The organism is Proteus sp. G2675 (genome assembly GCF_963886535.1).
Taxonomy (GTDB): domain Bacteria; phylum Pseudomonadota; class Gammaproteobacteria; order Enterobacterales; family Enterobacteriaceae; genus Proteus; species Proteus mirabilis.
Map to the genome: position 1 here is coordinate 1 of NZ_CAWPCB010000027.1, position 115,343 is coordinate 115,343.

Consider the following 115,343-nt stretch of genomic DNA (forward strand, 5'->3'; position numbering starts at 1 on the left):
TTTATTTTTAATTATCTTAAAATAATGAAATAGCTGATGTAATCATATTTAAAAGTGATATTATTATTTTATAATCATTTATATATGTTTACATTGTTTTTATTTTAATGCTGGAGATACACGTGAATAAAAGAGTGCTTTCGACAAAATATCGAAATTCGATGTGTCCATCAATGATAAAAAAAATAGGGGGATACGGTTTATCGTTATTCTTGATACCAATAGTATTCCTTCATTCCGCTAATGCGTTAGAGTTATCCGTTCCTATTGGCTCAACAGGTTATTTAGGGGAGGTCACTCCGCCAGTTGGTTCAACAACGAAAAATTATGGGATGGTAAGGTCAGTGCTTGAGGCGAATACACCTTATATAAGTTTTCGGTGGGAGCCTTATCAATTAGTGGTACAACCAATACCTTTTTACTCTGAAATTGGACGAGCGGGTGTGGCTATCTACAATAAAAGCAATCCCAAAGGGGCCTTTATTGTTTTAGCACCCAGTGGATATGGTACATTGCGTTATAAAAGAGCTAATGGCACATATGAGAATGCTTCATTTTCATTTAGTCGTTCCCAAACCACCGCTATGACAAATATGTATAATAATTTTTCCTCTAATTCTAATGAATTAAGTTGGGGTCTTTTGCCCAGACAAGGCAATAGTGATTTTTTCTCAGCACGATACGTAGATGGTAGTGATAAAGTTCATTCGTTAACATTAACAATATCCAGTTATTCCGCGTATGCCATCGGGCCATTAGAGGCCGGTGAATATGCCATGCGTGATGGTTCAAAATTTTATGCCAACATTAGCACTAGTCCAGGTTCTTCTGTAGATTCTAAAACATTATTAAGTTCAATGGATAATGTGAATATTAAAGCACTCAAAGCCTGTGACGTTATCCCCCAAACGTCTACCAATATTCAGTTTCCGACTCAAATCGCGAAAAATTATGCAACACCCACTAAATTAGCAGATAATTTAGCCAGTATCAGTGTCAATTGCCCTTATGCTAATAAAAATATCTATCTCACCCTGAGCCCTTTTAATAATTTAGTCTCAGGCAGTGAAACAGGGATGGAGCTATCCACCAGTAGCACTGAAAATATCACCACACTGCCTTATGTGGTGGCTTCTTTAAAATCTGCACAATCAAGTATTTGTCAAGCCAATGCACAAGAGGCCTTGCGACTCGTCGGTAGTAATAAACTAGCGCAACAAAATATGAAGAGTTTTACACAAAACATAATTTTTAACCTTTGTGCTAATGGCAATATCAAAGCCAATAAATATACAGGGGCAATTAATGTAGCAATTTTAATTGAATAGCGGTATTCCGGTATTATTGATAACTCGCTTGCGCACTACATGTTATGTTAAAGAGGAGTCTTGATGATTTAGGTAACATAAAGAAATCATTTAAAAAATATTTAACATCCATTAGGTAGGGTAGTGCAAACTGTACTTGATAGCCATCAATTAATTGCTGGTGTTTTTTTATTGAAGAAGATTATGTCAGATAAACAAGAGATAGGTGAGTTTATCTACAAAGTCTTTTCAGAGCTATTTTAATATTAAATGTTTTTCTCCAACTGATGATATAGTTACTAGTTAATATACTAGGCTTAATAAGCTATTAAAAATAAAGTCCCTATATTTGTCAATATTGTTTTAATAAATTTAATTTAGGTTTTATTTTAACTTTTGGTGCTATTGTTTTGATTTATATGTAGGTCACACTCATTATCAACTATATTGCAGATATAAAGATAGCCATGTATATGGTGATATTCCAATATATACTTCAGGTGCGCTATTTGAGGGCGATGACTATCTTATCGATGTGAAAGGTAAATACATTAGTCTAAGATTACGGATTGATTAGATATGATGATCCGTAAGGCTGTTGCTAAAGAACCTCATAATTTTTAATTAATAAACTCACTTCTGTGAGCTTATTAATTGGCTTTTTACAATAATGAATAACATAGTTATATAGAGAATGGTATTTATAAACAAAAAATACCCTGTGATTTTTATACTCACAGGGTGTTTAAATGAAGCAAAATAAAACTTAATTAGATATCAACTCGGGGTTGATAGAGATTTTAATATAACCAATTAGTTAGAAAGCCTCTAATAGTAACTACTAAGTATTGCAATAGATTAAACCAATTTGTCCATAGCATTATTAATGTGTATTAGTTGCAATAGATGCCAAAGGAGAAATTTAAAATAGCTTCGCCAATAAAATCTAACCCATTAGTAATATCGACACTATTTGCAGCAAGGCGATCACGTGATGATTTATCAACATTTTTTTGTACTGATTAACTATACCTAGTTGGCGAAAAGATAAATAGTACACATTAATATACAAAATACTGTAATTGTATACAGTAAAAGATTGCATTTCGAAAAAATTTGTCTTATCATCTCTAAATAGTGGGCAATTTGTTACTAAGCACACTAAACTTTGTTAAACCTCACTCATTTAGTGAGGTTTTTTGTTATCTGAAATTAGTGAATAACAGGCCTAAAAACATGCCCTAGTTATAAGACTAATTAAGTTAAATGGAAAAAAACTTATCAATAATATAAGGAAATATTTATGGAACACTTTACTAAAAAATCGTTATTTACCGGCGATAAAACTAATGAAAATCTCCCTAATAAACCGGGTGTAATAACACATTGCCAAGAGCTAGCGTCTGACTTAGGGTTAAGCGAAGCTTTTGCGCAATACACAATATCTTATACTTCTTGTGACAGTGTTCATGGAGAAATTATCCGTGAAGATACTGGTGCTGTTTTTATTCCGAAAAGTCAGGCACCTAAAGATGGTTGGCCTGTCATTGTATGGAATCATGGTACGGTAGGGATAGCGCCAACTTGTGCTCCCTCATTAACGCCTAAAAATAGTCGCGTATCGCAATATTTAAATACTTGGCTATCCCTTGGGTTTGCGATTGTTGCACCAGATTATCCAGGTTTAGGCTCATCAGGGTTGCATCATTATATGGATGAAAGAGCAACAGCATGGAGCGCTTTGGATAGTGCAAAAGCTGTCTTGAAAGGTGGGTTTTCGCTAAGTAATCGCTTTATCTTTATGGGGCAATCTCAAGGGGCTCATGCTGCATTTGCCTCTGTCGGCTATCAGCCTGAATATGCACCAGAATTAAATATCTTAGGTGCGATAGTGACAGGGACGCCTTATTTTAGTGATAATCTACTTGAAAACTTTATTAGTGATGGTGTTCAAGATGAAGGTGATAGAAAGCTACCTTACGCGATGTACTTATATCTTTCTGCTGCTGATAAAAATCCAAACTTAAAAGTGGAAGATTATTTCCAAGAATTAGCAATACCTTATGTTGAAAAAGCGAAAACGCTTTGTATCAGTCCATTAAGTCAATTAGTAATGGATAATAAATTAAACGCATCAAATAGCTTAAAACCTAAGTTTTACGAGCTATTAGAGCAAGAAGCGTCAAGTTTAAATTATAGAAAACTTCTTGTTGATAAGCCCGTATTTATAGGGATTGGTTTAGAAGATATTCATGTGTTAACTCGTTGGCAACAAGAGTTTGCAAGAGATGTATTGGAAGCAGGCACAAATGCATATGTATATGAATATCCGAATATTGGTCATTTAGATGTATACAATGTCTCTTTGCGAAATTCAGTGCCTTTTGTATTTGAACTGATGAAAAATGAGCATAGCAAAATAGACTAAAAACTATTTTATAACTGATTAATTTCTATCTTAATCTTATTCTTATCATTTGAATGTGGAAAGATGAGTGATATGAGATGCCAGATAATGTTTTGGTTAAAAGATATCTGGTATCTCTTTTTATTTTAATTCTTTGATTTAAGGAAATAAAAACTTATTTTTATTGATAAGTTTTTATGATTTTGTCTATATCAATCTTATTGATAGATTTTTTATTCACCAAAAATAAAGTTTGCTATCTGAGTTTTTCTATGGCTTAATGATGTCACTGGTTTGGAAGTACAGACCTATTTATGTTAGTCAGTTTAAAGTTGTTCCCGTTTAGCGTTATCCTTGATACCACTTCATTGCGAATTCCTTCTAATTAATTCCCATAAGTAAAAATACCAAACAAACCACATATGCCTTATGGCAAATTAAATAAATTAAAGGAAATTCTATGTCTAATTCAATGACTGGTACAGTAAAATGGTTCGATGAAGGTAAAGGTTTTGGTTTTATTACTCCAGCAGATGGCAGCAAAGATGTATTCGTGCATTTCTCTGCAATCCAAAGTGATAACTTCAAAACATTAGCTGAAGGCCAACAAGTTTCATTTACCATGGAAAATGGTATGAAAGGCCCTGCAGCAGGCAACGTGGTGGCTCTCTAAAGGCGCTATTACAATTCGCCTCTATTTTAAATGCCCAAGTTGTCGCGGTTCACAATATAGAACATCACAATTTGATGTTACAGTGAACAATCCACACGGCGCAAAATGTATCTTTTGCAAAAGTGTGATGACAGCTCAAATGAGCTAAGCATTAAATAGTTGAATATACAAAACCTCGCTTCGGCGGGGTTTTTTTGCTATCTACAATCTTATATTGACTAAAGATAAAAAATTTATATTTTAGGGCTTGAAAAATGCTTGCTCGTTCATATTTATATATTGGGCCAATCAGATATCGCCCATAATTCAATAAATACTGAAGGAGGAATTATATGCCTAATATTAAACCTTTTTCATTATTCCCAACTTTATCTGACAATCTACTTTCAAACCGTTTTGATCAGATAGATCGCCTGTTTAGTCAGTTAACAGGCAGTAAACCAATTTCATCACCGACTCAGACTTATAATCTGAAACAGATTGATGATAACCATTATGAACTAACAGTGAGTGTGCCTGGATATCAAGAAGATGACTTATCGGTTTCATTGAAAGGAAGTCGCTTATTGATTGAAGGGAAAAAAGAAGAAAAATTAGAAGAAGACAATGATAAATGGATCCACCGAGGTATATCTCAAGGGCAGTTTACATTGCAGTTTGACCTCGGTAAAAATGTCAAAATAGAAAAAGCCGATTTATCAAGTGGACTTCTGACCATTGCTATTGAGTATGAGTTACCTGAAGAAGAAAAACGGCAAACAATAGCGATAGAAAATAAAGATAAAAGCTAATTTAGTGAGATAGCTTAAATAAGATTAAGGCTGCACATAATGTGTAGCCTTAATTTTTTGTAATAGCCTATAAATTATAATATTTGAATAAAGAAGGGCAAAATAAACCAGATGCTTAAAGAAGTGCAAGCTTACACTAGAAAAATGGATTGGGTGTTTATGGCTCGCAATAGATACACTTAATCGTTGGAGTATATGTGTTCATAACAAACCTCTTTAAGAGGGGGCACTTTATGTGAACGCATAATGAGATTTAACCATGATAGTTTATACGGTAGTAAATGTTTAAAAGATTAAATACTGTTGATACAAGAAAGTGTGTCAAAAAATGATATAGATATTTATACTAAATATTTAAAAGATAAGTTATTAGTAAATAATATACCAGTTTTTATTTATTATCTAATATAGAAATGAGTTTTCTATTATTAAAATAATGACTTCAGAATAAAGAAACGATATGATTTATTTTATTTAAATAGGAACTGTTATGAAAAAGCCACTTTCTTTATGGATAACTCAATTTTTGATTGTCTGCTGTATTATACTGATATTATATTTTTTTATAACCAATGCATCACTGTTATTAAATTTGTATAGTTTTGATATGCCCGCTGAGATAAAGATAGAAATTTATTTATGGAGTTTTATTCGTTTGTTAGTTTTAATTATACAAATATCAGCGCTTTACTTTTCCTTTAGGTGCGATAAAAGGGCGCGGGTATTGACTATCTTAGCTTGGCTACCAATCATTATCGTCATGTTATGGAGCAATTTCCATGATGGGTTAACTTCTTTGAACGAAAGTGGTATAAGCTATGATAATGATGCTCAAAGATCTGGAGGGATTATAGGTAAACTTATTCTGGCTGGATTATCCCTTTGGTTGACATCTATTATATTATTTTCAAAAAAATTAAAGCGTTATTTTCTATTTGAGAAAAGTGAATGATTTTTTTGACTACAAAAATGGATGGATCAATAACCATCCATTTTTATTGCATAAAGATATCTTGGTATAAATAATTATTAACTAAAGTATAAATACATAATTGTTAGAAATAATATCTGTATACTACTCCACTTCTTGTCGTGACAAGATATTAGGTAAATTTATTTCTATCCAATCCGCAAGAAGCGTGAGTTTCTCACTTATTTGCTCACCAAGATCTGTCAAAGAGTACTCTACATGGGGTGGAACAACAGGATATGACATTCGGTTAATAAAACCATCTTGCTCCAATACTTGTAACGATTGAGACAGCATTTTCTCACTTACTCCGCCAATTTTACGTCGTAAATCACTAAAACGATGTGTTCCATCTCGTAGGGCTATTAAAATGAGTATGCCCCAACGACTTGTAACATGTTTGAGGATCTCTCTGGATGGGCACTGTTTAGAAAATAAATTTCCTTCACGTAATTGCTGCGAGAGTGTGGATATTGTCATTGTATACTTACCTTTTTGTATGTACTTACTTTTGGTAAGTTTAGGTGCTATGTTATCAAAACACAAGTGATACATTAAGGAGTTATCTTATGATTGCAATTACTGGTGCAACAGGCCTATTAGGTCAACATGTGATTGAAAACCTTCTTCAAACCGTTCCTGCTAATCAAATAGTGGCATTTGCTCGTGATGTAAAAAAAGGATCGTCTTTAAGTCAGAAAGGAGTTTTAGTACGTCAAGCGGATTACAATGATAAAGCTTCATTAATAACAGCTTTACAGGGTGTCGATAAATTACTTTTAATTTCCTCAAGTGAAGTTGGCAAACGTACCATTCAACATCGTAATGTCATTGAGGCAGCAAAATCAGCAGATGTACAATTTATTGCTTACACTAGCATATTACATGCTGATCGCTCTCCATTAAGCTTGCATGTGGAACATGTAGAAACAGAAAAAATGCTAGCTGATTCTGGGATATCTTACACTTTATTACGAAATGGCTGGTATACAGAAAATTATCTGGCAAGTGTCCCTGCAGCACTTGAGCATGGCGTTTTTCTGGGGGCGGCTGGTGATGGCAAAATAGCTTCAGCCACTCGGGCCGATTATGCATTGGCTGCTGCTCGGGTAATTAGTGAAGAAGGACATATAGGTAAAGTGTATGAGCTTGCTGGTGATGAAGCTTGGACATTAGAGCAATTGGCTAAGGAATTGACTAAACAAAGTGGGAAGCAAGTGATATATAACAATTTAAGTCAGGCCGATTTTGTCGCTGCGTTAAAAACGGCAGGCTTACCCGATAAATTATCAAATATGCTGGCTGATTCTGATATCGGCGCATCCAAAGGTGGATTATTTGATGATAGTCATACCCTAAGTAAATTAATTGGCCGACGTACAACAACACTTGCGGAGAGTATCAAAGCAATATTGTAAATCGATAGCTAATATCTATTCTATTTTCAGTTTAATTTTTTGGCACCCTAAGAGTTGAAATTTTGGGTTTCACATGCAGGGTGCCTTTCATAAGCATTATTATTTATGATAGGTGAGCATCAATTAATAAAAGATTAATTTTAGTCGTAAAATAGTAGGATAGACTGCTACACTAGGTAACAAAAATGAATATAACTAAATGATATTGAAAAATATTTATTCAGCTCAATAGGACTTTATATGAAGCTAGTTTCAGCGATATTATTAACTTTATTTTTTGTTTCAGGATGTTCGACATCACAGTCTGATATTGATAAATATGAGCAATCGAGTAAAGATGCGATGAAGCCAGATCCATATTCTGACAGCGTAATCAATACGATTAGACAGCACCAGAAGATCACCGTATGTAATAGTAAAATTGGTGGGTGCTATTGATTTAATACGGTACAGCGTTAAGGTTAAACAATATACTTTAGGATATTCTGTGCAATTAAAGACACAGATGCGTTACCATCAATAATAATGTCAGCACTCAGCTTTTCTCTTTCCGTCATTGCTGTATATGAGGGTCGTGAGTAGATTAAGTACTCTTCTAAATAATGAATAATATCATTTCCACTTTTCTCTTTATAATCACGCAGTATTCTTCTTGCTAATGCGATATCTAGTGGCGTATCAATAAAAAAAGCATAGTCGATCATCTGTTGTAGCGCTGGGTGAGATCTGGCAAAAGGATAATCCAAAATGATATGAGTATATTGAGACTCTTCTATTGTCTGATTAACTTGTTTAACAAATGGCTTTATATCCCATTCGTTATAATTACCACCTTGTTCTATCCACTCATCGATATCTTCAGGTGCTGTAGGGCAGTCGAAATCATCAAAATGAAGGCATTTGCTTGATGGAAGCTTTTCTCTTATATAATGAGAAAGTGCTGTTTTGCCGCCACCTGCAATTGAGGTGATAGAGATAATTATAGGTGATTTTATAGAACTCATTGTTAGCTCATAATCAAAATAAAATTGCATAGGGTATTATATAGACTAATTTATATTAAGTATAATTTATTTATAGTATTCTGAATAAGTTCAGTTTTTAGAAAAACTTAATTAATTATAGTAAGAGGTAGGAATTAATAAACTATACTATATATTAATATAACTCAATAAGTAATATCGATTTTTTGATTATAAAATAAGCGGTATTATTTGTAAAAATAGTTATAATAACTAGAGTGATCACTTATTCTCACTAAGAGCATGAACGTTTACGCGTTAACATTATCCAAGGCAAACGTTTAGTTTTTATTTTTGAGTGAAACATACATCTTTCGACTTTTTTATTTAATTTTCTTTCTATTTCTGTGGGTTGGTTGATAACATCGTTTTTGGTATTGCCCTGTGTTTTTAATAGAAAAATTACAATAAAAAACAAAGAGATAATTAATAACAATATATACCGCACTTGATTTCTCCGGTTTATAAAAAGCATGGATTGTTGATAATTTTATATACAAAATTATCAACATGTATAGTAATAAATAAGAATAATTATATATTTTATAAATAATCTTAAAGTTATCTTAATAACTTTTTTTGTATCACAGTATAATATTAACAACAGTGTTATTTTAAGTATCGATTAAGCATACCTTCGAAAAAGGAATTCCATCGATATTCTATAGTGTTGATTGGTCTAGTGTAATTTGCTTTTGGCGGGGATTTTACTAATATGAGGGCTTAATATGCTTTTGATTTTTTTGTTTGCGAGTTTTTTAATATCTAATCAAGCAAAAAGAATAATTATTCTTGAATAAAGTTAAATAATATGTATAAGGCATTATTTTTCTTTTATTGGTATAATAAATTCTGCAGATAAAGCCTGTTTTGCTTTGATGATATTTTTCTCATCTGAAAGATTAATGATTTTTTTATCCAATAAATTATAATTAGGTAATAAACTTTGTGGCGTCATATTGAGAATAAATGCAATAGAAAACAAAAGTTCTACCGTGATTTTTATGTTACCATTTTCTATTCGAGAATAATGTTGCTGGCTTATCCCTAAGCGATTTCCCATTTCTATGCCTGTTAGTCTTAACTCTTTTCTTCTTTGTTTTATTTTGTGTGCAATCGTGGAGTTTATCATGATCATCTATTTTTATAAGGTTATAAAGCATTTTTTAAAAGCAATTAACTTTTAGTTAACTGCTATTAAATGTTATATATCTGTATTAATTTAGTACTGCTATTAATTCTACAGTCAGAAATACAATAACTATCACTTTTAGATCGATAGCGGTAAAATTTAACATAAATGCAAATTTTTAGTATTTATAACCAAAATTATCGATTATTCTTATATATTAATATCAATATAAAGTAATTATCAAAATGTTTTTATCGATCGATTTGTAATATAATGATAGCTTTCATCTATCAAATGAATGGTTACGATCGTCAATATCAATCATTTGATTGTTATTATCATAGCAACAATAAAGAAGAGAATATCTAAAATTATTATAATAATTTATTATTTTTTTGAATGATAAATAAATTTAGGTGTATGATTTTAGTAAGATAATATGGAGCTAAAAATAAGCTGTTTTTTAGTTTTTTTAAGATAAAACATAGGATGCCATCAATATGAATTTTTCTTACTGAAAAATAATAAATTAATACTAATTTAGTAAGAAACGGAAGTAAGCCATATAAATAAATTATTTCTATGGTCGTTGATATTACTAACAAAGCACCAATAAATATATTTATTGGTGCTTTATACAAAGTTATTTCTACTTAACCGTCCAAGCTTCTGAGAAGTTGTGCTCTGAAAATAATTCAGCTAAGCCACTAATCTGTTTTAAACGTAGTACTTCATCTTGTGACATACCTAATTCATCACCAATCTTTTGGTCATTCCAACCTAATCTTGATAAATCTCTAACTATATCCGACATTGCTGCCACTTGATGTTGCCCTCTAGCCCGATTATGGCGAATAGTCGCTGCCATTTGGTCAGCCATAGTATGACTTTCAACATCAAGTATAGTAATAGGTAAATAGCCGTTAATTCGCTTGTTTAAGCTATTTTTTTTACTCAATAAATAACGATGGTAACCATCAACGACTTGCCATTGTGATGGTTTATTTTTGGATTGTTGAATAGGTAAGACAACAACAGGCTGAGTATAACCGTCTTTTACCAGAGACGTTTCTAGTAATCTCTTTTCTGTCGGAGACATGACATTGGGATTATAGTCATTAGCGATAACTTGTTGTTGCTTTATCCAAAGAACACAGTCAGTAGGTTCATTTTTAAATGGGCTTATTTGATGAAGCGATATTTTTATTTTATTGAGAGCTTCAATTTTTTGTTCATCATTTAGTTTTGCTAGGTACTCTTTTAAAACAGAAATTATAGTTTCAATGGTCATATTCACACCTTGCTAAATAAGTTGCCAGTCTTTTCGTTTTCCTTGTATCCGTTTGAAATATCGATCATAACAGTGTGATTTAGTAGGACTAAATGCTAATGTTCTACACCAAAAATCGTTACGCAAGATGGTCTTACAAATTCGTCGCCAAGAAGGTATTTGTTTAGTGCTAGTATCACCTTCTTGTGCATCAGGTATGCCATTTGGGTAATCTCGTTCGGCATACCAGCGAAGATAGACCGCTATTTTATTACGATAATGTTCTGCTGTTTTCTCTGGTAAACTGGCTAATAAAAAGTGAGCATAAGATTTCCACGTATGATGGGAAGGTTTGCTAATTTGATGCCGCCCATAGAAACCTGATTTATTACGAGGATTCGTATATAACATTCCGGCATCAGCTCCACTCACTCGTTCACAAGCAAGACTCCATGTTTCAGGCTCTAGCACATGATATAACCATAGTCCCTTGCGTTGCTCTGGCCCAAAAGGTTCACAAATACGCATTTGACTTAAACTAACGCCCGCTTGGTGCATCAGATCATAAATAGGGTTATAGGGTAAATTGAAACGCGCTATATAAGTCCAGATATCTTTAACATGCCAATCATAAATAGGGTAGGCCATATAATAAAAGCCTTCTGCTGATGCTGTTGTCCAAGGAATATCATCGGCATAACGTAACTTTCGATTATTACTAATGGCAATAAATCGGTTTAAAGATTCATCCGCTCTTATACCTAGCAGGATAATCGAACTGCGATGATTACCTGTGATCCACTGGTTAAATGCAGGGGTAAAATCTTCAAAAAGCATATTTGGGTGATAAAAAGGGAAAAAGTGAGGGTCAGTTATCGCATCTTCTGGCGGTTGTCTTACCCATTTTTTACCTGGCTCCCATGCTGTCCATGTAGGTTCATATTGAGAAATGCCACTTTCAGTGGTGATAGGGAGTGCTATCCAGTAAAACTGTTCAATACAATCTTGGTAGATAGATTTCATTTTTATAATATGATCTATAGTCGCAGAATATTGAACTTCCCAATCAAGAAACATCACATTAAATTTTCTATGTTGTTTTCGCGCTTGTGCGGCAACAAGATGAAAAAGCGCAGTAGAATCTTTCCCTCCCGAAAAGGAGAGAGTGATTTGTTCAAAAGTATCAAATATCCACTGGACTCTCTCTTGAGCAGCTTCTAATACATTTTTCCCCAGCGCAATTTTACGTTTCAAAGACATAACTATCACCAAAATAGATTAGCTAATGTTAGTATTATCACTTAATCATATTTAGATGATAAAGGTAAGTATTAATTGTTAGTAATTATTAATTTTATTTTAATACAGTAGAGTAACTACTCTATTTAATTGTTTTTATTAAACTAACTGATTATGGAAAGATATTACTATATTATTTCAATATGGCGTTATGCTGTATAGATCTGTGATTATGCATTTTGGGTGGTTTTTTATACTAAATATCAATTGGTTATGCAGTAAAATGTATAAAATAATCCAGCGCAAGGGAGATTTAATATCTTTTATTTACTAAAAATAAAACAGATGAATAAGTTTGCTTATCATTAAGCTGAGAAAGAAGATTTCTTAACCGGTTAATCGGCGCTTTTCATGTCAATAACACCTTACTTAACCGTTAGAGTTTGATTTGTTTTTTTATTTAATTTCAATATGTTATGTTGTCTTGTTTAGATGATTACCTGTTTAACTATTCGTTATTTCCAGTTATTCGTGGTTTGTATAAATCATAGAATAATCATTTTACGACTAGGATTTTGTATGACACTAGACACTCACAATGGAGTTAAAGTATATACCCCCACAGCATTAAAACTTTATGACTGGTGGGTATTAAATATTTCTAACCGTTATGCATGGCGTTGTGATACAGATAAATATTTGCTACCTCATTTTAAAAATAATCTTGGTGAGAACCATATGGATATTGGTGTAGGAACAGGATTTTACTTAAAAAGAGCTTTAGCTAATATAAATAAAATAGCATTAACAGATCTTAATATTAATAGCTTAGATTATGCTAAAAAAAATATTGTTGATGATAAATTAACTTATTGCTTACAGCATGATATCTATCATAAATTTCCTAATGAATTCAATTCATCGTTTGACTCTATTTCTTTATTTTATCTATTACACTGCTTACCTGGCACAATGGAAGGTAAAAAGAAAGTGATAGAAAATATAAGTAAAATATTAACGGAAAAGGGTGTTTTATATGGTGCTACTATCTTGGGGGCTGATGTTGAACACAATTTTTTTGGTAATAAATTGATGTCTGTTTATAACAAAAAAGGTATTTTTAGTAACTATTCTGACTCGGCAGATGCTTTAGAAAAAGTATTATCTTGTTTTTTTTACGATGTATCTATTCATATTCAAGGAGTTGTCGCGTTATTTACCGCGAGAAATAAAAAATTATAAAAAAAGTAGTATAGTTTGAATAAATTGAAAATGTATCAAGAAGGCGTTACACAGTTGGAGATAAAGTTAGCCTCAGAGAATTAATTTATTTGATAGAATGACAACTGTTTGATAAATAACAGTATTGCTTCTAGTGTGTATCGCTTAAAGTAACCGAAAAAAGCTTAGTTATAAAATATAACTAAGCAAAACGGGGATAATCAAATCAAAGTGTGTGTCCATTTAAGATGATCAAAAATGGATAAGCGTTAAATTATCTAACCATTGAGAATTAATCAACTAAAATTTACCAATTAATTGTAAATTAGATATTAATACTTAGTTATTTTTACTTATTTGGAGCGCTAAAAATATGTACAATACTAAAAATATTTATAAATAATTTATGTATTGATAATAAAAATAAGTAGCAATAATAATAACAATATAGTCGGGTTCTCTCTACATTTAGCATTGTTAAATAACAAATGTATAATAAATTATTTAACAGGCTGATGCCTTAATGTTAGAGATCATGCGTTTAGTGACCAAGTTATACATCATTTTATGAGATTACCGGACAATGAATAGAAAAGAGCTTATCGAGTATATACAGAAAACATATGCCGTAATCCCCGAATATTTATGGAGTAAGTACCCTAATTATGCGGTTTTCAGACATCATAATCATTCTAAATGGTTCGCCGTCATCATGGATGTCGCTGAAAACAAGCTATTTGATACGGGTAAAAATAATAAAGTCGATGTGATTAACTTAAAAGTACCGGTGCCTTTAGTGGGTGCTCTACGCTTAAAAAAAGCAGTTTATCCCGCTTATCATATGAACAAAGAGCATTGGATTTCTATTCGCTTAGACACAGATTTTGATGATACTGAGCTAAAATCATTAATTTCTGAAAGTTACGAACTGACGCAGTGAAAGGCTTAATACTAATAATCAATAACAAGGTGAATATAATAAAAACTTATAGTTATAAATAGAATATGTTTAGAAAAAGCATCTATTTTTGATGATTATATGACTTGGAAAAAGCAAAAGTGCACCCATGTTAAAAATAACTTTATAACAGTTTTGAATCTGTGTTTCCTTAAAGTCATTGATAGCGTCAGGTGGAGTAAAGATGAACAAAGTGGTTTATAAAGTGAGTGGACTATGGAACGAAACGTCCTTTGTAAATCTATTTATTGCAACGAATGAAAAAGAAGTATTATCTGCAATTATACTATGGGCTCAGTTTAGTGGTGCAAAAGTGGATGATTTATCTATTGAGTATTATAGTTCCGTGCATTAACACAGTGTTAACTTATTGATTAATAACTTAATTATTACTAAATATCAATCAATTTAATCAGATAGCTAATATTTGCTGTAAGTATATTAGCTATTTGCTATTCATATCTATCAATATTGTGATATCAGTGGTTAACGGCTATCCTTTCTTTTAATAATATTTTACAAACTAATTAAATGATAAACATAGTAAAAGTAGCATTATGTTACTAAGATAAATTATGAGCATAGATTTATTAATCTGATTAGTCAGGTTAGGTGATTGTTTCATATGAGGTCATAGCCATGCCCAAAACTCTTATGAGTCTTAAACAAAATGATTTTACGCATAAAAAAATTATCGTAGGTATTAGTTCATGCTTATTAGGGGATAAAGTGAGGTTTGATGGTGGGCATAAATGTTGTCATCTTGCTGCTGATGAATTATCTGAGTTCTTTGAATATCAATCTACTTGCCCAGAAATGGCTATTGGTTTACCGACACCCAGACCAGCATTACGATTAGTTCAGTCTAAGACTGGTGAAGTTAGGTTAAAATTTAGTAATGGAAGTGAAGGTGACTTAACCCAAATGATGAATGATTACTCTATAGAATATTTGAGGAGATTTAATCAATTTAGCGGTTATATCGTGTGTGCGAAATCACCCAGTTGTGGATTAGAACGTGTCCGGGTTTATGATCCAATAGGCAACGGCAATAAAAAATCGGGTACAGGCATTTTTACTGAAAATCTGAAAAGAATAATGCCGTGGTTACCTATAGAAGAAGATGGGCGGTTAAACGATCCCTATATTAGAGAAAATTTTATTACACGGGTGTTTGCGCTTAATGAGCTAAATCAATTGAAAATAAATAACTTTACTCGCCAGGCATTAATTGATTTTCATACAAGATACAAACTATTGTTATTAGCTCATTCACAACCGCTTTATCGGCAACTAGGGCGCTTTGTTGCTAACAATAAAGATTGGGATTCATTAGAGACTTTCTTTGTTGAATACCGTAATCGATTTATGGCTCTATTACAACATCAAGCCACTCGTCGTAATCACACTAATGTTCTTATGCATGTGCAAGGATATTTTAAGCAAGATTTAACTTCTAAGCAGCGACAAGCATTAAGTCAATTGATCTTAGAGTATCGTCAAGGAATACAACCTTTATTGGCACCATTAACATTAATTAATCATTACTTATCAGAATACCCAGATAATTATCTGAGTAAACAAAAATACTTTTATCCTTATCCTCAATCTTTAAGATTACGTTATGGTTTGTAATATATTAATTCCACTACTGTATCTATTTTTATAGAAAGAAAATAACTATTTTTAATAAGTGAATTTTATATTTAAAGCAAGGGGAATAGGACTGCTTTTTGTATTTAATGCTTTGTTAATGTAAGTTAAATTATAATATTTTGTAAAAGGATGTAAGTCAGACCGTTCTGTTTATATTTTATGTCAGTATTCTTTTTTTTATAAAAAGAGGCTGATATGTCTACAATGAAAACTGAAGTCGTTGTTATTCGTTTAACCAAACAAGAGCGAGCTGCATTAGATTCAATAAAAACGATGCCATTACTTGCAGATTGGCTAAAGGAGCTAGCCCTTTCCAAGTGGAAGGAGCAGGCATTACAATTAGAACAATCTAAAAATGGTCATAGTAATTAATGAAATACGAGGGTAACAATAAACAATCTTAACTAAAACCCTCGATAAAAAATTATTGAATAGATTGTTAGCGATTCTATTTCAATCAGTTAAGTTATTAGTGTTATCAACTTACTGATTGCAAAAAGAAAAGCCCAATGTGGCGGCATTGGGCTTAGTGTCTCAAATAGATGGGTATATAAAACTATTAGAGAACTCTTTTACTTTAATTCAAATTTATTTATAGAATTAACAATAAGTGCTTTTTGATAGAAGAATAGTGATGTTCGTATAAAATATGAGCATTTTTATCTTATCCTGTTTTATAGTCTTAAGTTAGACCAATTTCATGCAATAGTGTGTCGATATCCTACTTTTTTGTAGTTTTATGTTAATTTTTACTTGATATCGCTCTTGTTTTTCACATAAAGAGTATGACAGTGACAGCAATTTAAGGGAGACTTAAAAGTAGTATGACACTCATCACTCATTGATAATGGAAGGTAGGTAATATGTTTCCAGAATATCGTGATTTAATTGCTAAGCTTCGTCAAACTGATCCCCATTTCCGAGCCCTGTTTGAACAACATAATGAACTTGACCATAAAATTGTACGCTTAGAACACCGAGATAGGCGAGGATATGGAGAAGAAGTTGTTGAATTAAAAAAACAAAAATTACGTCTAAAAGAAGAAATACATCAGATCTTAAAAAATCCCCCAGAAGATGAGTAGCACAAATAAGTACTGTATGTAATTAATAAAATTAAATAGAAATAATAAAAGAAGGCCATATAACTAATGGCCTTCTTTTATTATGGTTTAAAGGTAATATTTCTCATGATATTTATATCTTTTGATTGTTTGTGAATAAGAACTAAAAGTTTTAATACTGTTTATATGTTTTTATTTTATACTGCATAAAAATATTTAATTTAGTTAAGTTGTATAGTTAAATTTTATTTAGGTTTTTATAAAGAGATGTTTTTTTATAAACATACCAGTTTTAGTTGTTAATTATTATTTTTTTATCTGATATTCATACAGAAATATAATGGCAATTAAGATTATCCTTATCCTAATTTTAATTTTCTTTGCGATAATGAAAATTCAAGACGCAGGTATCATTTTTTTTATTAATTACAAAATATAGGATATTTATGAAAAATATTATTTTAGCACTAGGTTTATTATCATTATCTTCTGTTGCTGTTTCGGCTGAATTAACAAAATCTTGCGAAGATTATTTTAAAGAAACTGATGCCTATGTCGCATTAATGGAACAAAATGATGCAACTAAAGCACAAGCAGAAACAATGAAAGCGCAATATGCTCAATCAAAAGAACAATTTGCTGCATTACCTAAAGATGTTCAAGAAAGCACCTGTAAACAAGCTTTAGATTCTTTAGAGCAAATGAAAAAAATGTCTGCTGGTCAATAAAAAATAGATTTAATTAAAGTCTTATGCTTAGAAAATAATAAGGCTTTATTTTTATTTCAAATTTAAAATTTTCCAATGTAACAATGACCATATAATAACCAGTGTTATTATATGGTCATCTTAATATTATTTTAATATAAACTATTTTTTTCTTGTTTTTTTGTGGAAATATTTCTTTTTTACTTAATATTACAATCTCTAATCAAGATAATTATCCCGCCATAACCCATCTATTTGCATTATTATTTTATATATTTTTGTTACTTGAATAAAGAATGCTTTTTATATGAAATAATTGTAATTCATTTTGTCGTCTATAAATTTTATGGAATAATTATTTACATCTATTTATTGCTCCTATTTAAGATATGAATTGGTCTTTTATTCTAATTTTAGCTCTATTTGTAGTTGTTGGTTGTGTTGATAAAGAGAGAAATACATCTGGCTCTATAGAAAAGGTGGCAACAGAGATAGCGACTCCTACTGTTCAATATCACCACGATGAAAGTCGTTATCCCACATTTATGTTATCAAAACAATCTCGTTTTGAAATGCAAGCCAAGGAGGAAAAACAGAAATTCAATCAATTATTTAAATTTGGATTTGAAGAGCCAACCACATCTACTAATAGCGAATATTCCTATAAAAAGGAACAACGTATAAGAAAGAATGATCAGTCAATGATTATTCTGCCAGAAGCGATACCTGTATGGAATAAAGATAAACAAGAAGTTGAAGTTAAGTGGAGCTACAGACCAAAATATGTTTTTGATGCATATTAAATTTAACCTTTATGTTTTAGGAAGACTATGCGCCCAATTTTTTTGTTAATACCATTTATGTTTTTAATTGGCTGTACCGAGCAAATGAGTGTCGGAATTGGCACTTCTAGAACGCATAATATAGGATATCCGGTTTGTTCAACATTAGTTTGTGGAAAGAATACGCGAACAGTTGAAGAACAAAAGGCAATTAATGAAGCGGTGCATGAACAGCAAAGAGCTATTATGCGAGGAGAAAAACCAGATTTAAAAATTATTGCCTCATATTAAATAATACCATCAAGGAGAGTCTATTTTTTGTCCTTGATGGTATAGTCAATATAAGCGCTAAGCTAAGATAGCGATGTTATATTGTTTATAATAAATTTTACTCTTTGGTTAACATCGGCTTTGGGTAATTCAATTAAGGTATAATTATACTGTCTATATATCGCCAGCATCGCTTGATAAGTTGCTACGGCTTCATCAAATGTCTGTTGGCGCTCTTTATCTTGTAAGTAAATTTCTTTCCATGGTGGAGCAATAAACACGGTTGTAGAATATCTATATAGCCTTATTGCGTTTTCAAGATGTTGGGGAATAGGGCGCTCACAAAAGTGTAAATAACCTGCTATATCCGGTATGCCTCGGTCATAAAAATAAGGTTTGCTGTTATCATCTATATTGGATGCATCATGCCATGATCGTAGCTCCCAGCTTAACATTAACTCAGCAAAAGCGAGCGGATCAATCCAAGGAAGGGCTGAACCACCAATATGACTTTGATCTTGAATAATGGCTCTACCAGCTTCTATTGAGCAAGAGTAACCATTTCTTCTTAATTTATTGATAATAGTGCTTTTACCAGAGCCGGGACCTCCGGTTAAAATAATACGGCAAGGTTTTTGGGACATAGTAATTCCTTAAATAATATATTTTGACTTTAAATGATTGAGGGCTGAATGCAGAAATTTTTAGAGGGAGAAAGGCGAAAAATAAGCAGTGCTAGCAAAGAAAGAGAACAAGTAAAGGAGGACAAGATATTACAATTATAATCGAAAAGAGAAAATATCAAAATAAATCCGCATCAAAGATCAATCAATATCTATCGACCTCTTTTATAACTTATCAGGTTACTTTGTATTGCTATTTTAATAACTGATACGCATTTATGCAGATTTAAGCACATAAATCCAAATAGAAGCACTATCTGGTCATTGCAAGCTAAATAGATTACTTTTATTATATAATATATATGTTTTATTATAATTCGTATATAAGGGTTAAGTGTGGGTATTGTAAAAATTTCTGATGAGCTACATGAGTATCTTCGTAAAGCGAGTAATGTGATGTCTCGATCAGTTAATGCACAAGCAGAGTTTTGGATAAAAATTGGTATTCAAGCAGAATTAAATCCAGAAAAAACGTTTCCAATGATTATTAATGAAATGTTAGAAAAAGAAGCAATAAAACAAGAGCATAAGTAAATATAAAGGAGATTAATATGGATAAAATTACGATTAAAACCCCTGAGGAAATTGAATTAATGCGTGAATCAGGTCGTTTATTAGCCCAAGTTTTTACAATGCTTGATGATTTTATTGTGCCAGGTGTTTCTACATTAGAAATTAACGATAAAGTAGACGATTTTATTACTCATGATCTGCAATCGAGACCTGCAAGCAAAGGACAATATGGTTATGAGTATGTACTTAATACTTCAATTAATGAGGTAGTATGCCATGGTGTTCCTAAAGCCGATGAGCTATTAAAAAGTAAAGATATTATTAATGTTGATATTACACTAGAAAAAAATGGTTTTATTGCTGATTCTAGCAAGATGTATGTCATGCCAGATGCCTCACCTATAGCAAGAAGATTAGTCAAAACAACTTACCAAGCGATGTGGGAAGGTATCAAAGAAGTTAAACCAGGTGCAACACTCGGTGATATCGGTCATGCAATCCAAAGCTTTGCACAAAGTCATGGGTATAGTGTTGTAAGAGAGTATTGTGGACACGGGATTGGTCGAGAAATGCACGAAGCCCCTCAAGTATTACATTATGGTATTCGAGGACAAGGTGTTGTACTAAAAGAAGGGATGACCTTTACCATTGAACCGATGATTAACCAAGGTGGACACAAAATAAAAACCAAAAAAGATGGTTGGACTGTAGTCACCCGTGATAAAAAATTATCGGCACAATCAGAACATACTATTTTAGTTACTGCTGATGGGTATGAAGTACTCACTTTGCGTCCAGAAGAAACACTTCCATAATAAATTAATTTATATCTATCTAATTTTTGATGCAAAAATTATGATATAAATTTATATTATTTTAATAGCTAGAAATATTATTTTTAGCTATTTTTCTATTTATATATTGATATTTAATTTTATTATTTCTATTGTATTTTTTAGATAAATAACTATATTTATATACTACAAGGACTGTATAAAAAAACAGTGTGATCATATAGTGTATTTTAGAAAGATAAACAGGATGTTTATATGCAAAAAATATCAAAACTGATGGAAGCCTGGGGCTCATGGGTTGTAAATAATAATTTATATATCAATACATTAACAATAAATAAACGTGAAAATGTGCCAATACGTGTTAAATTAAGAAAAGCCTGTACTGATCGCCAAGGCATCATAGTCTCGGTATGTATGAGTAAACTACTAAAAAATCATAAAAAAGATTATGAATTACTAGTCGATTACTATGTATTTGGACAAACATTTATTCAATTAGCACAAGCGCATCGATGCTCTGATACTTATATCGGAAAAAAACTCAAAAAAGCAGAAGGCATTGTGGAAGGGATGTTAATTATGGCCGAATTAATATTTATTATTGAGAAAAATGAAAATAGTACTTTACGATCGTAATTTAAGGCTTATTCTAAACAAACTGATAGCAAATAAAGAATTGCAATAATATTGTTTATTGCAATTTATCTAATGAGTTCAACATTTGCTAATAGGATGTTAGCAATTTAATTAAGTGTTTTTAACCCCAAGGAGTGGATGTATGTCAACGAAATATCCTATCGTTTTAGTTCATGGTTTAGCTGGTTTTAATGAAATTGTTGGTTTTCCCTACTTTTATGGTATTGCAGATGCCTTAAGGCAAGATGGGCATCAAGTTTTTACCGCTTCTCTTTCTGCCTTTAATTCAAATGAAGTGCGTGGCAAGCAGTTGTGGCAATTTGTCCAGACTCTCTTACAAGAGACACAAGCGAAAAAAGTGAATTTTATAGGTCATAGCCAAGGGCCATTAGCTTGTCGTTACGTTGCGGCTAATTATCCTGATAGTGTTGCTTCGGTAACTTCAATTAATGGTGTAAATCATGGTTCAGAAATAGCCGACTTATATCGACGCATTATGCGTAAAGACAGTATCCCAGAATATATTGTCGAAAAAGTATTAAATGCATTTGGTACTATTATCTCAACATTTTCTGGTCATAGAGGCGATCCTCAAGATGCTATTGCCGCATTAGAGTCTTTAACAACAGAGCAAGTCACAGAATTTAATAACAAATACCCACAGGCATTACCTAAAACCCCTGGTGGTGAAGGTGATGAAATCGTCAATGGGGTTCATTACTACTGTTTTGGTAGCTATATTCAGGGATTAATTGCTGGGGAAAAGGGGAATCTACTGGATCCTACTCATGCGGCAATGCGTGTGTTAAATACATTCTTTACTGAAAAACAAAATGACGGCTTAGTTGGTCGCTCGAGTATGCGATTAGGCAAATTGATAAAAGATGATTATGCGCAAGATCATATTGATATGGTTAACCAAGTTGCAGGGTTAGTGGGTTATAATGAAGATATCGTTGCTATTTATACTCAGCACGCTAAATACTTAGCGAGTAAGCAACTTTAATCATGATAAGTAGTCATACTTTGTATACTATTTTGTATACTCTATAGTTATATGATAGATAGTTATATGATAGTAAGGTGGCGTAAATTATTATGGCCACCTTTTTATTAGATGAAAATATCGAACTAGCGCTGTTTATGCACAGATATAGCAATGTGATAACCCAATAGGTAAAGCGCTTGCTCTAGGCTATCGATTTTTGAAGTTTGATTGATATCGAGTAAACGCTCAATTTGGGCGCTATTTAGATTCATTTTTCTTGCCAGATCTGCCTTTTTAGTTTTTGTTGTTAACATGGCATTATGTAATGCGATTTTTAAGCAACTAATAGGGGGAAGATAAACAATAAAATCCCCTGATTGAGGCTCAGAAGGCATAGGGATCGGCATTTTACTCGAAATAAACTCTTCAAGTCCTACATGTAAAATATCTGAGGCTTCTAGTTCAATATCATCTTCTGTATATGCCACTGCATGTATATTGTCAAAATCACGATAAGTAATCTCGTAAGTTTCACTTTCTTCGTCAAAATGGGATGTTGCTGGATAATTGAACATAAATTGCCTAATTAATTTTAAAATTTATGCTCATGATTAAAGCATATTTAGCGGTTTTTATCTGTAATTCTTTACGCACCATCAAAATAGCAAGATCTCAAACGGGTTTTATCTTTAGAAAAAAAAGGCTATTGTGTCAGTTGTTATAGTATGCCAGAAAAAGGGGAGCTTTATGTATCCAGTTGATTTACATGCACATACCATTGCGAGTACACATGCTTATAGTACGGTTAGCGAATATTTTCAACAAGCTAAAAAGAAAGGGATTAAGCTATTTGCGATTACAGATCATGGTCCCGATATGGATGACGCTCCTCATGAATGGCATTTTTCAAATTTGCCGGTGATCCCCAGAATGGTCGATGGTGTTGGTATTCTTTATGGCATCGAAGCAAATATCAAAAATATAAAAGGTGAAATCGACTGTACTGAGAAGATGAGTAAAAAATTAGATATTGTACTCGCTGGTTTTCATGATCCTGTTATGGGATCACTAGGTATGGTTGATAATACTAAAGCGCTTATTGCAACAATAAGTAGTGGTTTAGTACAGGTGATCACCCATCCGGGAAACCCTAAATATCCTATAGATATTAAGGAAGTCGCAAAGGTTGCTGCTGAGTTCAATGTTGCATTAGAAATGAATAATTCTTCTTTTATACATTCTCGAGTAGGAAGTGAGAAAAACTGCATTGAAATAGCAAAAGCGGTGCTTGATGCCGGAGGTTTAATTGCGCTAGGCTCCGATTCACATATTGCATCATCTTTGGGGAATTTTGAGCGAGTATTAGAAGTATTGGCGGAGATCCAATTTCCACAACAGAAGATATTGAATACATCACCAAGAAAGGTGCTTGATTTTTTACAAGCTCATGGCAAAAAAGAGAGCACAGCGTTTCAACATTTTTGAGATAGTGAAAAAGCTTAAAAGCTAGCATTATTAAATGTTAGCTTTTTTCAAGTATCTTATTTGCTCGAGATTGTGCATCGTGTTAGTTAAGCTAATTTGCTTAAAAGCATTGTTTTATAGTTATGATGCTCTTGCTCACTATCATTAAAGCCAAATTGATATGCTAAGTTATGTAACTGTAATTTATAGTCAGCAAGTTTACTCTCATCATCAGTCATAATAGCAAATTCAGCAAAGTAGCCAAGATTGTCTAATTTATCGATAGTGATATGAAATTGGTCTAGAAAGTAGATTTGACGGGATTTTGTATAGTTTAAAATACAGTGATAACCTAATGTTTTAAACATCGAAACCGTTTTTTCTGCATCTTCTATTTTTACTGCTTCACATTGGGCTTGTTCTGGGCCTTTTACAATTAATAAATTGATACCAGAGGGGACCATTTTTCTTACGCACAAACTTATAGAGGGAGCAGGGAAAGGTGTATTGGGATGTTCTAAATACCAATCTGTTTCATCATTTTTCGATATAAATAAAGTTGCTCCAGCGAGTTGTAATGCATCAATAAAATCTTGAGGTCGTTTTAAGTGGTATTTCAATTCTGCTTCAAATTTACCTTGAAAGTGTTCAGACATCTCTTTTCCTTATCAATTTATTATTCAATATAGCATTATTTATTGTTGGTTGTTCATATTAAAGAATAACCCTAAGATTTAACTGGGTTATAAATATTGTTATTAAATTTAAAATATAGCAAATGATAAATTGAATATTGTATAAATAGTGATAAGTGTTTTTTATGTGTTATTTTTTAGTGAAATTATTTATTTTATAAAAATAATTTATGTTTTTGATTTAGGGCCAAATCTTGTATTTTATTTAATATTAAAGTGAAATTCTTAACTCATTAAATGATCACAAATCGCTGGGTAAATTTTTCATATGTGAGAAGGGCGAGGGAAAAGGTGAAAAATGAGGATTAAGCCATAAAAAAAGGGCTACTGATGAGCCCTTTTAGGTAGCAAAAAACACTGATTTTCTACTAATTTGATTAATGTTAATTAAACTTAACTTATTGATCTATTTTCAGAATACACCGGTGAACGGGTTCCAACCTTGATCATTTTTCTTTTCTTTTAAGTAGTAAGCATAATTAGCTGTCGCCGCCCATAAGAAGTTGAGCACAATACTGACTACATTGAGAATTGAAGGGCTTAGGGAAAGTCCTTCCACGATAAAACTTACCACAATGATAATAGCAACATTAATCCCGAATAAAGTTAATGCTTTACGCCATAAACCAAGGATAAGAAAATAAATAAAGCCAAAGAAGAAAGCCCAGATATTCATCCCAATTAGAATACGCTTACCGAAAGTCAGTGCTTTATATGCAGCCTTGTATTCTGGAGATTTAGGAGAACCATATTTTTCGAAGAAATCAAAACGCTCTTCCCATTTGGCAGAATATTCTTTATTCATCATAATTCCTGTTAGAGGTCATTTAATTGTAGTAATAAAAAAACGCATTTTTACATAAAGTAACTTTGCAAACAATATAAATTTATTAACATTTTATTAATATATTGTTTTGTATAATAAATATTATCTTACGCTCGATATGAGTTTATTTTCATAAAATTCTTATTGTTAAAATGTTTATTTCTTTTTTATAGGAAGAATAAGATTTTGAGACAATAAAATTTTATTCTAAAGCGATTATTTAGATAAAAAATAAGAAATCAGGTTATTGGCGTAACCTGACTTCTGATAGGAAAAATCTTGGCGTTGAGTTATCGAACAACTAATACAGAAGATTCTGCATAGCTAACAACAGAAGAAGCTGTCGAGCCTAGTAAGTAGGTTTTCATTCCAGGGTTGCGTGAGCCTATCACAATCAGATCAGCTTGGATTTTTTTTGCGGTCTCTAAAATACGGTCGCGTGGGTTACCTACGGAAATATAAGATTGGGATGTGCTATTGGGAATTTCAATATGAGATAAACTATCATTTAACGTAGATAATGCAATTTCAATACGTTGCTTATCATTGGCAAGACGGTCTTGGCTGCCAAAAGCAAATCCGACAAAGGACTCATAGCTAGGAATAACAGATAAAAAGTGGATATTTAGTTTATCGGCCATCGCTAATGCTTTGAGATGAGTGACAACTTTATCCAATAAACCAAGCTCAGTAAAATCGATAGGAACTAATACAGTTTTTGTCATAGTGGCTCCTCATTAACCTTTTATATGTTGGGGGCTTTAGCGGGTTGTTATTATACGCACCAAAAATCAGTCACCTCTTAATATTATCAGTGCAAATAAAAAACGGTATAAAAAAATAGAAATATTTTCATTTTTTGAGATATTCATATTTATTTTATGTAAAAAGGTTGATCTATCATAAGATTGCTATTGATGGTAGAAAACACAATAAAAAAGATAATAAATAAAGGAAAATATCTTGATGTTTTTAGTAAATATCGATATTCCATATGATAAATTATATTTAATATAAATTAGAGTGTGCAGTTTTAGAGCGTTACTAAATTTAATAGAAGATTATAAAAAGTGAATTTATTTAGTTTTAATAAAATTTATTTTTGAAGAAATGAGTAAAACTAAAAATATCCTTTATATACAACAGGTTGTGTGTGATTAATATTTGTTTTGGCCATAATAGTTAATGATAATCAATTTCATTAATTATTATTTGTTTTTAAATCACCATAAATGAGATTGGTTTTTATTTTTATTCTCTCTAAAAGTATAAAATATATAAAAAGTATATTTAAATTTACTATATTTTTATTTTTAGCTGTGCATAATATCCATAATGTTAATTTTCATGGTTAGGAAGTAAAATATGTTACATCAAGATATGATCAATAAACTCAATGAACAGCTGAATCTTGAGTTTTATTCAGCTAACCTTTACCTGCAGATGAGCGCTTGGTGCGATGATAAAGGATTTGATGGCGCTGCCAAATTTTTAAAAGCACATTCCCGTGAAGAAATGGAGCATATGCAACGCTTATTTGATTATTTAAGTGATACAGGTGCTATGCCTTTGCTAGGGACTATTGAAGCACCACCCGCTGAATTTTTATCTTTATCTGATTTATTTACTAAAACTTATGAGCACGAGAAGTTTATTACAGCTGAAATTAATAAACTAGCTCACCTAGCAATGACAACACAAGATTACTCAACATTTAACTTCTTACAATGGTATGTTGCTGAACAACATGAAGAAGAGAAGTTATTTAAATCTATTCTGGATAAACTTGCTATGGTCGGTGATGGCGGTAAGGCATTGTTCTTGTTAGATAAAGACTTAAGTGCTCTTTCTACATCCGCACATATTTAAATAATAAGAATAACTATACTGCTGTTTTAACCTGGTTGGCTAAGTGCATATAAGCATTGCTCAGATTAACATAACAAGCTCTACTGTAATCGCACAGTAGAGCTTTTTTTATCGACCCAGTTAGTGCAATATTGCATATCCATATAACTATTTTATATAGACGTAATCGATTTTTTATTTTTCTACTCCTTTAATTTAATCATTTCTTAAGCTTTGCTGATTATTATTTTGTCTATTTTCTGTTCTTTCTATTCTCTAGTTTGAGTCGTCGATTTATAGCCTATTTTAGTTTGGCTTTTAGATTATTTGGTTATGTATTGAACTGTGTAGTGTGTCAATTAAAGTATTATATTTTTGTTAAGTGTAAAAAGGGTGATATTTGAAACAAAAATGGCGCTAAATAAGTTATATTTTGAGTGCTAGTTCACAACCTTTTATTTCAACGATAAAGAAGCGCAGATATTAAAGTCAATTTGCTATAAAATCTTCTTTATCATAAATAGAAAAATCACCTGTAATTTAAGAGGTTATTATGTCATTAAACACACTTAAGACATCATGGGGCAAATTATCCGCCATCGCTGTTTTATTTTTAGGCATGTCATGCCAACAAGCCTTAGCACACGCACATCTAAAATCACAATTACCTGCAGAGGGTGCGGCTATTGAACAAGCGCAAGCACCAAAAGTGATTACACTCGATTTCTCTGAAGGGATTGAGTTGGCCTTTAGTAAAGTAAAAGTCACTGATAAAGAGGGTAAAGAAATTACTGTCGGTAAATTAAGTCTTGATCCCGTTAACAATACAAAATTGTTATTGCCATTAGAAGGTGAATTAGCAGAAGGGAACTACTCTGTAGATTGGAGTGTTGTTTCTGTCGATGGGCACAAAACAAAAGGTTCTTATCAATTTAGTGTAAAATAATGACTCCTGAAGACGTTTATATTTTATGCCGAATTTTTCATTTTGTGGCAGTCATGTTCATGTTCGGACTGAGCTGTTCGGCTGCCATTCTCGCTAAAGAAAAGTTTGTTCCTCTTATTCAAGTACGCTTACGTCCAGCATTGGCGATTAGCACTATCACTGTATTTGTTTCTACTTATTTATGGATGATAGTGCAATCAGGCATTATGGGAGATGGCTGGCAAGACGCTTGGTCACTAACAATATGGCAAGCCGTATTGGGAACCTCTTTTGGACAAATTTGGCAATGGCAATTAGTTTTATCCTCTCTCGCATTAATCGCTCTCTTTATTCATCAACGTAGCATTAGAAATATTAGTCTGTTATTTATCTCAACATTGATGCTTGTGCTACATGCTTTTATTGGCCATAGTGCCATGTTTACAGGTAGTGAAGCCGTAATTTATAAACTAAATCAGAGTATCCATCTTATTAGTGGAGCGTATTGGTTTGGTGGTTTATGGCCTTTTGTTGTGTGCTTACAGTTTTTGCGTAATAAAGATGAATTAGCTGATGGCATGATCAAGCCTATTATTGCCACCATGAAACGCTTTTCATTATTCGGTCACTTCGCTGTTTTATTGGTTATAGCTAGTGGGATTGTGAGTGCCATTATGTTACTCCCCGGTTGGCCTGCAACAACACAACTTTCCTCAGAGTACCAAAGTATGTTATGGCTAAAAATAGCCTTTGTTGCCTTGATGTTAGGATTGGCATTAGTGAATAGGTATGTATTAGTGCCTCATATCCGTAAGAAGAATAACTTTCAATGGTTGCTTATTAATAGTTGGTTTGAGTTATTACTTGGTAGCATGGTTATTTTGACAGTGGCCATTTTTGCGATTAACTCACCTGTATAGATTGATATATACTTGTATTAATCTATTTTTTTAAGTGGAAGATAACCATGAAACGTTTTTTATTTGCGGGCATATTGATGCTTTTTTCTTTTCAAACTTTCAGTGCACCAATATCAACAGTCAGTAAGCTTCAGTTTGGTGATGCTTGGCCATTCACCCGTGAAGAAGTCATGCTAAATTGTCGTGCAGATGGTGCTTGGTTTGTGATTAATCCCGCAACTTTAGCTCAATATCCACTTAATAATATTGCCATGGAACAAATGAAAAGTGGCAAAGTTAATGCTCAACTGATTGATAGTATTCTACTTCCTGATCCCAATACACCTGATAAGAAAAAATCACTGGAAGCTATAGAAAGTGCATTTTTGTCTCTTTGTGAAAAAAACTAATCATTTGATTGAGTTGCAATAAAAAAACACATTTGTTATTTGTTTGATTTAAAAGATAAAAAATGAGTTATTTGATTTTTTATAAAGAATATGAAGTGTGGTAGGAGTGTTTACTGGATCTTTACATATTGTTAGCTATTATTTAACAATAAGGTTGTGAAATAGATGTGGCATAAGCAGTTTTTTACACGCTATTTTCTCATTCAGTATCACTTTTTAGCGCACGGCTCGCAATGAGCCTTTTCCCTAAGCCAGGTAAATGATTTACCTGGCTTTTTTTACGATGCTTTAACATGCGATTAGGCTACTTTTAAAATCCAATGGTGGTTTTCTTTGTCATAAGCATGACGATAAAGCAGAATATTTTTATCTTTCAGTTGCGCAGGAATGCTGGTGTTTTCATCCCATCCATCTAATTGCATACAAAACTCTTTATCATAATCACATGGAATATGAACATAAGTGAGTTGGTTATCGGAAGAGTGTTTCAAAGTAACATCTTCAATTTCATAACAAGCAATTTTTAAGGTTGTTTTATTCATGCTATAGCTCCAAGGTTATGCGATGTTGTGTTGTGCTTTCATAGTTTAAGCTTAAAAGTGAACAGCATGGTGAGCACTTTTTAATCGGACAGTTTTAAGCATAGTATAAATGGAAGTCATTTCCAAAGTATTTTTTAGCAATAAAAAAAACGGATCAAATTTTGTGATCCGTTTTAAATAAATGTGTTAAATAAAGTTGATGATATTACCGTTTATGGCTTAGGTATCGCAGTACCCCATTCATTCCACTCTTTTGGCTCTTTAGCATTGAGAATGAAATTCTGCTCTTGTTTTGCTTTAGCCTGGAGTGGGGTTGATGGCGGTGTAGCAAATGTAATGCCACCACGTATAAACTGCTTAAATGTACCGCTGCGGAATACTCCACCAGTTAAACCAAATGAGAAGTTATAACCTGATGAAAGCCAAAACTCTGTGTTATTACGTACCAGATATTGATATTTCTGACTAATTCTAATGTGGATCAATACCCTGTCAGACATATTACCTAATTCTAGTCCGGTTACCGCACCTACTTCTAAACCACGATAATAGATAGGTGTGCCAATTTGTACAGATCCTGCTTCAGTCGCATTCAATACAAGGTTAAGGCCGTCTAGATACCGAGAGTCGGTAATATTTGCCGTTTGTAATTCAAATATGCGGTATACGCCACCATTGCCTGGCTCTGCCTTGATATAAGGCTGAATAAGAGAATCTAAATTATCGAGGCCTGAAGCGGTTAACTCAGGGGTGACTACCGCAAATCGGCTTCCTGAGCGTGCAAAAGTTTTCACATATTCAGGGTAGAGTACCGCTGATACACTCACCGCTTTTTTATCCGCAGAAAGGGTTAGCGTTTCCACCTGACCGATATCAATACCTAGATAACGAATAGGCATTCCTTCAGAAAGTTTACTGGCATCGTAGGTTTTTAAAGTAATTTGAGCACCAATGGCTCTAGCGCTCGTTTCGCTAGGATAAAGTTTATATCTTGAAACATTGTTATTAATATTTTCAAAGTTATCAAAGCTTATCGCGCCTTTTAAGGCACGGTTTAGCGGCGTTGCTTCTACCGTTAATCCCGCACCATTTAATGAAACCTTCGCAGCACCTTCAGTCCAGAACACACTTTTTTCAGTAAGCAGGTGACGATATTGCTTAGAAATATGGACATCAATATCAAATTCATCCATTAAAGGCCGTACATCGACGATTTCTCCAACTTGGAATTGGTGGTAAAGCACCACGGAACCTTTTTGAATCCCCGGTAGACTAGCTGCTTTAAGTGTCAAAGTGACAGGTAACTCATTGCCCTCAATACTTGCTTTAGCATAAAAATCATTGCGATAAAGGCGATATTGTTCTTTAGGGGCGCCTTGGCTACCCGGAATAAGGTGGATACCGCCTTCAAGCCACTCTTGAGGTGTGGCTCCTTGGATCTCAATACCATTTAAGCCCATATTGACGTTAATTCGGCTATTAGCGACAAATTTGCTGTTTTCGTAAATATAGTGTTTATATTCAGGTGCAATGATGGCATCGAAAATAACCCCATCATCACTGATGTTGCGCTGAATAATTTGTCCTATCGTAATGCCTCTAAATAGAATAGGTTGCCCGGCATCTACACCCCAGCTCTCTTCACTGGTTAATGAGATAATTAATCCATCTTCACCATATAAGGCTTTGCCTGCATCCACGGAAGTGGCAGACTGTAGCACAAATTGTTGATTTTCTTGGGCTGGGGGACTATTTTCCGGAGAATCAAAGGCAATAGCACCATTAATTAAAGCAGAAACACTTTCCATTTTAATAGAAGCACCACTCTTTAAATTAAAGTTGCCCTGAAAGCCGGATACATTCCAAAAATGACTATCTTGGCGGATCAGATGAGCATATTGTTTATCAATACTCAGCTCGATAAAAATACCTTGATTATCTGGACGTATGGCATAGCTGTAAACTTTACCGACCGGAACTTTGCGATAATAAACTTGAGAGTCGACATTAAGAGAGCCTAAATTATCCGCCGTTAAGGTGATAATTTGTTGGTTTTTATCAATGTTGGCTTTAGGACGAACCTCTTGAGCAACAAATTGAAACTGCTTTTCCCCATCTCCAGGAAGCATACTGATATAGTTGCCTCCCACTAAGGCATCTAATCCCGAAACACCAGAAAGGCTGGCTTTTGGGGTAACAAGCCAAAATTGCGTATTTTTACGTAATGCATTAGCAAGGTTTTTTCGAATATCAGCGGTAACAATGACTCGGCGTAAATCATTACTGAGCGTCACGTCCTGTACAATACCTACATCAACACCTTGGTAACGGATAGGTGTTCTCCCTGAAACAATACCAGAGGCTGATTGAAAATCGATGGTGATTTGTACGCCTTTTTCTTGCCAGTGTTGGAAAAGCAACCAACTCGCAATAAAAATAGCGATAACAGGGAGTAACCAAAAAGTCGAAATTTTACGTTTGCGACGTATTTCGGCTTGGGTTGCCTGTGTGTTGTTTTCTTCTTGTTGCATAAGTATCCCATAATAAACGACTATCAAACCATTCAACGGCAAGGATAGTGAGAATGACAGCTGTACCAAAATAAAAAGCTGCAGGTCCCATAGTGAATGTCATTAACTGATCTCGATTAATTAATGACATCATCAGCGCAATCACAAACAGGTCGAGCATTGACCATCGGCCGATCCAAGAGACAAATCGATAAAGTTTCATGCGCAATAGAGGGTGAATACGTGAGTTAAAATGAATGCTCAATAGTAACCCCAGCATAATGATTATCTTAAAGAAAGGCACAAAGATACTGGCAATAAACACAATAATTGCAATAGGTGTATTACCTGAATTAATTAAAGAGAGAACACCAGAAAAAATAGTGTCTTCATTACGCTGGCCATTTAAATAAAAGATTGAGATAGGTAATAAATTAGCCGGTAATAGCAAGATCATCGCTGTAATGAGTGCTGCCCACGTTTTTTGCAAACTCATTGGTTGACGAGCACTATAGCAAGATTTACATCTTGGGCAATGGCTCGAAGGTGGCTTTTTAAAATGGTAATGACATGCATGACAGGTTGCTGGACTCGTTTTTATCTCTTTTTGTGGATAAAACTGTTGCCATAGTTGATCCATATTAATGTTAATAAGCATTAATAGACTTAAAACCATTAAAGCTGAAAAAGCAACTAAGCCATGCCCAATATAGATTGTGGCATAATCGCCCAGTTTTATGGTGGCAACACCAAGGCCAATTAAATAAACATCAAGCATTACCCATTCTTTTAGCTTACCTAACATTAATAGCACGGGACGTAAATTAAGATGTAAACGAGCTCCTAAATGGAGATATAAAATGGCAATGGGGAGACTAAGAGGGGCGGCAACGGCACAAAAGGCAACCATTGTTGCCGTTAATGGAGAGCCTTGTTGTGACATTAAGCGAATACCGTCAAGAACATTGGCTGATATCATGGTCCCTAATAAATGGATCTTGATAAGAGGTTGAGTAAAAGCGATAGACGCGAATATCAGCATGGTGATAGAGAGAATTAACAGCCGGGTTAATGACCAATCACGATAGGTCGCTAACTTGGCTTGACATTGTGGGCAATAGGCGTCTTCGCCGCGCTTGAGGTCTGTAGGAAGTGATACGAGGTGGTCACACTCCTGACAATGTATTGATTTGCTTTCTTTGGTGACTAAATCGCTCATTTATCCGCCTATTTGGTCTTTCTTCTCGCTTATCCTAGCTTAAGCCCAAAAAAAACCTCTATACTCAGTGGGTCACAAATTACCATTTTTATTATATTTACGCTTTTCATTTTACAATAATAAGTATCTGATTTTTTTTGTGCGCTTTTAGTGTGTATTATCGTTTTTTTGTAGACTTATTGAAAAGTCTGTATTCAACCTCAAGATAAAATAAGCTAAATTACAAGATATGTTATCTATTTTAGTTATGCTTTCGTTATGCAAATAGGATCTTCTGATGCCACAATTAAATTTTTATCAGGAACTCACTGATAATTTGTCAGCCTTGTTGTCTGGTGAAAATGACTTTATCGCATCACTTGCTAATACCAGTGCATTGATTTACGAGAAGTTAGACAAGATAAATTGGGTCGGGTTTTATCTTAATGATGGTAACTCATTAGTTCTTGGTCCTTTCCAAGGTAAAGTGGCTTGTGTCAGGATTGGTTTTGGAAAAGGAGTCTGCGGAACGGCATTCTCAGAAAACAAAATTCTAAGAGTTAATGATGTGCACCAATTTAGTGGACACATTGCATGTGATAGTGCAAGTCAGTCTGAAATTGTTCTACCTTTAGAGGTAAATGGACAAATTATCGGCGTTCTCGATATCGATAGCCCTATTTTTGGTCGTTTTGATAAAAAAGATGAAAATGGGCTTAAAGCGTTGTGTGACGTGCTCTGCGAGCATTTAAAAACGTGTCATACCGCAAAATATTGTGAATTTTGTGTAAGATAACAGGCGTTTGCCGTAGAAATTGTTGGCAACACTATTATAATGTCGCTTGTTCATGCCTGCGCTGGTTGGCAAAACCGTTGTAATCAGGAAATTTCATGGAAAATCAACCTAAGTTGAACAGTAGTAAAGAAATCATCGCTTTTTTAGCGGAACGTTTCCCTAAGTGTTTTATCGCTGAGGGTGAAGCACGCCCTTTGAAAGTCGGTATTTTTCAAGATCTCGTTGAGCATCTAAAAGATGAAACTCAGCTGAGTAAGACACAGTTACGTTCTGCCTTACGCTTGTATACCTCAAGTTGGCGCTACCTTTATGGTGTAAAAGAAGGGGCTAAACGTGTCGACTTGAATGGTAACGACTGCGGAGAGCTGGAAGCAGAGCATATTGCACATGCTCGTACACAATTAGCCGAAGCGAAAGCGCGCGTTCAAGCTCAACGAGCTGAGCAACGTGCTAAAAAGCGCGAAGCTGAAGGTGATAAGGAGACCAGTAAACGTCCGGCAGCGAAAAAGCCAAATCCTCGTCGTCAAGCACCTAAAGACGGTGAAAAACGACAGCCTCGCCCTCAAAAGCAAGCTAATCAAGCGCCTCGCAAAGCGCCACGCCAAAATACTGAAAAGTTAACCCCAGTCAAAGACATCTCAGTGCTTACTGTAGGTCAATCGCTGAAAGTTAACGTTGGAAGTAGCGTGATGGATGCGACAGTGCTAGAAATAGCGAAAGAGGGTGTACGTGTACAATTGCCTAACGGTTTGGCAATGAATGTACGCACGGAACATTTAAAGTTCTGATACGGAGGCCAACCAGAGCATGAACAAACTTTTAAATGTGGCTTTTGCTATCGGATTAGCGTTAACAGGCACTTCTGCTGTCATGGCTGATAAACCAGCCACGCCAGCCATGGTGACTATTAATCAATTACCGACATTAAAGCAAGAGCCACAACATTCCACTGTGAGTGAGCGTGTCACCGCTCGTTTTGAACGTTCCCACTATCGTCAATTCTCGTTAGACGCGAGTTTTTCCGAAAAGATTTTTAATCGCTATCTTAATTTATTGGATTATAGCCATAACGTATTATTAGCGTCAGATATTGCCCAGTTTGATAAAGATAAAACTAAAGTGGGTGAATATTTAAAAACAGGTGAATTAGGTCCTTTATATGATCTGTTTAACCTTGCGCAAAAAAGACGTTTTGAGCGCTTTCAATATGCTTTAAATCGATTAAATCAACCTATCGATCTCACTGGACAAGATAAATTTCAGTTAGATAGAACCAAAGCGCCATGGCCGAAAACGCAAGCTGAATTAGATAAGCTTTGGGATGAAAAAGTAAAATACGACTGGCTAACACTTAAACTCTCTGACAAAACAGACAGTGAAATCAAAGAAACACTGACAAAACGTTATAAAGCTGCATTACGTCGCCAAACACAAAGCCAAAGTGAAGACGTATTCCAAATTATCATGACGGCTTTTGCGCGTGAAATTGATCCCCATACCAGTTATTTATCACCAAGAAATACGGAAGCCTTTGATTCAGAAATGAGCCTTTCATTAGAAGGGATTGGTGCCGTATTACAAATGGATGATGATTATCCAATGATTAATTCCATGGTAACGGGCGGACCGGCTGCTAAAAGTAAAGCGCTAAAAGTAGGTGATAAAATTATCGCTGTCGGTCAACATAATAAACCCATGGTTGATGTGGTTGGTTGGCGCTTAGATGACGTTGTCGCGTTAATCAAAGGTCCTAAAGGTAGTCAGGTTAAACTAGAAGTTATCTCTGATGAAAAAGGGGCGAAGCCAAGAACTATCACTTTAACAAGAGAACAGATCCGCCTAGAAGATAGAGCGGTCAAGTTAACCGAAAAAGTGATTAATGGTGATAAAATCGCTATTTTAGATATTCCTAGTTTCTATGTCGGTTTAACTAATGATGTGAAAACCCAACTACAAAAAGTGGCTAAAGACAATGTATCTGCTTTAGTTATTGATTTACGTGGTAATGGGGGCGGTGCGTTAACGGAAGCTATTGCATTATCAGGTTTATTTATTCCAAGTGGTCCCGTCGTTCAAGTCCGTGATAATAATGGTCGAGTACGCCAGGATTATGATCGTGATGATGTTGTCTATTATAAAGGGCCACTAGTGGTTATCGTTAACCGCTTTAGTGCTTCTGCTTCTGAAATTTTTGCTGCTGCAATGCAAGATTATGGGCGCGCATTAATTGTTGGTGAGCAAACCTTTGGTAAAGGAACGGTGCAACAATATCGTTCATTGACACGAGTTTATGATCAGATGTTAAGTCCTGATTGGCCTAGTTTAGGTTCAGTTCAGTACACTATCCAAAAATTCTATCGTATTAATGGCGGAAGTACCCAATTAAAAGGGGTGACACCAGACTTGTTATTACCAAGCTTTGATAATTCAGAAATGGGGGAAAGCAATGAAGATAATGCTTTACCTTGGGACAGTATTCCACCGGCTAATTATAAGCTGTCTGAGTATTCAGAGAAAATAAAACAAGCACTACCTACATTGACGGATCAACATGCTAAACGTATCGCGAATGATAGAGAGTTTTCATATATTTTTGATGATATCAAGCGCTACAATGAAGCTAAAGCCAAAGGTGAAGATAAGTTTATTATTCTTAATTTTGCAGAGCGCGAAAAAGAGAATAAAGAGCTAGAAGCCATAAAATTACAGCGTATTAACCAACGTCTTAAGTTAGAGGGTAAGCCGCCACTAAAATCACTTGATGATTTACCGAAGGATTATGAAGGCCCTGATCCTTACTTAGATGAAACGGCTAATATTGCGGATGATCTTGCAAAGGTATTAAAACCTAAGAAGTTATTAAATTAAGTTTTTCTACTTAAGAAAGTGATTCAAATTTACCCCCAATAGTTGATTAATCAATTATTGGGGGTTTTTATTTCCCTATATTTGTCTGAAAAAGTATCTGGTATCTAATACTTTATAATAATCTTAGTTATATCTTTAGTGAGAAAATCATCTCATACTATTATTTCGCTATTTTTCTTAGTAGTCATATTTAGTTACCAGTAACATAAGAATTCATTAAGATATTTAACTGCTTTTATATAAAAATATTCTTAATATCATGTAATCTAAGTTTTTATTTAAAATCTATTTGATGCTAGCTTTGAAAAATATAAATAAATGGAATGCAAGGAGGTTTAGATAAAAAATCTTTTGTAAAGTAAATAAAAGCTAGATTTTTATCTATTAAATAAGATAAAAAAATAAATGCCTTATTAAATGTGATTAAATTCACATTTAATGGTTTACTTATTGCAATAAATGTAACATGTTGTGACAATGATCGCTCTAGTTGACATAAAATTACGATAGCATACAGATCATAAAATTTTGTATCATTCTGACATACTAAGGTAATAGTAACAGATTAAAAATCTCACCCAAATGCTAAGTGCAAAATCTCTTCTCATCGGCGCAGTTATATAAACGCTAGATGCGCTAATTTTAGAATAGATTTTCTCATTAAGGATTAATGACTAGAAGGTAAGTTATTTATAATTTGCTTAAGCATTTTATTGCTCAAAAAAGTAAATAACAATGTGGTGAGATGACTACCTAGCATTATTGATGCTAAAAAAATAGCGATTTGGCTTAAATTCATACAATTTAAGCGGGCGTTACTTTTAGCTAAATATAAAAATAGTACTTTGTTTAACTTATTGAATATAAATAAATTTAAATAGTTATTAACCAGGTTGAATTTAAAATGAAACTAAAAAGAATGGTGTTGTTTATGTTTTCCCCTTGTTTTTTAGCTGTGAGCGCTGCTAATGCTGGGAATTGGGAAAATACAATTAAAGAAAGCTCATTTATTTCTGATTCTGAACTTGAGCTGACTACCATTAATATGTGGAAATACCTAAAAACAGAAAACCGTTTTGATAAACAAGAGCAACGTTATAGAAAACAAGTTGCTAATGCTTGGGGGCAAAACTTCCAAGCTGATTTCAGATCTGGCTATTTAGGTGGCATTCTAGGATTCGATGTTTCTTATTATGGTGGTATTAAATTAGGAGCAAGTAAAGACTTCGCTTCTCGTGCCATATTATATAATGATGATGGTGAAGCAAAAGGCTATAACAAAATTGGTCAACGTTTTGCAAAAGTGAGATTCGATTTAGATCCTGTTTTAATTAATGGTAAAGCGGGTTGGTTTACCTTGAAGAATACAGGTATTTTTACTAACTCACAGCGCTTATCATTAAACAGTTATAACGGTTATTACACTAATACGGCGATGGGTGATTGGAGTTTAGATTTGCTGTATCTCGACGGAAAAGTTATGCGTCGTGATAGCCCAAATATCGATAGAATGTATTTCAGTGATGGTAATGGTGTTAGACATAATATTGACCATGTTATTACTGGTGGAGTTAACTATAATTCCAAACCATTAAAAGTCTATTATTTCTATGGTCAGGCGGATGATGTATTCCGTCAACACGGTTTAGAAACAAAATATAAGTTAACATCAGACGTTACTCTAGGTGGTGTTGTTTATTACCACGATTATGGCAGTGAAGGAAAACGCACATTAACCAATGCTAATGCAGGTAAACGTAACTTTGATAAGGATGCATGGCACTTTGCTGGTACTATGGAATGGCGTATTCCTGAATCAGCGTGGACCATTCGTACTGGTGTGACTTATACCGATGCGAAAAAAGCCAATGGTGTTGGTCAATTTGCGCGTAACCCAATTGGGAATACTCGTGGACGCTTTAACTCACCGGCTTATGCAGATATTGACTATGTGCGTGATGGTGAAGTGATGGGGGCATTAGAAGCTGCATACAAAGTTAACAATGAGTTGTCTGTTGGTGCACGGACTAACTATAGTGAATTTAGTTACTCCGGCGAAAGATTAAAACAAGGGCAGTTTGGCTTATTTAGCTACTGGAAGCCAACGGCTAATCTTTCTATTTCGTTAAGTGGCGGTATTGGTTGGCACCATCAACAAGAAAATGATTACACCACACCAAAACTGTATGATGGTCACTCACGACGTGCTCACTCATTATCAGGCTCTATGACAACGACATATCGTTTTAAAATGTAATTGTTTATAGGGTAAGGGATAACAGAATTCATCCCTGTATAGGTGCATGGCTTGCCTGATGGTAAGCCATGTACAAAAATAGATAAAGCTGGCATCCTAACCTTTAATCTAACAAAACGTCTTCAATTAATTTATTTTGTTAAAATTTCATCACTAGCATTTATTTTTGGGCCTATCTTGCCTAGACTGTTATTCCTCCTCTATGTGAAAATAATCCTCCATAATTTAGCTATTAATTACATTTTCTTTTATTAAAATGTAAAGTTATATCGTTTTTAGTAGCAAACAAGTTAAAAGACTTGATAAAATAAAAAAAAGCCTTATTTATAAGATAGTTTTTGCAATGTGGTAATTAGATAAAATAGGAACAGTATCAATATGATGAGGATTGCCTTATTCCTGTTAACAAACTTAGCTGTCATGTTTGTGTTCGGGATCATCTTATCTTTAACAGGTATTCAAGGCCGCAGTGTTCAGGGTTTAATGATCATGGCTGGCCTATTTGGTTTTGGTGGTGCATTTGTTTCTTTACTTATGTCAAAATGGATGGCATTACGATCCGTTGGTGGTCAAGTGATTGAAAATCCAACCTCTGAAGTAGAACGTTGGTTACTTGATACTGTAAGACGTCAGTCTGAGCAAGTGGGGATTAAAATGCCTCAAGTTGCAATCTACGATGCACCAGATATTAATGCGTTTGCAACAGGAGCTCGTCGTGATGCTTCGCTGGTGGCGGTGAGTACCGGATTATTAGCCAGTATGAGCCGTGACGAAGCGGAAGCTGTTATTGCACACGAAATTAGCCATGTTGCCAACGGTGATATGGTAACGATGACCTTGTTACAAGGTGTTGTGAATACTTTCGTGATCTTTATCTCCCGTATCATTGCTCAATTTGTGGCGAATTTTATTTCGAGCGATGAAGAGAGTGAAAACAGTAACGGAAACCCATGGGTATACATGGGCGTTTCTATGGTGCTTGAAATTGTCTTTGGCATTTTGGCAAGTATCATTACGATGTGGTTCTCTCGCTACCGTGAATTCCATGCGGATGCAGGCTCTGCAAAACTGGTTGGCCGTGAGAAGATGATAGCGGCATTACAACGCTTAAAAACCAGCTATGAGCCACAAGAAGAGAGCAGTATGATGGCTTTCTGTATTAATGGCCGTAATAAGTCATTTAGTGAGTTATTTTTATCACACCCACCATTAGATAAACGTATTGAAGCACTACGTAGTGGCGAATATCTCAAGTAAAAGAAACTATTAGCGATAAATAATTTTTAATTATCAGTTTACAAATGCCAGAGACAGAAATGTTTCTGGCATTTTTGTTGGTGATCCATTAGCTTTAATTAATTCCTACAATCGCTTTTCGTTTTATTTAACAGACCGTTCTGGTTCAACTGAATATTCTTATCTCTTAATATTTTTATAGGTATTAAGTTAAGCCTCAGAGCTAGTGATGCATGATCATCATATCTATTGATTGATAAAAGGCGGTTAAATTAATATCAAAATAAAAAAGCCAGTTTAAAATTAAACTGGCTTTAAGAGATTTAACTTAATTGTTAATGTGGTTTACTTCACATTAAGTTCAGCTTCTTCTTCCTGATTAAAGATCTCTTTATCTGTTTGGCGCATCATTTGGCTAGTAATAGTACCTGCGGTCATAGAGCCACTGACATTTAATGCAGTACGACCCATATCGATAAGAGGCTCCACAGAAATCAGTAGGGCAACCAGTGTTACAGGTAATCCCATCGCTGGTAAAACGATCAGGGCTGCAAAGGTTGCACCACCACCGACACCCGCAACACCTGCTGAGCTAATGGTTACGATACCCACCAAAGTGGCAATCCAAAGAGGATCGAAAGGATTAATACCGACTGTTGGTGCCACCATAACGGCTAACATAGCAGGATAAATACCGGCACAACCATTCTGACCAATTGTCGCACCAAAAGACGATGAGAAACTGGCAATCGATTCAGGAACACCAATGCGACGAGTTTGTGTTTCGATATTTAATGGAATACTGGCTGCACTCGAACGACTTGTAAATGCAAATGCTAATAATGGTCCTGCTTTTTTGAAGAATTTAATTGGGCTTAATCCAGTAAATCCAACTAATAAACCATGAACGACAAACATTAAGCCCAGCGCAACATAAGAGGCAACAACGAAGCTACCGAGTTGAATAATGTCATGCAGATTGGAGCTTGCCACAACTTTAGTCATCAGTGCCATTACACCGTAAGGTGTTAATGCCATAACGATACGGACTAACTTCATGATCCACGCTTGTAAGCTATCAATCGCTGCTAATACTTTTTCACCGCGAGGTTTATCTTCTTTAAGCAGTTTTATTGCAGCCATTCCTAGGAATACCGCAAAGATAACTACACTAATAATCGAGGTTGAGCTTGCACCAGTTAAATCGGCAAATGGATTTTTAGGAATAAAAGATAAAATTAATTGAGGTACAGTTAAGTCAGACACTTTACCTATATAATTATGTTGAATAGCGGCTAAACGCTGCGCTTCCTGTTCCCCTTGAACAAGACCTTCAGCTGTTAAACCAAAGATATTGGCTATAACAATACCGATAAGAGCAGCAATTGCCGTTGTAAATAGAAGTGTACCAATGGTTAGTGCACTAATTTTTCCCAATGATGATGCTTGGTGTAAACGTGATACTGCACTTAAAATAGAAGCAAATACCAATGGCATAATGATCATTTGTAACAGTTGTACGTAACCGTTACCAACGATGTTAAACCAAAGGATAGATTCTTTAATAATAGGATCGTGTGCGTCATAGAATGCATGTAACGCCAGCCCAAACACCACCCCAAAGACCAAACCGACAAGAACTTTCTTTGACAGGCTCCACTGACGTTGGCTTAATTTAGCCAAGATGAGTAATAGCACAACAAAGACGAGTACGTTAATAATTAACGGAAAATTCATCTTAACTCTCCAACGAGATTTTTATATATAAATTTGGCGATTGTATGCGATATGAGTTCTTAGGTAATAAGAAAGGATATAACAGCATCAACTCGCTATATGGTAACAGTATTGTTAATAACTTTTTATAATCAATTATTCTTTTATATAGTCGTTTAGTTATAAAAACAAGGAAGATTGGTATAAAAAAGACTAATTAACTATAAATAGATAGAGGAAAGTAGAGAACTGTCAAGGAGAGTTAAAAAGGTGTACGTTTATCGTGGTACATTTGTAACCAGTGATTTATTTGTGTGGGAAGAGAAAAAGTTAGGTGTGGGGGCAGAAATAGTGCACCAACTAAGATGATGACAGAAATAAATCGTTCTCCTTTTTTGCTATTTTTTTTCGCTAAAATCGGTAAGGCAAAACGCATTTTTAGTGGCCATAAAAAAGGCACACCTGATGGTGTTAGCATATCTGCCAGTAAGTGACTTAGGTAACCTAGCAAAAGGGCGTGAAAAAAATCAGCCGAAATCGTGATATAAGGCGCAACTTGTGTTTCCCATAAAATGGCTAAACCACAAAAGGCGAGTAGGCTATGTGTGAAGCCACGATGACCACAGAGTTTTGATAGCGGTAATGAGATTATCCGAAAGAGGCGTCCTAATATAGAGCCTGGATGATCTAAATCTGGTAGTAGTGAACCTAATAAGACAGCAGGGATCATGTGAAACCAATCACCTTGAGCAAGAACGGGGGTTATTTCTAATTTCTGTGCTAAGACGAGTGTTGCAACAGAAAAAAGTAAATGTCCTTCGGCTGTCATTCCTTATCTATGCCTATATGCGGTTTTTACCGCTTGCTGTTCATTTATACAGTGCTTAAGTATAAAAGGTTTTTACAGCAACTAACAGACATAAAAGATAAAAATTGCCTTAATTATTAAGCAATAACAGAAATATTTTATTCGGATGTGTTAAAAATAACCAAATTTTAGATAAGGGATGAGAATTAATATAGAAAAAGGATATCGACAATAAATGATATCCTTCTATAAATTTTTATAGGCTATAACTAAAGTTGTTAGCCTAATAATTGAGATTTGGTTAATTCGTTGAGAGAGGCAATTTTAACATCGGCTAATCCCCAACATTTGTCATTAAACTGCTCCGCTGCAGGCACAACAATTGAGCGCATTCTTGCAGCTTTGCAAGCAATCATACCATTGCGTGAGTCCTCTAAAGAGACACAATTAATGGGTGCGACATTAAGTGCCTTAGCAGCATTGAGATAGACTTCTGGGTGAGGTTTACTGTGCGCTAAATCAGCTGCAGAGACAACAGCAGAGAAGTAATGACGAATATTAAATAACTCAAGTACACGCTCTAGCATAAAATGCGGTGATGCTGAGGCTAAGGCTATCTTTAAACCTAATGATTGACATAAAGATAGGGCATGTTCAACACCAGGGAGCAACGGTTTTTTATCTTCAATAAGTTGTACAACGCGAGCAATCATTCTCTCTTTAGCTTCTTGTTGTGTTACGCCTTGCCAAGGTGATACTTGATACCAAAGTTCGATAACTTGATCTATTCTTAAGCCGACGGTGTCGGGCATGCTGTCAGCAAGTGATAAATCGACACCTAATTGTGCAAAGACCTCATGTTCTGCTTGTGCCCAAAACGGCTCTGAGTCGATTAGCAAACCATCCATATCAAAAATAGCGGCTTCAATGGGCAATTTAAAAGACATGTTTACTCTCCATAATAAGGTCTATGTTGATGAAAAATGATTGTAGCAAGAGTTGATTGGAAAATCTTTTTTAATCAGTTTCTTATTTCTTTTAAAAAATAAATAGAGAAAATGATAGCTATTAAATTATTGACATATTAGCCGTTAATTAGATTAGGATATTTAGGTGCATATTGCCGAATTCTATGAGTGAGGACAAAATGAGTTATCAACATGCAGGAATATATGCCATTGTAAAACGTGTTATTGGTTGGCTTATTTTTATTCCTGCCTTTATTTCAACGACAGTTTCGTTGATTGAGTTAGCTGCGATCCCAAGAGCAAATGGCGAGGGTGTTAATGCTGTAATTAATGATTTTTTTCGAGTATTAGCAGAAATGGTACAATTTAACACCCCGTGGCTAGACTTTTTTTGGCGTCATTCTCCAGTACCCAACACTCAAATAGGTTTTAGCCAACAGAATATTATCTTCTTTGTGATCTTCTTTTTAATGTTTATTGGCTTAGCACTGAGTGCATCAGGGTTAAGAATGTATCGCCAAGTGAAATATTTAAAAGAAAATATTCAAGATCAACTAATTATTGAACGAGCACTAAAAAGTGGTATTACAGCGCAAGAGCTAGAGCAGAATATAAAATTGCCAAGACATACACTATTTACTCAAGTCATGGTGCTGTATATTTCACCTATTATTGTGATCGCAATTGGTTATTTTCTGCTGAAATTTTTAGGCTGGTAGTTATCTATCACATTGACTTAATTAAAATAAACCTCGCAGGGTAACATTTGGCGAGGTTTATTTTTATCTATTGGTAAATAAAATCAGATTGTTTTAGTGTGTGCCGAGCAAATCATCAATGATTTTTCTGGCTGCTAGGTAATCTTTTTCTTCACCGAATAAATGACAGCGATTAAGGAAATAGTAGAGTTGGTAGATAGGCTGGCGTGATAGGAATTTTTCAGATAAAGGCCAGATGCTTTGGTAACCATCAAAAATATTGGCCGGCACAGAAGAGCATAGCGGTAACATGGCAATATCACATTCGCGATCACCCCAATAACAAGCAGGATCGAACATCGTTCCTTCAGATTGACCTATAGCAGCACAATTTTTAGGCCATAAGTTGCCATGTAATAGCGAGGGTTGTGGATGATGATCGGCTAAACGGTGATTAATGATTTGAATGATTTCTTCTATATCACCGAAAACCATCCCTTTCTCTGAAGCGAGTTGCAACTGGATACCGATACGCTTTTCCGAATAGAAGTAATTCCAGCGCTTCTCCCAACCATTTGCTTGAGGAGTGGTATCTATATGGGTATCGAAATCAAAACCATAACGGGGTTGTTCTTCCCATTGATGCAATTTAGCTAACTGTTGACCAAAACAATACGCGCTGTGAGGTGTAAAAGGTTGCACAGGCAGAAATTCTAACAGTAAGAAGCTAGTATCTTTACTATTGCCAATGCCTAATACGCGAGGAATACGGATCGTTTGGCTTTTTGCCAACATTTCAAGCTGTTCTGCTTCATTTTTAAAGGTGGGCAAAAATTCCCGTAGGTTAGATTTTACAAAGACAGGGATCTCACCATATTGAATTTTCCAAGTGTGGTGTATATCACCGCTTGAAAGGTGGTGTTTTTCGCTGATCTTTGCTGAAAATCCTAAATTTGATTCAAGCAAACGACCAATATTCTGCCACATAGATTACACCTCGCAAAGTTGTTTACTTAGTAGACCCAAATAGTAACGAGCGATGTTTATACTATGACAATAACACTTTAATTAAATCAATACAGTATAAAACTAAAAAACGGGATGATTATCCCGTTTTTATAGTAATAAAGATTTTCATTAGGCATTGGCGGGTTTAGTTTGCCGTTTTATTTTTGCCAATTTAATCTGATTACAGAGTAATGCAATAATAAAGAACACCGCTTGCGTGAGTACAATAGAAGGGCCTGTGGCACCGTCAATATGAAAACTGATAAATGTACCAATAACACTCGATATAACAGAAAAAAGGATAGCGAGTGTGATCATTCGAGAGAAGCTTCGCGTTAATAGATAAGCGGTGATCCCCGGAGAAATCAGCATGGCGACCACTAAAATAATCCCAACGGCTTGCATCGAGGCGACAATCGTTAACGCCAAAATAGAGAGTAAGCCATAATGTAATAAAGCGACCGGGAGACCGACAATTCTTGCTTGATTAGGATCGAAACAATACAACATAAAGTCTTTTTGTTTAACCAGCATAATAGTAATAGTAATTAAACAAATAGCACTAATCTGTATAAGCACATCTGGGGTGATACCTAAGATATTACCAAATAATATATGCATTAAATGTTGGTCAGTATCTACACTAGCGAAGATCACCAAACCGACAGCAAACATACCAGAAAAGACAATTCCCATTACCGTATCTTCTTTTATTCGGCTATGCTCTTTTAAATAACCTGTTGCAAATGAACAAAATAGGCCCGAAAGAAAAGCCCCTATCGTTAAAGGAATTGCAGTGACATAAGCTAATACCACGCCAGGTAAAACAGCGTGAGAAATAGCATCTCCCATTAGTGACCAACCTTTTAACACCATATAGCAAGATAAAATAGCGCAGGCGATACCAATGATAACCGCGGCAATAATTGCACGTTGCATAAAAGGATATTGAAAAGGTTCAATGAAAAATTCCATTAATTCATTCATAGTTGCACCTCTTCTTGTTGAGTAACGTCTTTTGGATGCTGGGATTGTGAAATAAGTGCTTGTGAACTTTGACGTGCGCGGCGACGGGCTGCCAACATGCCATGTTTAGGCGCAAATAAGAAGGCTAATAAGAAAAGGGCGGTTTGCATTGTGACGATAACGCCCCCCGTAGCACCATTAAAGAAATAACTTAGATAAGCACCAACAGCACTGGTTACTGTACCAATACAAATAGCGATAATAGCGAGTCGTTTAAATTGGTCAGTGAGTAAATAAGCGGTAGCGCCGGGAGTAACCACCATAGCAATAACTAAGATAGCGCCGACCGTTTGTAGCGCAGCAACGGTACATGCACTGAGCAAGGTAAAGAAGATGATTTTTAGTTTTAAAGGGGATAAACCAATAGAGCGAGCATGTACTTCATCAAAAAATACAACTAATAAATCTTTCCACATACAAAATAGAATAAGAAAAGAGACACCAGTAATGATAACGACTTGCCAGACATCTTCATCAGCAATGCCGAGAATATTCCCTAAAATAATGGTCTGAACGTTGACGGCAGTAGGGTTTAATGAAACCAGCAACAGACCAAAAGCAAAAAAAGTAGAAAAAATAAAGCCGATCACCGCATCTTCACGTAATCTTGTGATGTGACGAATAAAAGTCATTGATAAAGCAGCAAGTAGACCCGTAAAAAAAGCACCCACTGCGTATGGCAGCCCTAAAATATAAGCACCGGCAACGCCGGGAACGACGGAGTGGGAGAGGGCATCTCCCATTAATGACCAACCTTTAAGAATAAGGTAAGAAGATAAAAAGGCACAGACAGCACCAACTAAGGCACTTACCCAGATAGCCTTTACCATATAGTTATACTCAAAAGGTTGTAGGAGTAATTCTAGCATGGCTAATCTCCTTGTTTACGCTTACTTTGATGAGCGGGAGTATGTTGTTCATGGTGACCATAGAAAACGGCAGCGCGTTCATCATCAGTAATAACGGTAAGTGAACGTGGATCGTCGTCGTCGTGAAGATCAGGGCCTGATAAGCTGATATGACGCAATACGCCACCAAAAGCATGCTCTAAATTCTTTTGGGTAAAGGTGGTTTCTGTTGGCCCGCTATCAAGCACTGTTCTATTAATTAAAATAACGTGATCACAAAATTCGGGTACACTACCTAAGTTATGAGTTGATACTAATACTAGGTGACCTTCTTTTCGCAAGTTACGTAATAATTCAATAATGGCATTTTCTGTTTTTACGTCCACGCCAGTAAAAGGTTCATCTAATAACAGTACGGTGCCTTCTTGTGCCATTGCTCGTGCTAAGAATACCCGTTTTTTCTGCCCACCAGATAGCTCACCAATTTGGCGATGTCCAAGGCCTGATAAGCCGACACGCTCTAAACAAGCTTCAACCACTTCATGATCTTGTTTCGATGGAATACGAAAAAAACCCATTTTTCCATAACGTCCCATCATCACCACATCAGAAACCAGTACAGGAAAGTTCCAGTCAACTTCCTCTGTTTGTGGCACATAAGCAATCATATTCTGTTTAAGTGCTTGCTGAATAGGTTGATTATTTAATGTTACGGTACCTTTTGAGGGTTTGACTAATCCCATAATGGTTTTAAAAAGTGTGGATTTACCACTACCGTTGATGCCCACTAGGGCACAAATTGTGCCACCAGTGATAGAGAAACTTGCATCATAAATAGCAGTGTGACCGTTGTTATAGGTTACCGTTGCATTATCAACAGTAAGAGTAGGATTTATTTTTTTATCATTCATTGTCCAAATCCTTTCGCAATGGTATCGACAGTAATATTAAGTAGATCAATATAAGTAGGGACTTCTCCACCCGGGGCAGAAAGTGAGTCTACATAAAGAACGCCACCATATTTTGCACCAGTCTCTTTACTCACTTGTTTAGCAGGTTTATCGGAAATCGTACTTTCACTAAACACGACAGGAATATGGTGTTCTCTTACGGTATCAATCACGTATTTTACTTGTTGAGGGGTGCCTTGCTCTTCTGCATTAATTGGCCATAAATACACTTCTTTAAAACCATAATCATTGGTTAAATAGCTAAAGGCACCTTCACTCGTTACTAACCAGCGTTTTTCTTCAGGAATACGCGCTAATCTTGCTCTTAATGGTGCATCAAGTTGTTTAATTTGTTCAGCGTAACGCGCGGCATTTTGGTTATAAATTGCGGCATTATCTGGATCGTGTTCAACGAGCGCTTTACGAATGTTTTCGATATAAATTAATGCATTGTTAGGCGACATCCATGCATGTGGGTTTGGGTTGTTTTTGTAAGCTCCTTCACGAATAGGCATAGGGGTAATACCTTCAGTGACAACGACCGCAGGCACATTACGTAATTCATTGAAAAAACGTTCGAACCAACGCTCAAGATTTAACCCATTCCATAAAATAAGATCAGCTTTTTGCGCTTTGACAATATCTTTTGGCGTTGGTTGATAATCATGAATTTCTGCACCGGGTTTGGTGATAGATTCAACAACGGCAGCATCGCCAGCAACATTTTGTGCGATATCTTGGATAATAGTAAAAGTCGTGACAACTTTTAGCTTATCTTTTGCCTGTGCAGGGGGTATAAAGAAGATTGAGGCAACTAAGCATAATGCCGTAAGCGAAATTTTATTTACAGAGCGGAACATATCCATATTATATAGCCTTATAATTTTCGTGGAATTCTCTAACTGATAATGATTATCAATATCATTTCAAAAAAGTCAAGTTATCTCTGTGTGAAAATGAAAATAGCTATTTGATAACAGCTGATACTAAGATAACAGCATGTATTTCAATAAATGTTAAGTAAATTGTCGTCTTTCTTTATAAAAATTAACAATCGATGGTAACTATTGGTGTGAAAGGTTGTTTAATACTCACAATTGATGAAATTTACAGCCAAATCATGGCTTACTGCTGGTTAAGGTATCTGTTTTTATGAGAGAAGCTTATCCTTAGTCCATTTTTTTAATGGACAGCGTTAGGTTTGTGTTTTTTAATAATCTCCTATAAAGCATAGGGCGAAATGATGAGGATAACGTGTGAAGACCAACATAATATTTCCTTTGGCAATTTTACTGCTGGCAGGGTGTGCAGATCCCAATCACCAAACGGCGAAAAAAGAGACACCGCGATTTTTAAATAGCCAGCCTGTAGAGCACAGAGTTAATAATGCCTCAATTTCTACTGCTCAATGGAAAAACACCCCTTTTGATGAGCATATTAAACAAGCTTCAGCCCGTTATGGTGTTGATGAAACCTTAATTAAAGCCATTATTCAGGTAGAATCTAATTTTAGGCCAGAAGTGATAAGTAAATCGAATGCGGTTGGATTAATGCAAATAAAGGCATCCACAGCGGGGAGAGATATTTATCAAAATAGAGGAAAAGCAGGGCAACCAACCACCGCTCAGCTAAAAGATCCGGCTACTAATATTGATTTAGGAACTGCTTATATTCAATTATTAAGAGAGCGCCATTTATCTGGGATCTCCAATCCTGAAACACTCTATTACGCGACTATTTTGGCTTATGTGAATGGGGCGGGTGCATTACTCAGAACTTTTGATAAAAATAGAGATACGGCGATTGCCAAAATTAATGCCATGAGCGCGGATGATTTTTATCGTTACGTTGAAAAAAATCATCCTGCATCTCAAGCACCACGCTATTTAGCGAAGGTCAAAGCAGCCTATCATTTAGCGGATAACTTTTCTGATAAGCTGGCAGCAGCCGCTGATTGAGCTTGTTGTAATAAAGCGGGGAGGTCAGCAATGATTTCAAGTACACCATTAATCATAAACTGTACTCCCATGCAAATTAATAAAAATCCCATAACACGAGAAATAGCATCAATACCACTGTGACCGAGATAGCGCATAATACCGGTTGAACCGCGCAGTGAAAGCCAAACAATCAGGCTAATTAAAAAGAAAGTGGTAATAGGTGCAACGTACAATACCCATTGCGCAATATCTGTACGTGAAGGAATTGATGCTGCTGTACTGATGATCATCGCAATTGTCCCCGGCCCTGCGGTACTTGGCATGGCTAAGGGCACAAAAGCAATATTGGGCGCCTGAGGATTTCGATGCGGATTTTTTTCTTCTGAAAGCGGATCGTCCACATTGGGAGTATGGGGAAATAACATACTAAAACCAATAAAAGCAACGATCATCCCCCCAGCAATACGAAGGCCTGGAATAGAGATACCAAAGGTCGTCATTATTACACGACCCGCATAAAAAGCGATGGTCATAATAATAAAAATATAGACACATGCCATAAAGGATTGTTGATTACGCTGTTCCTTGGTCATATTCCCCGACAGACCAAGCCAAAGTGCGACCGTGGTGAGTGGGTTAGTTAGCGGTAGAAGTAAAATAAGACCAAGACCGATAGCCTGAAAAAACTGGTAAACAGAGTACATAGAGTGTAAAGGCTCCTAACAACAGGTAATTAAGGCTACCGATCATAGCAAATAAATAGTAATAATAGTGTTGATATTAAGAAATATTTTTATATTTATAAGAAGGTTATGGGTATTTTTTCATTAACCACTCAAGATGTGTTTTCACCGCTTGCCAATCATAATCGGTAATACTATAGATACAGGTATCTCTGCGTTGACCGTTGGTGGTTAAACGATGATTACGTAATATGCCATCGAGTTTTGCACCTAAACGCTCAATCGCTCTACGACTGGTTTGATTTAAGATATGAGTGCGGAATTCAACAGCAATACATTGTAGATCTTCTAATGCATATTTAAGTAATAGATATTTCGCCTCGGTATTAATACCCGTTCTTTGTACCTCTTTTGCATACCATGTTGAACCAATCTCTACTCGAGGTGTATGGTTATCTACGTTCATATAGGTCGTCACTCCCACCACACGCTCACGGCGTTTATCAATAACGGCAAAAGGAAGCATTACTCCTTGTTTTTGTAATTGTCTTTTATGCTCAATATATTGTTTTAATGTAGTGACAGAAGGAACTGTGGTAAACCAAAGTTCATCAGGCCTATCTTTAGCAATCAGTTCACGTAATGGTGATGCATGCTCCATGCTCCATGCTTAATGGTACTAAACGTACTAAATTACCTTCTAAGGTAGTCCAGTCTGTTATCTTTCTCATAGGCGATTCTCTAAGTCGGTGTATTAAATAGTTTCAAGGCAAGAATACTTTTTATACATAACAAATTTATTAATTGGTACGCTTATTTTAACGGTGATTAAAAATAGCTTAAGAATTTGTTTTTGTATAAAGAGAAAAGTAACGTCATGAGTGTTTAACAACAGAGAATGACAGCTTAGCAACAGGGCAGGATACCGATGTCATGCTAATCTATACTTATTCGATAATCTTAATGAAGACATAGCAATAAAATAATAGGTAGCAATATGACAGACACCACCAACACCATCGAATGGGATGACTTTTTACGGGTAGAAATGCGGGTTGGCACAATTATAAGTGCTGAAATAAATAAAAAAGCGAAGAAACCCGCTTATGTAATGGAAGTCAGCTTGGGAGAGCTGGGGACTAAACGCTCTAGTGCGCAAATCACCGTGAATTATACTCCTGAAGAGCTAATTGGTCGCCGAGTTTTATGTGTTTGCAATTTTCCTATTAAGCGGATTGCAGGGATCAAGTCTGAGGTGTTGATTACCGGGGCTGCTGATGAAAACGGTGCTATCGTTCTCGCAGAATTTAATTTACCTGTGCCTGATGGGGCTCGTTTAGCATGATCTATAGCTAATTGTCCTTTTCTTTTAACGCTCACAGCGATTTTGTTGTAGTATTTATTTCACTGTGAGCGTTAATGTGTAAGGGGATGTTTTGTTATTACCTGAATTACATTTGCGATGTTATACACAAGATACAGTATCACATCAGCATGAGAATATCTGGCAGATCATCTTTGGCTTAACCGGAACGATGGAAGTTAATTTCAATCGGCAAGATTTTCTTATTTCTCAACAAAACTGTTTAATTATCCCACCTACCATCGATCATGCTTTTGCTGGTCATCTCAATAATAAAAATCTTATTTTAGAACTTCCTGTCACATCACAGTGGCGACTGAATGAAAGAGGGGGAATGTTTGCCTTATCACCCGCAGCAATAGGATTATTAGCGTGGGTACATCAATACCCTCAAGCGCCAGAACATCATTCCACTCTCGCACGTCTGCTATTAGCCCAAATGAAAGTACAACCAAGCTGGGGGGATAAATTAGATCTCTGGCTAGAAGATAAACTGCATATGCCATTAACAGCTTCTGATATTGCTGGTGCATTAAACATATCAATCAGTACGCTACAGCGCAAAGTAAAAGCGGAATTAGGCATATCTATTATGCAGTATGTGATGCAAAAGCGACTCGCTAAATCCGCAGAGTTGCTCAAATACACATCATTAACGATTGAAAATATTGCTTTAGCGGTAGGGTATGATTCACATTCGGCTTTTAGCCAAGCTTTTCGTCAATACTTTCATAAAACCCCCAGTGAATATCGACAGTAAACGACTTACTGATAAAAATGCTGACTTTTGATATGTGATTTATTAATTAATTTTATTAATTTATTTTTTATTCTCTATTTATTGTGGATAAATAGAGAACAACAAGGTTATATTATTTGTATAGTCTTTTTTTGAATGTATTTCATTGATTATTAATATTTTTTGTCAAAATCTATATGTATTGCTAAAATAATATTAACTAATATTTTTAAATTGGATATGTAAATGAATTTAATAATAAAGGGGCTTCTTTATCCTTTTTTTGTTTTCTTTTCAGCATATGCATTATCTTTTGGGTGCAGTGTTGATAATGGATATGATATTGAGTCTGGTAATTATAATATTTATGTGCAATTAGAGGCTGAAGTGCAACCTTATCAGAATTTAATTGTTGATCTCTCTAGGCATTTAAAATGTTGGAATAGTTATGGTGGATGGCAAGATGTTGACCATATCAATTTAGAACCAGGGACGGGCTTATCTGGGCCACTATTTAATTTTAGTGGTTCAGTATATTGGTATGGAAATACATATTCATTACCTTTAAATAGTGCGACTAAAGTTTTACATATCGGTGATCTTACCCCTATGCCGATGCCAATGATGTTGTATTTAACGCCTATAAATAACTCACCTGCAGGAGGAGTACTCATTAGATCGGGTGAAACTATTGCAACTATTAATATGTATAAAATAGCGGATTGGGATGGTGGTAATCCTAAATATTTTACGTGGGAAATAGTGTCTAAATATGATGTTACAATGCCAATTAGTGGATGCGACGTTAGTAGCCGAAATGTCAATGTTAATTTACCTCCTTACCCAGGCGAAGCTCCGGTCAATTTAAATATCCACTGCGCGCAACCACAAAATATATCATTTTATCTTTCCGGACAAACCACTGATGATGATACAACCTTTATTAATTTAGCAGGCTCTGCAGGGGAAGTCTCTAAAGGTATGGGAGTTCAATTAATGCGTAATGGATATGTAATCCCTGCTAATAAAGCAATATCTTTAGGTAGAGTTAATTCGTCGACTTCATTAGGTTTAAAGGCAAGGTATGGTATGACTGGCGAGCGTGTAACTGCTGGAAAAGTAAAATCAATTATAGATGTTAACTTTATATATGAGTGAATTATTTATTAATTTAATATCTATGATTTTAATTAGCGTAAATAGCAAATGGGGACAGATATACTCGCGCAATTAAAAGCATATATAATTTGTTGTTGCTATGATAATATCACGCTTGAGTTATAGCAGTATGCCAAAGTACTTTTATTATCTTAAACACTTTGGTGTACATAACTTGCAGAGTGAAGCAAGTAACTGCTAATAACGTATTAAATTTTAAAGTAAAATTAAGAATGCATGTGATCTTGCGTATGGGTCACCACTGTAACTAAGGATTTTAAATGCCAATTATTACTCTTCCTGACGGGAGCCAACGTCAATTTGAAAATGCAGTCTCTGTCATGGATGTCGCTGCAGATATCGGTCCTGGACTTGCCAAAGCCTGCATTGCAGGGCGCGTTAATGGTGAGCTGGTGGACGCTTGCGAATTAATCGAGCAAGATTCACAACTGGCGATTATTACCGCAAAAGACGATGAAGGTCTTGAAATTATTCGTCACTCTTGTGCCCACTTATTAGGACACGCAATTAAACAGTTATGGCCACAAACCAAAATGGCGATTGGTCCTGTTATCGAAAATGGTTTCTACTATGATGTGGATTTAGATCATTCTCTGACGCAGGAAGATTTAGAAACGTTAGAAAAACGTATGCTAGAGTTGGCGAAAACAGATTACGATGTCATTAAAAAACGCGTAACTTGGGCACAAGCACGGGAAACTTTTGTTGCTCGTGGTGAAGATTATAAAGTCGCTATCCTTGATGAAAATATCAGTCAAGATGCACACCCAGCACTTTATCATCATCAAGAATATATTGATATGTGCCGTGGCCCCCATGTGCCAAACATGCGTTTCTGCCATCACTTTAAATTACAGAAAATCGCAGGTGCATACTGGCGCGGTAATAGCGATAACAAAATGCTACAACGCATTTACGGTACCGCTTGGGCTGATAAGAAACAGTTAAAAGCTTATTTAGAACGTTTAGAAGAAGCCGCTAAACGTGATCACCGTAAAATAGGTAAACAACTTGATTTATATCATATGCAGGAAGAAGCGCCGGGTATGGCTTTCTGGCATAATGATGGTTGGACTATTTTCCGTGAGTTAGAAACATTTGTACGTTGCAAATTAAAAGAATATGATTATCAGGAAGTAAAAGGTCCATTTATGATGGATCGTGTTCTTTGGGAAAAAACAGGTCACTGGGAAAACTACAAAGAGAATATGTTCACTACTTCTTCGGAAAACCGTGAATATTGTATCAAACCTATGAACTGCCCAGGCCACGTGCAGATTTTTAAACAAGGTCTACGTTCTTACCGTGATTTACCATTACGTATGGCTGAATTTGGTAGCTGTCATCGTAATGAACCCTCTGGTGCATTACACGGTTTAATGCGTGTTCGTGGCTTTACACAAGATGACGCACATATCTTCTGTACAGAAGAACAAATTTTAAGTGAAGTAAATAACTGCATCAAATTGATTTATGATGTATATTCTACTTTCGGATTTGAAAAAATCGTTGTTAAGCTGTCTACTCGTCCAGAAAAACGCATCGGTGAAGATGCTTTATGGGATATTGCAGAAACAGACTTAGCAAAAGCCTTGACTGATAACAATATTGAATTTGAATATCAGCCGGGTGAAGGGGCGTTTTATGGCCCTAAAATTGAATTTACACTTTACGACTGTTTAGATCGTGCATGGCAGTGTGGTACAGTACAGCTGGACTTCTCATTGCCAGGTCGATTAGGCGCTTCTTATGTTGCTGAAAATAATGAGCGTAAAGTACCTGTTATGCTTCACCGAGCGGTGTTAGGATCATTAGAACGTTTTATCGGTATTCTAACTGAAGAATACGCAGGATTCTTCCCGACTTGGTTAGCACCACAGCAGGTTGTCGTGATGAATATCACGGATGGACAGGCTGATTATGTACAAAAACTCGTCAAAGAATTGCAAGATGCCGGAATTCGTGCAAAAGCAGACTTGAGAAATGAGAAGATTGGCTTTAAAATTCGTGAACATACTTTACGTCGTGTTCCGTACATGCTTGTTTGCGGTGATAAAGAAGTCGAATCAGGCAAAGTAGCGGTTCGTACTCGTCGAGGTAAAGACCTTGGCAGTATCGACGTTAACGATTTTAAAGAAAAACTTCTGCAAGAAATCAGAAGCAGAAGTCTTCATCAGTTGGAGGAATAAGGTATTAAAGGCGGAAAAAGAATTCAATCAACGCGTCAGAATCGTATCAATGGTGAGATTCGCGCTCATGAAGTTCGTTTAACAGGTTTAGACGGCGAACAGATTGGAGTTGTTAGTCTGAAAGAGGCTCTTGAGAAAGCCGAGGAAGCAGGTGCTGATTTAGTTGAAATCAGTCCTAATGCCGAGCCGCCAGTTTGTCGTATTATGGACTACGGCAAATTCCTCTATGAGAAAAGTAAGACTCTCAAAGAACAGAAAAAGAAACAAAAGGTTATTCAGGTCAAGGAAGTTAAATTCCGTCCTGGTACAGATGAAGGCGACTATCAGGTCAAACTACGCAACCTGATTCGTTTTCTTGAAGATGGCGATAAAGCCAAAGTCACACTGCGTTTTCGTGGTCGTGAAATGGCACACCAACAAATCGGTATGGAAATGCTTAATCGCATCCGTGAAGATTTGGATGAACTGGCTTCTGTTGAATCTTTCCCTAATAAGATTGAAGGTCGTCAGATGATCATGGTGCTAGCGCCGAAGAAGAAATAGTTAGGCAATTCAAGTAATAGCGTCAGTCTTTATTGACTGACTGCTATTCGCCTTATTATTTTATGTTATTAACAATGCGAAGTGGATTATAGAAATGCCAAAGATTAAAACAGTACGCGGTGCAGCTAAACGCTTTAAAAAAACTGCAGGTGGTGGTTTTAAGCGTAAGCACGCTAACCTCCGTCACATTCTGACTAAAAAATCAACTAAGCGTAAACGTCATTTACGTCCAAAAGGTATGATCTCTAAAGGAGATTTAGGCCTGGTCGTAGCTTGCCTACCATACGCATAAGTATCAGTTTTTTTAACAGAATTATAGACATTAGGAGTGTTATATGGCTCGCGCTAAACGTGGTGTTATCGCCCGTGCTCGTCACAAGAAAATTTTAAAGCAAGCTAAAGGTTATTACGGTGCACGTTCTCGTGTATATCGTGTAGCTTTCCAGGCTGTTATCAAAGCTGGTCAATATGCGTACCGTGACCGTCGTCAGAAAAAACGTCAGTTCCGTCAGCTGTGGATTGCGCGTATCAACGCAGCAGCTCGTCAGAACGGCATGTCTTACAGCCGTTTCATCAATGGATTAAGAAAAGCATCTATTGAAATCGACCGTAAGATCCTGGCGGATATCGCTGTATTCGACAAAGCTGCATTTGCTGCTTTAGTTGAAAAAGCGAAAGGTGCTCTGGCTTAATTAAGTCAATGGAAGAGGGAGTTAACTCCCTCTTTTATTTTGTCTAAATTTGTGGCTTAATGGTAAAATTCAATAAGTTACACATAATGAGAATGTCTCAATGTTAAATATCGCTTTTTTCCGCTTCTTTTTTTACTTTAGCGCCTAATTTTGGGGGCTTTTGCGCGTAAGAAAAGAAACGAAAAGTAGCGCCGGAGCCTCCATTTTGGAGGCTTTTTTGTTTTCAGTACTCAAACTTGAGTTCAGAAATCAAAAGGGCAATTTTTTAATCGTCATCATTGATAACAACTAATAGACCTCATCAGGTCAAAGGAAGAGGAAACGATGCCACATCTCGCTGAACTCGTTGCTCAAGCTAAAGCAGCTATCGAAGAGGCACAGGATGTTGCTGCGCTGGATTCGGTTCGTGTTGAATACTTGGGGAAAAAAGGTCATTTAACGCTCCAGATGTCCACGCTGCGCGACTTACCCGCTGAAGAGCGTCCAGCTGCTGGAGCGGTCATTAATCAGGCAAAACAAGAGGTTCAGCAAGCACTGAACGCTCGTAAAGAACAAATGGAATCAGCACTATTAAACGAACGTTTAGCGGCTGAGAAAATTGATGTCTCTTTGCCTGGACGTCGTATTGAAAATGGTGGTCTGCACCCTGTTACTCGCACAATTGAACGTATTGAAACTTTCTTTGGCGAATTAGGGTTCTCTGTGGAATCAGGCCCTGAAATTGAAGATGACTATCATAACTTTGATGCGTTAAATATTCCTGCTCATCACCCTGCAAGAGCTGATCATGACACTTTCTGGTTTGATGCTAAACGTTTATTGCGTACTCAAACCTCTGGTGTACAAATTCGCACTATGCAAAATAAACAGCCACCGATCCGCATTATTGCACCTGGCCGTGTTTATCGTAATGACTATGACCAAACACATACTCCAATGTTCCATCAAGTTGAAGGCTTAATTGTTGATAAAGACATTAGCTTCACTAATTTAAAAGGAACACTGCACGATTTTCTGAAAAACTTCTTTGAAGAAGATATGGAAATTCGCTTCCGCCCATCCTATTTTCCATTTACAGAGCCTTCAGCCGAAGTTGATGTAATGGGTAAAAATGGCAAATGGTTAGAAGTCTTGGGCTGCGGTATGGTGCATCCAAATGTGTTGCGTAATGTAGGTATCGATCCTGAAGTTTATTCTGGTTTTGCTTTCGGGATGGGTATGGAACGCTTAACTATGTTACGTTACGGTGTCACCGATTTACGTTCATTCTTCGAAAATGATCTTCGTTTCCTCAAACAGTTTAAATAAGGTGGGATTATCTCATGAAATTCAGTGAACTTTGGTTACGTGAGTGGGTAAACCCAGCAATTAGTAGCGAAGAGCTTTCTGAACAGCTAACCATGGCTGGCCTTGAAGTTGATGGTGTAGAGCCTGTTGCCGGTGATTTTCACGGTGTTGTTGTGGGTGAAGTGGTTGAATGTGGACAACACCCAAATGCAGATAAACTACGAGTGACAAAAGTCAATGTCGGTGGTGAGCGTTTATTGGACATCGTGTGTGGTGCGCCAAATTGTCGCCAAGGCTTAAAAGTTGCTGTAGCAACGGTTGGGGCGGTATTACCGGGTAACTTTAAAATTAAAGCAGCCAAACTACGTGGTGAGCCTTCTGAAGGTATGCTGTGCTCTTTTTCTGAATTAGCTATCTCAGAAAACCATGAAGGCATTATCGAATTACCTGCTGATGCACCTATCGGTACCGATATTCGCGAATACTTAAAATTAAATGATAATGCGATTGAAATCAGCATTACACCAAACCGAGCAGATTGCTTAGGTATTATGGGGGTTGCTCGCGATATCGCGGTCATTAATAAAATGACATGCCAAATCCCTGATATGTCACCAATTGCAGCCACTTCTTCAGCGACATTTCCTGTGCGAGTTGAAGCACCACAAGCTTGTCCTCGCTATTTAGGTCGTGTTTTCACTAATGTGAATGTGAATGTGAAAGCGAACACACCATTATGGATGCAAGAAAAATTACGTCGTGGTGGTATTCGCTCTATCGATCCAATCGTTGATATCACTAACTTTGTCTTACTTGAAATGGGACAACCATTACATGCGTTTGATCTTGACCATGTCGATGGGGCTGTGGTTGTTCGTATGGGCAAAGAGGGTGAAAAACTAACTTTACTTGATGGTAATGAAATCACCTTAAAAGATGATGTACTGGTTATTGCTGATGAAAAACAAGCATTAGGAATGGCAGGTATTTTCGGTGGTGAATCTTCTGGTGTTAATGAAGAAACTAAAAACGTATTTTTAGAGTGCGCATTCTTCTCTCCATTAGCGATCACCGGCCGTGCACGTCGTTATGGTTTACATACCGATGCATCTCATCGTTTTGAGCGTGGTGTTGATTCAGCGCTACAATATCAGGCCATTGAGCGAGCAACGAAATTATTACTCGAAATTTGTGGTGGTGAAGTGGGTGAAATTATTGATGTCACCAATGACAGCTATTTACCCCATGTCGCTCCTATCAAATTAACACGTGCAAAATTAGACCGTTTATTAGGTCATGTTATTGATGATGAACAAGTTGTTGATTCGTTAACACGTTTAGGTTTTGGCGTCACCGTTGAAAATGACGGGTGGTTAGCCACTGTGCCTTCATGGCGTTTTGATGTTGAAATTGAAGAAGACTTAATTGAAGAAGTTGCACGTATTTACGGGTATAACAATATTCCAGATGTACCTTTACGTGCCGATCTGATTATGACAGACCACCGTGAAGCGGATCTGCCATTAAAACGTGTAAAAACCATGCTGGTTGATAATGGGTTCCAAGAAGCTATCACTTATAGCTTTGTTGATCCGAAGATCCAAAGCTTACTACATCCTAATGAAGAAGCGTTGATCTTACCTAACCCAATTTCTGCCGATATGTCAGCCATGCGTTTGTCATTGTTGACCGGATTATTAACCACAGTGGTTTACAATCAGAACCGTCAACAGGCTAGAGTTAGGTTATTTGAAGCAGGTCTGCGTTTTGTTCCTGATAATCAAGCAGAATATGGAATACGTCAGGAACTTATGCTAGCTGGTGTGATCGCGGGCAACCGTTATGAAGAACATTGGACTTTAGAGAAGCAAACTGTTGATTTCTTTGATTTGAAAGGTAATATTGAATCAATTCTGGAATTGACAGGCCAGTTAGATGAAATTACATTTAAACCAGCCAATCATTCAGCGCTCCATCCGGGACAAAGTGCTGAGATTTATCTGAGAAATGAATATATTGGCTGTATTGGTGTTGTTCACCCAGAGCTTGAACGTAAACTTGATTTAAACGGCCGTACGGTAGTATTCGAAATACGTTGGGACGCAATCGCAAACCGCAATTTACCGCAAGCGAAAGCTGTTTCACGTTTCCCTTCGAATCGTAGAGATATCGCTGTAGTTGTTCCAAATGATGTGGCTGCAGAAGATATTTTAGCTGAATGTAAGAAAGTTGGCGGAAATCAAATAGTTGGCATAAACTTATTTGACGTGTATTGTGGTAAGGGAGTAGCGGAGGGTTATAAGAGCCTCGCTATTAGCTTAATCTTGCAGGATATCGAGCATACTCTGGAAGAAGATGAGATTGCTGCCACAGTCAATACCTGTGTTGCAGCATTGAAACAGCGATTCCAAGCATCCTTGAGGGACTAGACCTATGGCGCTTACAAAAGCTGAAATGGCAGAAAATCTGTTTGAAAAACTTGGCGTTAGCAAACGCGATGCAAAAGACCTTGTAGAAGCCTTTTTTGAGGAAGTGCGTCGTTCTCTGGAAAATGGAGAACAGGTGAAGCTGTCTGGATTCGGAAACTTTGACCTACGTGATAAAAATCAGCGCCCAGGTCGTAACCCGAAAACAGGGGAAGATATTCCTATTACAGCCCGCCGTGTTGTAACTTTCCGCCCGGGACAAAAGTTAAAAAGCCGGGTTGAAAATGCGACACCAAAAGAGTAATACTTAAACACCAAAACGGCTTTCTATTGAAAGCCGTTTTTTTTTCGACTTACTTCTACGATTTACTCCTTCTATTTTTCTTTTGCTTATCTGTGATAAGCGCCTAATAGTCATTTTATCGTTTAAATAAGATGTGCTTGAGGGGAATAATCATTGGTTTAAAATTAATCATACTGGAAGGTTTATTTCCTTAGGATAGAAAATTATATTTTCTTCATTGAAAGGGACTGTGTTATGTTGCCCTACATTTATTAGCAATATATTTATAAAAATAGCGTAATTTATGGGCTATTTACTAAACAATATGAATAATCAATATGATGATCCGCTTAATCAATTACGAAACAAACAGCAAATTAGTGATAAGCTAAAACTCACTTTGCTGGTGTTAGTTTTATTTGTTCTTATTGTTATCTCACTTTCAGCCGGTGAAATTTGGTTATTCCCCAATAAATGGCTCACTGAAGAAGCTAGTTTATTTATTTGGCAAATTAGGCTTCCAAGAATATTGGCTGTGATGATGGTTGGCGCAAGCTTAGCGATTGCTGGTGCCATTATGCAGGCAATCTTTGAAAATCCGTTAGCAGAGCCGGGACTTTTAGGTGTAAGCAGTGGTGCGGGTGTTTGTGTTGTGTTACTGATTGTTTTCCAATTAGGAACTGCATACTGGTTAATAAGCAGTGCCGCAATATTAGGGGCTTTGGGGATCACCTGCTTATTAATGTTTTTCTCACAAATAAAAAAACTATCTAATGCTCAATTATTATTAATAGGCGTAGCATTAGGGGTATTAGCAAGTGCTGTTATGACTTGGCTGGTCTATTTTAGCTCTGCGTTAGATTTAAGACAATTAATGTACTGGCTTATGGGGAGCTTTAGTGGCATTGACTGGCGTCACCAAATATTATTTTGGGCATTACTTCCAATCATCACACTTCTTATTTGGCAAGCCGATATTTTAAATTACCTTTCTCTGGGGAGTTTTGAAGCCAAAAAACTCGGCATTTCTGTGATTATATGGCGTAATTGGTTTATTTTAACCGTTGGTTTATTAATTGGTTTTAGCGTTGCTCTAGCCGGCGCAATTAGTTTTGTTGGGTTGATTGTACCGCATTTATTACGATTGTCTGGTATCACACATTATAAAACCTTGTTACCGGGCTGTGCTTTAACGGGAGCGAGTTTACTGATATTCGCTGATTTAATATCAAGGCTGATGTTAAATGGCGCAGAAGTCCCTATTGGCGTGATAACTGCCACCTTAGGCGCACCTCTTTTTATTTGGTTATTAGCCACTAAACAGATGGAGCGCTTATAATATGGCACAATTAAAACTATATAAATTAGCTGTCAATAAAAGACTATATGGTATTACTGAACAAGTTAATGATGGCGAACGCATTCATTTAATTGGCGCGAATGGGGCGGGTAAAAGTACGTTGTTAATGGCCATTGCTGGTGAAGTTTCATACGTTGGAAATATATTTTTAAACGAAACTTCAATGAGAGATTATAAAATTGCCGAACTTTCTAGAATACAAAGCGTTGTTAGACAACAATCGTTAGCTTTGCCATTTATGCCAGTGTTTCATTATCTTTCTTTATCCTATCAGTTATCAAAAATGGATATTCAAGAATTGAATGCACTATTAAGCGATTTTCAAATCAATAAATTATTGTCAAAAAATATTCATCATTTATCTGGTGGGGAATGGCAACGCGTTCGGATTGTTGCCACTTTTATACAATTATGGTCAAGCGATGATTTAACAGGAAAATTAATGATGCTTGATGAGCCGACAAATAATTTAGATATTGTACAACTTACTTTATTGGATAAATGGCTAGATAAATTTTGTCTACAAGGTGGCAGTATTATTATGAGTACTCATGATTTGAATCATTCTTATCTAAAAGCAGATAAGTTATGGTTTATGTTAGAGGGAAAAATAATCAACTCAGGTGACTCAGCACTTTTGTTGGATGAAAATTTATTATCTACTACATTTAATACTAAGATTAGATGTAATAGATCAGCAAATAGTGTAATTTGGCAAGTAATAGAGTGATGTTATTGAGTCAGAGTCTGCGCATCGGAAATTATTAAGCCTTCTTTAAGGCTTTCTTAATAACAACGGGTGCTGTGAAACAGCAAATTGTATATAATTAGTTTTTATTCATTCATTAATTAGGCTACATCTTTATGAGTCACTTTCTTCCATTCTCCCGTCCTGCTATCGGGGATGAAGAGATTAAAGCAGTTGAAAGCGTTTTACGCTCCGGCTGGATCACAACAGGTCCCCAAAATCATCAGCTAGAACAAGATTTTTGTGAAAAATTTGGTAGCAAACATGCTATTGCGGTTTGTTCTGCAACAGCGGGTATGCATGTTGTTTTGATGGCAATGGGAATAGGGCCTGGTGATGAAGTTATTACACCTTCCCAAACTTGGGTATCAACTATCAATATCATTACGTTATTAGGCGCAGAGCCAGTAATGGTCGATATTGATCGTGACACATTAATGGTCAGCGCTGAATCGGTAAAAAAAGCGATTACCCCAAGAACCAAAGCAATTATCCCTGTGCATTATGCCGGAGCGCCTTGTGATCTTGATACACTAAGAGCGGTTGCTGATGAGGCGGGCATTCCTCTAATTGAAGATGCAGCACATGCGATAGGTACTCGATATAAAGATGAATGGATAGGTGAGAAGGGAACTTCTATTTTTTCTTTTCATGCCATTAAAAATGTCACTTGTGCCGAAGGTGGATTAGTTGTTACGGACGATGATGAATTAGCCAATCGAGTCCGTTGCTTAAAATTTCATGGTTTGGGTGTTGATGCTTTTGATCGTCAAATCCAAGGACGTAAACCTCAAGCGGAAGTCGTTGAGCCTGGTTATAAATATAATCTCTCGGATATTCATGCTGCTATCGCGGTAGTGCAATTAAGTCGCTTAGAAGAAATGAATGCTAAACGTGCTGAGTTAGTTGCCCTTTATCGTGAAAAACTTCAAAATTCACCATTGGAAATGTTAAGTGTGCCGGAATATCCACACTTACATGCTAACCATCTCTTTATGGTCAGAGTTGATAAAAATGCCTGTGGTATCGATCGTGATACATTTATGGAAAAACTCAAACAAAAAGAGATTGGTACAGGGCTTCATTTCCGTGCTGCGCATACACAAAAATATTATCGTGAGCGCTACCCTTCGTTATCCCTTCCTCAATCAGAATGGAACTCTGCAACGTTATGCTCGCTGCCGCTGTTTCCTGATATGAGCAATAAAGATGTTATTCGCGTTGTCGATGCGATCAATGAAATTCTTTCGGAGCATATCTAGTGTCAACATTTGAAAAAATCAATAAAGTATCAGTCGTTATTCCCGTTTATAACGAGGAAGAGAGTCTCCCACAGCTTTTAGAGCGAACAATCAAAAGCTGTAAACAGTTAGAACAAGAGTATGAGCTGATCCTTGTTGATGACGGAAGTAGCGATAATTCAGCAAAAATGCTAGAAGAAGCTGCCAACATTGAAGATAACCATGTTATTGCGATTATTTTAAATCGCAACTATGGTCAACACTCCGCTATTATGGCGGGTTTTAACCAAGCTGACGGGGATTTAGTCATTACCTTAGATGCTGATTTACAAAACCCACCAGAGGAGATCCCCCGTTTAGTGGCAACCGCAGAAGAGGGGTATGATGTTGTCGGAACTCGACGCCGTAACCGTCAAGATTCGTGGTTTCGTAAAACGGCCTCTAAAATGATTAATGCCATGATAACCAAGGCAACAGGTCGTTCAATGGGCGATTATGGTTGTATGTTAAGAGCATATCGTCGTCATATTATTGATGCGATGTTGCAATGCCATGAGCGTAGTACTTTTATCCCAATTTTAGCGAATACCTTCGCTCGTCGTACGATTGAAATTGAAGTCGCTCACGCTGAGCGTGAATATGGTGATTCAAAATACAGTTTCTTAAAACTCATCAATTTGATGTACGACTTATTAACCTGTCTGACAACTGCACCATTACGTTTATTAAGTGTCGTAGGTAGTGTGATTGCTGTTGCCGGCTTTTTACTTGCCGTATTATTGATTGTACTACGACTTATTTTCGGTGCAATTTGGGCGGCAGACGGAGTGTTTACACTCTTTGCTATCTTATTCATGTTTATCGGTGCGCAGTTCGTTGCAATGGGTCTATTAGGTGAATATATAGGCCGAATTTATAATGATGTAAGAGCGCGTCCTCGGTATTTTATCCAAAAAGTGGTTGGTGTTAAAAAACCCAACAAAAATCAGGAAGAAGACTAATGAAAGCAATAGTATTTGCCTATCATGATATTGGCTGTGTTGGTTTAAAAGCACTTGAAAAAGCGGGTTTCGATATTCAAGCTGTATTTACCCATACTGACGATCCTAACGAAAATCATTTCTTCTCATCCGTAGCGCGTGTTAGCGCAGAAATGGGATTAACCGTGTTTGCTCCAGAAAACGTTAATCATCCATTATGGATTGAGCGTATTCGTGAGATGAAGCCAGATGTCATTTTCTCTTTCTATTATCGCCATATGCTAAGCGATGAGATCCTGAATTTAGCACCTAAAGGTGCATTTAATTTACATGGCTCTTTATTACCTAAATATCGCGGTCGTGCACCTATCAATTGGGCCATTGTCAATGGTGAAACTGAAACTGGTGTCACTTTACATAAAATGACGGCTAAAGCAGATGCTGGTGATATCGTTGCACAAGAAAAAGTAACGATTGAAGATACTGATACTTCATTAATTTTACATGAAAAAGTCAGAGAAGCTGCGGCGAAATTAATGGCTCATACGTTACCGCATATCGCCTCAGGTAACTATTCAACAACAGCGCAAGATGAAAGCCAAGCAACTTATTATGGTCGTCGTTGTGCTGATGACGGTTTAATTGACTGGAATGCAGGTGCTAAAACGGTTCATAATTTAGTTCGCGCCGTTACTGAACCATACCCAGGTGCTTTCACTTTCTTAGGTGAGCGCAAAATGATTATCTGGCGTGCACGTCCAGTGGCAGATAACCAAGGTAAACGTCCGGGTACTGTTATTTCAACTGAGCCTTTAGTTATCGCATGTGCGAAAGGTGCAATTGAAGTTATCACAGGTCAAAGTGAAAATGGTCTTTATGTTCAAGGCAGCCGTTTAGCCACTGAAATGGGGATCGTGACAGATGTACGCGTTGGACCAAAAGCAACAGCACAAGTCAAACGTCGTCAACGTGTACTGATTTTAGGTGTCAATGGCTTTATTGGTAACCACCTAACCGAGCGTCTATTAAAAGATGGTAACTATGATATCTACGGTATGGATATCGGTTCATCAGCAATTGAACGCTTTATTGGTAACCCTCGTTTCCACTTTATTGAAGGTGATGTCAGCATTCATACAGAATGGATAGAATATCACATCAAGAAATGTGATGTGATCTTGCCATTAGTAGCGATTGCAACACCGATTGAATATACCCGTAATCCATTACGTGTATTTGAATTAGACTTTGAAGAGAACTTAAAAATTGTTCGTTATTGTGTTAAATACAATAAACGTATTATTTTCCCATCCACATCAGAAGTATACGGTATGTGTGATGATAAAGAGTTCGATGAAGATAATTCACGCTTAATCGTCGGTCCTATTAATAAACAACGTTGGATTTACTCTGTTTCTAAACAGTTATTAGACCGAGTTATTTGGGCTTATGGTGCTAAAGAAGGGCTGAAATTCACTTTATTCCGTCCATTTAACTGGATGGGGCCACGTCTTGATAACTTAAATTCAGCGCGTATTGGTAGCTCTCGTGCAATTACTCAGTTAATTTTGAACCTAGTGGAAGGTTCACCGATTAAACTGGTTGATGGTGGTGAGCAAAAACGTTGTTTCACTGATATTAATGATGGTATTGAAGCATTATTCCGCATTATTGAAAATCGTGATAACAAATGTGATGGTCAGATCATCAATATCGGTAACCCAACTAACGAAGCAAGTATTCGTGAGCTAGCAGAAATGCTGTTAGATTGCTTTGAAAAACATGAGTTACGCGGTCACTTCCCTCCATTTGCTGGCTTCAAGAAAATCGAAAGTAGCAGCTACTACGGTAAAGGCTATCAAGATGTTGAACACCGCAAACCAAGCATCAAAAATGCTGAGCGTCTGTTAGATTGGAAACCAACTATCGAAACACGCCAAACGGTAGAAGAGACATTAGACTTCTTCTTACGTGGTGCAGTTGAAGAGTTAGGTAATAAGTAATGAAGAAAGTTGGCTTGAGAGTCGATGTGGATACTTATCGAGGTACAAAAGAAGGTATTCCACAATTGCTGGATGTCTTTAACAAGCATAACATTCAGGCCAGCTTTTTCTTCAGTGTCGGTCCAGATAATATGGGGCGCCATTTATGGCGCCTTTTAAAACCGAAATTTCTGTGGAAAATGCTAAGGTCGAATGCCGCTTCATTATATGGACTGGATATTCTATTAGCCGGTACGGCGTGGCCGGGTAAAAAAATTGCCAAAAATTTAGGCTATTTGATGAAACAAACCCAAGATGCGGGGCATGAAGTCGGATTACACTCATGGGATCATCAAGGTTGGCAAGCTAAAGTAGGCCGTTGGTCAACAGAAGAATTAATGCAACAGGTTCGTTTAGGTGTAGAAGCACTGGAAAAAGCACTTGAAAAACCTGTAAAATGTTCTGCGGTTGCTGGGTGGCGTGCTGATGAACGTGTTCTAATGGTTAAAGAAGCTTTCCAATTTGACTACAATAGTGATTGTCGGGGAACGCATCCATTTAGGCCAGTTCTAGAAAATGGTTCTATCGGTACAGTGCAAATTCCAGTAACATTACCAACTTATGATGAAGTGGTCGGTACTAAGGTAAAGGACGAAGATTTTAATCAATTTATTATTGATGAAATCAAAAAAGATCAGGGTATACCTGTTTATACTATTCATACCGAAGTTGAGGGAATGTCAAAAGCGGCTCAATTTGAGCAGTTATTGGCAATGATTGCAAACGAAGGCATCGAATTCTGTCCATTAAGCCATCTACTACCACAAGATATAGACATGCTTCCGATGGGTAAAGTTGTCCGATCTGACTTTCCAGGTCGAGAAGGCTGGTTAGGGTGCCAACAAGAGGTCTAACAAAACTATGTTGAATAACCGGGCGAGTAAAATCGGGGCCATCCTCTTGGCTCTTTTTTTTGTTCTTACCTACTTATTTCCATTGAACAGCCGGTTATTATGGCAACCTGATGAAACACGTTATGCGGAAATTAGCCGTGAAATGGTGGTGAGCGGGAACTGGATTGTTCCCCATATGCTTGATATCCGCTATTTTGAAAAACCAATAGCAGGTTACTGGATTAATAATATTAGCCAGTTAATATTTGGCCACACCAATTTTGCCGTACGCTTTGGTTCAGTTATTTCTATCCTATTAAGTGCGCTACTTATTTATCTATTAGCACGGATGATGTGGCGTAATCGCCAAGTCGCTTTTGTGGCTAGCTTAATTTATTTATCCATGTTTTTGGTGTTTAGCGTCGGAACTTATAGCGTACTTGATCCGATGTTAGCGCTTTGGGTTACGGCAAGTATGGTGTGTTGTTTTTGGGCGTTGAAAGCAACCACGGTAAAAACGCGTATACTGGCATGGATAACGCTAGGTTTAGCTTGTGGTATGGCCTTTATGACCAAAGGCTTTTTGGCATTAGCTATCCCTGTTATCGTGATGATCCCTGTAACCCTTTACCAAAAACAGTTCACTCGGATGTTACTCTATGGTGTGCTTGCTGTTTTAAGTGCGGCGTTAATTAGCTTGCCGTGGGTTTTAGCGGTGGCGAAGGCTGAGCCTGATTATTGGCACTATTTCTTTTGGGTTGAGCATATCCAGCGTTTTTCTGGTGATGATGCTCAGCATAGTTCTCCTTTCTGGTATTACATCCCTATAATTTTACTGGGTGTTATTCCTTGGCTTGGATTATTACCAGGGGCACTAACTAGTGCATGGAAGAAGCGCCGTAAGCGTCCTGAACTCTTTTTCTTACTATGTTGGTTTGTAGTACCTTTCCTATTTTTTAGTATCGCGAAAGGTAAATTACCTACTTACATGTTGCCATTTATGGGACCGTTGGCGATGTTAATGGCCAAATACGGTGTAGACTGTGCTAGAAAATTTAAAATGAAAGCACTGCGCATTAATGGCTATATTAATATTTTTATTGGTGTCGCTGCTGTTGTTGCGATATTAATTATTCAATTGGTTTCTTCTAAACCTATCTATATGCCTTATGAATGGTCAAAATGGGTATTAGCGATTGTCGCTTTCTCATTATGGGGCATCATTGGTTATCTCTGCTCTACATTAAATGGTAAACATTGGCTATGGGCAGCCTCTTGCTCTTTAGGGGTAAGCTTATGTATTGGGCAAGCCATTCCCAATAGCTCTATTGATGGCAAATTACCGCAAGAGTTTATTCGCCAAAATATCGATACCCTCAATGCGAGCAAATATATAGTCAGTAACAGCGTTGGTGTGGGGGCTGGATTAGCTTGGGAATTGCAACGTAGCGATATCTACCTTTATGAGAGAACAGGGGAATTAACCTATGGAATTGAATATCCAGATTCTCAACATAGATTACTAAAACCTGAAAGTTTTGAGCAATGGTTAGAAAATGCCAGAAAAGAAGGTAATGTCTCTGTGGTGATCACTTATAAAGATCCGAAGAAACTGGCACAGATGCCACGACCTGAAGAGTTAGTGACGAATCGTCGTATGGCTATTTTGACCTATGAGAAACGTAAGTAATGGCCTTTTTTTTATTACTTATTGTTAGTTTGCTAACCTGTATTGGCCAAGTTTGTCAGAAACAAGCAGTGGTGAGTTGGCAAAATAATTCAACCACTAAAGCCAGAAAGACGATTTTCTGGCTTATTACTGCCATCGCTATGCTAGGCTTTGGCATGTTATTTTGGTTACGTTTACTGCAAATCCTCCCACTTAGTATTGCTTATCCGATGTTGAGTATTAACTTTATTGTCGTCACTTTGATAGGCCAATTTATCTATAAAGAGACGGTTAATGTGAAACATTGGGTTGGTATTGCCTCGATTATGTTAGGTATTGTGTTAATGAGTATGCAGTCATGAAAACCGGTTACTTATGGGCCATCGCCAGCGCATTATTAGTCACAGTTGCACAACTGCTGTTAAAAATAGGTATGTCAGAATTACCTGATCTGCAATTAGAAAAACAGTGGTTTGATCTTCATTGGTTATGGGCAAACATAATACCTATCAGCGTTGTTTTCGTGGGACTGATTGGCTACGTACTGTCAATGGTTTGTTGGTTATTGACTTTACGTACAATCCCCCTAAACAAAGCTTATCCACTCATCAGCCTTAGCTATGTCTTTGTTTATATTCTCGCGGTGGTTTTACCTTGGTTTCAAGAAACGCTGTCGTGGTCTAAAACAATAGGTATCATTTTTATTATGCTAGGTGTTTGGTTAATAAGCCAAAAAACGGAGCAAACAACATCGCATTAGCTTAACTTAGAGAGTGTTATTTTCTCTTTAAAGTGAGCTATTGTGCGATTGACACTGCCAATGCTTGTGTATTCACCTTCAATCACTTGTTTTTACGTAAAAAAGCAGATAGATTTTAAATCTATTGTCAATAATTGGGTGGATGCAATGAGAAAGCCTACTTTTTATTCTTTCTTACTCTGTATTATTCTGCTAGCTGGATGCTCATCGAGTCCCTCTAAGCGTCTCCCACCCGCGCCCCCGTTAAAAACGCAACTTTCTGATCCTATTATGGTCATTGTGCAATTAAAATCTCAGCTAGAGCAATGGTATGGTACGCCTTATCGCTATGGTGGCATGAGCCCATCAGGTATTGATTGCTCAGGGTTTGTGTATAGGACTTATAGTGATCGTTTTGATATACAACTGCCAAGAATGACTATCGATCAAACTAAATATGGTACACAAATTAGTAAAAGTGATTTGATGCCTGGTGATTTAGTATTTTTTAAAACAGGAGGAGGGGATAACGGGCTTCATGTTGGTATTTATGATACTGACAATACCTTTATTCATGCTTCTACCAGTAAAGGCGTTATTCGTTCATCATTAGATAATGCCTATTGGAAAAAAACTTTCTGGCAGGCTCGTCGATTGTAATTTTGTGCCATTGAAGGCGCTAACCTACTGAGTGTTATGCTATCTTATAGCTAACTTTTTTCATATAGGGATATCTTATGTCAGGCAAATTGCGTCTACTTCTTTCTGAGTCGTATGATCCATGGTTTAACCTTGCGGTTGAAGAGTGCATTTTTAAACAGATGCCAGCTGATCAACGAGTCCTTTTTTTATGGCGTAATGATAATACGGTGGTGATTGGTCGAGCACAAAACCCATGGAAAGAATGTAATACCCGAAAAATGGAAGAAGATGGTGTGAAATTGGCGCGTCGCTCAAGTGGTGGCGGTGCAGTATTTCATGATCTAGGTAATACCTGTTTTACCTTTATGGCAGGCAAACCCGAATATAATAAAACCATTTCGACGCAAATTATTTTAGATGGGTTATCGAAAGCCGGCATACAAGCAACGGCATCAGGACGAAATGATTTAGTCGTACCATTGGCTGATGGTGAAAGAAAAATTTCTGGCTCTGCCTATAAAGAGACAAAAGATCGTGGTTTTCATCATGGTACTTTATTAATTAATGCTGATTTATCTCGTTTAGCTAACTATTTAAATCCAGATCCGAAAAAACTACAGGCGAAAGGGATCACCTCGGTGCGCTCTCGTGTCACTAATTTAGTGGAATTAAAACCCGATATAACTCATGAAAAGTTATGCCAAGCGATTACTGACAGTTTTTTTGACTATTATGGTGAGCGTGTTGAAGCTGAAATTATTTCACCACAAAAATTACCTGATTTACCGGGTTTTGCAGAAACATTTGCAAAACAAAGTAGTTGGGAGTGGAATTTTGGTCAAGCGCCTGCTTTTTCACATCTATTAGATAATCGCTTTAAATGGGGTGGTGTTGAGCTGCACTTTGATATTGAACGCGGAACGATTATTAGAAGCCAAATTTATACCGACAGTTTAGATCCCGCACCATTAGAAAAGTTATCGCAGATGTTAGTTGGACAGCGTTATGCTTCTAGTTCGATGAAAAGACTATTAGCACAATTAATAGAGCAGTACCCAAATAACCAATCAGAGCTTGAAGAGCTGCAACAGTGGCTTGTTCATGCGCTTTCTTAATTGATTATTATCTATCTAAGAAAACGACTGACAATAAAATGGTTTGATATAATAAACAAAGCGGGAAAACATGATGTTTTCCCGCTTTGTTTTGTCAGTCAATACTTCTGGCTATATTAGCTATTTTCACATGACATAAAACGACGTGTATCTGGTAACTCACCATGTTCTCTGAATTTAGCTGGTGTAGTGTTGAAGTGTTTTTTAAAGATACGAGTAAATGTTGCTTGGGAACTAAAGCCATACATCAAAGCAATATCTAAAATGGACATGTCTTTTTCTTGTAAAGATTTTGCTGCTTCCAATAAGCGACGTTTATGTACATATTCGCCTAATGTGCAACCTTTAAAATCTTTAAAAATACGTTGCAAATGCCACTTCGAGTAGCCACTTTTATTTGCAATCGTATCAATCTTTATACCCTCATTACGTTGTAACTGAGTTTCTAACCATTTCAGAATATCATTAACGACATTTTCAGCCATAAAAACCTCCCACAATAGGTGGGGACATAGTGCCCAATTAAATAGAATAGTAACGTATGTTATTTGTAATCTATTTTAAGCATAGAGGAAATAATAGGTAGGCAAAAAGTGCTTTTTATGATTGATAATCATTATCAAAGCAATAGGAGTAAGTAATAAACAATGATTGATAGATAGTCTATCAAAAAGAAAGTGATAAGTTTTATAAAATTGGCGCATTTTATTTTATTGAATTTACTCTATTATTTAGCAATCGCTAAATTTTGTTATAGCTGTTGTTTTGTAGACTGTTATATTTTTTGATAAAAAATCAATTAAATCATTGATGAAGATGTATTTCAAATCCAATTTTATTGGTTGAAATCGTTTTTTTAATGATTAATATTTCTAATTAAAATAAGTGTTGATACTTGGTTGTTTAAGGTGCTTTTATCAATATATAAAGGCTAACATAAATCTGTCAAAAAACGGTTATTGCATAGGGGGGATTGTAGACAGGAGCAGAAGATAAAAGCAGATATGCTAAATAAGCTCACTCGCAGACAACGGGAGACACTCTGCGAGTGAGACGAAAGATTTTTTATAATAAAAAATGCTCTCTTACAATTTCACGACCAATTTCAATCGATGCTGTTGCGGCAGGAGAAGGGGCATTACATACATGTAATGAACGTTTGCCTTTAACAAAGTGAAAATCATCGACTAATTTTCCTTCGCGAGTTAAAGCTTGGGCGCGTACACCTGCCGGACCTGGGTGAATATCTGCTTCACGTAGAGCAGGAATAAGCTTTTGTGCATTTTGGGCAAACAGCTTGCGTGAATAGGAACGACGTAATTCGGCCATCCCTTCACCTAAATAATTTCCGGCTATTTTCCAAAATCCTTTATAGGTTAGTACTTCAGTGAGATCTTTTAAGTCAATATCACTTTTCTTGTAGCCTTCACGTTTAAAGGCTAATACGGCATTAGGGCCTACGTCACGATGCCCGTTATACATACGTGTAAAATGGACACCTAAAAATGGGAAATCAGGATTCGGCACAGGATAAATAAGATGATTAACTAAATAATTTTTATTTGAGTTGAGCATAAAATATTCGCCACGAAAGGGAACTATCTTCATGCCGGTATCGTAGCCCGCCATTTTTGCTACCCGATCACTAAATAATCCAGCACAATTAATCAGCCACTTTGCGGTAAATTGTGTTGTGGACGTGGTGACTGTTACCGTTTCGTCCGTTTCATTAATCGCATTTACTGCTTGGTTAAAGGCAAATACTCCACCTCGAGCTTGAATGATTTCAACGTGTTTGGCGGCAATTTCCGGATAATTGACAATACCGGCATCAGGAACAAGCAAAGCAGCAATACCATTAACATAAGGCTCCCTGGCTTTTAGCTCGCTGTCGGTCATTTTAATCACTTCAAGGCCATTTTGTATTCCGCGTTGATAGATATTTTCTAATGCTGGTAGCTCTTTTTCATCAGTTGCCACAATCACCTTGCCACAACGATCGTAATAGAGATGATGCTGTTTACAAAAATTGTAAGTCGTGATGTTACCTTGCTTAGCGAGTCTTGCCTTTAAGCTTCCTGGCGTATAGTAAATCCCCGAATGAACAACATTGCTGTTATGGCCACTTTGATGAACGGCGGGGCCAGATTCCTTATCAATCACCAGTACTTTAAGCTCAGGTTGGCTTTCTTGTAATGCACTGGCAACCCCTAATCCTACTAATCCTGCACCGATGATAATTACGTCATAAGTCATAATACTACCCATATAATCCAGTATAAGAGTTAATTTTTTTCTTGTTGTAAGCGCTTTAACTTTCCACGTACATTGGCTAAATGAAGACGCATTTTGTGGCTAGTTTCATCACTATCTTGTTGTCTTATTGCTTCAACAATAGCTTCATGCTCTGCAATAACACGCTCAGTTTCGGCAATACGTCCTTTATTTTGGCTTAAGGAATACATCAATACGCCAAGATAAAGCTCATGTAAGTTATCGAGGATGCGCACGAAAAAAGGATTATGTGAAGCAACCATAATGGCACGATGAAATTGATAATCTTCTTGATGACCAATGTTGTTGTTTTTCTGCGTGGCTAAGATAAAGGCCTGATGTGCTTGCTCTATCGTCAGCAATTCTTCTGGTGTTCGACGTAAAGCGGCAATGGCTGCCGCTTCATGTTCAATGACCTCACGCATTTCAAGCAGTGATTCAATTTCTTGAGGACAAGCAATTTCCATCACAATAGGTTCGTATTTACTCAAGATAGAGTGGTCAATAACGCGTCTACCGCCTCCTTGGCGTGACGTAATAATGCCACTCGCTTCTAATACCCCTAATGCTTCTCTGATGGGAACTCTGCTAACGCCAAAGGCGTCAGCGAGTACATTTTCAGACGGTAGTTTTTCACCAATAGGATAGGTCCCGTCATAAATATTTTGCTTAATTTGATCAAGAATTTGTTGCGACGCTTTTTGGCGTGAGATCTTTTTTATCATCTAGTTTTCTCCAGATACTTGCCCTACATTGACCAGCTGTTTTTTAGAGCGCAACAGATGGAAAGCGCCAGTAAGTAAGATCAACGCCATACCTAATAAATCGGTATATAGTCCGGGCTTAATCATTAAAATAGCGGCCGCTGCAAAGGCGATACGTTCAAACCATGTTGTTTTGATTATCCAAAAATTCGCAGTGGCAATACTTAGTGCATAAATTCCCACTAATGCACTAATGACCATTAACCCGATAGAGATAACACTTAAATTATCACCTTGCATCAGTAATGCAGGGTTATAAACCAAAATAAAAGGAATAATAAAACCAGGGAGTGCTAAACGTACCGCATCCCATGAAGTTTGCATCGGATCGGCTCTCGCAATACTTGCTGCCGTATAGCTTGCTAGGGCGACCGGAGGAGTAATATTGGATAACGCGCCAAACCAGAAGACAAAGAAATGAGCCGCTAAAGGCATCACACCGGCTTTAATTAAAATAGGTGACACTGTAACGGCAACCACGATATATAGAGCAGTTGATGGTAAGCCCATACTTAATACAATACAGACTAACATCACAACCAGTAAGATCATCCATAATGTATTGTCAGTCATAGAGACAATATTAAATGCTAAGGTCGCACCGATACCGGTCATGGTAACAACACAAATAATCACACCAATGGCAGCACAAGCGATAGTCACTTGTACCGAGCCACGAGCCGCTTCTGCTAAAGCATCAGCCACTTTAGTTAATGTCATTCGTACCGTTTTATCAGGTGTTAGCCAGCTGGCAACAATAATGGTTAAAATACCAAGAAAACCCGCATAAATAGGAGTTTTACCCATTAATAGCGTGCCAATTACAATAATTAAAGGTAATAGTAATAAACCGCGTGCTTTTAATACCGCTTTAACTTGTGGAATATTCTCTTTGCTAAGTCCTTTTAAACCTTGTTTTTTCGCTTCAATATCAATTGCCATGATCAAGGCCGCGTAATAGAGCAACGCAGGAATAATCGCGGCAATAACAATCGTGGTATAAGAAATTCCCAAAAAGCCCGCCATAATAAAAGCTGCCGCACCCATAATCGGTGGCATGATCATTCCACCCGTAGATGCAGTAGCTTCAACGGCACCCGCAAAACGTGATGTTAAGCCAATATTTTTCATTAATGGAATGGTAAAGGTTCCCGTAGTGGCTACGTTGGCGACCGCGCTACCACTTAATGAACCTGTTAATGCTGATGAAATGACGGCAACTTGAGCAGGCCCCCCACGGCGACGTCCGGCCATAGCTAGCGCTAAATCATTAAATAGTGCTGTGGCACCACTAACACTTAAAAACGAACCGAATAAAATAAATACCACGATAGCGGTAGAGGCAGTAGAGAGTGTAATACCAAAAATACCTTCACTGGTCATAAATAAACGATATAACAGTCTCTCTACAGAAAATCCTGCATGACCAAAAATACCCATAAAGTATTGGCCAAATAGGGCATAGATAATGGCGAATGTGGCTAGGCTAGGAATAAAATAGCCCGTTGTTCTTCTTGCTGCTTCAAAAAGAACAATAATGCCAAGAATTGCCATCGCATAATCCATTGTGTTGGGAATACTTTTTCTTACCACATGGAGATCAACATAGTTAAAGAAAAAATAGCCATAGCTGATTAATGTTAAAGCGATAAAAAGATAATCCCAGCCATTAAATTTTGCGGTAGAAAATCGTTTAGAGAATGGAAATAAAATAAAACCAAGGATCAAAATACCACTAAGAAAAATAGTATTACGATAAAACTCTTGGGTGTTGGATAAGGCATTAGAGTAAATAGCATACAACGAAATGAATATCGCCAGCGTGGTGGTGATTTTTAAATAGATACCGGTAAGGTGACGAGTGCCTGAGCTAGCTTCTTTATCTAATGCTGGTGGCTCTACCGGAGTTAGGTGGTCATTATTAGTCATAACTCACTCCTGTTATTTATTATTAGTTTGCGTTTGAGCTTCAGGTGGAATTAAATAGTCAGGGATATCTAATCCAATTTCTTTGTAATAACGATAAGCTCCAAGGTGTAATGGCACAGAAACACCTTTTAACGCATTTTCGGTGGTGATGTATTTTGCAGCACTATGTACTTGATGAACTTCTGGTAAGTTTTCAAACATGGTTTTAGTTAATTCATAAACTAACTGGTCATCAATACTTGTGGTTGTCATTAAGATATTAGGTTGTGCAATGGTGTTTACTTTTTCTGCTTGGCGAGGGTAGGTATTTGCTGGTATTTCAAAGCGAAACCAAGAGTTAGCAATATGATTAATATCATCAAGTTGCTTATCAGTCACTTCAAGTAATTTGGCATTAACACCACTGGCATACATATCGGTAACCGCAGAGGCGGGAACACCGGCAGGTAATGCTCCCCCATCAAGGCGTCCATCACGCATTGCTGAAACGGTATCTCCATAACCAAGATATTCAGGAGTGATCTCTTTTTTAGTTAAATTCACACCTTTAAGAATGATAATGGTCGATTGTTCAGTGCCACTGGCTTGTGGCCCGACAGAGAAGCTGGTGGCACGAATATCATCCAATGTTCCTGTTTTTACTTTGTCATTCATTAAGACAAAGTGCTCTACATTTGGCCAAAGCATTGATATAGAACGTAGATTTTTTTCTGGTTTGCCTTCAAAATTACGTACACCTTCGTAAGCTTCCACAGCTAATAGACTTTGTAGAATAGAAAGCTGAGCTTCGTTTTGTTGCATTAAATAGATATTTTCAATTGAGCCAGCAGAGGACTGCCCTGTGACTTGTATTCCTCTATCCTTGAGGTGGGTGCTCCAAACATTGGCTAAACCGACTCCCATCGGGTAATAAGTTCCTCCTGTTGAGGCCGTTGCTACAGAGAGAAATTGCTTATTGGCATTCTCTTTTTTGCCGATCATTGCTAGTGATACAACAGCAATAACAGCAACAATACCGATGGCAAGCTTTGTTTTTCTTATTCTCATGATGTTGTTCCTGTACATAAAAACGCAGGTGAATATTTCACATCAACTTGTATACAACATGACAACTTTTATAGGTAAAGGAAGGTTACGAAATTGTGAACTGTGTTGATTAATTTGATACGTGAATGTAACAAATTGTGATCATGATGGTAATTATGTAAATTATATCCATAATTAAGGGGTTTTTATCAAGAAGGCAGAGAAAATATCGATAACTTGGGTTGTTTGAAAAATGATTCACTAAAAAATAAATTAATAATAGATTTTCTAAAATAAATAACTATTTACATTAAAGGAATAAATAAGAGCAGAGAGGGGCGAGAAAACAATAATTAACGGGTATGGCTAACAAATAAATATCAAAATTAGTCAATTAAAGATAATAAATAATTAAAAATTATTATTTTATAATGAGATGGAGATTACGCCATTGGCTATTAAAATAAATACTCCCGACCACACTAAGGCTGAAACAGTACTTGTTAGATAAATACCATAAATGGGGAGTTTTAATAAACCTGCGCTAAAAGGCGTAAGGTAGCGAAACACAGCTAAAAAGCGTGAAATAAAAAGAATAAAGAATGCTTTATTTTTTAACAGTTGTTGTATACGTAAGATCTTTGTTTGATAGCGGGTAACCCATTTATTTAAGCGAGGGAAATAATAAATGGAACGTCCTAACTGATAACTCGCTATAGATCCTAATAAGGCACCTAAACTAGTTGCTAACCAAAGTAAAATAGGCGAATGGAAGGGCAAGCAAACCCCAAATATTAAGATCAGCATTAACGATGCGGGAGGTAAAAAGGATGAAATACCAATAGTAGATTTTCCCGCAGTGAGTAGGGTAATAGTAAAAAATAAAGCGATAGGAGAAACATGACTTAATGTGTCAAGCATTGAATGGAGTATCTCCATTTTATTCTCCTTTGATAATATTTTGCCCCTTTAGTATAGAGTGCATCTTTATACCAGACTGTCCGTTAGCCTAGCAAAATTTAATGGTCAGAAAAAGTAAGTCAAGAGCTTGTAAATAAAATGCCCCTCCATTTTAATGACTAATCCGTTAACTGGAGGGGCTTATTACTAAATAATTAAATTATAATTAATGTGCTTCATTAATTTATCGTTATCACGATAATCAACAGGAATGGCTAACACAGCAGGACCATCAACAGCTATCGCTTTACGTAAGGTTTCACGAAGTTGAGATGCGCACTCAACAGAAAATCCTTTAGCACCAAAAGATTCTGCATAGCGTTTAAAATCAATGGGACCAAATTTTACGCCAGAAGGACGGCCATATTTTACCTCTTCTTGCATCTCCACCATATTATAAGCATTATCAACCCAGATAATATGCAATATATTGGTATTAAGACGAACTGCGGTTTCTAGCTCCATTGAAGATTGCATAAATCCCCCATCACCAGAAACAGAGATAATTTTATCGCAAGGACGTACAAAAGAAGCGCCTATTCCCCAAGGTAATGCAACTCCCATGGTTTGTTGGCCATTAGAAATTAGCATTTGTCTCGCTCTAAAACTATAAAGGTAACGTGCAAGCCAAATATGAAAACTCCCCATATCAATACAAAGAGTGACATCGTTATCAATGATATCTTGCATTTCATGTATGATAGTTAAAGGATGAATAGGTGTGCCTTGTCTAAAATAACTATTTTGTTGCAAAATTTCCCTTTGCTGACGTATTTTCTCTAGTATTCCTTGGCTCTGATTAGACAATTGTAATTTTGAATTAGGCTGGTGAGTTAATTGTTGCGTTAACTTATCCAGTGTTAATTTAATATTGCCTGTTAATTCTAAGGCAGGGCAGTAAGCTAAATCGATTTCAGCTTGGATCTCATCAATATGGATAATATTGGCATTATGACTGTTCCATAAGGAAGGTTCATACTCAATCGGGCTATAACCTAAAGTGATAACTAAATCAGCGTGTGCCAGTAATTCATCCCCTGGCTGATTATTAAATAAGCCAATTCGTCCGGCAAAGAGTGGAAAATGGCGATGAGCAATAGCCCCGGCAGATTGATAAGTACCTACAATAGGAACAGGAAAAATATCAAGAAAATTCTGTAAGGCAAGAGCATTTTCCGGATCGCTGGCTTGAAGCCCTATTAATATCACAGGGTTTTTCGCTTGTAATAATAAGCTGATCGCTTCTTGAATTGCACTATCACTCGCGGCACCTAAATTAGGTTTGGATTTAGGTGTTAATAACGGGCTATCTACCTCATTATTGAGTATATCCATTGGAAAGGTTAAAAAAGCCGAGCCGGGACGACCTGACTCCGCATGACGAAAAGCATTGGCTAACGTCTCTGAAATTGATTGTGAAGAATCAACTTCAGCACAAAACTTAGTGATTGGGTTAAACATTGTTACTGTGTCCATACTTTGATGAACCAGTTTAAGTCTATCCGTAGATTTAACTGAGCCTCCTAAGGCAACTAGAGGATCACCTTCTGATGTAGCTGTCGCAATGCCTGTTGCTAGATTAGAACAACCGGGACCAGAAGTGGCTATCGCCACACCCGCTTTACCGGTTAAACGTCCTACCGCACCCGCCATAAAAGCTGCATTGGCTTCGTGACGCACAACAATAGTTTTAATTGTTGAATCAACCAAAGAATCAAAAACACGGTCAATTTTGGCTCCGGGGATCCCAAAAACTTGTTTAACACCATGTTGTTCTAATTGCTTAACCACCAAGTCAGCACCGCAATTCCAATGATGAGAGTTCATAAAACCTTCTTTAAGTTTGCAAGTGAATGAATAAAAACAGAATGACCTTTAGGAATGATTACTTTCAGTTTTCGGCTTGTTCTATTGCCTGATGAAGGTCATCGGGCATTAAATTAGCTTCTAAGAATGTTGATTGATGAGGTAAGTCAATAGTAAAACGAGAGATAACACCGATTTGTAGGGTGCCTTTTTTTAATTGATAATCAAGTACATGGCCACCACCTTCACGTTGGTGATTAATATAATGCTCATGAAATCCAGCAACATTAAGGCCTTGAGTAAATTGCGGGGAACGAAAGCCGGCAATAATACCCATTTCATCGTGAAAGGTAAAAATAGGCTGATTTTCAATGGCTTCTAGCATGGGCACATAAGGAGGCTCTTGACGTGGCACTGTACGTGTTTTAACTAATTCAAATTCGCCTTCAATTTTGATGGCACAAAATAGATTATCGGAAGGGACATATTGGTTAATAATATTGTGAACCTGTTGTTGAGAGACAGGATCTGAAAACTGATGTGTAATATCAGGTTTAAAGAAAGTCATTACAGCAAAAGGCGAGCCTTGATCTGGACGGGCTTCTCGCGCACTGCCATCTGAACGTAATTGAAAAACGTTACTATCAAAGGCGACCAATTCGCCATCAAGATGATTAAAAGTACCTAAACCAAAATCACCATGCTTTAATAAATCAGCAATAGTAACATCACTATCATAAACACCAGCAATAAGACTACTCATTAAAGAATTTTGGTAGATAGTATATTCTGGATGTTTATTAATATAATGATTTAAAGAAGTTATTATTTCTTGGGTGCAGTTGCAGGAACTATGAGTATTTTTATGGTTATGGGTGATATCACTATTATCTCGCTCGATATGGTTAAAGCTAGTTTTCATAATGAAGCAGATCCTTATTTATTTAGATAGACATTCATCAACTATCAATTTCATTATTAGCCCTATAGGTAAGATTTTCAAATGTTTTAATTGATATCAAAAAAGATGTGATAATCATAGAGAGTGAGATTAAAGCTATTTTATTGTTTTTTATAAATTTAATTTTACGTGTAACTTTATTAAAAAAAAATTAAAAAAATATCAATGTTATTGATGAGGTTGCTTTGTTTGTTTCTATTGGAAACTATAAATTAATGTAATTATTTTGAGCGATTATGAGTAATCACAAGGAAATTAAAGAAGAATTTAAAGAAAATGGATATTAATAGTTTTTTATTTTCATTGTGATTTATTAGAAATATATTTTTAGTTATAAATAATAAAATTAAATTTCTTAAAATTTAAAAAAAGATTAATTTTAATAATTATTATTTAGGAGGAAGTTAGAGTTATCAAGAAGGATAAAAGTGTTACAAAATGTAACTTTTAATTCCAGGTAAACAGAAATGTATCTATATATGTAAGATTGCTGTTGTTATTATGTAAGTTGTTAATTTTCATTTGTCATTATATATCAACAGATTATGTTGATTTTTTTACATTTATGATCGGTATCTCCGATCGATGGTCTGATTATGATAGGTTTTGTCTATCACATTTCACTTAATTGATCGATTAAAACGTTTTTACTAAGTCTAATTATGACAATATAGTAATAAAAATTTTAGTTAAGTAGAGGGTAAAGTAAGAAAAAGGAATGCTTTCACAAATGAAAAAAGATGATAATAATAGCGTTAGTATGTCGGATTTTTTTAATAAAAAAACAGGGTTGTTTATAAAGTATAAAAGGAAAGAGTTAGGTTTAACAGGACAGGATTTAGCGATCATATTGAATGTTAGTCAGCAACAAATTTCTCGATATGAAAATGGAACTACAAATATTACTGTTACCTTACTTAATAAAATACTGATGATATTGGACTCATCATGGAGTGAGTTTTTAACTTTTAATGAATTAACTGATAGGTATTAATTCTGATTTAATTGTTGTTAATTAATATTTAATATATGGGGAAGTTTAAATGAAAAAATTATTATTACCTCTAGTCATGAGCAGTGCATTATTTAGTGGATATACATTAGCTAATACCGGTGAAGTTCAATTTATTGGTGCGGTTACGTCGGAAACGTGTGATATTGATACAGAAATTGGTGGTTTAGTTAAATCAACAATCGATTTGGGTAAAATGACCACTGCAGATACCAATGGTAAATATGTTGAATTTGAATTAGTCCCTCGTACGGATGAATGCCTGAAAAAAACCAGTGGCCAAGTTGGTTGGCAAAGTGCAGGTTTTACTAATTCAGGTCTTGCTAATATGAAAGGTACTGCCGGTGGTGTATCTATTCAATTAACAGCGATTAATTCAACCACACCTAATCAGGATGTAACTTATAATAACCAAAGTGTTGATTTTGGTAATGGTAATGATCCAATTGGTAATATGAAATTTAAAGCAAGAATGACAGCAACGGCAGGTCAAACTGTTACAGAGGGTACTGTAATTTCAAGCGCAACTTATGCAGTAGCTTATAAATAATGTTTCATTATTTAATTTTATAATGTCTATTATCAATGTAGTTACTTTTATTTAATTATTCTAATAATAGTTATTATTATGCTCTATTTAGGGTGCTTTTAATCTATTCTATTTTTGTGAATATAAATAAAATTTAATATAAGCATTATGACTGGAATAAAGGGTCATTGATCCTTTATTTCATTTGAAAATATTAATGGATAATATCAATGCGTTTAAAATCAATTAATGCTTTTGTGTTATCCTTGTTAGTAAGTCCATTTTATGTTTGCGCAGATTTAAATATGGACTTCTTACATGGAGGAGTTCAACTGCAAGCTGCTGGTGTATTTGATGAAAATACCAATTATCCTGCTGGGCATTATATTGTTGAGGTTATTTTCAATCGAAAATTAATTAGTAAAAAAGAATTAATTATCTCACCAGAAGATAATGAAAATTTATGTTTAAAAAAAGATTGGATTAATGAGTTATCGCTTCCAATAAAATTAAATTTATTTGAATTATATTATCATCCTGAGCGCGATTGTTATGATATTAGCCGTTATCCTGGGGCTCAGGTTATTTTTGATAATTCGAAGCAAACTTTAACATTTAGTATTCCTCAAATTGCATTAGATGAATCTCTGCGCCGGCAGGAATGGGATTATGGGATAACAGGTATTAAATTAAACTATTCGGGCTATATTTCTAAAACCAGTTCTTCACAAGCACAAATTTATGGTGATTTTGATTTATATGCTAATTTAGGTCGTTGGGTCGCTTATGTTCGTAGTAGTTACCAAAGGAACTCGGGTACAGAAACATCGGAGGCAACAGTTTCCACAGCAATTAAATCAATACAAGGAAGTTTTACCGTAGGTAAAACAATAACCTCTTTATCAATATTACCTAACTTTGCTTTTTATGGAATGTCACTGCGCTCGGAAAGGGATATGCGCCCATGGGAAAAACGAGGTTATGCACCGGTTATTTCTGGTGTTGCAAACTCTAATGCTAAAATTACTATATCTCAAAATGGATATGTATTAAGTTCACAAGTTGTTCCCGCAGGGGCTTATCAATTAAAAAATATAGCACCAGTAAGTAATGGAAATATAACAGTGACAGTAGAAGAAAGTGATGGGACAAAAACAGTTCGCTATTATCCTGTTGCCACACTTTCTTCCTTATTACGCACAGATGAAATAAATTACAACATTGCTATCGGAGAAAAAGAAACAGTAGGTAAAAGAGAAAATAGTTTATTTTTTCTAGGTGCATTTGACTACGGATTAACTAATGTTACGGTTCATGCTGCGGGAATTTTGCATAATAATTATAAAAGTGCAGCATTAGGAATGAGTAAAGATTTTGGACGATTTGGTGCAATGTCATTTACTGCTAATACTGCTGTAAGTGTATTTCAAAAACAGACACCAACAGCACCCGAAGTTAGGCAGTCTGGTATCAGCTATTCGTTACAATATGCAAATTCATTGACTGATAATACTAATTTACAACTACTCGCATATCGCTATACTGGTAAAGATTATGTTGATTTTAATGAATTTAATTCAAATGCTTTATATCATCGCAGTAATCGTAAAGAGCGTTATGAAACGATATTGTCCCAAAGTTTTGATGGTAGCTTTGTTAGCTTATCTGCTTGGATGCAAACATATAGAAATAGTATTAGTAATGAAGTTGGCGCAAATATTACTTACAATACAACAATTAAATCTGTCGATTTCTCATTATCAGCGGATTATCAAAAATTAAACGATTATGAGCATGATAATTATATTATTTCTGTTGGAATAAATATTCCCTTTAGCTTATATGATAAAAATCATTTTTGGGTAAATTCTGTTAGCTACGATAGGAAAAATAAAGCTAGTTTTAATTCTGGTGTTTCTGGAAGTATTAATGAAAAAATAAACTATAGTATCAATACAAGTAAAGATCGTGATAACTGGTCTAATTCTGCTTATTTTGGTATTGATCATAGTATTATTAATACGGGATATGCGATTTCTCAAAATGGCCATCAAACTACCAGTTCTATTAATGCTTCAGGAAGTTTATTAGCCACCCCAGATACAGGATTATTATTCAGTAATGTCAGAAGAGATACTGTCGCAATTGCAAAAATTAAAAATATAGAGGGTATAACATTCAATGACTCACCGCCAACTGACAAAGAAGGAAACACTATTGTTGGGGTATCACCATACATTGAAAATAATTTAAAAATAAATACAGAAGAAATTCCGAATAATGTTGAATTACTTGATTCTGTTCAAAATTTTACTCCAGTAGATAAAGCTATTATTTATCGCGAGTTTAAATATTCAACAATTCAAAGGTATATATTAAGAATAAAAAATAAAAATGGTGATTTTATTTCTGCTGGAAGTGCTGTTAGAAATAAAAACGATGAATATATAGGGTTTGTTTCAAATTCTGGGGTTCTTTTATTAAATTTATTAGATAAGCCTAATAAGCTATTCGTTATATCACCTAATGGTGAAAAATGTACTTTAAATTTGGAGAAAGTAGAATCTAATGATCATAAAATTATGGAAATTGAATGTAATGAATAGAATAGTATTTGTTTTTGCTTTAATCATATCGTCATTAACCTGTTTTAAAGCATATTCAGCGTTTACGCTTAATGGTACTCGCTTTATTTATGATGAAGGTCGCAAGAATATCGCGATAGAAGTTAAGAATAATAGTGATAAAACCTATGGTGGCCAAGTTTGGATTGATAATCTTAATGGGAATGAAGTGTTCTTTATTCCTGCACCTAATTTATTCAAAATAACTGGAGGAGAAAAACAATTAATCCGCTTGCTATATGTAAATGATATTTTACCTAAAGATAGGGAATCATTGTTTTGGCTCAATATTCAGGAAATCCCGCCAATTTCTTCTGCCGATGACAGTAATGTGCTTGCTGTTGCATTAAACACACAAGTTAAACTGATTTATCGCCCTAAGATTTTAGCTGAAAAACGCGAGGATGCAGAAAAAAGTCTGACATATAGTGGTTCAGTTTTAAAGAATCCTACACCTTACTATTTTGCATTAACTCAAGTGTCAGTCAATAATAATCCTTTGGTCTTGTCAAAAGACATTGAGCAATCTATTAGTTTATTTCCACCTTTCAGTGAGGTAAATGTGCAGCGCCCATTGTTAGGTAAAGTAACCGTTGAAGCTATTGATGATTATGGTGCTAGACGTGTTATTGAGCTTAATTAAGGAAGTAAAAATGAAAAATAAATCATTTTATTTCACGCTATTATTATTTTTTATTGCTATGGATACTTCTGCTGCTCGATGTCGGAATGTGTCAATCAAATATAATTTTCCAGCCCAAATAGATATTACAAATAAAAAAGTGGGAGATAAGCTTTATTCTTTTGGTGCGCCAGACGCCCCTATAAACGTTGCTGGTCAATGTCTACGTGCTAATAGTGGGGCGGGAAATACAAATGGAAATTATATTTATATTGTTGATCAATATGGATCATCACCAACATTATGCCCGACTACTGGTACAGTTGATAAAAATTCACCAGATGGATACTTGCGTTTTCGTTCAACGGGAAGTTGTGCTAATTCTTCTTGGCTGCTAGTTCTTGATTATAAAATATCTGGGGTTGGCTGGACCAATTTAACAGGTCCCGGTGGTGGTACTGATTCAGGCGTTGTTTATTTACAAAAAAAGCCACCTGTAGGAAAAACGGTTATTAATCCTGTCTATATGTTGAAACGTAATTATTATTCTCGAATTGGTCAAATGGGCAATACGTTACAAAAGGAAAGCGTTGCTCTTAGTGCACCAACATCGATGACGTTGATAAATAATGCTTCTTGTGCAGTGTCTGTTAATGACGTCGCATTTGGTGAACAAACCGCTAGTGACGTAAAAATGAATACTATTGCAGGAAAAAATATAAATATTTCTTTTACGTGTAATGCTGTATTACCTGCATACACACTCAGTTTTTCTGGTAAAGATGGTGTGAATAATGCCACAACAGGGATCATTAAGGTTAAAGATAATAGTTCTGTGGGGTATCAACTTTCTTGGGCAGATAGCACGGTTAAACCCATTAATAGTGCTGTAGTTATTAATAATGTGGCAATAGCTCCGAATACAAAGCCAAAAACCAATAATTTTACTATTCCGATAAGGGTAAAACCTGTTGCGTTATCCACTCAGCCAATCCCTGGGCCGGCTAATACTGCATTAACGATTAATATAAAGTTAAATTAAATGGAGTTAACGATGGTAAAAAAATCTTGTTTTATGTTTAGCGTTATTTTATTTCCTATTTATGTTGGAGCAACAAGTTTCACCTCTAATGTTACTGGTGGAACAGTCACTTCAAATTTAAGTATGACAGTGAAAGCCTCTTGCAGTACAACGGTTGGTGATGTGACATTTGGTGACCAAAGCGCGGGTGATATTAAAAAAGGAGCTGTCGCAGAGAAGGTAATATCATTGGCTATTGTATGCGATACAAAAATGACTAATTACACATTAGCATTTACGGCGGCTGATGGTGTTAAAGATGTAGCAAATGGCATTATTAATACTAAATTAAATTCAACGGTGGGTTATCAACTTAAGTGGGGAGATTCGACCGTTAAACCTGTGGATACAGCAATTACTATTAATGGCAGTACAATTACCCCAACAAACAAGCCAACGCAAGAAAGTTTTACTATTCCAATCAAAGTTAAACCTGTTGCTCTTGGGGAGACTGTTTCTCCTGGTGCAGCAAATACGGCGTTAAACATTAAACTAACTTTCAATTAGTTGAGGGACTATGTGCAAATCTATATTGCTTACCAGCCTGTTAATCTTTATCACAAGAAGTTGTTATGGCTCTGAGTTAAATGCAACCTCAATCATTGGCGGTGCTGTTCAATCGCAATTTAGTATGAATGTAAAAATAGCTACATGCTTACCCGCTACTGTTGACAATGTTACTTTTGGAGCAGTTGATACAGCGACTATTTTATCGGGTGAAGTTGAAGGGCACTCAACACTCTTTTTGGATTGTACGGGCACAATTAAGCCACAAAGAGTTACAATACTTTTTGAACCTGCTAATCCTCATTTAACCATGGGTAGTGTGGGTTATATTGGTTCAAAAAATACCACACTTGGCTATTTTGTGTCGTGGGAAGATGAACAAATAGGTGCTATTGGTGAAGGGGTACCAATGGGGAAGGCACTTTTTTTTAAAAAAACGGATGCTTCATTGATGAAAGTTAAACTTAAAATAAAACCAGTTGTACTTCCATTAGGAGGAAAGTCCGTTCATTTGGGTAATGGAAATACCCATATAACTATCAAAATAAAATATATCTGATATGAGTTTTTGTATGAATAAAAAAATATATATGTATTTTATTATTACTTGTTTAAGTAATTTTCCTCAACCAAGTTTATCAGATGAAATCTTACCTGATGCTCAATTAACAATTTCTTTGGATGTAGTTAGAATCACTTGTGATATTAATAATGGAAAAGGATTTAATAAAATAGTAGATTTTGATGTTATCAACGAAAGTAATTTATTAGCTGGTAATCAACCAGCCGTAAAAACACAGTTTATTGTTGATTGCCAAAAAAGTGGTTTTAAACCTGAGCATATTGATATCAAAGTTAAGCCTGGTAGCCAAGGTGCATTAAATAATGGTATTGGTGGTGAACTTAAAACCAATTTATCTGGTGTAGGAATTTATTTATCATGGGCAGACTCAAGCCCAATAAATCTATCTGGAGTGAATAAAAGTTTTAGTGCAGATCTTAATAATCAATTTGATATTAGTTTTTTTGCAAAACCATATGCTCAATCTCAAATTGTTGAAAAAGGTTCACTAAAAAGTAGCATAATTATTAATGCATTATATAAGTAATTTATTTTAATCTTATTCAAAAAGGGAACGCCATATTATGTTTCCTTTATATATTACAGAGCAATTGCTGTAATATTATCATTGGGGCTAAGATCTATAATTTTGTCCCCATGAATAGAAAACTGTCTTTAGTGCTAGGGGAGTGTTCACCATCAATTTCTGATTGCGGACGCTCAAGTAGATTATCCGCGCGATCGTAAAACAGCATGGTATCAAGGTTTTCACTACTGGCGACTTTTTTTAAACGTTGCTCTGAGTCATACAGGTATTCTACCCAACCTCGATAGGTGTCTTCCATGGCACCAAGATTATCTTGGGGATCATAAAACCACTTACGCCATAAGGTAATGCCATTTAACGGGTGCTGTTTATCACGAGAGCTGAAAGTGCTAATGGTTCGCCCCAGTTTATCGTATTGCCGATATTGGGTGAGAGCTCCTTGAGTTCGACTGATTTCACGATGTAGGTCGTCACGTTCAAATTCAGTAATTAACTGTGAGCGACCGTCAATAAGGTGGTTGATGGCAGTGGCATGTCCGGAGCCGTAATAGAGCCAATTTAGGCTGTCACCTTGAGGTAACGTCAGACGGCTTAGGTTATTGAGTTCATCATAATTAAATTCGACGATATCGTCGCCCGTTTGTTCACGAGTAATGCGGCCAAGTGCATCGTAGGTAAAATGGACTTTGATTCGCTTGCAAACCCATTTCAAGACCACGTTGATTGGGCTGTTTGCTGGCGACCAATAGGCGGTTCATACTATCTCATTGATATTGGTAGCGATCAGTTAAGGTCTCATGTTTGACAAGGTTACCCGCCGCATCATAGTCGAGTAATATTGTGCGTGGTGCGGATGTGAAGACTCGGTCGCCTAAGTGAGCTTCTTCAACCAGTCGCCCCAAACTGTCATACGCTAAACGCGACTCTGTGTTATCCGGCCAAAATACAGTGATAAGGCGCTCGCGTTCATTCTGATATTGCCAGTGCGTTTGGTTACCATTACCATCCGTTATGCTGAGTAGTCGGCCCAATGCGTCCCATTCACTGAGATGTGTATGACCCAACGCATTGCGACAACCGCAAGGTAATCCAAACTCATCCCAAATTAGCGCCGTTTTAATGCCTGTACGGTCGGTATAATGAATAATTTGGTGATCATGATTAAGTTGCCAAAATGAGGTTGAACCATCGTGCCAATAAGCGATTCGTGTGAGGTTGATATCATCATATTCAAGACGATAGCTTTCGCCTTCGCTGGTTTTGTTTTCAATCACTCGCCAAAGATTATCTTCTGAAAGTGCCCAGCGGTATTCACTGCGTAAGCCATATTTATCGCTATGCCACGCCATAACACCGGCATCAGTCCACCCAAATTGGCGATAAGGGTGATTTGTCTGTTGCTCAACACGTATTAATTAGGCACTTTCGTTGTAAAAAATTGCAATGAAACTATTTAATGGGAAATTATAAGGATTAAAATGTAATAAATTGTTTTTATTGAAATATACGCATTTTATTATTTTTTGATTATCAATATATAATCTATTTTATTTTTAAGTAAAAACACATTAAATGAGTGGAATGCAAATTTAATGTATAAATTAGATATTAAATTATATTAAAGTTATTTATTATAAAATAAAACAGCATAAACTTTCGATAAGTCTCGTAGAGTTTATGCTGCTTTTGTTAGTATTTAAACGTGAAGAAAACCGAATAATACTAAATAATGATAAAGCTATTTATTACACATTAAACAAGAAGTTCATCACATCGCCATCTTGCACGATATAATCTTTACCTTCCGCACGCATTTTACCTGCTTCTTTCGCACCTTGTTCACCACCATAAGTGATAAAGTCATTATATGAGATGGTTTGGGCGCGGATAAAACCTTTTTCAAAGTCAGTATGGATCTTACCTGCAGCTTGTGGGGCAGTTGCACCTACAGGGATTGTCCAAGCACGGACTTCTTTTACACCAGCAGTAAAGTAAGTTTGTAAATCGAGTAACGCATAACCTGCACGGATAACACGGTTTAAGCCCGGCTCTTCGATGCCTAAATCTTGCATAAACTCTTCGCGCTCTTCATCGTCTAGCTCTGCAATATCTGCTTCGATAGCAGCACAAACAGGAACAACAACAGAGCCTTCGGCTTCAGCGATTTTACGTACCGTATCAAGATAAGGATTATTTTCGAAACCATCTTCATTGACGTTGGCAATATACATGGTTGGTTTCAGGGTTAAAAAGCTTAAATAACGGATAATCGCTTTTTCTTCATCACTTAAATCTAATGCACGCAACATACCGGCTTTTTCTAAGTGCGGTAAACATTTCTCTAAAACTTCCATCTCTGCTTTAGCAACTTTATCACCACCTTTGGCTTTTTTCTGATTACGATGCATTGCTCGTTCACAGGTATCTAAATCAGAAAGCGCTAATTCGGTATTAATTGTTTCAATATCTTCAGCAGGATCGACTTTACCCGCCACATGCACAATATTGTCATTTTCAAAACAACGCACGACATGGCCGATAGCTTCAGTTTCGCGGATATTGGTAAGGAATTGGTTACCTAAGCCTTCACCTTTAGATGCGCCTTTAACCAAACCTGCAATATCAACAAACTCCATTGTTGTAGGTAACACTCGTTGTGGTTTTACAATTTCTGCTAACTTATCTAAGCGAGGATCAGGCATGGGTACAACACCTGTATTTGGCTCAATAGTACAGAATGGGAAGTTGGCTGCCTCAATACCTGCCTTAGTTAAGGCATTAAACAGTGTAGATTTCCCTACGTTAGGCAGACCGACGATACCACATTTAAATCCCATAAACGTTCACCTTGTCACATAAAAAACAACAGGAAAGGGGGAGCTCCTGTTGTGTGCTGTTAAAAAAATTGGCGCTATTATAGAACAAATCCCTGTTTGATTAAATCATCAGGGATTAATTGCGCAAAAGAAAAGGGCATGGCATTGCCCAGTTAACTTATTTGATACACTAATAGCTTTATTGATAGGGGTTAAGCTTTAAAGCTATGTAAACGATTAATAGCTTTTTCGTAACCATCACGCATCAGAATATCTGTACAAGCAAGGGCTTCATCAATTGCATCATCAATAAGTTTTTGCTCACTTGTTGGTGGTTTACCTAACACAAAACCGACCACTTTGTTTTTATCACCGGGATGACCAATCCCAATACGTAATCGATAAAAATTGGGGTTATTGCTAAATTTACTCTGAATATCTTTTAGTCCGTTATGGCCACCATTACCGCCACCCAATTTCATTTTTACCACACCCGGTGGTAAATCCAGTTCATCATGTGCAACCAATATTTCATCGGGTTGAATACGATAAAAATTTGCCATCGCTAATACCGCTTTACCACTTAAATTCATAAAAGTGGTAGGGACTAATAAACGAACATCATTACCATTTAAATTAATACGAGCGGTATAGCCGAAGAATTTGCTCTCTTCTTTTAGAGATTGTTGATGACGTTGAGCCAATAAATCAACATACCAAGCACCCGCATTATGGCGAGTCTGGGCATAATCAGCACCGGGGTTGGCTAACCCGACGATAAGTTTAATTTTACTCACAATTGCCTTTCACTGTTATCGTCTTAAAAGAAAGCATCTAGTTTACCTTTCTCTGTCAAGAAGCACAAAATAGATTGTCATGATTATTTTGTTGAAATCTTTCTAGGAGAGAATACTTATTATTTATAGGGCAAAAAGAGCGAAACAGGCGTATTAGCACCGATAAATGATTTACAAAAGCAATAAAACACATTTTTTGCAAAGAATTGTCAATAATTTTCAGAGCATGTGATCACTGCGACAATACCTTTTTAGTCTTTATGGCTATAATAACTACAATGAATAAAAGGTTATTCGATGTATTTTGGTGTTGAATCGTCTGACGACGCGCTTGGAGGTGCAACATGAAATATAAACATGCTTTTGCCGTTGGCAATTTATTGATGGCTATCGGTATGGTGCTTATGCTCGGTAGTCTTGGTTATAATCTTCTTAGCCATATTTTTCCATTAGGGCTACCTGATATTTTATCTGATGCTTCGCTAATGGGGATCTTTATTGGTGCACTTGTTTGGTTAGCAGGGGCTCGTATTGGTGGTAGAGAAACCGTTGCAGAAAGATATTGGTGGTTGCGTAATCATGACGAACGTTATCGTCGCCATGATAATCATCGTTATCCATAACTGTGTGAGCATCAATAAAATATAGATAAAATCATAATTCATAATAAAGTAAGAATAGATAATAAGTAACTCATTGTCGTTAATATGCAGATAATACATATCTAAAGACCCGCTGATAAAGTGATCGCGGGTTTTTTATTGTCTAAATATTTTATCTTAAAAAGATAACAAAAAACCCGCTATAACATAGGCTATAGCGGGTTTAATTATCTCAAAGTACGATATTAAATCGACAAATTAATGTTCGAACATCGCAGAAATTGACTCTTCATTACTGATACGACGAATGGCTTCAGCCAACATACCAGACAAGGTCAATGAGCGGACTTTATTTAATGCTTTGATTTCTGCTGACAATGGAATTGTATCGCAGACAACCACTTCATCAATAACAGAGCTTCTGATGTTCTCAACAGCATTACCAGAGAAAATAGGGTGAGTCGCGTAAGCAAATACACGTTTAGCACCACGTTCTTTCAGCGCTTCTGCTGCTTTACATAATGTACCACCTGTATCGATCATATCGTCAACAAGGATACAGTCGCGATTAGCAACGTCACCGATAATATGCATAACTTGAGAAACGTTAGCACGAGGGCGACGTTTATCAATAATTGCCATATCAGTATCATTCAGAAGTTTAGCGATAGCACGAGCGCGAACAACACCGCCAATATCTGGAGAAACAACAATAGGGTTGTCCAATTCTTTTTGAAGCATATCTTCTAAAAGGATCGGGCTGCCGAAGACATTGTCAACCGGTACATCAAAGAACCCTTGGATTTGTTCTGCATGTAAGTCGCAGGTTAAAACACGGTCTACGCCTACACTAGATAAGAAATCCGCAACAACTTTAGCCGTGATAGGAACACGGGCTGAACGAACACGGCGATCCTGACGGGCATAGCCGAAGTAAGGAATAACAGCAGTGATACGACCAGCGGAAGCTCGACGTAATGCATCAACCATGACCACTAATTCCATTAAGTTATCATTAGTTGGTGCGCAGGTTGATTGAATGATAAAAACATCACCACCACGTACGTTTTCGTTGATTTGCACACTGACTTCACCGTCGCTAAAACGACCTACAGCAGCGTCTCCTAAGCTAGTATAGAGTCGATTGGCAACACGTTGAGCCAGTTCCGGGGTTGCGTTACCAGCAAAAAGCTTCATATCGGGCACGAGAAAAACCTCAGGCTTGCGTCCAGAGAGAGATATTGTTGACCTGTAAAGAACGTGTTTATCAACATAGGGTTTGTAAACATCATAGTTACGGGTGCAATAACACAGGTATCCTTGAGCGGAATAAATGCACAGGGGAAATGTTAACGCCTTGCGCTACAAATCCGTGCACCCACTCAGGGGCGTTAATTAACACTTCACTAGCGGCCTCTTGCGATTCAAACTCACCGAATACACAAGCACCTGTCCCAGTTAAGCGTGACGGTGCATATTCTAACAGCCACGAAAGCAGATATTCAACCTCACGAAAACGTTTTCTTGCGATCATTTCACAGTCATTTGCAAACGGAGCCTGTAATAATGCGCCCAGAGAGCGAATAGGCGAATTACGTTTTAATTCTGGATCTGTGAAGATTGTCGGGGTTGGGATAGAAATTCCGGGGTGAGCAACTAAATACCAACACTCTTTGGGTGATGCTGGGGTTAATATTTCACCAACACCCTCAGCAAAAGCGGCATGCCCTTTAACAAATACCGGCACATCTGCGCCTAACGTCACGCCGAGTGTGGCTAATGTTTCATCGCTTAGGCCTGCTTGCCAATGGTAATTAAGGGCTATCAGTGTTGTCGCAGCATTGGAAGAGCCTCCCCCTAAACCTCCTCCCATAGGCAGTTTTTTATCAATACTAATATCTGCCCCTTGATAGCGTAGGGGAATATGGTGCTGATGGCAGTATTGACGTAATAATTTGGCTGCTTTAATAATCAGATTATCTTCATCTGCAACCCCTTCAACGGGGGTTAAGATGATTAACTGCGTATCATTACGGGGCGTAAAAGTTAGCGTATCGCCATAATCTAAAAATTGAAATAAGGTTTGTAGATTATGGTAACCATCGGGGCGTTTCCCGGTAATGTAGAGAAAAAGATTTAATTTGGCAGGAGAGGGCCAACTTAGTGTCATTGCTGTATATCCCAGTTATCCATTTTTAATTTTATCGTGCGTTCACCTTGTTTTAATTCAAGGCGCTGTGGCAAGTTCGGTGTTATTGCGGTGTCATAGGATTGGTAGGTTACCACCCAATCACCTTCTGGGGTTGGCCATGTAACCGATTTTAAAAGATGATTTGCATCGAGTTCAAAATCCGTGGCATCACCCGGTAAACCAATTAACCAAGCGCGTAAATTTTTTAAAGGGATCACCATGCCGGTGAGCTGATAAATCATTTCAGTTGGATTGTCACTATAATACTTTTTACCACCATTATCAGTCACTTCAATCACACCAGGCATCACATTTAAGTCTAGCTCTGTCGTCCCCAATGGATTGGTTAAAAGTAAGCGATAGCGATCGGTATCTTTATCTTGCCAATAGAAACGTGCGTAAGTTTTATAGGTGCCTTCAATGTAAGCGAAGGCGCCACGTGTTTCATATTGTGAAATCTTATTTAATGCTTGTTGACGCGATTGCCATTGAACATCGTTATCTGACGCTGAACCTTGTGTTTGTATATTATTTAAATTACATGCACTTAGTAGCAGCGCAGCTAGCGGAAGGAGACGCAAAAGTGATTTGGTTGGAAAAATGCGTGAGCGCATAGCTGAGATATTCCTTACATTCGTTCTTTGTTGCAAAAAAGCGTATCATAAACGCGAAGATATAACGATATTTCGTTAAATAGTCGATTGAATTTGCCTATCATACAAGTAAGCACTTTTATTGAAAGAGTTCATCAAGTAGAATGGCGGCAATGAAGAGTCCATACTAAATGCGCTGTTTTAGGTTTATACTAAGTCAAGTCGCGAGTCGGTATTTATTCATAACTCAATTATAAGATATGACGTTATTAGCATTAGGTATTAATCACAAAACAGCCCCCGTAGCGTTACGTGAGAAAGTCTCTTTTTCTCCTGATACCATGGGTGACGCCTTAAATAACTTGTTACAGCAACCTGCTGTAAGAGGTGGTGTAGTGCTGTCTACTTGTAACCGTACTGAGCTTTATCTGAGTCTAGAAGATAAAGAAAATAGCCATGAACAACTGATCAGTTGGTTATGTCAGTATCACCAAATTGAGCCTCATGAGCTTAAAAATAGTGTTTATTGGCATCAAGATAATCAAGCAGTGAGCCACCTGATGCGCGTTGCTAGTGGTTTAGATTCTTTGGTATTAGGTGAACCGCAAATTTTAGGGCAAGTCAAAAAAGCGTTTGCCGATTCTCAAAATTATCACTCGCTCTCTTCAGAGCTGGAACGTCTGTTTCAGAAATCCTTTTCAGTTGCGAAAAGAGTGAGAACAGAGACCCAAATTGGTGCTAATGCTGTTTCTGTCGCTTTTGCTGCCTGTACTTTAGCGCGCCAAATCTTTGAGTCATTATCATCATTGACTATCTTATTGGTCGGTGCGGGTGAAACGATTGAATTAGTGGCGCGTCATTTACGTGAACATCAAGTCAAAAAAATCATTATTGCTAATCGCACCAAAGAGCGAGCGCAACGTTTAGCGAATGAAGTTGACGCTGAGGTTATCACTTTATCTGATATTGATGAGTCACTTTCTCAAGCGGATATTGTGATCAGTTCAACAGCAAGTCCGTTGCCTATTATTGGCAAAGGCATGGTAGAAAGGGCGTTAAAGAAACGTCGTAATCAACCAATGCTACTCGTTGATATTGCTGTGCCTCGTGATATTGAACAAGATATTGAAAAACTGAGTAACGTTTATCTTTATAGTGTTGATGATTTAGAAGCTATCATTCAGCATAACCGTGAACAGCGCCAAGCCGCAGCCATTGAAGCTGAACATATCGTGCAACAAGAGAGTGGCCAATTTATGGATTGGTTACGTGCTCAAGGTGCTGTCGGGGCGATTAGAGAATATCGCGATAGTGCAGAAATGTTACGTGCAGAAATGGCAGAAAAAGCGATTGCATTGATACAAAATGGCGCTGATGCAGAAAAAGTGATCCAACAGCTTTCTCATCAGTTGATGAATCGCCTTATTCATACACCAACCAAATCTCTTCAACAGGCTGCCAGTGATGGTGATATTGAACGCCTGAATCTCTTACGTGAAAGTTTGGGTATTACCCATAATTAACTTTATCTAACAGGATCTTAATCTACGAATGAAGCCTTCTATTGTCGCTAAGTTGGAAGCTCTACAAGAGCGTTATGAAGAAATTCAAGCACTTCTAGCAGAAGCTGATGTTATTGCCTCTCAGGAGCGTTTTCGTGCGCTTTCAAAAGAGTATGCTCAATTAACGGATGTCACATCTTGTTATCGTCAATGGCGAAAAGTGCAAGATGATATGGAAGCGGCAGAAATGATGCTTGATGATCCTGAAATGAAAGAGATGGCTCAAGAAGAGCTAAAAGAAGCACAAAGCGTCAATGAGGAGCTAGAACAGCAACTTCAAGTGCTGTTATTACCTAAAGATCCTGACGATGAGTTCAACTGTTTCCTTGAAATTCGTGCCGGAACGGGTGGTGATGAAGCCGCACTTTTCGCCGGTGACCTATTCCGTATGTATAGCCGTTATGCCGAAGCACGTCGTTGGCGTATTGAAGTGATGAATGCAAACGAAGGCGAACATGGCGGTTATAAAGAGATCATTGCCAAAGTCATTGGTGATGGTGCTTATGGGGTACTGAAATTTGAATCAGGCGGGCATCGTGTACAACGCGTGCCGGAAACAGAATCTCAAGGACGCATTCATACTTCTGCTTGTACAGTTGCGGTATTGCCTGAAGTGCCAGAAGCTGAATTACCTGAAATTAGCCCAAGTGATTTACGTATTGATACTTTTCGCTCATCAGGGGCGGGTGGTCAGCACGTAAATACCACGGATTCGGCCATCCGTATTACGCATATCCCGACGGGCATTGTGGTAGAGTGTCAGGATGAGCGTTCTCAACATAAAAACAAAGCGAAAGCGATGTCAGTATTAGGTGCGCGTATTCGTGCTGCCGAAGTACAAAAACGTCAAGAAGCCGAAGCATCTGAACGCCGTAACTTATTAGGTTCAGGTGATCGTTCTGATCGTATTAGAACTTATAATTTCCCACAAGGTCGCGTGACGGATCATCGCATCAACCTTACTCTTTACCGGTTAGATGAGGTGATGGAAGGTAAACTAGATGCACTTATTCAACCTATTGTCACTGAATATCAAGCCGATCAGCTATCCGCTTTATCTGAGCAAGATTAATGAATTATAAACAATGGCTGCATCAAGCAGCCTTGCAATTAATTGATAGTGACAGCCCAAAGCGGGACGCAGAAATTCTATTAGGGCACGTAACAAAGCGTGCTCGTACTTATTTGATTGCTTTTAGTGAAACTGTACTTTTAGAAGATGAACTAGTGCAATTGTCATCCCTCCTTGCTCGACGTATAAAGGGCGAGCCTATCGCTTATTTAGTAGGAGAGAGAGAATTTTGGTCACTACCTTTAAAAGTCTCTCCTGCAACACTTATCCCTCGGCCTGATACCGAATGTCTAGTTGAAAAAGCATTAGAGAAACTCTCTGCACAAGCAAGCCGAATTTTAGATTTAGGTACGGGGACAGGGGCTATTGCTTTAGCGATAGCTTCGGAACGTTCTGACTGCCGTGTCCTTGGTGTTGATTTTCAACCAGAAGCGGTAGCATTAGCGATAGAAAATGCACAACATTTGGCACTTAGCAACGTAGAATTTACGGAAAGTTGCTGGTTTAGTTCACTCTCTGGTTATCAATTTGATATGATAATCAGCAATCCTCCTTATATTGATGAAGAAGATGAGCATCTTTATCAAGGAGACGTTCGCTTTGAGCCATTAACCGCATTGGTCGCGGCAGATCATGGTTTTGCTGATATTGAGCTTATTATTACAAATGCCCGTCAGTTTTTAGCTAATAACGGTTGGGTATTAATAGAACATGGTTGGCAGCAAGGTGAAAGAGTACGTAATATTTTTATTGATAAGGGTTACTGCTGCGTGGAAACTTTCCGTGATTACGGCGGTAATGAGCGAGTGACAGTAGGTCGTTGGAATGATGATAGAAACCATAGCTGATTACGAATTTAACAAAGCCCCTTTGGTTAAGGGTATGATCCTTATCTCTCAGGCAATTCGCCCAGATTTTCCAGTCACTTCAGTTGGCTATCAATTGGCACAGCTGGTGGAGCAAGCAGAAGCGGAAATTCCCCACCAAGCCAGTATACAAGAGAGAATTGATGCACTGCTGAAGCTATTTTATAAACAATGGCATTTCAGTGGTGCAAGTGGCAAATATTGTCTTTCTGATACGTTATGGTTAGATAAAGTATTGGCCACTCATATTGGTTCACCTGTGTCATTAGGTTCCATTTTAATTTATATCGCACAGGCAATAAATTTACCGTTAGCGCCAGTTATTTTTCCTACACAGTTAATTATCAGAATAGATATTCCGGATGAAAAACCACTTTTCTTAAATCCCATTAATGGTGAATATCTTTCTCGTCATACTTTAGACGTTTGGCTAAAAGGTAATGTAGGCAGTACATCTGAGCTATCAGCATCCGATCTAGAAGAGTCAGAACACAGTTCTATTATTCGCAAGTTATTAGATACACTCAAAGTCTCTTTAATGGAAGAAAAGAAGATGGAGCAGGCACTTAAGACCAGTGAAACGGTGTTATTGTTTGATCCAGAAGATCCCTATGAAATACGTGATCGTGGGCTGATTTATGCTCAATTAGAGTGTAATCATGTGGCATTGTCTGACCTTAACTACTTTGTTGAACAGTGTCCGGAAGATCCCATTTCAGAGATGATTAAAATTCAAATTCATTCAATAGAACAGCATCCTGTTGTTTTACATTAAAATTTAATCCCGTACTGGGTATATAACGGTACATGGCAAAATAAGATAGGAATAGATATGCAACATAAAGTGGTGAGTATTGGTGATATCAAGGTAGCAAATAATTTACCCTTTGTGCTCTTTGGTGGCATGAATGTATTGGAATCGCGCGATTTAGCCATGCGTATTTGTGAGCATTACGTCACGGTTACTCAAAAATTAGATATTCCTTATGTATTTAAGGCCTCTTTTGATAAAGCAAACCGCTCATCTATCCACTCTTATCGTGGACCGGGTCTTGATGAAGGAATGAAAATTTTCCAAGAGCTAAAAGAGACTTTTGGGGTAAAAATTATCACTGATGTTCATGAACCTTCACAAGCTCAGCCTGTATCTGAAGTCGTTGATGTTATTCAGCTACCGGCATTCTTAGCGCGTCAAACCGATTTGGTTGAGGCAATGGCTAAAACGGGTGCTGTAATTAACGTGAAAAAGCCACAGTTTGTTAGCCCTGGTCAAATGGGAAATATCGTCGAGAAATTTAAAGAAGGTGGTAACGACCAAGTGATTTTATGTGACCGTGGTAGTAATTTTGGTTACGATAATTTAGTGGTCGATATGCTAGGTTTTCATGTCATGATGCAAGCCTCAGAAGGGGCTCCAGTGATTTTTGATGTTACCCACTCACTACAATGCCGTGATCCATTCGGTGCGGCTTCTGGTGGTCGTCGTGGACAAGTCGCTGAGTTAGCTCGTGCAGGTATGGCAGTGGGTCTGGCAGGGTTATTTCTTGAAGCTCATCCCGATCCTGATCATGCCCGCTGTGATGGCCCATCAGCTTTACCATTAGCTAAATTAGAACCTTTCTTAGCTCAAATTAAAGCGATTGACTCTCTGGTAAAAAGCTTCCCTGAGTTAGATACCAGTAAATAACATTGTTATGCAACTACACACTGTAGTGAATATGTTCGGCGCTGATCTCCAGCGCCGTTATCATGAAAAAATCCACAAAATAACCCTTCATGGTGGTTTTAGTTGTCCTAATCGAGATGGCACATTAGGACGAGGAGGGTGTACATTTTGCAATGTCTCTTCTTTTGCTGATGAGCAAACGCAATATCACTCTATTGAAGAGCAAATCGCCTACCAAGCTAAGCATATTACCCGTGCTCGCCGTTATTTAGCTTATTTTCAAGCCTATACTAGTACCTATGCAGAAGTAGAACATCTACGAAAAATGTATGAAAGTGCATTATTACAAGCCAATATGGTTGGATTATGTGTGGGAACACGCCCTGATTGTGTGCCCGTCAGTGTGTTAGATCTACTGCAAGGCTATTGCGAACAAGGTTATGAAGTATGGTTAGAGTTAGGATTACAAACTGCACATAATAAGACATTAAAGCATATTAATCGTGGTCATGATTTTCAATGTTATCAAGCAACCACAAAAGAAGCGCGTCGCCGAGGTTTAAAGGTGTGTACGCATCTTATTATCGGTTTACCTCGTGAAGATCATCAGTTAAATATGCAAACCTTAGAGCAGGTAGTAGAAACCGGTGTTGATGGACTAAAATTACACCCTTTACACATAGTTGAGGGGAGTACGATAGCCAAAGCATGGAAAGCAGGGCGTATTAGTGCATTAACACAACAACAATATGTTTATACTGCTGGTGAAATAATCCGTCATACTCCTGCAGAAGTTATTTATCATCGTGTTTGTGCCAGTGCCAGAAAACCTACTTTATTAGCCCCTGAATGGTGTGAAAATCACTGGTTGGGTATGAATGCACTCTATCAATACTTATTAGAGAAAGGCGTACAAGGTAGTGGGATAAATAAGCCTTTTGTGGCTAATTGTAAATAATTATCCACTCAACATAAAATCACTTGTAACTTTTTTAATCATACTGTACGCTTTGAAGCTGTACAAAGGAGGTTGCTATGGCTCAAGCACTAGTAGAAAACAGTGAACGAGTGTCAATTCGTATCACTACAGAAGATAAATCACTGCTGGTTCGTGCTGCTAGTTTGGAAAATACAAACTTAACAGAGTTTGTACTTCGTAATATTGTACCTGTAGCTCGGCAAGTTATTGAAAATAATGAGCGTTTAAAATTATCAGAAAAAGACACATTACGTGTTATGGAACTTTTAGATAATCCACCAAAGCCTAATGCTAAACTACTTGCAGCGGCTTTTGCTCTACCGGACAATGCATGACAATACCAAATTGGCACGAAGAAGCGATCAGTAAAAAACATAATAGAAATGGATTTAATTGTGGCGATGCAGTACTAAACCAATTTCTGTATCGCCATGCAAGACAAAATCATGAGAATGGTAGTGCGAAAACATATTTAGCTATCAATAATAGTAATAATATTATATTAGGTTATTACAGCTTATGTCCTGCTTCTATTGAGTTCGAAAGAACGCCCGAATTGATCAAACATGGCTTAGCGCGTCATGATATCCCTGTTTTTAAACTTGCACGACTAGCTACGGATCTATCCGTTCAAGGAAAAGGTTTGGGTGGGCAATTATTGCTTGCAGCAGGAAGGCGTTGTCTTTCCGTTGCTAGTGAATTGGGAGGCGTTGCTTTACTTATAGATGCTAAAAATGAACGAGTCGCTAATTGGTATATTAGCTACGGGGCAATACCATTATTAGATACCCCTCTTTCTTTATTAATTTCCTTTAAAACCATTTATACTGCACTTTCAATGGCAAATAAAATATAAATAATAACTTAATAATTAAGCCCTTAATTAAATAGTGTAAATTAAGGGCTTAAAGATTTTTATAATTAATAATTAAAAAACTACTGAATTAATTCCATATCATCCAGCGCTTTTTGTAGCGAAGGATAAAAATTAAGTGTGCCATCAATTGGCGTTACTCGTGCTCTTGCTAATGTCTTTAATGGCTGGAAGGGAATATCACAAACAATAATATGAGTATCATGTTGCACATCCGCCACAAAGTGTTGAAAAGCATGTAATCCCCCAGCATCTAATACAGGTACTGCATCCCACTGCATAATAAGAGTTTTATATCCTTTACTACGTTCACGTAATTCATTAAAAATACGCTCGGCGGCAGCAAAGAATAGCGGACCATTAACACGCACAACTAATAATTGTTTATCATCATCAGTATAAGTTGATTCTGTTATTTTCGTCATATTAGCAATACGACGCATAAATAATAAAGAGGCTAATACAATGCCGATAGTGATCGCAATAACCATATCAAACAGCACGGTAAGCGATAAACATAATACTAAAACGATAATATCGTCTTTTGGTGCATGACGAATAAGATCGATAACTTTACGAGCTTCACTCATATTCCATGCAACAATTAATAACAATGCAGACATTGCTGCTAATGGTAAATAAGAGAGAAAAGGCGCTAAGACCAGTAAAGTTACTAAAACTAATAAAGAGTGCACAATCGCAGATACGGGGGACGTTGCACCGGCACGTACGTTTGCCGCTGAGCGGGCAATAGCCGCAGTTGCGGTGATCCCACCAAAGAAAGGCGCTACAATATTACCAATACCTTGACCGACTAACTCACCATTAGAGTGATGTTTTTTCCCCGTCATACCATCAAGCACTACAGCACAGAGGAGTGATTCAATCGCACCTAACATTGCCATTGAAAAAGCGGCGGGTAATAACGCACTGACCGTGCTCCAATTTAATGCAATAGACTCACCACTACTGGGTAAATTCCACGGTAGCACAAATTGTGGCAGGATCGGCGGAATACCTTGTCCTGTTGAACCATCAGGCAATAGATAGCTAAATTGTGAACCAATGGTGGCAACATCATGGCCAAATAAATTAACTATCCCCATAACAGCAGTACCGGCAATTAATGCTGGTAAATGGCCGGGAAGACGTAAATTCAATTTAGGCCAATAAATTAATACTAAGAGAGTGGTTGCACCTATTAATGTATCTCCAAGATGGATTGTCGGTAGAGCGGCACCAAGAGCAATCACTTTATCAATATAGGTTTCTGGGACATGCGACATTTCTAAGCCAAAGAAATCTTTGATCTGCATGGTGGCGATAGTGATGGCAATCCCCGAAGTAAATCCTAATGTGACAGAAACGGGAATATATTCAATGAGCTTACCAAAACGAGCTAACCCCATAACCACTAAAATAATCCCAGACATCAAAGTGGCAATTAATAGCCCACTTAAACCAAATTGTTGTGAAACAGGATAAAGTATCACCACAAAGGCGGCAGTAGGCCCTGAAACACTGTAGCGAGAGCCACCTGTTACAGCGATAATAATACCGGCAATAGCTGCGGTATAAAGACCGTATTGCGGGGGAACACCGCTACCAATAGCCAATGCCATTGCCAGTGGTATTGCGATAATGCCGACGGTGATCCCTGCAATAATATCTTTTAATAAACGGGCAAAAGAGTAAGGCTCTTTTACACATGCATCAATAAATGCACTAAAGGGGCGAACCCGGTTAACTTTATGCGTTTTCATTTAGGCTTAAACCAAAATAAGAAGTCAAATGCCGAATAAAGGCGATAAAAAAGAGCAGAAAGGATATCGCTTTTATTTGCTAATAATAATGTGATATATCAAATTATTAAACACTATCTTAATACTTAGCGAAAATTAAAGCAATTAATTGAAAAACTTAAGCAAAAGAGATAACGTTATGTAACGTATTGTATTTATTCTGTTACTTTCATGAAAAAGAAGTTTGACGTTATTCTATAAATTATATAAAGCGTTTTATTTTAGAATAATTGTCATTAAAAATAGTAATGCATAAAAATAGCTAAAAAGTATTTTATAAAATAAAGGAAAAAACAATTCTATAAATAAAGCTAATTAGTGTATATGAAAAAGAGCATTTTTATTAAATAGAATAATTAAGTATCTAGAATAGGTTAATAGCAACGTATATAAAAACAATCACAATAAATTTATTATTACAATTTTAGTACTGGTAGCAAGCAGAACGTTGTCGCTGTATAGATGCTGTATAGATTAAGGACAGCAAGACAAAAAAAAACGCCTAGTTTTTTTAACTAGGCGCTTTCTTAGAAGATGGCGGTGAGAGAGGGATTCGAACCCTCGATACGTTGCCGTATACACACTTTCCAGGCGTGCTCCTTCAGCCTCTCGGACATCTCACCGTATTGTGGTTAAACATGGCATTCATGCTCAACGGGGCGCTACTATAGGGAAAAGAGTGATAAGCGTCAACAGCTAAATGCGTTTTTTCCTTAACTTTTGTGCCAACCAGTCAAATAAAAAACAATATGAACAAGGCTTAAGCAAATAATGTGATCTCTTTTGAGATGTAACATCCATTTTTTAGCTAAATTTCGTTAGCTGGTTAACATTATCAACATTTTTCTTAACAACTTTTTCAAACAGACTTGAAATAAAAGCATAACCCTCGCACCCTATGGTAAAAATGCTGGAGGAAGGCAAAAATGAATATTATTTTTTATCATCCTTTTTTTGATGCAAATACATGGATAAGTGGAATGAAAGCACGACTTCCTGACGCGCATATTCGTGTTTGGGAGCATGGTGATGATAAGCCTGCTGATTATGCAATGGTCTGGCTTCCTCCCTATGAAATGTTAGCAAGCCGTAACCAATTAAAAGGTATTTTTGCACTTGGTGCGGGTGTTGATGCCATTTTAAAGCAAGAGCAACAAAAACCAGGCACATTACCCGCTGGGGTTCCGGTAATGCGCTTAGAAGACACGGGTATGGGTTTGCAAATGCAAGAGTATGCCATTGCTAAAGTGATGTATTATTTTCGCCGTATGGATGATTATAAACGTCAACAATCACAACGCTTATGGAAACAACTCCCCGCACATACTTATGATAATTTTGTTATTGGTGTTTTGGGTGCAGGTGCATTAGGCGCAAGTGTAGCGACTAAGCTTGCTGAACTTGGTTTTAACGTGCGTTGCTGGAGTCGTAGTAAAAAGCAAATTAATCAGGTAGAGAGTTTTTATGGTAACGATCAACTGAGCGATTTTGTTAAAGAGTGTCAGTTGTTAATCAATCTATTACCTTATACACCACAAACTCATGGTATTTTAAATTTCTCGCTTTTTGAACAGCTTAAACCTTCTTCTTATTTAATTAATTTGGCAAGGGGAGCACATCTTGTTGATCAAGATCTGCTAGAAGCTATCGATCAAGGTTATATTGCTGATGCCTCTTTAGATGTATTTAGCCAAGAGCCATTACCGGGTATGCATCCGTTTTGGACTCATCCTCGTATCTCTATTACACCGCATATTGCTGCTTTTACTATTCCAGATATTGCAATGGATACAATTGTTGAAAATATTCAACGTATTGAAAAGGGCGAAACACCTTTTGGTGTTGTGGATATGAAAAGTGGCTATTAAATAATATAGATATAATATATATATAAATAGACAATAAATTTTATTTTATTGTCTATTTTTTTTCCTAAACTTTCAAAAAAAGAACTTTTTCTAAATTTTAGATAATATAATAAAAAATAGGCTATAAAAGATATCTCTTATAATATGTCTTATCGATGATACCTCATCTGCTTGAAATGTTGAGGTGTTTATGATTGATAAAATAATGACATATGTTAATAAATTAACAGAGGTTGGTGTTTTTAATAATTATAAATCAACAAATTATATTTCCGATGTGTCTAATACCCCTGCTGTATATAATACAAATATTAAACAGTTTAGCTTAAATAATGTAAATAATTATGTTTATCTTGGATCAACAAATAGTCCACTACTTAATAATATGGGAATTACCCTTGATGATGATGGAACCTTAATGTTAATAAAAGGGAAAACATATGATTTATTTACCGGATTAATTCAAAAGTACTTTAATGGAGGTTTTAAATATAATGTATTTCATATCAACTCTCAACATGGTGATGATATAAAATTTAAAGAACTATATGTCGATTATAATGGGTTTTTAATTGGGAGTAAGAGAGATACTTCAGGAAATAATAATGAACTTTATAAAATAAAATTTAAAAAGGTTGAAGGTGAATATAATTTAAGCGATGACGCCACCGATAATACTAATATTAATTTTATTATTGAATATGAAAAATATGAAATAGAAGATAGTTTAAAACATGATTTATCTAATATTAATAATATTATAGAAAAAGAAGAAGGAAATGTATTAAAAATAAATAGAGAAGGGATGCCTATTACTATAACTTTACAAGATAATAAACTTTTTACATATGGCTTACCACCAACGCTAACGTCTAAAGGGGATGACGTAGATGGTAAGAGTAAAAAAAATGAAATAAAATTGCCATTAAAATCAAAAGATAAAATATTAGCGATAAAACCGGTGTTAAATAAAATCCAACTTGTGGTTGATAAAGGTAATAAAATAAAAATATATTACTTTGATCCTCTGCATATTTTTGCATTAAAAGATTATCATTATGAAATCACTCGTTTAACTCAAGAGCCACCGTTATCTTTTTATTCAATGGTTGGAGAAAATAATTATAAAAACTATCACTCAGGACAGCCATTTTCTACTCAAAAAATAGGTAATTTTAGTGCTAAAAATATTCCCTTTTTTTCGTCGGCTATTGATAATGCAAGGGTTCACTTTGATAGAGCAAAACAACAATATGCATTAAAAAAATATGGTGCAATGGTAAAAGATATCGCGAAAAGTTTTGATCCTGGCTTTAGAGGAATGTTTTCTACTATAAAAGCTATAGTTAATTCTGCTACATTACCAAAAACAATTAAAACAGATGCTTTAAATGGTGTAAAAAAGGTGATTAAACATGATTATAATCTGCTTAATAAATATATTACCGGAATTAACAATGGTAAATCTCAAGGTGAGGTTGTTTATTCTTTAGTAGAGCAATTAAATGATAAAGAGAGTATTACAATTAGCCAATATAATGATATTTGTGTATTCTTTGGTATTAGTGCATTTAAGTTATCTCAAAATATTGGCGTGAGTGCATTCCTTTTAGCTAATTATGCAAAAACACATGTCCTAAAAATTTCAAAAAATAAGCAAGATGAAGTTGTATTCTCATTTGTAAATAAAATGGATGCGGGGATTGCTACGGGCTTATCTGCTGGGATTATGAACAATGATCAAAAATGGAGAAAAGGGGCGTTTGATTATGGTTTTGTAACACCGTTAGCGGCAAGTATGATACTTGATTTTCATTATGAAAAAAAATCTAATTTTTCATTTAAAATTCAACCAAAAGATTTGGTTGAATTTATTAATCAAGGAGTATCCCTTACAGAGAGTGAACTTAAGGATAATACAACACTGGAATTTAATAGGAAAAAAAACGCGTCATTAGGTGTTGAACTTAGAAGTGAAGCTAGTTTTAATGTGGGAGTTTCTGCTAATGAAAATATAGAATTTAATTTACCGAGAAATGCGGTTGGTGCTAATCTCTCTTTAAAAATAATAAATGTCATTCACAATATAAATAAATTTATTGGCCATGGAGAGACCAAAGCAAAACAGTTGGAAAAAAATGTTGATGTTGAGTATTTTAGTGGAAGTTTTGAGTTATATCGGGATTTAAAGTTTACACCTTCAGTGACAAAAGCATCACGTAATATTCACTGGTATTCATTGACATCATTGAAAAGTTTTGAAGTCATGTTAGAAAAAAAAGTTAATTCACTATTTAAACATAGAATTTATGATGACAAAATAAAACAAGATAAAAAAGAATTTGAAGCACATAAAAATAACTTAAAAGGACTTTATAAAAGAGTGCTTAAAATAAATAACCTATTTGATAAATACCCTGTTCAATACGATGTTAAAAGAAGTATAAATAAACTTGATCATGTTTATTTACAGTTGGATGCAAATAAGAAATTAAAAAACAAACTAAATCCACAATTGATGGAGAATGATCTTGCTCTCAAGAGTGATGTAATAGATAACTCAATAGATCTAGTACACAATAATAACAGAGTACAACAATTCTTAGCTGATTTAACAGAAAAGAAAAAAATACTTTCTTCACAGAAAAAAAATAATATGAATGAAAAATTTACGCCATATTTTATTTCTAAATATCAGCTAAACAGTGAGGGAAAAGTGCGTTATACGGTGCTTGAAACTCAACTGGAAGAGCTTATCAATGAGGTGAAAACAGATGAAAATCTAACAGTTAACGATATAAAAGATAAATTAGATAATTTCTATAATAGCGCGAAACAAGAGTTAAATAGTCTTGTGTATCAGCTTAATTCAATAGATGTGATGTCTATAAGTGAACTCGCCGATAAAGCAAAATCATTTCCTTTTGTTTTTTTACGATTAGAAAGCAAAAAGTCTATTATGCATCATCAAGTTAAAGGTGAAATTAATTTTTTATATGATAAATATGAAAAGCAATTGGAGAAAATAACCACTAATTATTATTTTCATTAAACCATTTGTTTTTCTTATCATTTTTTGAGTGATGTGTATCGAAATATATTATTATTCAATGTTTTCTGGGTTTTTATAATAGTTATCTATGGGATAATATTTTTATATTTCAATGTGTTTTTCTTTTTTATAGAATTTAGTTCTAATAAATTCATGTAATCGAAAGGATAAGTTTATTAGATTGTCATTTGGCCTAATATGGTGCTATAAGATAGTTTCCCCTGTTAATCAGACAATATGACTAATGAATATAGCAAGTCTTCTTGAACAAATTGCAGATAAAGGTTGGTGTGTATGGGATGATTTCCTTACACCTGAGGCGGTTAAACAATTGCGTGCTTGTTTTGGTAATGATGCACAACAAGCACGTATAGGACGTCATGAAAACCTATTAGCAGAAACCACGATACGCAGTGATAAAATTCGTTGGCTAGAGCCGCAAATGGGAGAGCCAGTTCAACATTATCTTATGCAGATGGAAAGCATTCAACGAGCAGTTAATCGTGAGTTCTTTTTAGGGCTGTTTGAATATGAAGCTCATTTCGCTTGTTATGAAAAAGGTGCTTTCTATAAAAAACATCTTGATGCATTTAAAGAAAATGTCACAAGACGTTTAACGACAGTGTTATATCTTAATGATGAATGGACACCACAAGACGGTGGAGAGCTAGTTATCTATGATCTGGATGATAATCAATTAGCGACAGTCGCCCCTCAAGGTGGTCGTTTAGTGGTTTTTCTTTCAGAACAATTTCCACATGAAGTATTACCTACTCATAAAGAAAGGATCAGTATTGCAGGGTGGTTTCGAGTTAATGGTGTCAGAGATAATTTTCTCGATATCGCCAGCTAAATGATGCAATAAAGTGTTATTGTCGTAATAGAAATAGCATGGGATTAGGCGCGTTTCTTATATTAGGCTATATAGCTTAATGATAAGAGCGCGCTTTTTCTGTTATTAATGACTGAAAATAATGTGTAATTAATGGAATAGAGTGAAAAGAGAATAAAGAAAATTGTTGATTTTCTGGTGGTTAACAGGACAATAAAACCAAACTTTATGGGGTAAAAATAGAATGAATGAATTTTCGATTGTCTGCCGTCTATTAGGTACATTATTTCAACGAGCACCGAGTGATGCTATTTTAGCACCGATCATAACCATGATAGCCGAAGATAAACTAAGCCAATTATGGCCATTAGAGCAAGATGAACTATTCAAAACGTTAAAAAGTAGCGTAGCTGATTTAGCGGCAGTAGAAGCTGACTACCAATCGCTTTTTGCTGACCCAATACCCGCAGTATCTCTTTATGCACATGATTACGGTGATATAAAAGAGCAAGATATTCGTCAATTCTTAGTCACTCGAGGTATGCCTGTCACCGGATCAGCGACAGATAGCTTTGGTGCGTTGTTACTTGCCGCTTCTTGGCTTGAAGATAATGCCGCACAAGATGAAGTATTAGCACAAACACAGTTATTTGATAACTATCTATTACCTTGGGCGGGAACCTTTTTAGGTAAGGTTGAAGCGCATGCTAAAACAAATTTTTATCGTACTTTAGCAGCAATTACGCGTGGTGCACTTTCTGCATTACGAGAAGAATTATCAGATGAAGAAAACGAAAAATAAATAATTAAATCCTATAATAAAAACGTTGTTTTTTTGAACGGCACCCTAGAATAGCTATCTTATTTGGGTGCCGTTCCGCTTATTGCGCATGTTATGGCTAGAAAATAATTAATTTATATCAGCATTAATCCTATGACTCATCATCATGATTAATATTCAATATATATTATAATTATTTATATTTATAAAAACCAATGCCCTTATTACGATAAAAATATTTAATTAACCATTTTGTGATTAAAGTTGGATCACAAACTTACCCGGTTTAACTTCAATCCCTTTTGCTAATTTAAAGGCAGCCGCTTCTGCACTATTTTTTTCAGGGTTGAGCACATAAACAGGCTGATTATCAAAATAAGTCGCAATAGTCGTATCTAAGTAAGGTTTTAATGCCATTACAACCGGCTCCATTTTTTCAGGAGACACTTTATAGCTATCAATTTTCATTGACTTGATATATATCGCCCCAAGCTCTGCTTGATAAAAGGGTTGGCCTGATAAAGTTAAATTCACATTCGCGCCAGTTTTGCCAAACAAAGAATCAATTTTAAGAGAAGCACTACCAGAAAAGCTCACTTTTCCAGGCTCAGTACGACCAATTTGGATCGCTAAATCACTTAATGTGATATCGGCAGAAACAACACCGTCTTCCCCAATGTGTTTTTGTAATCCCGATTTTTGACTCAGATAGTCATTAATTACTTTTTCACTGACATCAAATTGTCTGATTTGATCACAGCCAGTCACTAAACTAGTTAATACAAATAAAGCAGTCAAAAAAATAGCTTTCATACACACTCCTTGATGGTAAACACGCTAAGTGTACCTGATCTCTATGGGGTAAGCATGGCTGTTTCAATTTTTTTACGATTAAATTGTCGATGTAGTGCGTAAAGGGTGATAAATCCTATTGAGCCTAATAAAAACCAAGGTAGTTCAGGCAGTTCAAGTTGTTTGCCAATATCATACATCCATCCCCCTCCGGTATAGCCAATCGCGCCACCAAAAGCTAACCCTAATCGACTAAAACCCATATAACTGCCTCGAGCACGAGGATCTGCTAAAGAGGCACTTAATGTTTCTCGAGCAGGCTCTGCGGTAATAGTGCCTAGGTAAAATAGGGTGATAATAAGAAATATGGCATGTAATGAGTGGGTGATCCCCACAGGAAACATACTGATACTCATCAGAAATAAACCTGCCATTAAGCGTTGTTCTAGGCGAAAATGTTTTTCACTCCAACGGGCAATAGGGTAAAGCAGTGTTAATGATAATAAAGCTTCAATCGCATACATCCATTTTACTGCGCTAGGGGTGCCGGCAATTTCATTAACAACAATCGGAAACATCAGCATAACTTGTACCGACAGTACAAAATATCCCGTAAGAGTAAGAACATATTGAACAAAACGTTTATCAAGAATAACGCGTTTTAGCCCTTCTTTTATCGGTGTTCTCGTGGTTGATATACGATAGGCAGGTAGTAACCAAGCATTAAAAATAGCCGCAAGAACGAATACGCCAGCGCCAACCCAACAAACTAAATGGAAATCATAAAGGAGTAACCAACTGCCAATTAAAGCCCCAATAACGGCACCCGCACTATCTTGCATTAATAATAAAGAATAAAACCGACCGCGTTCATAAGGGCGAGTTAATTTTATCACGAGGGCAGTTCTTGGCGGATCAAATAAAGTGCCACCGAGTGCAGATAAAATACAAGATAACCAAAGGATCCAAGGTTCATCCGCTAAAGCCATTAATGCAAAGCCAAGAGCACGTAATAGCATACCGGTAATAATCATCGGCTTAGCACCAAATCGGTCGGCGATGGCACCGCCAAAAATGCCTAAGCCTTGCTGAACAAGTTGTCTTAACCCAAGGGCAAAGCCGACAATCACACCCGCCCAGCCTAATTGCTCAACAAACCGAATTGATATTAAAGGGAATACGACAAAAAATCCTAAAACAACCAGCATATTGTCAAGGAGGAGAAAGTATTTCCCTAAGGTGCGAGCTTGTGTTACCAGTGCCATTATTCACCATAAGTTAAACAAATGATTTAAAATAAA

Annotated in this window: 116 protein-coding genes, 1 tRNA gene, 1 pseudogene and 1 other annotated feature; of the genes and pseudogenes, 76 read left to right on the forward strand and 42 right to left on the reverse strand. The window is 36.3% G+C overall.

Features of this window, described 5'->3' with window-relative positions; genetic code table 11:
* The first annotated feature begins 122 nt into the window (after window positions 1-122).
* The 6 genes from AACQ49_RS06630 (at window position 123) to AACQ49_RS06655 (ending at window position 6,130) form a co-directional block, all read left to right on the forward strand.
* The gene (locus AACQ49_RS06630; RefSeq protein WP_161778947.1) at window positions 123-1,328 is read left to right on the forward strand and encodes a hypothetical protein; all 1,206 of its coding nucleotides are present in this window, start codon (window positions 123-125) and stop codon (window positions 1,326-1,328) included.
* A 1,282-nt stretch (window positions 1,329-2,610) separates the two neighbouring features.
* Window positions 2,611-3,735, forward strand: a complete 1,125-nt coding sequence (locus tag AACQ49_RS06635; protein WP_161778950.1) for an alpha/beta hydrolase — start codon at window positions 2,611-2,613, stop codon at window positions 3,733-3,735.
* A gap of 439 nt (window positions 3,736-4,174) precedes the next feature.
* Window positions 4,175-4,387: a transcription antiterminator/RNA stability regulator CspE gene (gene cspE, locus AACQ49_RS06640; protein ID WP_004247907.1), complete on the forward strand. Its 213-nt coding sequence runs from the start codon at window positions 4,175-4,177 to the stop codon at window positions 4,385-4,387.
* A gap of 7 nt (window positions 4,388-4,394) precedes the next feature.
* A complete protein-coding gene (ymcF, locus tag AACQ49_RS06645; RefSeq protein WP_406819891.1) occupies window positions 4,395-4,535 on the forward strand; it encodes a cold shock small protein YmcF in 141 nt (46 codons plus the stop codon).
* 184 nt (window positions 4,536-4,719) lie between these two features.
* Entirely contained in the window at window positions 4,720-5,178 is a 459-nt protein-coding gene (locus tag AACQ49_RS06650; RefSeq protein ID WP_004242516.1) for an Hsp20 family protein, read from the forward strand.
* A gap of 490 nt (window positions 5,179-5,668) precedes the next feature.
* Complete coding sequence (locus AACQ49_RS06655) at window positions 5,669-6,130, forward strand: hypothetical protein (RefSeq protein WP_004247908.1); 462 nt, start codon at window positions 5,669-5,671, stop codon at window positions 6,128-6,130.
* A 123-nt stretch (window positions 6,131-6,253) separates the two neighbouring features.
* Here AACQ49_RS06655 and AACQ49_RS06660 read toward each other — a convergent pair whose 3' ends face one another.
* A complete protein-coding gene (locus AACQ49_RS06660; protein ID WP_036920088.1) occupies window positions 6,254-6,628 on the reverse strand; it encodes a winged helix-turn-helix transcriptional regulator in 375 nt (124 codons plus the stop codon).
* Between the two features lie 89 nt (window positions 6,629-6,717).
* On the opposite strand from AACQ49_RS06660, the gene AACQ49_RS06665 reads away from it, so the two are divergent.
* Together AACQ49_RS06665 and AACQ49_RS06670 are read left to right on the forward strand one after the other, a co-directional pair.
* The gene (locus AACQ49_RS06665) at window positions 6,718-7,566 is read left to right on the forward strand and encodes an SDR family oxidoreductase (protein ID WP_004242519.1); all 849 of its coding nucleotides are present in this window, start codon (window positions 6,718-6,720) and stop codon (window positions 7,564-7,566) included.
* A gap of 240 nt (window positions 7,567-7,806) precedes the next feature.
* Window positions 7,807-8,004 carry a hypothetical protein gene (locus AACQ49_RS06670; RefSeq protein ID WP_004242521.1) on the forward strand — a complete coding sequence of 66 codons (198 nt, stop codon included), beginning with the start codon at window positions 7,807-7,809 and terminating at the stop codon, window positions 8,002-8,004.
* Window positions 8,005-8,027: 23 nt separating this feature from the next.
* Here AACQ49_RS06670 and AACQ49_RS06675 read toward each other — a convergent pair whose 3' ends face one another.
* The 4 genes from AACQ49_RS06675 to AACQ49_RS06690 all read right to left on the reverse strand — a co-directional run bounded on the left by AACQ49_RS06675 (window position 8,028) and on the right by AACQ49_RS06690 (window position 12,250).
* Entirely contained in the window at window positions 8,028-8,570 is a 543-nt protein-coding gene (locus AACQ49_RS06675) for a hypothetical protein (RefSeq protein WP_004247910.1), read from the reverse strand.
* A gap of 841 nt (window positions 8,571-9,411) precedes the next feature.
* Window positions 9,412-9,726, reverse strand: a complete 315-nt coding sequence (locus tag AACQ49_RS06680; protein WP_004242524.1) for a helix-turn-helix domain-containing protein — start codon at window positions 9,724-9,726, stop codon at window positions 9,412-9,414.
* Window positions 9,727-10,369: 643 nt separating this feature from the next.
* Window positions 10,370-11,011 carry an IbrB-like domain-containing protein gene (locus tag AACQ49_RS06685; RefSeq protein WP_049219703.1) on the reverse strand — a complete coding sequence of 214 codons (642 nt, stop codon included), beginning with the start codon at window positions 11,009-11,011 and terminating at the stop codon, window positions 10,370-10,372.
* Between the two features lie 12 nt (window positions 11,012-11,023).
* Window positions 11,024-12,250 carry a phosphoadenosine phosphosulfate reductase gene (locus tag AACQ49_RS06690; RefSeq protein ID WP_049210503.1) on the reverse strand — a complete coding sequence of 409 codons (1,227 nt, stop codon included), beginning with the start codon at window positions 12,248-12,250 and terminating at the stop codon, window positions 11,024-11,026.
* Window positions 12,251-12,808: 558 nt separating this feature from the next.
* Here AACQ49_RS06690 and AACQ49_RS06695 point away from each other — a divergent pair.
* The 9 genes from AACQ49_RS06695 to AACQ49_RS06735 all read left to right on the forward strand — a co-directional run bounded on the left by AACQ49_RS06695 (window position 12,809) and on the right by AACQ49_RS06735 (window position 18,908).
* Window positions 12,809-13,471, forward strand: a complete 663-nt coding sequence (locus tag AACQ49_RS06695; protein WP_004247914.1) for a class I SAM-dependent methyltransferase — start codon at window positions 12,809-12,811, stop codon at window positions 13,469-13,471.
* Between the two features lie 562 nt (window positions 13,472-14,033).
* Window positions 14,034-14,390, forward strand: coding sequence for an MmcQ/YjbR family DNA-binding protein (locus tag AACQ49_RS06700; protein ID WP_004242530.1), 357 nt, complete (start codon window positions 14,034-14,036; stop codon window positions 14,388-14,390).
* 202 nt (window positions 14,391-14,592) lie between these two features.
* Window positions 14,593-14,763, forward strand: a complete 171-nt coding sequence (locus AACQ49_RS06705; RefSeq protein ID WP_004242531.1) for a hypothetical protein — start codon at window positions 14,593-14,595, stop codon at window positions 14,761-14,763.
* A 284-nt stretch (window positions 14,764-15,047) separates the two neighbouring features.
* Window positions 15,048-16,043 (forward strand): YbgA family protein, encoded by a 996-nt coding sequence (locus AACQ49_RS06710; RefSeq protein WP_004247915.1) that lies wholly within the window; start codon window positions 15,048-15,050, stop codon window positions 16,041-16,043.
* Window positions 16,044-16,259: 216 nt separating this feature from the next.
* Complete coding sequence (locus tag AACQ49_RS06715; protein ID WP_004247917.1) at window positions 16,260-16,436, forward strand: hypothetical protein; 177 nt, start codon at window positions 16,260-16,262, stop codon at window positions 16,434-16,436.
* Window positions 16,437-16,927: 491 nt separating this feature from the next.
* Window positions 16,928-17,149, forward strand: a complete 222-nt coding sequence (locus AACQ49_RS06720) for a YdcH family protein (protein WP_004242534.1) — start codon at window positions 16,928-16,930, stop codon at window positions 17,147-17,149.
* 425 nt (window positions 17,150-17,574) lie between these two features.
* Complete coding sequence (locus AACQ49_RS06725) at window positions 17,575-17,856, forward strand: DUF5339 domain-containing protein (RefSeq protein ID WP_004242536.1); 282 nt, start codon at window positions 17,575-17,577, stop codon at window positions 17,854-17,856.
* Window positions 17,857-18,224: 368 nt separating this feature from the next.
* Window positions 18,225-18,638 carry a hypothetical protein gene (locus tag AACQ49_RS06730; RefSeq protein ID WP_004242537.1) on the forward strand — a complete coding sequence of 138 codons (414 nt, stop codon included), beginning with the start codon at window positions 18,225-18,227 and terminating at the stop codon, window positions 18,636-18,638.
* 27 nt (window positions 18,639-18,665) lie between these two features.
* Window positions 18,666-18,908 carry a hypothetical protein gene (locus AACQ49_RS06735; protein WP_004251481.1) on the forward strand — a complete coding sequence of 81 codons (243 nt, stop codon included), beginning with the start codon at window positions 18,666-18,668 and terminating at the stop codon, window positions 18,906-18,908.
* A gap of 62 nt (window positions 18,909-18,970) precedes the next feature.
* Here the strand turns inward: AACQ49_RS06735 and AACQ49_RS06740 are convergent, their stop codons facing one another.
* Window positions 18,971-19,531, reverse strand: a complete 561-nt coding sequence (locus AACQ49_RS06740; protein ID WP_004242541.1) for an AAA family ATPase — start codon at window positions 19,529-19,531, stop codon at window positions 18,971-18,973.
* Window positions 19,532-19,906: 375 nt separating this feature from the next.
* On the opposite strand from AACQ49_RS06740, the gene AACQ49_RS06745 reads away from it, so the two are divergent.
* The 4 genes from AACQ49_RS06745 (at window position 19,907) to AACQ49_RS06760 (ending at window position 22,522) form a co-directional block, all read left to right on the forward strand.
* On the forward strand, window positions 19,907-20,104 hold the full coding sequence (locus AACQ49_RS06745) for a ParD-like family protein (protein WP_004242542.1): 198 nt from the start codon (window positions 19,907-19,909) through the stop codon (window positions 20,102-20,104).
* 17 nt (window positions 20,105-20,121) lie between these two features.
* Window positions 20,122-20,898 (forward strand): type I methionyl aminopeptidase, encoded by a 777-nt coding sequence (gene map / locus AACQ49_RS06750; protein WP_004242544.1) that lies wholly within the window; start codon window positions 20,122-20,124, stop codon window positions 20,896-20,898.
* A 234-nt stretch (window positions 20,899-21,132) separates the two neighbouring features.
* Complete coding sequence (locus AACQ49_RS06755) at window positions 21,133-21,516, forward strand: antiterminator Q family protein (RefSeq protein ID WP_004242548.1); 384 nt, start codon at window positions 21,133-21,135, stop codon at window positions 21,514-21,516.
* A 142-nt stretch (window positions 21,517-21,658) separates the two neighbouring features.
* The gene (locus AACQ49_RS06760; RefSeq protein ID WP_004247922.1) at window positions 21,659-22,522 is read left to right on the forward strand and encodes a lipase family alpha/beta hydrolase; all 864 of its coding nucleotides are present in this window, start codon (window positions 21,659-21,661) and stop codon (window positions 22,520-22,522) included.
* Window positions 22,523-22,647: 125 nt separating this feature from the next.
* On the opposite strand, the gene AACQ49_RS06765 is transcribed toward AACQ49_RS06760, so the two are convergent.
* Window positions 22,648-23,079, reverse strand: coding sequence for a hypothetical protein (locus tag AACQ49_RS06765; protein WP_004247923.1), 432 nt, complete (start codon window positions 23,077-23,079; stop codon window positions 22,648-22,650).
* 172 nt (window positions 23,080-23,251) lie between these two features.
* On the opposite strand from AACQ49_RS06765, the gene AACQ49_RS06770 reads away from it, so the two are divergent.
* Window positions 23,252-23,989: a phosphatase gene (locus AACQ49_RS06770; RefSeq protein ID WP_161778951.1), complete on the forward strand. Its 738-nt coding sequence runs from the start codon at window positions 23,252-23,254 to the stop codon at window positions 23,987-23,989.
* 86 nt (window positions 23,990-24,075) lie between these two features.
* Here AACQ49_RS06770 and cyaB read toward each other — a convergent pair whose 3' ends face one another.
* The 3 genes from cyaB to AACQ49_RS06785 all read right to left on the reverse strand — a co-directional run bounded on the left by cyaB (window position 24,076) and on the right by AACQ49_RS06785 (window position 26,214).
* Window positions 24,076-24,624: a class IV adenylate cyclase gene (gene cyaB, locus AACQ49_RS06775; RefSeq protein WP_087726581.1), complete on the reverse strand. Its 549-nt coding sequence runs from the start codon at window positions 24,622-24,624 to the stop codon at window positions 24,076-24,078.
* A gap of 451 nt (window positions 24,625-25,075) precedes the next feature.
* Window positions 25,076-25,471 (reverse strand): DUF2628 domain-containing protein, encoded by a 396-nt coding sequence (locus AACQ49_RS06780; RefSeq protein ID WP_004242555.1) that lies wholly within the window; start codon window positions 25,469-25,471, stop codon window positions 25,076-25,078.
* Window positions 25,472-25,779: 308 nt separating this feature from the next.
* The gene (locus tag AACQ49_RS06785; protein ID WP_004251473.1) at window positions 25,780-26,214 is read right to left on the reverse strand and encodes a universal stress protein; all 435 of its coding nucleotides are present in this window, start codon (window positions 26,212-26,214) and stop codon (window positions 25,780-25,782) included.
* A 640-nt stretch (window positions 26,215-26,854) separates the two neighbouring features.
* Here AACQ49_RS06785 and ftnA point away from each other — a divergent pair.
* From ftnA to AACQ49_RS06805, 4 genes are all read left to right on the forward strand, one after another.
* Window positions 26,855-27,358: a non-heme ferritin gene (gene ftnA / locus AACQ49_RS06790; protein WP_004242561.1), complete on the forward strand. Its 504-nt coding sequence runs from the start codon at window positions 26,855-26,857 to the stop codon at window positions 27,356-27,358.
* Window positions 27,359-27,890: 532 nt separating this feature from the next.
* Complete coding sequence (copC, locus tag AACQ49_RS06795) at window positions 27,891-28,283, forward strand: copper homeostasis periplasmic binding protein CopC (RefSeq protein ID WP_004242563.1); 393 nt, start codon at window positions 27,891-27,893, stop codon at window positions 28,281-28,283.
* A complete protein-coding gene (gene copD, locus AACQ49_RS06800) occupies window positions 28,283-29,182 on the forward strand; it encodes a copper homeostasis membrane protein CopD (RefSeq protein WP_071233670.1) in 900 nt (299 codons plus the stop codon). The genes copC and copD overlap by 1 nt, the downstream gene beginning before the upstream one ends.
* Before the next feature lie 47 nt (window positions 29,183-29,229).
* On the forward strand, window positions 29,230-29,571 hold the full coding sequence (locus AACQ49_RS06805; RefSeq protein WP_004242565.1) for a YebY family protein: 342 nt from the start codon (window positions 29,230-29,232) through the stop codon (window positions 29,569-29,571).
* A gap of 299 nt (window positions 29,572-29,870) precedes the next feature.
* On the opposite strand, the gene AACQ49_RS06810 is transcribed toward AACQ49_RS06805, so the two are convergent.
* The 3 genes from AACQ49_RS06810 to AACQ49_RS06820 form a co-directional block, all read right to left on the reverse strand.
* Window positions 29,871-30,113 carry a DUF1480 family protein gene (locus AACQ49_RS06810; RefSeq protein WP_004242567.1) on the reverse strand — a complete coding sequence of 81 codons (243 nt, stop codon included), beginning with the start codon at window positions 30,111-30,113 and terminating at the stop codon, window positions 29,871-29,873.
* A gap of 212 nt (window positions 30,114-30,325) precedes the next feature.
* A complete protein-coding gene (locus tag AACQ49_RS06815) occupies window positions 30,326-32,644 on the reverse strand; it encodes a PqiB family protein (RefSeq protein ID WP_004242568.1) in 2,319 nt (772 codons plus the stop codon).
* Window positions 32,586-33,842, reverse strand: coding sequence for a membrane integrity lipid transport subunit YebS (locus AACQ49_RS06820; RefSeq protein ID WP_004242569.1), 1,257 nt, complete (start codon window positions 33,840-33,842; stop codon window positions 32,586-32,588). Before AACQ49_RS06820 ends, AACQ49_RS06815 begins: the two co-directional genes overlap by 59 nt.
* 277 nt (window positions 33,843-34,119) lie before the next feature.
* Between AACQ49_RS06820 and AACQ49_RS06825 the strand changes: the two genes are divergently transcribed.
* From AACQ49_RS06825 to htpX, 5 genes are all read left to right on the forward strand, one after another.
* Window positions 34,120-34,617: a GAF domain-containing protein gene (locus AACQ49_RS06825; RefSeq protein ID WP_004242571.1), complete on the forward strand. Its 498-nt coding sequence runs from the start codon at window positions 34,120-34,122 to the stop codon at window positions 34,615-34,617.
* Window positions 34,618-34,712: 95 nt separating this feature from the next.
* Window positions 34,713-35,405, forward strand: coding sequence for an RNA chaperone ProQ (proQ, locus tag AACQ49_RS06830; RefSeq protein WP_004242572.1), 693 nt, complete (start codon window positions 34,713-34,715; stop codon window positions 35,403-35,405).
* 19 nt (window positions 35,406-35,424) lie between these two features.
* On the forward strand, window positions 35,425-37,485 hold the full coding sequence (gene prc, locus AACQ49_RS06835) for a carboxy terminal-processing peptidase (protein ID WP_004242574.1): 2,061 nt from the start codon (window positions 35,425-35,427) through the stop codon (window positions 37,483-37,485).
* 904 nt (window positions 37,486-38,389) lie between these two features.
* Complete coding sequence (locus AACQ49_RS06840; protein ID WP_004242576.1) at window positions 38,390-39,742, forward strand: OprD family outer membrane porin; 1,353 nt, start codon at window positions 38,390-38,392, stop codon at window positions 39,740-39,742.
* Window positions 39,743-40,120: 378 nt separating this feature from the next.
* Entirely contained in the window at window positions 40,121-40,999 is an 879-nt protein-coding gene (htpX, locus tag AACQ49_RS06845) for a protease HtpX (protein WP_004242578.1), read from the forward strand.
* Window positions 41,000-41,323: 324 nt separating this feature from the next.
* Here htpX and AACQ49_RS06850 read toward each other — a convergent pair whose 3' ends face one another.
* The 3 genes from AACQ49_RS06850 to hxpB form a co-directional block, all read right to left on the reverse strand.
* Window positions 41,324-42,715 (reverse strand): L-cystine transporter, encoded by a 1,392-nt coding sequence (locus AACQ49_RS06850; protein WP_004242579.1) that lies wholly within the window; start codon window positions 42,713-42,715, stop codon window positions 41,324-41,326.
* Between the two features lie 241 nt (window positions 42,716-42,956).
* A complete protein-coding gene (locus AACQ49_RS06855; RefSeq protein ID WP_004242580.1) occupies window positions 42,957-43,523 on the reverse strand; it encodes a metal-dependent hydrolase in 567 nt (188 codons plus the stop codon).
* Window positions 43,524-43,780: 257 nt separating this feature from the next.
* Window positions 43,781-44,449, reverse strand: a complete 669-nt coding sequence (gene hxpB / locus AACQ49_RS06860; protein ID WP_004242581.1) for a hexitol phosphatase HxpB — start codon at window positions 44,447-44,449, stop codon at window positions 43,781-43,783.
* Window positions 44,450-44,649: 200 nt separating this feature from the next.
* On the opposite strand from hxpB, the gene AACQ49_RS06865 reads away from it, so the two are divergent.
* Window positions 44,650-45,189, forward strand: coding sequence for a YniB family protein (locus AACQ49_RS06865; protein WP_026090442.1), 540 nt, complete (start codon window positions 44,650-44,652; stop codon window positions 45,187-45,189).
* Window positions 45,190-45,282: 93 nt separating this feature from the next.
* On the opposite strand, the gene AACQ49_RS06870 is transcribed toward AACQ49_RS06865, so the two are convergent.
* The 5 genes from AACQ49_RS06870 to AACQ49_RS06890 all read right to left on the reverse strand — a co-directional run bounded on the left by AACQ49_RS06870 (window position 45,283) and on the right by AACQ49_RS06890 (window position 49,866).
* Window positions 45,283-46,155: a fructosamine kinase family protein gene (locus AACQ49_RS06870; RefSeq protein WP_004242583.1), complete on the reverse strand. Its 873-nt coding sequence runs from the start codon at window positions 46,153-46,155 to the stop codon at window positions 45,283-45,285.
* Window positions 46,156-46,305: 150 nt separating this feature from the next.
* Window positions 46,306-47,163 (reverse strand): metal ABC transporter permease, encoded by an 858-nt coding sequence (locus tag AACQ49_RS06875; protein ID WP_004242584.1) that lies wholly within the window; start codon window positions 47,161-47,163, stop codon window positions 46,306-46,308.
* The gene (locus AACQ49_RS06880; protein ID WP_004242585.1) at window positions 47,160-48,071 is read right to left on the reverse strand and encodes a metal ABC transporter permease; all 912 of its coding nucleotides are present in this window, start codon (window positions 48,069-48,071) and stop codon (window positions 47,160-47,162) included. The genes AACQ49_RS06875 and AACQ49_RS06880 overlap by 4 nt, the downstream gene beginning before the upstream one ends.
* A 2-nt stretch (window positions 48,072-48,073) precedes the next feature.
* On the reverse strand, window positions 48,074-48,961 hold the full coding sequence (locus AACQ49_RS06885; protein WP_004251467.1) for a manganese/iron ABC transporter ATP-binding protein: 888 nt from the start codon (window positions 48,959-48,961) through the stop codon (window positions 48,074-48,076).
* Complete coding sequence (locus tag AACQ49_RS06890; RefSeq protein ID WP_161778952.1) at window positions 48,958-49,866, reverse strand: metal ABC transporter substrate-binding protein; 909 nt, start codon at window positions 49,864-49,866, stop codon at window positions 48,958-48,960. Before AACQ49_RS06890 ends, AACQ49_RS06885 begins: the two co-directional genes overlap by 4 nt.
* 390 nt (window positions 49,867-50,256) lie before the next feature.
* Here AACQ49_RS06890 and AACQ49_RS06895 point away from each other — a divergent pair, with 390 nt between their 5' ends.
* Window positions 50,257-50,958 (forward strand): transglycosylase SLT domain-containing protein, encoded by a 702-nt coding sequence (locus AACQ49_RS06895; protein WP_036918227.1) that lies wholly within the window; start codon window positions 50,257-50,259, stop codon window positions 50,956-50,958.
* Here AACQ49_RS06895 and AACQ49_RS06900 read toward each other — a convergent pair.
* Window positions 50,910-51,644: a MarC family NAAT transporter gene (locus tag AACQ49_RS06900; protein ID WP_004242597.1), complete on the reverse strand. Its 735-nt coding sequence runs from the start codon at window positions 51,642-51,644 to the stop codon at window positions 50,910-50,912. The genes AACQ49_RS06895 and AACQ49_RS06900 overlap by 49 nt on opposite strands.
* A 106-nt stretch (window positions 51,645-51,750) precedes the next feature.
* Window positions 51,751-52,354 (reverse strand): annotated as a pseudogene (locus AACQ49_RS06905) (GNAT family N-acetyltransferase).
* A 266-nt stretch (window positions 52,355-52,620) separates the two neighbouring features.
* Here AACQ49_RS06905 and AACQ49_RS06910 point away from each other — a divergent pair.
* The 22 genes from AACQ49_RS06910 (at window position 52,621) to AACQ49_RS07010 (ending at window position 73,693) form a co-directional block, all read left to right on the forward strand.
* Window positions 52,621-52,968: a tRNA-binding protein gene (locus AACQ49_RS06910; RefSeq protein ID WP_004242601.1), complete on the forward strand. Its 348-nt coding sequence runs from the start codon at window positions 52,621-52,623 to the stop codon at window positions 52,966-52,968.
* A 91-nt stretch (window positions 52,969-53,059) separates the two neighbouring features.
* Entirely contained in the window at window positions 53,060-53,746 is a 687-nt protein-coding gene (locus tag AACQ49_RS06915; protein WP_004251463.1) for a helix-turn-helix transcriptional regulator, read from the forward strand.
* A gap of 225 nt (window positions 53,747-53,971) precedes the next feature.
* Window positions 53,972-54,883, forward strand: a complete 912-nt coding sequence (locus AACQ49_RS06920) for a fimbrial protein (RefSeq protein WP_004251460.1) — start codon at window positions 53,972-53,974, stop codon at window positions 54,881-54,883.
* Window positions 54,884-55,164: 281 nt separating this feature from the next.
* The gene (gene thrS / locus AACQ49_RS06925) at window positions 55,165-57,093 is read left to right on the forward strand and encodes a threonine--tRNA ligase (RefSeq protein WP_004242605.1); all 1,929 of its coding nucleotides are present in this window, start codon (window positions 55,165-55,167) and stop codon (window positions 57,091-57,093) included.
* Window positions 57,094-57,096: 3 nt separating this feature from the next.
* Window positions 57,097-57,636: a translation initiation factor IF-3 gene (gene infC / locus AACQ49_RS06930; RefSeq protein WP_012367833.1), complete on the forward strand. Its 540-nt coding sequence runs from the start codon at window positions 57,097-57,099 to the stop codon at window positions 57,634-57,636.
* A gap of 94 nt (window positions 57,637-57,730) precedes the next feature.
* A complete protein-coding gene (gene rpmI / locus AACQ49_RS06935) occupies window positions 57,731-57,928 on the forward strand; it encodes a 50S ribosomal protein L35 (RefSeq protein ID WP_004242608.1) in 198 nt (65 codons plus the stop codon).
* A gap of 43 nt (window positions 57,929-57,971) precedes the next feature.
* The gene (gene rplT, locus AACQ49_RS06940) at window positions 57,972-58,328 is read left to right on the forward strand and encodes a 50S ribosomal protein L20 (protein WP_004242609.1); all 357 of its coding nucleotides are present in this window, start codon (window positions 57,972-57,974) and stop codon (window positions 58,326-58,328) included.
* A gap of 99 nt (window positions 58,329-58,427) precedes the next feature.
* Window positions 58,428-58,550, forward strand: a sequence feature (Phe leader region).
* The gene (pheM, locus tag AACQ49_RS18450; protein ID WP_120655563.1) at window positions 58,429-58,476 is read left to right on the forward strand and encodes a pheST operon leader peptide PheM; all 48 of its coding nucleotides are present in this window, start codon (window positions 58,429-58,431) and stop codon (window positions 58,474-58,476) included. Its footprint overlaps the feature before it by 48 nt.
* 102 nt (window positions 58,551-58,652) lie before the next feature.
* Window positions 58,653-59,636 carry a phenylalanine--tRNA ligase subunit alpha gene (gene pheS, locus AACQ49_RS06945; protein WP_004242610.1) on the forward strand — a complete coding sequence of 328 codons (984 nt, stop codon included), beginning with the start codon at window positions 58,653-58,655 and terminating at the stop codon, window positions 59,634-59,636.
* Window positions 59,637-59,650: 14 nt separating this feature from the next.
* On the forward strand, window positions 59,651-62,044 hold the full coding sequence (gene pheT / locus AACQ49_RS06950) for a phenylalanine--tRNA ligase subunit beta (RefSeq protein ID WP_161778953.1): 2,394 nt from the start codon (window positions 59,651-59,653) through the stop codon (window positions 62,042-62,044).
* 4 nt (window positions 62,045-62,048) lie between these two features.
* Window positions 62,049-62,345 carry an integration host factor subunit alpha gene (ihfA, locus tag AACQ49_RS06955; protein ID WP_004242612.1) on the forward strand — a complete coding sequence of 99 codons (297 nt, stop codon included), beginning with the start codon at window positions 62,049-62,051 and terminating at the stop codon, window positions 62,343-62,345.
* Window positions 62,346-62,628: 283 nt separating this feature from the next.
* A complete protein-coding gene (gene btuC, locus AACQ49_RS06960; RefSeq protein ID WP_004251448.1) occupies window positions 62,629-63,663 on the forward strand; it encodes a vitamin B12 ABC transporter permease BtuC in 1,035 nt (344 codons plus the stop codon).
* Window position 63,664: 1 nt separating this feature from the next.
* On the forward strand, window positions 63,665-64,414 hold the full coding sequence (locus AACQ49_RS06965; RefSeq protein WP_004242614.1) for a vitamin B12 ABC transporter ATP-binding protein BtuD: 750 nt from the start codon (window positions 63,665-63,667) through the stop codon (window positions 64,412-64,414).
* Window positions 64,415-64,548: 134 nt separating this feature from the next.
* Complete coding sequence (gene arnB, locus AACQ49_RS06970) at window positions 64,549-65,694, forward strand: UDP-4-amino-4-deoxy-L-arabinose aminotransferase (RefSeq protein WP_161778954.1); 1,146 nt, start codon at window positions 64,549-64,551, stop codon at window positions 65,692-65,694.
* Complete coding sequence (gene arnC / locus AACQ49_RS06975; protein ID WP_004242618.1) at window positions 65,694-66,674, forward strand: undecaprenyl-phosphate 4-deoxy-4-formamido-L-arabinose transferase; 981 nt, start codon at window positions 65,694-65,696, stop codon at window positions 66,672-66,674. Before arnB ends, arnC begins: the two co-directional genes overlap by 1 nt.
* A complete protein-coding gene (arnA, locus tag AACQ49_RS06980) occupies window positions 66,674-68,656 on the forward strand; it encodes a bifunctional UDP-4-amino-4-deoxy-L-arabinose formyltransferase/UDP-glucuronic acid oxidase ArnA (RefSeq protein WP_161778955.1) in 1,983 nt (660 codons plus the stop codon). Before arnC ends, arnA begins: the two co-directional genes overlap by 1 nt.
* The gene (arnD, locus tag AACQ49_RS06985) at window positions 68,656-69,549 is read left to right on the forward strand and encodes a 4-deoxy-4-formamido-L-arabinose-phosphoundecaprenol deformylase (protein ID WP_004242622.1); all 894 of its coding nucleotides are present in this window, start codon (window positions 68,656-68,658) and stop codon (window positions 69,547-69,549) included. The genes arnA and arnD overlap by 1 nt, the downstream gene beginning before the upstream one ends.
* Window positions 69,550-69,556: 7 nt before the next feature.
* Window positions 69,557-71,218, forward strand: coding sequence for a lipid IV(A) 4-amino-4-deoxy-L-arabinosyltransferase (arnT, locus tag AACQ49_RS06990; protein ID WP_004242623.1), 1,662 nt, complete (start codon window positions 69,557-69,559; stop codon window positions 71,216-71,218).
* Window positions 71,218-71,559 (forward strand): 4-amino-4-deoxy-L-arabinose-phosphoundecaprenol flippase subunit ArnE, encoded by a 342-nt coding sequence (arnE, locus tag AACQ49_RS06995; RefSeq protein WP_004242624.1) that lies wholly within the window; start codon window positions 71,218-71,220, stop codon window positions 71,557-71,559. The genes arnT and arnE overlap by 1 nt, the downstream gene beginning before the upstream one ends.
* Complete coding sequence (gene arnF / locus AACQ49_RS07000) at window positions 71,556-71,957, forward strand: 4-amino-4-deoxy-L-arabinose-phosphoundecaprenol flippase subunit ArnF (RefSeq protein ID WP_004242625.1); 402 nt, start codon at window positions 71,556-71,558, stop codon at window positions 71,955-71,957. The genes arnE and arnF overlap by 4 nt, the downstream gene beginning before the upstream one ends.
* A 147-nt stretch (window positions 71,958-72,104) precedes the next feature.
* Entirely contained in the window at window positions 72,105-72,596 is a 492-nt protein-coding gene (locus tag AACQ49_RS07005) for an NlpC/P60 family protein (RefSeq protein ID WP_012367837.1), read from the forward strand.
* A gap of 77 nt (window positions 72,597-72,673) precedes the next feature.
* Complete coding sequence (locus AACQ49_RS07010; RefSeq protein WP_017827232.1) at window positions 72,674-73,693, forward strand: lipoate--protein ligase A; 1,020 nt, start codon at window positions 72,674-72,676, stop codon at window positions 73,691-73,693.
* 116 nt (window positions 73,694-73,809) lie between these two features.
* On the opposite strand, the gene AACQ49_RS07015 is transcribed toward AACQ49_RS07010, so the two are convergent.
* The 8 genes from AACQ49_RS07015 to budA form a co-directional block, all read right to left on the reverse strand.
* Window positions 73,810-74,178: a helix-turn-helix domain-containing protein gene (locus AACQ49_RS07015; protein ID WP_161778956.1), complete on the reverse strand. Its 369-nt coding sequence runs from the start codon at window positions 74,176-74,178 to the stop codon at window positions 73,810-73,812.
* A gap of 580 nt (window positions 74,179-74,758) precedes the next feature.
* Window positions 74,759-75,961 (reverse strand): L-2-hydroxyglutarate oxidase, encoded by a 1,203-nt coding sequence (gene lhgO / locus AACQ49_RS07020; RefSeq protein WP_081353441.1) that lies wholly within the window; start codon window positions 75,959-75,961, stop codon window positions 74,759-74,761.
* Between the two features lie 17 nt (window positions 75,962-75,978).
* The gene (locus AACQ49_RS07025; RefSeq protein ID WP_004242631.1) at window positions 75,979-76,692 is read right to left on the reverse strand and encodes a FadR/GntR family transcriptional regulator; all 714 of its coding nucleotides are present in this window, start codon (window positions 76,690-76,692) and stop codon (window positions 75,979-75,981) included.
* Window positions 76,693-78,660: a TRAP transporter permease gene (locus AACQ49_RS07030; protein ID WP_004242632.1), complete on the reverse strand. Its 1,968-nt coding sequence runs from the start codon at window positions 78,658-78,660 to the stop codon at window positions 76,693-76,695. It lies immediately after the preceding gene.
* Between the two features lie 12 nt (window positions 78,661-78,672).
* Window positions 78,673-79,707, reverse strand: coding sequence for a TAXI family TRAP transporter solute-binding subunit (locus AACQ49_RS07035; protein ID WP_004242633.1), 1,035 nt, complete (start codon window positions 79,705-79,707; stop codon window positions 78,673-78,675).
* Window positions 79,708-80,112: 405 nt separating this feature from the next.
* Window positions 80,113-80,625 carry a DedA family protein gene (locus AACQ49_RS07040; protein WP_036894821.1) on the reverse strand — a complete coding sequence of 171 codons (513 nt, stop codon included), beginning with the start codon at window positions 80,623-80,625 and terminating at the stop codon, window positions 80,113-80,115.
* A gap of 168 nt (window positions 80,626-80,793) precedes the next feature.
* Window positions 80,794-82,473: an acetolactate synthase AlsS gene (alsS, locus tag AACQ49_RS07045; RefSeq protein WP_012367840.1), complete on the reverse strand. Its 1,680-nt coding sequence runs from the start codon at window positions 82,471-82,473 to the stop codon at window positions 80,794-80,796.
* 64 nt (window positions 82,474-82,537) lie between these two features.
* Window positions 82,538-83,374, reverse strand: a complete 837-nt coding sequence (gene budA / locus AACQ49_RS07050; protein WP_161778957.1) for an acetolactate decarboxylase — start codon at window positions 83,372-83,374, stop codon at window positions 82,538-82,540.
* Window positions 83,375-84,143: 769 nt separating this feature from the next.
* Here budA and AACQ49_RS07055 point away from each other — a divergent pair.
* From AACQ49_RS07055 to AACQ49_RS07090, 8 genes are all read left to right on the forward strand, one after another.
* Window positions 84,144-84,407, forward strand: a complete 264-nt coding sequence (locus AACQ49_RS07055; RefSeq protein ID WP_004247955.1) for a helix-turn-helix domain-containing protein — start codon at window positions 84,144-84,146, stop codon at window positions 84,405-84,407.
* Window positions 84,408-84,456: 49 nt separating this feature from the next.
* Window positions 84,457-84,975, forward strand: a complete 519-nt coding sequence (locus tag AACQ49_RS07060; protein WP_004247956.1) for a fimbrial protein — start codon at window positions 84,457-84,459, stop codon at window positions 84,973-84,975.
* A gap of 209 nt (window positions 84,976-85,184) precedes the next feature.
* Window positions 85,185-87,560: a PefC/AfrB family outer membrane usher protein gene (pefC, locus tag AACQ49_RS07065; protein WP_161778958.1), complete on the forward strand. Its 2,376-nt coding sequence runs from the start codon at window positions 85,185-85,187 to the stop codon at window positions 87,558-87,560.
* Window positions 87,553-88,221, forward strand: coding sequence for a fimbrial chaperone (locus AACQ49_RS07070; protein ID WP_004247958.1), 669 nt, complete (start codon window positions 87,553-87,555; stop codon window positions 88,219-88,221). Before pefC ends, AACQ49_RS07070 begins: the two co-directional genes overlap by 8 nt.
* 10 nt (window positions 88,222-88,231) lie before the next feature.
* Window positions 88,232-89,242: a fimbrial protein gene (locus AACQ49_RS07075; protein ID WP_004251413.1), complete on the forward strand. Its 1,011-nt coding sequence runs from the start codon at window positions 88,232-88,234 to the stop codon at window positions 89,240-89,242.
* Between the two features lie 12 nt (window positions 89,243-89,254).
* Window positions 89,255-89,788, forward strand: coding sequence for a spore coat protein U domain-containing protein (locus tag AACQ49_RS07080; RefSeq protein ID WP_004251411.1), 534 nt, complete (start codon window positions 89,255-89,257; stop codon window positions 89,786-89,788).
* A 10-nt stretch (window positions 89,789-89,798) separates the two neighbouring features.
* Window positions 89,799-90,347 (forward strand): hypothetical protein, encoded by a 549-nt coding sequence (locus AACQ49_RS07085; protein WP_004242653.1) that lies wholly within the window; start codon window positions 89,799-89,801, stop codon window positions 90,345-90,347.
* A gap of 13 nt (window positions 90,348-90,360) precedes the next feature.
* Window positions 90,361-90,897, forward strand: coding sequence for a fimbrial protein (locus tag AACQ49_RS07090; protein ID WP_004242654.1), 537 nt, complete (start codon window positions 90,361-90,363; stop codon window positions 90,895-90,897).
* 94 nt (window positions 90,898-90,991) lie between these two features.
* Here the strand turns inward: AACQ49_RS07090 and AACQ49_RS07095 are convergent, their stop codons facing one another.
* From AACQ49_RS07095 to pth, 4 genes are all read right to left on the reverse strand, one after another.
* Window positions 90,992-91,615: an RHS repeat domain-containing protein gene (locus AACQ49_RS07095; RefSeq protein ID WP_337247156.1), complete on the reverse strand. Its 624-nt coding sequence runs from the start codon at window positions 91,613-91,615 to the stop codon at window positions 90,992-90,994.
* A gap of 46 nt (window positions 91,616-91,661) precedes the next feature.
* Window positions 91,662-92,246, reverse strand: coding sequence for an RHS repeat domain-containing protein (locus AACQ49_RS07100; RefSeq protein ID WP_237612805.1), 585 nt, complete (start codon window positions 92,244-92,246; stop codon window positions 91,662-91,664).
* Between the two features lie 396 nt (window positions 92,247-92,642).
* Window positions 92,643-93,734: a redox-regulated ATPase YchF gene (gene ychF / locus AACQ49_RS07105; RefSeq protein WP_004242658.1), complete on the reverse strand. Its 1,092-nt coding sequence runs from the start codon at window positions 93,732-93,734 to the stop codon at window positions 92,643-92,645.
* Window positions 93,735-93,925: 191 nt separating this feature from the next.
* Window positions 93,926-94,510 carry an aminoacyl-tRNA hydrolase gene (gene pth / locus AACQ49_RS07110; RefSeq protein WP_004242660.1) on the reverse strand — a complete coding sequence of 195 codons (585 nt, stop codon included), beginning with the start codon at window positions 94,508-94,510 and terminating at the stop codon, window positions 93,926-93,928.
* A 344-nt stretch (window positions 94,511-94,854) separates the two neighbouring features.
* On the opposite strand from pth, the gene ychH reads away from it, so the two are divergent.
* Window positions 94,855-95,133 (forward strand): stress-induced protein YchH, encoded by a 279-nt coding sequence (gene ychH / locus AACQ49_RS07115; protein WP_004242663.1) that lies wholly within the window; start codon window positions 94,855-94,857, stop codon window positions 95,131-95,133.
* A gap of 237 nt (window positions 95,134-95,370) precedes the next feature.
* On the opposite strand, the gene prs is transcribed toward ychH, so the two are convergent.
* The 3 genes from prs to lolB form a co-directional block, all read right to left on the reverse strand.
* Window positions 95,371-96,318, reverse strand: a complete 948-nt coding sequence (prs, locus tag AACQ49_RS07120) for a ribose-phosphate diphosphokinase (RefSeq protein ID WP_004242665.1) — start codon at window positions 96,316-96,318, stop codon at window positions 95,371-95,373.
* Between the two features lie 88 nt (window positions 96,319-96,406).
* A complete protein-coding gene (ispE, locus tag AACQ49_RS07125) occupies window positions 96,407-97,282 on the reverse strand; it encodes a 4-(cytidine 5'-diphospho)-2-C-methyl-D-erythritol kinase (RefSeq protein ID WP_004251402.1) in 876 nt (291 codons plus the stop codon).
* Window positions 97,279-97,917 (reverse strand): lipoprotein insertase outer membrane protein LolB, encoded by a 639-nt coding sequence (gene lolB, locus AACQ49_RS07130; protein ID WP_004242669.1) that lies wholly within the window; start codon window positions 97,915-97,917, stop codon window positions 97,279-97,281. The genes ispE and lolB overlap by 4 nt, the downstream gene beginning before the upstream one ends.
* A 239-nt stretch (window positions 97,918-98,156) precedes the next feature.
* Here lolB and hemA point away from each other — a divergent pair, with 239 nt between their 5' ends.
* The 8 genes from hemA to AACQ49_RS07170 all read left to right on the forward strand — a co-directional run bounded on the left by hemA (window position 98,157) and on the right by AACQ49_RS07170 (window position 104,897).
* Complete coding sequence (gene hemA / locus AACQ49_RS07135) at window positions 98,157-99,419, forward strand: glutamyl-tRNA reductase (protein WP_004242677.1); 1,263 nt, start codon at window positions 98,157-98,159, stop codon at window positions 99,417-99,419.
* Window positions 99,420-99,447: 28 nt separating this feature from the next.
* On the forward strand, window positions 99,448-100,530 hold the full coding sequence (gene prfA, locus AACQ49_RS07140) for a peptide chain release factor 1 (RefSeq protein WP_004242680.1): 1,083 nt from the start codon (window positions 99,448-99,450) through the stop codon (window positions 100,528-100,530).
* Window positions 100,530-101,378, forward strand: coding sequence for a peptide chain release factor N(5)-glutamine methyltransferase (prmC, locus tag AACQ49_RS07145; protein ID WP_004242684.1), 849 nt, complete (start codon window positions 100,530-100,532; stop codon window positions 101,376-101,378). The genes prfA and prmC overlap by 1 nt, the downstream gene beginning before the upstream one ends.
* On the forward strand, window positions 101,356-102,171 hold the full coding sequence (gene sirB1, locus AACQ49_RS07150) for an invasion regulator SirB1 (protein WP_004242688.1): 816 nt from the start codon (window positions 101,356-101,358) through the stop codon (window positions 102,169-102,171). Before prmC ends, sirB1 begins: the two co-directional genes overlap by 23 nt.
* 57 nt (window positions 102,172-102,228) lie before the next feature.
* On the forward strand, window positions 102,229-103,083 hold the full coding sequence (gene kdsA / locus AACQ49_RS07155; protein ID WP_004242689.1) for a 3-deoxy-8-phosphooctulonate synthase: 855 nt from the start codon (window positions 102,229-102,231) through the stop codon (window positions 103,081-103,083).
* A gap of 7 nt (window positions 103,084-103,090) precedes the next feature.
* Entirely contained in the window at window positions 103,091-104,020 is a 930-nt protein-coding gene (locus AACQ49_RS07160) for a TIGR01212 family radical SAM protein (RefSeq protein WP_004242691.1), read from the forward strand.
* 77 nt (window positions 104,021-104,097) lie between these two features.
* The gene (locus AACQ49_RS07165) at window positions 104,098-104,376 is read left to right on the forward strand and encodes a type II toxin-antitoxin system TacA family antitoxin (protein ID WP_004247964.1); all 279 of its coding nucleotides are present in this window, start codon (window positions 104,098-104,100) and stop codon (window positions 104,374-104,376) included.
* The gene (locus tag AACQ49_RS07170; protein ID WP_004247966.1) at window positions 104,373-104,897 is read left to right on the forward strand and encodes a hypothetical protein; all 525 of its coding nucleotides are present in this window, start codon (window positions 104,373-104,375) and stop codon (window positions 104,895-104,897) included. Before AACQ49_RS07165 ends, AACQ49_RS07170 begins: the two co-directional genes overlap by 4 nt.
* Before the next feature lie 80 nt (window positions 104,898-104,977).
* Here AACQ49_RS07170 and dauA read toward each other — a convergent pair whose 3' ends face one another.
* Both dauA and AACQ49_RS07180 read right to left on the reverse strand, forming a co-directional pair.
* Complete coding sequence (gene dauA, locus AACQ49_RS07175; protein ID WP_004242694.1) at window positions 104,978-106,678, reverse strand: C4-dicarboxylic acid transporter DauA; 1,701 nt, start codon at window positions 106,676-106,678, stop codon at window positions 104,978-104,980.
* A 574-nt stretch (window positions 106,679-107,252) separates the two neighbouring features.
* Window positions 107,253-107,340 (reverse strand) — tRNA-Ser (locus AACQ49_RS07180).
* Between the two features lie 303 nt (window positions 107,341-107,643).
* Between AACQ49_RS07180 and ghrA the strand changes: the two genes are divergently transcribed.
* The 4 genes from ghrA (at window position 107,644) to AACQ49_RS07200 (ending at window position 113,271) form a co-directional block, all read left to right on the forward strand.
* Window positions 107,644-108,585, forward strand: coding sequence for a glyoxylate/hydroxypyruvate reductase GhrA (gene ghrA / locus AACQ49_RS07185; protein ID WP_004242695.1), 942 nt, complete (start codon window positions 107,644-107,646; stop codon window positions 108,583-108,585).
* A gap of 190 nt (window positions 108,586-108,775) precedes the next feature.
* Window positions 108,776-111,637 carry a hypothetical protein gene (locus AACQ49_RS07190; RefSeq protein ID WP_161778959.1) on the forward strand — a complete coding sequence of 954 codons (2,862 nt, stop codon included), beginning with the start codon at window positions 108,776-108,778 and terminating at the stop codon, window positions 111,635-111,637.
* A gap of 244 nt (window positions 111,638-111,881) precedes the next feature.
* Entirely contained in the window at window positions 111,882-112,490 is a 609-nt protein-coding gene (locus AACQ49_RS07195; RefSeq protein WP_004242697.1) for a 2OG-Fe(II) oxygenase, read from the forward strand.
* Window positions 112,491-112,713: 223 nt separating this feature from the next.
* Window positions 112,714-113,271 carry a TorD/DmsD family molecular chaperone gene (locus AACQ49_RS07200; protein WP_004242698.1) on the forward strand — a complete coding sequence of 186 codons (558 nt, stop codon included), beginning with the start codon at window positions 112,714-112,716 and terminating at the stop codon, window positions 113,269-113,271.
* Between the two features lie 237 nt (window positions 113,272-113,508).
* On the opposite strand, the gene AACQ49_RS07205 is transcribed toward AACQ49_RS07200, so the two are convergent.
* Both AACQ49_RS07205 and mdtH read right to left on the reverse strand, forming a co-directional pair.
* On the reverse strand, window positions 113,509-114,063 hold the full coding sequence (locus tag AACQ49_RS07205) for a lipoprotein (protein WP_004247972.1): 555 nt from the start codon (window positions 114,061-114,063) through the stop codon (window positions 113,509-113,511).
* 41 nt (window positions 114,064-114,104) lie between these two features.
* Window positions 114,105-115,307, reverse strand: coding sequence for a multidrug efflux MFS transporter MdtH (mdtH, locus tag AACQ49_RS07210; RefSeq protein ID WP_004242700.1), 1,203 nt, complete (start codon window positions 115,305-115,307; stop codon window positions 114,105-114,107).
* Window positions 115,308-115,343: the final 36 nt, after the last annotated feature.

Bases quoted from the DNA above. Each gene is read 5' to 3' on its own strand.
- AACQ49_RS06635 (WP_161778950.1), top strand. From the start codon at position 2,611: ATGGAACACTTTACTAAAAAATCGTTATTTACCGGCGATAAAACTAAT.
- cspE (WP_004247907.1), top strand. From the start codon at position 4,175: ATGTCTAATTCAATGACTGGTACAGTAAAATGGTTCGATGAAGGTAAA.
- AACQ49_RS06650 (WP_004242516.1), top strand. From the start codon at position 4,720: ATGCCTAATATTAAACCTTTTTCATTATTCCCAACTTTATCTGACAAT.
- AACQ49_RS06655 (WP_004247908.1), top strand. From the start codon at position 5,669: ATGAAAAAGCCACTTTCTTTATGGATAACTCAATTTTTGATTGTCTGC.
- AACQ49_RS06660 (WP_036920088.1), bottom strand. From the start codon at position 6,628: ATGACAATATCCACACTCTCGCAGCAATTACGTGAAGGAAATTTATTT.
- AACQ49_RS06665 (WP_004242519.1), top strand. From the start codon at position 6,718: ATGATTGCAATTACTGGTGCAACAGGCCTATTAGGTCAACATGTGATT.
- AACQ49_RS06670 (WP_004242521.1), top strand. From the start codon at position 7,807: ATGAAGCTAGTTTCAGCGATATTATTAACTTTATTTTTTGTTTCAGGA.
- AACQ49_RS06675 (WP_004247910.1), bottom strand. From the start codon at position 8,570: ATGAGTTCTATAAAATCACCTATAATTATCTCTATCACCTCAATTGCA.
- AACQ49_RS06680 (WP_004242524.1), bottom strand. From the start codon at position 9,726: ATGATCATGATAAACTCCACGATTGCACACAAAATAAAACAAAGAAGA.
- AACQ49_RS06685 (WP_049219703.1), bottom strand. From the start codon at position 11,011: ATGACCATTGAAACTATAATTTCTGTTTTAAAAGAGTACCTAGCAAAA.
- AACQ49_RS06690 (WP_049210503.1), bottom strand. From the start codon at position 12,250: ATGTCTTTGAAACGTAAAATTGCGCTGGGGAAAAATGTATTAGAAGCT.
- AACQ49_RS06695 (WP_004247914.1), top strand. From the start codon at position 12,809: ATGACACTAGACACTCACAATGGAGTTAAAGTATATACCCCCACAGCA.
- AACQ49_RS06700 (WP_004242530.1), top strand. From the start codon at position 14,034: ATGAATAGAAAAGAGCTTATCGAGTATATACAGAAAACATATGCCGTA.
- AACQ49_RS06705 (WP_004242531.1), top strand. From the start codon at position 14,593: ATGAACAAAGTGGTTTATAAAGTGAGTGGACTATGGAACGAAACGTCC.
- AACQ49_RS06710 (WP_004247915.1), top strand. From the start codon at position 15,048: ATGCCCAAAACTCTTATGAGTCTTAAACAAAATGATTTTACGCATAAA.
- AACQ49_RS06715 (WP_004247917.1), top strand. From the start codon at position 16,260: ATGTCTACAATGAAAACTGAAGTCGTTGTTATTCGTTTAACCAAACAA.
- AACQ49_RS06720 (WP_004242534.1), top strand. From the start codon at position 16,928: ATGTTTCCAGAATATCGTGATTTAATTGCTAAGCTTCGTCAAACTGAT.
- AACQ49_RS06725 (WP_004242536.1), top strand. From the start codon at position 17,575: ATGAAAAATATTATTTTAGCACTAGGTTTATTATCATTATCTTCTGTT.
- AACQ49_RS06730 (WP_004242537.1), top strand. From the start codon at position 18,225: ATGAATTGGTCTTTTATTCTAATTTTAGCTCTATTTGTAGTTGTTGGT.
- AACQ49_RS06735 (WP_004251481.1), top strand. From the start codon at position 18,666: ATGCGCCCAATTTTTTTGTTAATACCATTTATGTTTTTAATTGGCTGT.
- AACQ49_RS06740 (WP_004242541.1), bottom strand. From the start codon at position 19,531: ATGTCCCAAAAACCTTGCCGTATTATTTTAACCGGAGGTCCCGGCTCT.
- map (WP_004242544.1), top strand. From the start codon at position 20,122: ATGGATAAAATTACGATTAAAACCCCTGAGGAAATTGAATTAATGCGT.
- AACQ49_RS06755 (WP_004242548.1), top strand. From the start codon at position 21,133: ATGCAAAAAATATCAAAACTGATGGAAGCCTGGGGCTCATGGGTTGTA.
- AACQ49_RS06760 (WP_004247922.1), top strand. From the start codon at position 21,659: ATGTCAACGAAATATCCTATCGTTTTAGTTCATGGTTTAGCTGGTTTT.
- AACQ49_RS06765 (WP_004247923.1), bottom strand. From the start codon at position 23,079: ATGTTCAATTATCCAGCAACATCCCATTTTGACGAAGAAAGTGAAACT.
- AACQ49_RS06770 (WP_161778951.1), top strand. From the start codon at position 23,252: ATGTATCCAGTTGATTTACATGCACATACCATTGCGAGTACACATGCT.
- cyaB (WP_087726581.1), bottom strand. From the start codon at position 24,624: ATGTCTGAACACTTTCAAGGTAAATTTGAAGCAGAATTGAAATACCAC.
- AACQ49_RS06780 (WP_004242555.1), bottom strand. From the start codon at position 25,471: ATGATGAATAAAGAATATTCTGCCAAATGGGAAGAGCGTTTTGATTTC.
- AACQ49_RS06785 (WP_004251473.1), bottom strand. From the start codon at position 26,214: ATGACAAAAACTGTATTAGTTCCTATCGATTTTACTGAGCTTGGTTTA.
- ftnA (WP_004242561.1), top strand. From the start codon at position 26,855: ATGTTACATCAAGATATGATCAATAAACTCAATGAACAGCTGAATCTT.
- copC (WP_004242563.1), top strand. From the start codon at position 27,891: ATGTCATTAAACACACTTAAGACATCATGGGGCAAATTATCCGCCATC.
- copD (WP_071233670.1), top strand. From the start codon at position 28,283: ATGACTCCTGAAGACGTTTATATTTTATGCCGAATTTTTCATTTTGTG.
- AACQ49_RS06805 (WP_004242565.1), top strand. From the start codon at position 29,230: ATGAAACGTTTTTTATTTGCGGGCATATTGATGCTTTTTTCTTTTCAA.
- AACQ49_RS06810 (WP_004242567.1), bottom strand. From the start codon at position 30,113: ATGAATAAAACAACCTTAAAAATTGCTTGTTATGAAATTGAAGATGTT.
- AACQ49_RS06815 (WP_004242568.1), bottom strand. From the start codon at position 32,644: ATGCAACAAGAAGAAAACAACACACAGGCAACCCAAGCCGAAATACGT.
- AACQ49_RS06820 (WP_004242569.1), bottom strand. From the start codon at position 33,842: ATGAGCGATTTAGTCACCAAAGAAAGCAAATCAATACATTGTCAGGAG.
- AACQ49_RS06825 (WP_004242571.1), top strand. From the start codon at position 34,120: ATGCCACAATTAAATTTTTATCAGGAACTCACTGATAATTTGTCAGCC.
- proQ (WP_004242572.1), top strand. From the start codon at position 34,713: ATGGAAAATCAACCTAAGTTGAACAGTAGTAAAGAAATCATCGCTTTT.
- prc (WP_004242574.1), top strand. From the start codon at position 35,425: ATGAACAAACTTTTAAATGTGGCTTTTGCTATCGGATTAGCGTTAACA.
- AACQ49_RS06840 (WP_004242576.1), top strand. From the start codon at position 38,390: ATGAAACTAAAAAGAATGGTGTTGTTTATGTTTTCCCCTTGTTTTTTA.
- htpX (WP_004242578.1), top strand. From the start codon at position 40,121: ATGATGAGGATTGCCTTATTCCTGTTAACAAACTTAGCTGTCATGTTT.
- AACQ49_RS06850 (WP_004242579.1), bottom strand. From the start codon at position 42,715: ATGAATTTTCCGTTAATTATTAACGTACTCGTCTTTGTTGTGCTATTA.
- AACQ49_RS06855 (WP_004242580.1), bottom strand. From the start codon at position 43,523: ATGACAGCCGAAGGACATTTACTTTTTTCTGTTGCAACACTCGTCTTA.
- hxpB (WP_004242581.1), bottom strand. From the start codon at position 44,449: ATGTCTTTTAAATTGCCCATTGAAGCCGCTATTTTTGATATGGATGGT.
- AACQ49_RS06865 (WP_026090442.1), top strand. From the start codon at position 44,650: ATGAGTTATCAACATGCAGGAATATATGCCATTGTAAAACGTGTTATT.
- AACQ49_RS06870 (WP_004242583.1), bottom strand. From the start codon at position 46,155: ATGTGGCAGAATATTGGTCGTTTGCTTGAATCAAATTTAGGATTTTCA.
- AACQ49_RS06875 (WP_004242584.1), bottom strand. From the start codon at position 47,163: ATGAATGAATTAATGGAATTTTTCATTGAACCTTTTCAATATCCTTTT.
- AACQ49_RS06880 (WP_004242585.1), bottom strand. From the start codon at position 48,071: ATGCTAGAATTACTCCTACAACCTTTTGAGTATAACTATATGGTAAAG.
- AACQ49_RS06885 (WP_004251467.1), bottom strand. From the start codon at position 48,961: ATGAATGATAAAAAAATAAATCCTACTCTTACTGTTGATAATGCAACG.
- AACQ49_RS06890 (WP_161778952.1), bottom strand. From the start codon at position 49,866: ATGGATATGTTCCGCTCTGTAAATAAAATTTCGCTTACGGCATTATGC.
- AACQ49_RS06900 (WP_004242597.1), bottom strand. From the start codon at position 51,644: ATGTACTCTGTTTACCAGTTTTTTCAGGCTATCGGTCTTGGTCTTATT.
- AACQ49_RS06910 (WP_004242601.1), top strand. From the start codon at position 52,621: ATGACAGACACCACCAACACCATCGAATGGGATGACTTTTTACGGGTA.
- AACQ49_RS06920 (WP_004251460.1), top strand. From the start codon at position 53,972: ATGAATTTAATAATAAAGGGGCTTCTTTATCCTTTTTTTGTTTTCTTT.
- thrS (WP_004242605.1), top strand. From the start codon at position 55,165: ATGCCAATTATTACTCTTCCTGACGGGAGCCAACGTCAATTTGAAAAT.
- rpmI (WP_004242608.1), top strand. From the start codon at position 57,731: ATGCCAAAGATTAAAACAGTACGCGGTGCAGCTAAACGCTTTAAAAAA.
- rplT (WP_004242609.1), top strand. From the start codon at position 57,972: ATGGCTCGCGCTAAACGTGGTGTTATCGCCCGTGCTCGTCACAAGAAA.
- pheS (WP_004242610.1), top strand. From the start codon at position 58,653: ATGCCACATCTCGCTGAACTCGTTGCTCAAGCTAAAGCAGCTATCGAA.
- pheT (WP_161778953.1), top strand. From the start codon at position 59,651: ATGAAATTCAGTGAACTTTGGTTACGTGAGTGGGTAAACCCAGCAATT.
- ihfA (WP_004242612.1), top strand. From the start codon at position 62,049: ATGGCGCTTACAAAAGCTGAAATGGCAGAAAATCTGTTTGAAAAACTT.
- btuC (WP_004251448.1), top strand. From the start codon at position 62,629: ATGGGCTATTTACTAAACAATATGAATAATCAATATGATGATCCGCTT.
- AACQ49_RS06965 (WP_004242614.1), top strand. From the start codon at position 63,665: ATGGCACAATTAAAACTATATAAATTAGCTGTCAATAAAAGACTATAT.
- arnB (WP_161778954.1), top strand. From the start codon at position 64,549: ATGAGTCACTTTCTTCCATTCTCCCGTCCTGCTATCGGGGATGAAGAG.
- arnA (WP_161778955.1), top strand. From the start codon at position 66,674: ATGAAAGCAATAGTATTTGCCTATCATGATATTGGCTGTGTTGGTTTA.
- arnD (WP_004242622.1), top strand. From the start codon at position 68,656: ATGAAGAAAGTTGGCTTGAGAGTCGATGTGGATACTTATCGAGGTACA.
- arnT (WP_004242623.1), top strand. From the start codon at position 69,557: ATGTTGAATAACCGGGCGAGTAAAATCGGGGCCATCCTCTTGGCTCTT.
- arnE (WP_004242624.1), top strand. From the start codon at position 71,218: ATGGCCTTTTTTTTATTACTTATTGTTAGTTTGCTAACCTGTATTGGC.
- arnF (WP_004242625.1), top strand. From the start codon at position 71,556: ATGAAAACCGGTTACTTATGGGCCATCGCCAGCGCATTATTAGTCACA.
- AACQ49_RS07005 (WP_012367837.1), top strand. From the start codon at position 72,105: ATGAGAAAGCCTACTTTTTATTCTTTCTTACTCTGTATTATTCTGCTA.
- AACQ49_RS07010 (WP_017827232.1), top strand. From the start codon at position 72,674: ATGTCAGGCAAATTGCGTCTACTTCTTTCTGAGTCGTATGATCCATGG.
- AACQ49_RS07015 (WP_161778956.1), bottom strand. From the start codon at position 74,178: ATGGCTGAAAATGTCGTTAATGATATTCTGAAATGGTTAGAAACTCAG.
- lhgO (WP_081353441.1), bottom strand. From the start codon at position 75,961: ATGGGTAGTATTATGACTTATGACGTAATTATCATCGGTGCAGGATTA.
- AACQ49_RS07025 (WP_004242631.1), bottom strand. From the start codon at position 76,692: ATGATAAAAAAGATCTCACGCCAAAAAGCGTCGCAACAAATTCTTGAT.
- AACQ49_RS07030 (WP_004242632.1), bottom strand. From the start codon at position 78,660: ATGACTAATAATGACCACCTAACTCCGGTAGAGCCACCAGCATTAGAT.
- AACQ49_RS07035 (WP_004242633.1), bottom strand. From the start codon at position 79,707: ATGAGAATAAGAAAAACAAAGCTTGCCATCGGTATTGTTGCTGTTATT.
- AACQ49_RS07040 (WP_036894821.1), bottom strand. From the start codon at position 80,625: ATGGAGATACTCCATTCAATGCTTGACACATTAAGTCATGTTTCTCCT.
- alsS (WP_012367840.1), bottom strand. From the start codon at position 82,473: ATGAACTCTCATCATTGGAATTGCGGTGCTGACTTGGTGGTTAAGCAA.
- budA (WP_161778957.1), bottom strand. From the start codon at position 83,374: ATGAAAACTAGCTTTAACCATATCGAGCGAGATAATAGTGATATCACC.
- AACQ49_RS07055 (WP_004247955.1), top strand. From the start codon at position 84,144: ATGAAAAAAGATGATAATAATAGCGTTAGTATGTCGGATTTTTTTAAT.
- AACQ49_RS07060 (WP_004247956.1), top strand. From the start codon at position 84,457: ATGAAAAAATTATTATTACCTCTAGTCATGAGCAGTGCATTATTTAGT.
- pefC (WP_161778958.1), top strand. From the start codon at position 85,185: ATGCGTTTAAAATCAATTAATGCTTTTGTGTTATCCTTGTTAGTAAGT.
- AACQ49_RS07070 (WP_004247958.1), top strand. From the start codon at position 87,553: ATGAATAGAATAGTATTTGTTTTTGCTTTAATCATATCGTCATTAACC.
- AACQ49_RS07075 (WP_004251413.1), top strand. From the start codon at position 88,232: ATGAAAAATAAATCATTTTATTTCACGCTATTATTATTTTTTATTGCT.
- AACQ49_RS07080 (WP_004251411.1), top strand. From the start codon at position 89,255: ATGGTAAAAAAATCTTGTTTTATGTTTAGCGTTATTTTATTTCCTATT.
- AACQ49_RS07085 (WP_004242653.1), top strand. From the start codon at position 89,799: ATGTGCAAATCTATATTGCTTACCAGCCTGTTAATCTTTATCACAAGA.
- AACQ49_RS07090 (WP_004242654.1), top strand. From the start codon at position 90,361: ATGAATAAAAAAATATATATGTATTTTATTATTACTTGTTTAAGTAAT.
- AACQ49_RS07100 (WP_237612805.1), bottom strand. From the start codon at position 92,246: ATGGCGTGGCATAGCGATAAATATGGCTTACGCAGTGAATACCGCTGG.
- ychF (WP_004242658.1), bottom strand. From the start codon at position 93,734: ATGGGATTTAAATGTGGTATCGTCGGTCTGCCTAACGTAGGGAAATCT.
- ychH (WP_004242663.1), top strand. From the start codon at position 94,855: ATGAAATATAAACATGCTTTTGCCGTTGGCAATTTATTGATGGCTATC.
- ispE (WP_004251402.1), bottom strand. From the start codon at position 97,282: ATGACACTAAGTTGGCCCTCTCCTGCCAAATTAAATCTTTTTCTCTAC.
- lolB (WP_004242669.1), bottom strand. From the start codon at position 97,917: ATGCGCTCACGCATTTTTCCAACCAAATCACTTTTGCGTCTCCTTCCG.
- hemA (WP_004242677.1), top strand. From the start codon at position 98,157: ATGACGTTATTAGCATTAGGTATTAATCACAAAACAGCCCCCGTAGCG.
- prfA (WP_004242680.1), top strand. From the start codon at position 99,448: ATGAAGCCTTCTATTGTCGCTAAGTTGGAAGCTCTACAAGAGCGTTAT.
- prmC (WP_004242684.1), top strand. From the start codon at position 100,530: ATGAATTATAAACAATGGCTGCATCAAGCAGCCTTGCAATTAATTGAT.
- sirB1 (WP_004242688.1), top strand. From the start codon at position 101,356: ATGATGATAGAAACCATAGCTGATTACGAATTTAACAAAGCCCCTTTG.
- kdsA (WP_004242689.1), top strand. From the start codon at position 102,229: ATGCAACATAAAGTGGTGAGTATTGGTGATATCAAGGTAGCAAATAAT.
- AACQ49_RS07160 (WP_004242691.1), top strand. From the start codon at position 103,091: ATGCAACTACACACTGTAGTGAATATGTTCGGCGCTGATCTCCAGCGC.
- AACQ49_RS07165 (WP_004247964.1), top strand. From the start codon at position 104,098: ATGGCTCAAGCACTAGTAGAAAACAGTGAACGAGTGTCAATTCGTATC.
- AACQ49_RS07170 (WP_004247966.1), top strand. From the start codon at position 104,373: ATGACAATACCAAATTGGCACGAAGAAGCGATCAGTAAAAAACATAAT.
- dauA (WP_004242694.1), bottom strand. From the start codon at position 106,678: ATGAAAACGCATAAAGTTAACCGGGTTCGCCCCTTTAGTGCATTTATT.
- ghrA (WP_004242695.1), top strand. From the start codon at position 107,644: ATGAATATTATTTTTTATCATCCTTTTTTTGATGCAAATACATGGATA.
- AACQ49_RS07190 (WP_161778959.1), top strand. From the start codon at position 108,776: ATGATTGATAAAATAATGACATATGTTAATAAATTAACAGAGGTTGGT.
- AACQ49_RS07195 (WP_004242697.1), top strand. From the start codon at position 111,882: ATGAATATAGCAAGTCTTCTTGAACAAATTGCAGATAAAGGTTGGTGT.
- AACQ49_RS07200 (WP_004242698.1), top strand. From the start codon at position 112,714: ATGAATGAATTTTCGATTGTCTGCCGTCTATTAGGTACATTATTTCAA.
- AACQ49_RS07205 (WP_004247972.1), bottom strand. From the start codon at position 114,063: ATGAAAGCTATTTTTTTGACTGCTTTATTTGTATTAACTAGTTTAGTG.
- mdtH (WP_004242700.1), bottom strand. From the start codon at position 115,307: ATGGCACTGGTAACACAAGCTCGCACCTTAGGGAAATACTTTCTCCTC.